The sequence below is a fragment of the Dendronalium phyllosphericum CENA369 genome (assembly GCF_016056275.1).
GTDB lineage: Bacteria > Cyanobacteriota > Cyanobacteriia > Cyanobacteriales > Nostocaceae > Dendronalium > Dendronalium phyllosphericum.
In genome coordinates this window covers 89,984-205,326 of the sequence record NZ_JAECZA010000289.1, presented here as the reverse complement: position 1 = coordinate 205,326, position 115,343 = coordinate 89,984, and the positions used below count along the sequence as shown (strand labels likewise).

Annotated in this window: 109 protein-coding genes, 2 pseudogenes and 5 riboswitches; of the genes and pseudogenes, 68 read left to right on the top strand and 43 right to left on the bottom strand. The window is 40.9% G+C overall.

The window, feature by feature from the left end:
• The first annotated feature begins 74 nt into the window (after positions 1–74).
• The 4 genes from I8752_RS32680 (at position 75) to I8752_RS32665 (ending at position 2,721) form a co-directional block, all read left to right on the top strand.
• Positions 75–887, top strand: a complete 813-nt coding sequence (locus tag I8752_RS32680) for an alpha/beta fold hydrolase (protein ID WP_214436320.1) — start codon at positions 75–77, stop codon at positions 885–887.
• 552 nt (positions 888–1,439) lie between these two features.
• The gene (locus I8752_RS32675) at positions 1,440–1,673 is read left to right on the top strand and encodes a hypothetical protein (RefSeq protein ID WP_214436319.1); all 234 of its coding nucleotides are present in this window, start codon (positions 1,440–1,442) and stop codon (positions 1,671–1,673) included.
• Between the two features lie 413 nt (positions 1,674–2,086).
• On the top strand, positions 2,087–2,359 hold the full coding sequence (locus I8752_RS32670) for a hypothetical protein (protein ID WP_214436318.1): 273 nt from the start codon (positions 2,087–2,089) through the stop codon (positions 2,357–2,359).
• Positions 2,356–2,721: a clan AA aspartic protease gene (locus I8752_RS32665; protein ID WP_214436317.1), complete on the top strand. Its 366-nt coding sequence runs from the start codon at positions 2,356–2,358 to the stop codon at positions 2,719–2,721. The genes I8752_RS32670 and I8752_RS32665 overlap by 4 nt, the downstream gene beginning before the upstream one ends.
• A 174-nt stretch (positions 2,722–2,895) precedes the next feature.
• On the opposite strand, the gene I8752_RS32660 is transcribed toward I8752_RS32665, so the two are convergent.
• Positions 2,896–4,323 (bottom strand): NADP-dependent isocitrate dehydrogenase, encoded by a 1,428-nt coding sequence (locus I8752_RS32660; protein ID WP_214436316.1) that lies wholly within the window; start codon positions 4,321–4,323, stop codon positions 2,896–2,898.
• Positions 4,324–4,647: 324 nt separating this feature from the next.
• Here I8752_RS32660 and I8752_RS32655 point away from each other — a divergent pair, with 324 nt between their 5' ends.
• The 4 genes from I8752_RS32655 to I8752_RS32640 are packed head-to-tail and all read left to right on the top strand — an operon-like array spanning position 4,648 to position 7,034.
• Positions 4,648–5,370 carry a GUN4 domain-containing protein gene (locus tag I8752_RS32655; RefSeq protein ID WP_214436315.1) on the top strand — a complete coding sequence of 241 codons (723 nt, stop codon included), beginning with the start codon at positions 4,648–4,650 and terminating at the stop codon, positions 5,368–5,370.
• 31 nt (positions 5,371–5,401) lie between these two features.
• Positions 5,402–5,620 carry a type II toxin-antitoxin system HicB family antitoxin gene (locus tag I8752_RS32650; protein WP_214436314.1) on the top strand — a complete coding sequence of 73 codons (219 nt, stop codon included), beginning with the start codon at positions 5,402–5,404 and terminating at the stop codon, positions 5,618–5,620.
• Between the two features lie 45 nt (positions 5,621–5,665).
• Positions 5,666–5,848, top strand: a complete 183-nt coding sequence (locus tag I8752_RS32645) for a type II toxin-antitoxin system HicA family toxin (protein WP_225896043.1) — start codon at positions 5,666–5,668, stop codon at positions 5,846–5,848.
• Positions 5,849–5,906: 58 nt separating this feature from the next.
• Complete coding sequence (locus I8752_RS32640; protein ID WP_214436313.1) at positions 5,907–7,034, top strand: ABC transporter ATP-binding protein; 1,128 nt, start codon at positions 5,907–5,909, stop codon at positions 7,032–7,034.
• Positions 7,035–7,125: 91 nt separating this feature from the next.
• Here I8752_RS32640 and I8752_RS32635 read toward each other — a convergent pair whose 3' ends face one another.
• The 5 genes from I8752_RS32635 to I8752_RS32615 all read right to left on the bottom strand — a co-directional run bounded on the left by I8752_RS32635 (position 7,126) and on the right by I8752_RS32615 (position 11,812).
• On the bottom strand, positions 7,126–7,467 hold the full coding sequence (locus tag I8752_RS32635) for a type II toxin-antitoxin system PemK/MazF family toxin (protein WP_214436312.1): 342 nt from the start codon (positions 7,465–7,467) through the stop codon (positions 7,126–7,128).
• Positions 7,467–7,712 carry a hypothetical protein gene (locus I8752_RS32630; RefSeq protein ID WP_214436311.1) on the bottom strand — a complete coding sequence of 82 codons (246 nt, stop codon included), beginning with the start codon at positions 7,710–7,712 and terminating at the stop codon, positions 7,467–7,469. Before I8752_RS32630 ends, I8752_RS32635 begins: the two co-directional genes overlap by 1 nt.
• A gap of 139 nt (positions 7,713–7,851) precedes the next feature.
• Positions 7,852–9,447 (bottom strand): nickel-dependent hydrogenase large subunit, encoded by a 1,596-nt coding sequence (locus I8752_RS32625; protein ID WP_214436310.1) that lies wholly within the window; start codon positions 9,445–9,447, stop codon positions 7,852–7,854.
• A gap of 68 nt (positions 9,448–9,515) precedes the next feature.
• Positions 9,516–10,478: a hydrogenase small subunit gene (locus tag I8752_RS32620; RefSeq protein WP_214436309.1), complete on the bottom strand. Its 963-nt coding sequence runs from the start codon at positions 10,476–10,478 to the stop codon at positions 9,516–9,518.
• A gap of 506 nt (positions 10,479–10,984) precedes the next feature.
• A complete protein-coding gene (locus I8752_RS32615) occupies positions 10,985–11,812 on the bottom strand; it encodes an Rpn family recombination-promoting nuclease/putative transposase (protein ID WP_214436308.1) in 828 nt (275 codons plus the stop codon).
• Positions 11,813–12,283: 471 nt separating this feature from the next.
• Here I8752_RS32615 and I8752_RS32610 point away from each other — a divergent pair, with 471 nt between their 5' ends.
• From I8752_RS32610 to I8752_RS32540, 15 genes are all read left to right on the top strand, one after another.
• Entirely contained in the window at positions 12,284–13,294 is a 1,011-nt protein-coding gene (locus I8752_RS32610; protein ID WP_214436307.1) for a hypothetical protein, read from the top strand.
• Complete coding sequence (locus tag I8752_RS32605; RefSeq protein WP_214436306.1) at positions 13,291–13,557, top strand: hypothetical protein; 267 nt, start codon at positions 13,291–13,293, stop codon at positions 13,555–13,557. The genes I8752_RS32610 and I8752_RS32605 overlap by 4 nt, the downstream gene beginning before the upstream one ends.
• A gap of 8 nt (positions 13,558–13,565) precedes the next feature.
• Positions 13,566–13,790 (top strand): hypothetical protein, encoded by a 225-nt coding sequence (locus I8752_RS32600; protein ID WP_214436305.1) that lies wholly within the window; start codon positions 13,566–13,568, stop codon positions 13,788–13,790.
• Positions 13,791–13,846: 56 nt separating this feature from the next.
• The gene (locus I8752_RS32595; RefSeq protein ID WP_214436304.1) at positions 13,847–14,683 is read left to right on the top strand and encodes a NifU family protein; all 837 of its coding nucleotides are present in this window, start codon (positions 13,847–13,849) and stop codon (positions 14,681–14,683) included.
• A 46-nt stretch (positions 14,684–14,729) separates the two neighbouring features.
• Entirely contained in the window at positions 14,730–15,923 is a 1,194-nt protein-coding gene (locus I8752_RS32590) for an NHL repeat-containing protein (RefSeq protein ID WP_404827136.1), read from the top strand.
• Positions 15,924–15,970: 47 nt separating this feature from the next.
• Entirely contained in the window at positions 15,971–18,343 is a 2,373-nt protein-coding gene (gene hypF, locus I8752_RS32585; RefSeq protein WP_214436303.1) for a carbamoyltransferase HypF, read from the top strand.
• Between the two features lie 140 nt (positions 18,344–18,483).
• Positions 18,484–18,732 (top strand): HypC/HybG/HupF family hydrogenase formation chaperone, encoded by a 249-nt coding sequence (locus I8752_RS32580; protein ID WP_214436302.1) that lies wholly within the window; start codon positions 18,484–18,486, stop codon positions 18,730–18,732.
• Between the two features lie 97 nt (positions 18,733–18,829).
• The gene (gene hypD, locus I8752_RS32575; RefSeq protein ID WP_214436301.1) at positions 18,830–19,981 is read left to right on the top strand and encodes a hydrogenase formation protein HypD; all 1,152 of its coding nucleotides are present in this window, start codon (positions 18,830–18,832) and stop codon (positions 19,979–19,981) included.
• A 43-nt stretch (positions 19,982–20,024) separates the two neighbouring features.
• Complete coding sequence (locus tag I8752_RS32570) at positions 20,025–20,240, top strand: tautomerase family protein (RefSeq protein ID WP_214436300.1); 216 nt, start codon at positions 20,025–20,027, stop codon at positions 20,238–20,240.
• 288 nt (positions 20,241–20,528) lie between these two features.
• Entirely contained in the window at positions 20,529–21,632 is a 1,104-nt protein-coding gene (hypE, locus tag I8752_RS32565; RefSeq protein WP_214436299.1) for a hydrogenase expression/formation protein HypE, read from the top strand.
• Positions 21,633–21,648: 16 nt separating this feature from the next.
• A complete protein-coding gene (locus I8752_RS32560; protein WP_214436298.1) occupies positions 21,649–21,990 on the top strand; it encodes a hydrogenase maturation nickel metallochaperone HypA/HybF in 342 nt (113 codons plus the stop codon).
• Positions 21,981–22,832, top strand: coding sequence for a hydrogenase nickel incorporation protein HypB (gene hypB, locus I8752_RS32555; RefSeq protein WP_214436297.1), 852 nt, complete (start codon positions 21,981–21,983; stop codon positions 22,830–22,832). Before I8752_RS32560 ends, hypB (I8752_RS32555) begins: the two co-directional genes overlap by 10 nt.
• Positions 22,833–22,925: 93 nt before the next feature.
• On the top strand, positions 22,926–23,150 hold the full coding sequence (locus I8752_RS32550) for a nuclear transport factor 2 family protein (RefSeq protein ID WP_225896042.1): 225 nt from the start codon (positions 22,926–22,928) through the stop codon (positions 23,148–23,150).
• A gap of 650 nt (positions 23,151–23,800) precedes the next feature.
• Complete coding sequence (gene rocD, locus I8752_RS32545) at positions 23,801–25,051, top strand: ornithine--oxo-acid transaminase (protein WP_318780923.1); 1,251 nt, start codon at positions 23,801–23,803, stop codon at positions 25,049–25,051.
• 386 nt (positions 25,052–25,437) lie between these two features.
• Positions 25,438–26,481, top strand: a complete 1,044-nt coding sequence (locus I8752_RS32540; RefSeq protein WP_214436296.1) for a 1,9-bis(guanidino)-5-aza-nonane synthase — start codon at positions 25,438–25,440, stop codon at positions 26,479–26,481.
• Between the two features lie 85 nt (positions 26,482–26,566).
• Here I8752_RS32540 and I8752_RS32535 read toward each other — a convergent pair whose 3' ends face one another.
• The gene (locus I8752_RS32535; RefSeq protein ID WP_214436295.1) at positions 26,567–27,298 is read right to left on the bottom strand and encodes an SDR family NAD(P)-dependent oxidoreductase; all 732 of its coding nucleotides are present in this window, start codon (positions 27,296–27,298) and stop codon (positions 26,567–26,569) included.
• Positions 27,299–27,489: 191 nt separating this feature from the next.
• Positions 27,490–28,401, bottom strand: a complete 912-nt coding sequence (gene hypB, locus I8752_RS32530; protein ID WP_214436294.1) for a hydrogenase nickel incorporation protein HypB — start codon at positions 28,399–28,401, stop codon at positions 27,490–27,492.
• A 735-nt stretch (positions 28,402–29,136) separates the two neighbouring features.
• On the opposite strand from hypB (I8752_RS32530), the gene I8752_RS32525 reads away from it, so the two are divergent.
• On the top strand, positions 29,137–29,937 hold the full coding sequence (locus I8752_RS32525) for an AMP-binding protein (RefSeq protein WP_214436293.1): 801 nt from the start codon (positions 29,137–29,139) through the stop codon (positions 29,935–29,937).
• Between the two features lie 211 nt (positions 29,938–30,148).
• Positions 30,149–31,730 (top strand): annotated as a pseudogene (locus I8752_RS32520) (IS1182 family transposase).
• A gap of 49 nt (positions 31,731–31,779) precedes the next feature.
• Here I8752_RS32520 and I8752_RS32515 read toward each other — a convergent pair.
• From I8752_RS32515 to I8752_RS32505, 3 genes are all read right to left on the bottom strand, one after another.
• Entirely contained in the window at positions 31,780–32,160 is a 381-nt protein-coding gene (locus I8752_RS32515) for a formylmethanofuran dehydrogenase subunit E family protein (protein WP_318780924.1), read from the bottom strand.
• Between the two features lie 6 nt (positions 32,161–32,166).
• On the bottom strand, positions 32,167–32,319 hold the full coding sequence (locus I8752_RS32510) for a hypothetical protein (protein WP_214436291.1): 153 nt from the start codon (positions 32,317–32,319) through the stop codon (positions 32,167–32,169).
• A gap of 124 nt (positions 32,320–32,443) precedes the next feature.
• The gene (locus I8752_RS32505) at positions 32,444–32,683 is read right to left on the bottom strand and encodes a metal-sensing transcriptional repressor (RefSeq protein ID WP_214436290.1); all 240 of its coding nucleotides are present in this window, start codon (positions 32,681–32,683) and stop codon (positions 32,444–32,446) included.
• 14 nt (positions 32,684–32,697) lie between these two features.
• On the opposite strand from I8752_RS32505, the gene I8752_RS32500 reads away from it, so the two are divergent.
• The gene (locus I8752_RS32500; protein WP_214436289.1) at positions 32,698–32,904 is read left to right on the top strand and encodes a Dyp-type peroxidase domain-containing protein; all 207 of its coding nucleotides are present in this window, start codon (positions 32,698–32,700) and stop codon (positions 32,902–32,904) included.
• A gap of 206 nt (positions 32,905–33,110) precedes the next feature.
• Here the strand turns inward: I8752_RS32500 and I8752_RS32495 are convergent, their stop codons facing one another.
• From I8752_RS32495 to I8752_RS32470, 6 genes are all read right to left on the bottom strand, one after another.
• A complete protein-coding gene (locus I8752_RS32495) occupies positions 33,111–34,376 on the bottom strand; it encodes a GMC oxidoreductase (protein WP_263986777.1) in 1,266 nt (421 codons plus the stop codon).
• Positions 34,377–34,414: 38 nt separating this feature from the next.
• Positions 34,415–35,068 carry a cytochrome c oxidase subunit 3 gene (locus tag I8752_RS32490; RefSeq protein WP_225896041.1) on the bottom strand — a complete coding sequence of 218 codons (654 nt, stop codon included), beginning with the start codon at positions 35,066–35,068 and terminating at the stop codon, positions 34,415–34,417.
• 121 nt (positions 35,069–35,189) lie between these two features.
• Positions 35,190–36,872: a cytochrome c oxidase subunit I gene (ctaD, locus tag I8752_RS32485; RefSeq protein ID WP_214436288.1), complete on the bottom strand. Its 1,683-nt coding sequence runs from the start codon at positions 36,870–36,872 to the stop codon at positions 35,190–35,192.
• A 43-nt stretch (positions 36,873–36,915) separates the two neighbouring features.
• Entirely contained in the window at positions 36,916–37,839 is a 924-nt protein-coding gene (locus I8752_RS32480) for a cytochrome c oxidase subunit II (RefSeq protein WP_214436287.1), read from the bottom strand.
• The gene (locus tag I8752_RS32475) at positions 37,840–38,445 is read right to left on the bottom strand and encodes a DUF2231 domain-containing protein (RefSeq protein WP_214436286.1); all 606 of its coding nucleotides are present in this window, start codon (positions 38,443–38,445) and stop codon (positions 37,840–37,842) included. It lies immediately after the preceding gene.
• Entirely contained in the window at positions 38,442–38,942 is a 501-nt protein-coding gene (locus I8752_RS32470; protein ID WP_185564441.1) for a DUF2231 domain-containing protein, read from the bottom strand. Before I8752_RS32470 ends, I8752_RS32475 begins: the two co-directional genes overlap by 4 nt.
• Before the next feature lie 785 nt (positions 38,943–39,727).
• Between I8752_RS32470 and I8752_RS32465 the strand changes: the two genes are divergently transcribed.
• The 4 genes from I8752_RS32465 to I8752_RS32450 all read left to right on the top strand — a co-directional run bounded on the left by I8752_RS32465 (position 39,728) and on the right by I8752_RS32450 (position 44,108).
• On the top strand, positions 39,728–40,147 hold the full coding sequence (locus I8752_RS32465; RefSeq protein ID WP_214436285.1) for a BlaI/MecI/CopY family transcriptional regulator: 420 nt from the start codon (positions 39,728–39,730) through the stop codon (positions 40,145–40,147).
• A complete protein-coding gene (locus tag I8752_RS32460; RefSeq protein WP_214436284.1) occupies positions 40,147–40,992 on the top strand; it encodes a M56 family metallopeptidase in 846 nt (281 codons plus the stop codon). The genes I8752_RS32465 and I8752_RS32460 overlap by 1 nt, the downstream gene beginning before the upstream one ends.
• Before the next feature lie 259 nt (positions 40,993–41,251).
• Complete coding sequence (locus I8752_RS32455; protein WP_214436283.1) at positions 41,252–41,491, top strand: hypothetical protein; 240 nt, start codon at positions 41,252–41,254, stop codon at positions 41,489–41,491.
• A gap of 146 nt (positions 41,492–41,637) precedes the next feature.
• Positions 41,638–41,790: riboswitch (cobalamin riboswitch) on the top strand.
• A 485-nt stretch (positions 41,791–42,275) separates the two neighbouring features.
• Positions 42,276–44,108 (top strand): N-acetylmuramoyl-L-alanine amidase, encoded by a 1,833-nt coding sequence (locus I8752_RS32450; protein ID WP_214436282.1) that lies wholly within the window; start codon positions 42,276–42,278, stop codon positions 44,106–44,108.
• Between the two features lie 699 nt (positions 44,109–44,807).
• On the opposite strand, the gene I8752_RS32445 is transcribed toward I8752_RS32450, so the two are convergent.
• From I8752_RS32445 to I8752_RS32435, 3 genes are read right to left on the bottom strand one after another with little or no spacing between them, the layout of a single operon-like run.
• Positions 44,808–45,152 carry a PepSY-associated TM helix domain-containing protein gene (locus I8752_RS32445; RefSeq protein WP_214436281.1) on the bottom strand — a complete coding sequence of 115 codons (345 nt, stop codon included), beginning with the start codon at positions 45,150–45,152 and terminating at the stop codon, positions 44,808–44,810.
• Positions 45,149–46,003: a transposase gene (locus tag I8752_RS32440; protein ID WP_214436280.1), complete on the bottom strand. Its 855-nt coding sequence runs from the start codon at positions 46,001–46,003 to the stop codon at positions 45,149–45,151. The genes I8752_RS32445 and I8752_RS32440 overlap by 4 nt, the downstream gene beginning before the upstream one ends.
• Complete coding sequence (locus tag I8752_RS32435) at positions 45,966–46,532, bottom strand: hypothetical protein (protein WP_214436279.1); 567 nt, start codon at positions 46,530–46,532, stop codon at positions 45,966–45,968. The genes I8752_RS32440 and I8752_RS32435 overlap by 38 nt, the downstream gene beginning before the upstream one ends.
• A 193-nt stretch (positions 46,533–46,725) precedes the next feature.
• A riboswitch (cobalamin riboswitch) is annotated at positions 46,726–46,868 on the top strand.
• Between the two features lie 454 nt (positions 46,869–47,322).
• On the opposite strand from I8752_RS32435, the gene I8752_RS32430 reads away from it, so the two are divergent.
• From I8752_RS32430 to I8752_RS32400, 7 genes are all read left to right on the top strand, one after another.
• A complete protein-coding gene (locus I8752_RS32430) occupies positions 47,323–47,736 on the top strand; it encodes a DUF1636 domain-containing protein (RefSeq protein ID WP_214436278.1) in 414 nt (137 codons plus the stop codon).
• 147 nt (positions 47,737–47,883) lie between these two features.
• The gene (metE, locus tag I8752_RS32425; protein ID WP_214436277.1) at positions 47,884–50,136 is read left to right on the top strand and encodes a 5-methyltetrahydropteroyltriglutamate--homocysteine S-methyltransferase; all 2,253 of its coding nucleotides are present in this window, start codon (positions 47,884–47,886) and stop codon (positions 50,134–50,136) included.
• 237 nt (positions 50,137–50,373) lie between these two features.
• On the top strand, positions 50,374–50,757 hold the full coding sequence (locus tag I8752_RS32420; RefSeq protein ID WP_214436276.1) for a DUF4346 domain-containing protein: 384 nt from the start codon (positions 50,374–50,376) through the stop codon (positions 50,755–50,757).
• A gap of 112 nt (positions 50,758–50,869) precedes the next feature.
• Positions 50,870–51,220, top strand: a complete 351-nt coding sequence (locus I8752_RS32415) for a hypothetical protein (RefSeq protein WP_214436275.1) — start codon at positions 50,870–50,872, stop codon at positions 51,218–51,220.
• Positions 51,217–51,675 carry a hypothetical protein gene (locus tag I8752_RS32410; protein WP_214436274.1) on the top strand — a complete coding sequence of 153 codons (459 nt, stop codon included), beginning with the start codon at positions 51,217–51,219 and terminating at the stop codon, positions 51,673–51,675. Before I8752_RS32415 ends, I8752_RS32410 begins: the two co-directional genes overlap by 4 nt.
• The gene (locus tag I8752_RS32405; RefSeq protein WP_214436273.1) at positions 51,668–52,483 is read left to right on the top strand and encodes an acyl-CoA desaturase; all 816 of its coding nucleotides are present in this window, start codon (positions 51,668–51,670) and stop codon (positions 52,481–52,483) included. Before I8752_RS32410 ends, I8752_RS32405 begins: the two co-directional genes overlap by 8 nt.
• Positions 52,484–52,612: 129 nt before the next feature.
• The gene (locus I8752_RS32400; protein ID WP_214436272.1) at positions 52,613–53,875 is read left to right on the top strand and encodes a class I SAM-dependent methyltransferase; all 1,263 of its coding nucleotides are present in this window, start codon (positions 52,613–52,615) and stop codon (positions 53,873–53,875) included.
• Positions 53,876–54,191: 316 nt separating this feature from the next.
• Here I8752_RS32400 and I8752_RS32395 read toward each other — a convergent pair whose 3' ends face one another.
• Positions 54,192–54,962 carry an Rpn family recombination-promoting nuclease/putative transposase gene (locus I8752_RS32395; protein ID WP_214436271.1) on the bottom strand — a complete coding sequence of 257 codons (771 nt, stop codon included), beginning with the start codon at positions 54,960–54,962 and terminating at the stop codon, positions 54,192–54,194.
• Positions 54,963–55,097: 135 nt separating this feature from the next.
• Between I8752_RS32395 and I8752_RS38915 the strand changes: the two genes are divergently transcribed.
• A complete protein-coding gene (locus I8752_RS38915; RefSeq protein WP_404827137.1) occupies positions 55,098–55,148 on the top strand; it encodes a hypothetical protein in 51 nt (16 codons plus the stop codon).
• Between the two features lie 96 nt (positions 55,149–55,244).
• On the opposite strand, the gene I8752_RS32385 is transcribed toward I8752_RS38915, so the two are convergent.
• Complete coding sequence (locus tag I8752_RS32385; protein WP_214436270.1) at positions 55,245–56,480, bottom strand: nuclease-related domain-containing protein; 1,236 nt, start codon at positions 56,478–56,480, stop codon at positions 55,245–55,247.
• Positions 56,481–56,853: 373 nt separating this feature from the next.
• Positions 56,854–57,888 carry a ribonucleotide-diphosphate reductase subunit beta gene (locus I8752_RS32380; protein ID WP_225896040.1) on the bottom strand — a complete coding sequence of 345 codons (1,035 nt, stop codon included), beginning with the start codon at positions 57,886–57,888 and terminating at the stop codon, positions 56,854–56,856.
• 100 nt (positions 57,889–57,988) lie between these two features.
• Between I8752_RS32380 and I8752_RS32375 the strand changes: the two genes are divergently transcribed.
• Positions 57,989–58,249, top strand: a complete 261-nt coding sequence (locus I8752_RS32375) for a four helix bundle protein (RefSeq protein WP_214436268.1) — start codon at positions 57,989–57,991, stop codon at positions 58,247–58,249.
• Positions 58,250–58,391: 142 nt separating this feature from the next.
• Here I8752_RS32375 and I8752_RS32370 read toward each other — a convergent pair whose 3' ends face one another.
• Positions 58,392–60,647 carry a ribonucleoside-diphosphate reductase subunit alpha gene (locus I8752_RS32370; protein ID WP_214436267.1) on the bottom strand — a complete coding sequence of 752 codons (2,256 nt, stop codon included), beginning with the start codon at positions 60,645–60,647 and terminating at the stop codon, positions 58,392–58,394.
• A gap of 265 nt (positions 60,648–60,912) precedes the next feature.
• Positions 60,913–61,056: riboswitch (cobalamin riboswitch) on the top strand.
• 596 nt (positions 61,057–61,652) lie between these two features.
• On the opposite strand from I8752_RS32370, the gene I8752_RS32365 reads away from it, so the two are divergent.
• From I8752_RS32365 to I8752_RS32295, 14 genes are all read left to right on the top strand, one after another.
• Entirely contained in the window at positions 61,653–61,853 is a 201-nt protein-coding gene (locus I8752_RS32365; protein ID WP_214436266.1) for a hypothetical protein, read from the top strand.
• Between the two features lie 49 nt (positions 61,854–61,902).
• Positions 61,903–62,907 carry a methyltransferase domain-containing protein gene (locus I8752_RS32360; RefSeq protein WP_214436265.1) on the top strand — a complete coding sequence of 335 codons (1,005 nt, stop codon included), beginning with the start codon at positions 61,903–61,905 and terminating at the stop codon, positions 62,905–62,907.
• Between the two features lie 15 nt (positions 62,908–62,922).
• On the top strand, positions 62,923–64,194 hold the full coding sequence (locus I8752_RS32355; RefSeq protein WP_214436264.1) for an FAD-dependent hydroxylase: 1,272 nt from the start codon (positions 62,923–62,925) through the stop codon (positions 64,192–64,194).
• Positions 64,195–64,282: 88 nt separating this feature from the next.
• Positions 64,283–65,341: a cobalamin biosynthesis protein CobW gene (gene cobW / locus I8752_RS32350; RefSeq protein ID WP_214436263.1), complete on the top strand. Its 1,059-nt coding sequence runs from the start codon at positions 64,283–64,285 to the stop codon at positions 65,339–65,341.
• Positions 65,325–65,789 (top strand): hypothetical protein, encoded by a 465-nt coding sequence (locus I8752_RS32345; RefSeq protein ID WP_214436262.1) that lies wholly within the window; start codon positions 65,325–65,327, stop codon positions 65,787–65,789. The genes cobW and I8752_RS32345 overlap by 17 nt, the downstream gene beginning before the upstream one ends.
• An 18-nt stretch (positions 65,790–65,807) precedes the next feature.
• On the top strand, positions 65,808–66,680 hold the full coding sequence (locus I8752_RS32340) for a class I SAM-dependent methyltransferase (protein ID WP_214436261.1): 873 nt from the start codon (positions 65,808–65,810) through the stop codon (positions 66,678–66,680).
• On the top strand, positions 66,677–66,829 hold the full coding sequence (locus I8752_RS32335; protein WP_214436260.1) for a hypothetical protein: 153 nt from the start codon (positions 66,677–66,679) through the stop codon (positions 66,827–66,829). Before I8752_RS32340 ends, I8752_RS32335 begins: the two co-directional genes overlap by 4 nt.
• A gap of 358 nt (positions 66,830–67,187) precedes the next feature.
• Entirely contained in the window at positions 67,188–67,649 is a 462-nt protein-coding gene (locus I8752_RS32330) for a hypothetical protein (RefSeq protein WP_214436259.1), read from the top strand.
• 254 nt (positions 67,650–67,903) lie between these two features.
• Complete coding sequence (locus tag I8752_RS32320) at positions 67,904–69,313, top strand: serine hydrolase (protein WP_225896039.1); 1,410 nt, start codon at positions 67,904–67,906, stop codon at positions 69,311–69,313.
• Between the two features lie 242 nt (positions 69,314–69,555).
• Positions 69,556–69,704: riboswitch (cobalamin riboswitch) on the top strand.
• A 307-nt stretch (positions 69,705–70,011) separates the two neighbouring features.
• Positions 70,012–72,132: a TonB-dependent receptor gene (locus I8752_RS32315; protein WP_225896038.1), complete on the top strand. Its 2,121-nt coding sequence runs from the start codon at positions 70,012–70,014 to the stop codon at positions 72,130–72,132.
• Between the two features lie 37 nt (positions 72,133–72,169).
• On the top strand, positions 72,170–73,042 hold the full coding sequence (locus I8752_RS32310; protein ID WP_214436258.1) for a (2Fe-2S) ferredoxin domain-containing protein: 873 nt from the start codon (positions 72,170–72,172) through the stop codon (positions 73,040–73,042).
• 92 nt (positions 73,043–73,134) lie between these two features.
• A complete protein-coding gene (locus I8752_RS32305) occupies positions 73,135–74,343 on the top strand; it encodes an ABC transporter substrate-binding protein (protein ID WP_214436257.1) in 1,209 nt (402 codons plus the stop codon).
• Complete coding sequence (locus I8752_RS32300; RefSeq protein ID WP_214436256.1) at positions 74,343–75,431, top strand: iron ABC transporter permease; 1,089 nt, start codon at positions 74,343–74,345, stop codon at positions 75,429–75,431. The genes I8752_RS32305 and I8752_RS32300 overlap by 1 nt, the downstream gene beginning before the upstream one ends.
• The gene (locus tag I8752_RS32295) at positions 75,428–76,474 is read left to right on the top strand and encodes an ABC transporter ATP-binding protein (protein ID WP_214436255.1); all 1,047 of its coding nucleotides are present in this window, start codon (positions 75,428–75,430) and stop codon (positions 76,472–76,474) included. Before I8752_RS32300 ends, I8752_RS32295 begins: the two co-directional genes overlap by 4 nt.
• A gap of 69 nt (positions 76,475–76,543) precedes the next feature.
• Here I8752_RS32295 and I8752_RS32290 read toward each other — a convergent pair whose 3' ends face one another.
• The 8 genes from I8752_RS32290 to I8752_RS32255 all read right to left on the bottom strand — a co-directional run bounded on the left by I8752_RS32290 (position 76,544) and on the right by I8752_RS32255 (position 84,625).
• Positions 76,544–77,365, bottom strand: coding sequence for an energy-coupling factor ABC transporter ATP-binding protein (locus tag I8752_RS32290; RefSeq protein ID WP_214436254.1), 822 nt, complete (start codon positions 77,363–77,365; stop codon positions 76,544–76,546).
• On the bottom strand, positions 77,340–78,152 hold the full coding sequence (gene cbiQ, locus I8752_RS32285) for a cobalt ECF transporter T component CbiQ (RefSeq protein ID WP_214436253.1): 813 nt from the start codon (positions 78,150–78,152) through the stop codon (positions 77,340–77,342). The genes I8752_RS32290 and cbiQ overlap by 26 nt, the downstream gene beginning before the upstream one ends.
• Positions 78,149–78,451, bottom strand: a complete 303-nt coding sequence (locus I8752_RS32280; RefSeq protein ID WP_214436252.1) for an energy-coupling factor ABC transporter substrate-binding protein — start codon at positions 78,449–78,451, stop codon at positions 78,149–78,151. Before I8752_RS32280 ends, cbiQ begins: the two co-directional genes overlap by 4 nt.
• Positions 78,438–79,214, bottom strand: a complete 777-nt coding sequence (locus tag I8752_RS32275; protein ID WP_214436251.1) for an energy-coupling factor ABC transporter permease — start codon at positions 79,212–79,214, stop codon at positions 78,438–78,440. Before I8752_RS32275 ends, I8752_RS32280 begins: the two co-directional genes overlap by 14 nt.
• Before the next feature lie 26 nt (positions 79,215–79,240).
• Positions 79,241–79,380, bottom strand: a riboswitch (cobalamin riboswitch).
• A gap of 366 nt (positions 79,381–79,746) precedes the next feature.
• Positions 79,747–81,927, bottom strand: a complete 2,181-nt coding sequence (locus tag I8752_RS32270; protein WP_214436250.1) for a GumC family protein — start codon at positions 81,925–81,927, stop codon at positions 79,747–79,749.
• 117 nt (positions 81,928–82,044) lie between these two features.
• A complete protein-coding gene (locus I8752_RS32265; RefSeq protein WP_214436249.1) occupies positions 82,045–83,442 on the bottom strand; it encodes a polysaccharide biosynthesis/export family protein in 1,398 nt (465 codons plus the stop codon).
• A 185-nt stretch (positions 83,443–83,627) separates the two neighbouring features.
• Entirely contained in the window at positions 83,628–84,368 is a 741-nt protein-coding gene (locus I8752_RS32260) for a cyanoexosortase B system-associated protein (RefSeq protein ID WP_214436248.1), read from the bottom strand.
• A gap of 56 nt (positions 84,369–84,424) precedes the next feature.
• Complete coding sequence (locus I8752_RS32255) at positions 84,425–84,625, bottom strand: hypothetical protein (protein WP_214436247.1); 201 nt, start codon at positions 84,623–84,625, stop codon at positions 84,425–84,427.
• Positions 84,626–85,147: 522 nt separating this feature from the next.
• Here I8752_RS32255 and I8752_RS32250 point away from each other — a divergent pair.
• The 7 genes from I8752_RS32250 (at position 85,148) to I8752_RS32220 (ending at position 91,205) form a co-directional block, all read left to right on the top strand.
• Positions 85,148–85,315, top strand: coding sequence for an NblA/ycf18 family protein (locus tag I8752_RS32250; protein WP_214436246.1), 168 nt, complete (start codon positions 85,148–85,150; stop codon positions 85,313–85,315).
• A 394-nt stretch (positions 85,316–85,709) separates the two neighbouring features.
• Positions 85,710–86,267, top strand: coding sequence for a globin family protein (locus I8752_RS32245; RefSeq protein WP_214436245.1), 558 nt, complete (start codon positions 85,710–85,712; stop codon positions 86,265–86,267).
• Between the two features lie 95 nt (positions 86,268–86,362).
• A complete protein-coding gene (locus I8752_RS32240; RefSeq protein WP_214436244.1) occupies positions 86,363–86,857 on the top strand; it encodes a globin family protein in 495 nt (164 codons plus the stop codon).
• Positions 86,858–87,092: 235 nt separating this feature from the next.
• The gene (locus I8752_RS32235; RefSeq protein ID WP_214436243.1) at positions 87,093–88,367 is read left to right on the top strand and encodes a HEAT repeat domain-containing protein; all 1,275 of its coding nucleotides are present in this window, start codon (positions 87,093–87,095) and stop codon (positions 88,365–88,367) included.
• Between the two features lie 20 nt (positions 88,368–88,387).
• A complete protein-coding gene (locus I8752_RS32230) occupies positions 88,388–89,002 on the top strand; it encodes a HEAT repeat domain-containing protein (RefSeq protein WP_214436242.1) in 615 nt (204 codons plus the stop codon).
• Positions 89,003–89,183: 181 nt separating this feature from the next.
• Positions 89,184–89,738: a methanogen output domain 1-containing protein gene (locus I8752_RS32225; protein ID WP_214436241.1), complete on the top strand. Its 555-nt coding sequence runs from the start codon at positions 89,184–89,186 to the stop codon at positions 89,736–89,738.
• A gap of 69 nt (positions 89,739–89,807) precedes the next feature.
• Entirely contained in the window at positions 89,808–91,205 is a 1,398-nt protein-coding gene (locus I8752_RS32220; protein WP_214436240.1) for a PAS domain-containing sensor histidine kinase, read from the top strand.
• Between the two features lie 92 nt (positions 91,206–91,297).
• Here the strand turns inward: I8752_RS32220 and I8752_RS32215 are convergent, their stop codons facing one another.
• The 3 genes from I8752_RS32215 to I8752_RS32205 all read right to left on the bottom strand — a co-directional run bounded on the left by I8752_RS32215 (position 91,298) and on the right by I8752_RS32205 (position 96,078).
• Complete coding sequence (locus I8752_RS32215; protein ID WP_214436239.1) at positions 91,298–92,539, bottom strand: glycoside hydrolase family 10 protein; 1,242 nt, start codon at positions 92,537–92,539, stop codon at positions 91,298–91,300.
• A gap of 158 nt (positions 92,540–92,697) precedes the next feature.
• Positions 92,698–94,170, bottom strand: coding sequence for a glycolate oxidase subunit GlcD (gene glcD / locus I8752_RS32210; protein ID WP_214436238.1), 1,473 nt, complete (start codon positions 94,168–94,170; stop codon positions 92,698–92,700).
• A 168-nt stretch (positions 94,171–94,338) separates the two neighbouring features.
• The gene (locus tag I8752_RS32205; RefSeq protein ID WP_214436237.1) at positions 94,339–96,078 is read right to left on the bottom strand and encodes a WG repeat-containing protein; all 1,740 of its coding nucleotides are present in this window, start codon (positions 96,076–96,078) and stop codon (positions 94,339–94,341) included.
• A 129-nt stretch (positions 96,079–96,207) separates the two neighbouring features.
• On the opposite strand from I8752_RS32205, the gene I8752_RS32200 reads away from it, so the two are divergent.
• Positions 96,208–96,936 (top strand): Uma2 family endonuclease, encoded by a 729-nt coding sequence (locus I8752_RS32200; RefSeq protein WP_214436236.1) that lies wholly within the window; start codon positions 96,208–96,210, stop codon positions 96,934–96,936.
• Here I8752_RS32200 and miaA read toward each other — a convergent pair.
• Positions 96,929–97,846 (bottom strand): tRNA (adenosine(37)-N6)-dimethylallyltransferase MiaA, encoded by a 918-nt coding sequence (gene miaA / locus I8752_RS32195; protein ID WP_214436235.1) that lies wholly within the window; start codon positions 97,844–97,846, stop codon positions 96,929–96,931. The genes I8752_RS32200 and miaA overlap by 8 nt on opposite strands.
• Positions 97,847–98,277: 431 nt before the next feature.
• Here miaA and gyrB point away from each other — a divergent pair, with 431 nt between their 5' ends.
• From gyrB to rpoD, 3 genes are all read left to right on the top strand, one after another.
• Complete coding sequence (gene gyrB, locus I8752_RS32190; RefSeq protein ID WP_214436234.1) at positions 98,278–100,218, top strand: DNA topoisomerase (ATP-hydrolyzing) subunit B; 1,941 nt, start codon at positions 98,278–98,280, stop codon at positions 100,216–100,218.
• 307 nt (positions 100,219–100,525) lie between these two features.
• A complete protein-coding gene (locus tag I8752_RS32185; protein WP_214436233.1) occupies positions 100,526–101,218 on the top strand; it encodes a fasciclin domain-containing protein in 693 nt (230 codons plus the stop codon).
• Positions 101,219–102,707: 1,489 nt separating this feature from the next.
• The gene (gene rpoD, locus I8752_RS32180) at positions 102,708–103,880 is read left to right on the top strand and encodes an RNA polymerase sigma factor RpoD (RefSeq protein WP_214436232.1); all 1,173 of its coding nucleotides are present in this window, start codon (positions 102,708–102,710) and stop codon (positions 103,878–103,880) included.
• 125 nt (positions 103,881–104,005) lie between these two features.
• Here rpoD and I8752_RS32175 read toward each other — a convergent pair whose 3' ends face one another.
• A complete protein-coding gene (locus I8752_RS32175; protein ID WP_214436231.1) occupies positions 104,006–104,197 on the bottom strand; it encodes a chlorophyll a/b-binding protein in 192 nt (63 codons plus the stop codon).
• 448 nt (positions 104,198–104,645) lie between these two features.
• The gene (gene gyrA / locus I8752_RS32170) at positions 104,646–107,150 is read right to left on the bottom strand and encodes a DNA gyrase subunit A (RefSeq protein WP_214436230.1); all 2,505 of its coding nucleotides are present in this window, start codon (positions 107,148–107,150) and stop codon (positions 104,646–104,648) included.
• 227 nt (positions 107,151–107,377) lie between these two features.
• Here gyrA and I8752_RS32165 point away from each other — a divergent pair, with 227 nt between their 5' ends.
• Together I8752_RS32165 and I8752_RS32160 are read left to right on the top strand one after the other, a co-directional pair.
• Positions 107,378–107,770 carry a response regulator gene (locus I8752_RS32165; RefSeq protein WP_214436229.1) on the top strand — a complete coding sequence of 131 codons (393 nt, stop codon included), beginning with the start codon at positions 107,378–107,380 and terminating at the stop codon, positions 107,768–107,770.
• 513 nt (positions 107,771–108,283) lie between these two features.
• A complete protein-coding gene (locus tag I8752_RS32160) occupies positions 108,284–108,688 on the top strand; it encodes a Fur family transcriptional regulator (RefSeq protein ID WP_214436228.1) in 405 nt (134 codons plus the stop codon).
• Between the two features lie 101 nt (positions 108,689–108,789).
• Here I8752_RS32160 and I8752_RS32155 read toward each other — a convergent pair whose 3' ends face one another.
• The 3 genes from I8752_RS32155 to I8752_RS32145 all read right to left on the bottom strand — a co-directional run bounded on the left by I8752_RS32155 (position 108,790) and on the right by I8752_RS32145 (position 111,247).
• The gene (locus tag I8752_RS32155) at positions 108,790–109,359 is read right to left on the bottom strand and encodes a Uma2 family endonuclease (RefSeq protein ID WP_214436227.1); all 570 of its coding nucleotides are present in this window, start codon (positions 109,357–109,359) and stop codon (positions 108,790–108,792) included.
• A gap of 352 nt (positions 109,360–109,711) precedes the next feature.
• Positions 109,712–110,716 (bottom strand): SPFH domain-containing protein, encoded by a 1,005-nt coding sequence (locus tag I8752_RS32150; protein ID WP_214436226.1) that lies wholly within the window; start codon positions 110,714–110,716, stop codon positions 109,712–109,714.
• A 99-nt stretch (positions 110,717–110,815) separates the two neighbouring features.
• A complete protein-coding gene (locus I8752_RS32145; RefSeq protein ID WP_214436225.1) occupies positions 110,816–111,247 on the bottom strand; it encodes an NfeD family protein in 432 nt (143 codons plus the stop codon).
• Positions 111,248–111,480: 233 nt separating this feature from the next.
• Between I8752_RS32145 and I8752_RS32140 the strand changes: the two genes are divergently transcribed.
• Together I8752_RS32140 and I8752_RS32135 are read left to right on the top strand one after the other, a co-directional pair.
• On the top strand, positions 111,481–113,514 hold the full coding sequence (locus tag I8752_RS32140; protein ID WP_214436224.1) for a protein phosphatase 2C domain-containing protein: 2,034 nt from the start codon (positions 111,481–111,483) through the stop codon (positions 113,512–113,514).
• Positions 113,515–114,218: 704 nt separating this feature from the next.
• Positions 114,219–114,491, top strand: coding sequence for a ferredoxin-thioredoxin reductase variable chain (locus I8752_RS32135; RefSeq protein WP_214436223.1), 273 nt, complete (start codon positions 114,219–114,221; stop codon positions 114,489–114,491).
• A 128-nt stretch (positions 114,492–114,619) separates the two neighbouring features.
• Here I8752_RS32135 and I8752_RS32130 read toward each other — a convergent pair whose 3' ends face one another.
• Together I8752_RS32130 and I8752_RS32125 are read right to left on the bottom strand one after the other, a co-directional pair.
• Positions 114,620–115,015: a hypothetical protein gene (locus I8752_RS32130; RefSeq protein WP_214436222.1), complete on the bottom strand. Its 396-nt coding sequence runs from the start codon at positions 115,013–115,015 to the stop codon at positions 114,620–114,622.
• A gap of 89 nt (positions 115,016–115,104) precedes the next feature.
• Positions 115,105–115,343, bottom strand: a pseudogene (locus I8752_RS32125) (hypothetical protein); the annotation flags it as partial.

Here is a 115,343-nt window from a genome sequence, read left to right as displayed (position 1 = left end):
AAACTGATAAAGTAAGTATGGGGTTTTGATGAGGAAAACTCTATAAAACTAGGAAATTCAATTTAGATTTTACGATGCTAGAAGTTGAGTTAAAGCCCTGTTTCCTTTCTCCTAAACGAGTACAACTAGAGTATCCGTTGTTTGTGTATTTGCCAGGACTTGATGGAACTGGGCAATTGTTGCGATCGCAAACTGCTGGATTAGAAGCTGGCTTCGATGTCCGCTGTTTAGCGATCCCCAGAAAAGACTTGACTAGTTGGGATGCTTTGGCAGATAGCGTTTTAGACTTAATCCACGCCGAATTAGAAAAAAGTTCCCAAAGGCCAGTTTACCTATGTGGTGAGTCTTTTGGGGGTTGTTTGGCGATGAAAGTGGCTGTCAAAGCGCCACAGTTATTTAAGCGAATTATCCTAATTAACCCAGCTTCTGCCTTTCATCTGCGACCTTGGCTAAATTGGGCATCTCAATTGATTTCCTGTCTACCAGAATTCCTTTATGATTTTGGGGCATTAGGATTGTTGCCATTTTTAGCATCTTTGGCACGTATGTCGAGAAGCGATCGCCAAGAATTACTCAAAACAATGCGTACTGTACCACCCCAAACAGTTATATGGCGGTTGTCTTTATTAAGGGAGTTTGATGTTAATTCAGAGCAATTACGCTGCTTGACTCAACCAGTTTTGTTAATTGCTGGTGCTGGCGATCGACTTTTACCTTCCGTCGCGGAAGTGAAGCGAATTGCAGATATTTTACCTAATGCGAAGACGATTATATTACCATATAGCGGACACGCCTGCTTGCTAGAAGAAGATACTAATCTTTATGAAATTCTCCAAGCTAATAACTTTTTAGAAAATAGCTTTCCAACTGTGAAATTATCAGTTTAAGGACTAGACTAACTTTAATTTTGTAGGGTGCATTACCTACAGCAAAACACACTCTTGTATCTTAGAAGAAGTGGTAGACCGTCACACGCTTGGTCAAATAAGACCGCGAAAAAGTGATGAAAGCGATAATTTTTTATATAACAATACCAGTAGTAATCTCAGCAATCATAGGAATGCTCTGGGCAATAATTTATCTACTGTTTAGCTAAAATCTTCAAGTAACTCTCAAGTTGTTTTTCTACTCACTTTTGGGAGGATTACTTGGTGTAATAGTTGGTGCTTTTATTGGCCATTTAGTCGGTTCAAGGGTATCTAAAGAAGCCCCAGGTGATATCTTTATTTGCTCTGATGGCTTCGCCTGGTTCTATTGGATTTTAATTTTCTGGATTATAGGCACTATTGAAGGAGCAGTTTTAGGAGGATTGATTTTCATCAGATTTTATTCATAATCCGTTCTGGATAAATATGTGTTTATAAATTCTATTCCTATGTATTTTTTTATTTTTTGTCGAATTATAGTTTTTTCTATTAGGTGTTTAACTAGAAACTTTTATGGCTCAAAATACTATACATATATCAATGAAAAATCAACTTTTCAGAACAATTGTAACGATTTCAACAGCGATCTCAGGAACAATTGGAACGATTTGGGCAATATTTTATTTCAGATATACCCATAATTTTCAAGCAAGTTTTGAATTGTTTTTCTACTTCTTTTGTGCCGATTTGATTGCTGGAATAATTGGTTTAATTATTGGTATTATATTTAATTTGAAAATAGATTAAACTATCAAGTTTTGGATAGACATTATTAGAAGATTTTTTGAAAGAGAGTACGTTAGTAGTACTTGTTTTTTTAAGCCCAAATAGCAATAATTAATGTTACGTTCGCTATAATACCGATTTGTAATCAAATAGAATTAAAGGCAAATTATCCCTCTTATGTCGCTTTCTAGGAGGGCGATCGCGCTTAAGCCTCATGAGGCAATCAATACAAGCTATACTATTAAAAAAATTGGTCTTGGATTTGTTATTAGAAAATAATCGCGCGACTGCATGATATACAAAAGCTCTAGAATTCATAAATGGCAAATGTTTTCGGAGACTGACAGAAGAGGAATAAATGGTTTTTTCAGGCTACTTCTTGTCTGAGTTCCAATAATATAATCAGTATACAAGAGCAACAAGTGAGCAATACCATGCAACCCATACTTTTAAGCAGTGAAGAAGTTGGACGACGTGCTAGAGAGATATACGAAAATAGTATTCGTCAACAAGTGGAACGAGAAGAAAACATCGGTAAGATGGTAATCATTGATATAGAAACAGGCGAGTATGCTGTTGACAAAATAGGTATAGAATCGGCAAAATATTTACGTAAAAAACACCCCTTTGCTCAACTTTTCGGTATTCGCATTGGTTACAAAGTGGCTGTTTCCTTCAGTGGTGAAATGGAGCGCGATTATCGGTGATTCCTGGCATTGTTAAGAATGGACGTGCAACTGTTAACATAATATTTAGACTGCCAAATCAACCAGATTTTACTATTGAATTTGTTATCGATACAGGTTTTACAGAATTTCTTTGCCTACCCCCAGCAGCAGTAACTCTGTTAGGTTTTCCTTTTTTGCATAAGATGTATGCAAATTTAGCTGACAACAGTAATGTCATCTTGCCAGTACATCAAGCTACTATTCTGTGGAATGAACAAGAACGGGAAGTTAGTGTACTTGCTACAGGACGGCTACCTCTATTAGGTACAGCGTTACTGGATGAGCATGAACTTGTTATACAATTTACCGAAGGCGGTTTAGTAACAATTGAAGAGTTGTAATTGCTTTCTTGATATATGGACTTCCTATCAATAGCAATAAAAAGGTAAAAAATCTACATTTTTACCTAACTTTTGTAATAAGTTGAACGAATTAGGAATTGAGGCAAAGAATCATGAATGACGAAAATTTAGCATTCATAATTCTTTGCCCCAATTTTTACTTTTTAAACTAAATTACCCGTTACCAAAATGCTGAATAATCGCCTCAGCAAATTCAGAACATTTTAAGGGTTCCACAGGTGGTTCTAGTAATCGTGCTAAATCGTAGGTGACTTGACTGCTAGCGATCGCATCCCCTAAACCTTTCTTAATCAGGTCTGCTGCTTCTTGCCAACCCAGATACTCCAGCATCATCACACCGGACAAAATCACCGAACCAGGATTAATCCGGTCTAAGCCAGCGTGTTTGGGCGCAGTGCCGTGGGTAGCTTCAAATATGGCACAGGCATCGCCAATATTCGCCCCTGGTCCCATTCCCAGACCACCCACGATTGCCGCAGCCGCATCAGACAAATAATCGCCGTTCAAGTTCATCGTCGCCAAAATCGAATATTCATCCGGTCTAGTTTGGATTTGTTGAAAAATGCTGTCAGCAATGCGATCGTTCACTAGTACTTTGTCTTTCCATTGACCATTGCCGTGAGTTGCCCAAATTGAGTTAAGAACGTTTTCAACTTCCTTGACAATTTGTGCTTGTTTCTCTTGAGTCAGGGCATCAAAACCCGGATCGATTTGTCGGGCGTTGTCTTCCAAAGAGAGATCGGGATTTTTCTCCTTGTTACTCAAAATCCAAGATTCTCGTTCGGTGACAGTTTCTTGACGAAACTCGCTAGTTGCTAATTCGTAACCCCAATCGCGGAAAGCGCCTTCGGTGTACTTCATGATGTTGCCTTTATGCACCAAAGTCACCTGTTGTTTGTGTTTAGGCAGGAGTAAGGCGTGTTTGATAGCACGGCGCACGAGGCGCTGGGAACCCTTTTTACTGATTGGTTTAATGCCAATCCCAGCATCAAGGGGGATTTGCTTCTTGCCATGTTCTGGGGTGGCGGGGATCAGTTCTTTATTGAGGATGGAAATGAGGCGATCGCCAATTTCGCTACCCTGCCGCCACTCAATACCTAAATAAATGTCTTCCGTATTTTCCCGATAAACAATTACATCCAGCTTTTCAGGATTTTTGTGCGGTGAAGGTGTACCTGCATAGTAGCGGCAAGGACGCACACAAGCATATAGGTCAAAAATTTGCCGCAGTGCCACATTTAAAGAACGAATACCGCCCCCAACTGGAGTAGTTAAAGGGCCTTTAATTGCTACACCATATTCTTGAATCGCCGTCAGAGTATCTTCGGGTAAATATTGATAAGTACCGTATAAATCACATGCTTCGTCACCAGCATAAACCTTGAACCAACTAATTTGACGCTGGCCCTTGTATGCCTTTGCTACCGCAGCATCCAATACTTTTTGGGCCGCAGGCCAGATATCTATACCCGTACCATCGCCGCGAATAAAGGGGATAATTGGATTGTCTGGCACAATCGGTTCGCCATTTTTAAAGGTGATTTTTGCTCCGGTTGTGGGGGGGATAATCTTGTCGTACATTCTTCACATACTCCTGAACGATATGCCGTTGAGATTAGGTATTGGGTATTAGGTACTGGGGATTGGGTATTAGGTACTGGGGATTGGGTATTAGGAAAACTCTTTCCTAGTCCCCAGTCCCCAGTCCCCAATCGCCAGTCCCCAGGGCAGATTTTCCCCCTATTCTCCTTGTACATTATTTGAGGCTAAATTATGGGATTCAGTGAAGGCATCGCAATTTTGTACGATCAAAAATAGTAAACTACTTTTCGCTATCAGTGTTTTGCTTTGAAGAACGCCCGATAGCCGATCGCTTTTTCACGCTTCCCTAACGCGAGTAATGGCATGACAGACCCAATGATTTTATCAGGCCCTGCTAATGACATCGACTCTCTCCGCCTCCAGTTAATCGCTGGGTCTTTTCAAGTCCAACAACAAATCATCCCACAGTTAGCTGACTTGGGTAATGAAGGATTAGACGTGTTGATGGAATTTTTATTGAAACGACGTGAGAACCCAGCAACTTGGGTCGATGGCAAAGTCTACCAAGTCCTTTACAATTCTGACGCACCTCAAGCCAAAGAATTTCTATTTTCCAGTTTTCCTGAGGGAATTGTACCTCTAAAATCAGAGTGCGGGATTAATTACAATCCTTTGCAACAGCTACTTGCTGTCCAAGACTTCCAAGCAGCCGATCGCATGACTATCCAAAAAATGTGCGAACTAGCAGGGCCAACGGCTGTACAAAGAAAATGGTTGTATTTTACTGAGGTCGAAAATTTCCCGGCTGTTGATTTGCAAACCATTAATAACTTGTGGGTGGTTCACTCCGAGGGTAAGTTTGGCTTTTCAGTACAGCGAGAAATCTGGTTAAGTTTAGGAAAAAACTGGGATAATTTCTGGCCGAAAATTAGCTGGAAAAAAGGCAATAACTGGACGAGGTATCCTAATGAGTTTATCTGGGATTTGAGTGCACCTAAAGGTCACTTACCCCTATCCAATCAACTGCGGGGAGTGCGAGTGATTTCCTCATTATTTTCTCACCCTGCTTGGTCGAAAAATCCTTAAACATGACTGTGAGACTACCAAGAGATAAATTATGACTAACGCTGGAGAGCGAGAATTCTACGTCATCATTGAACGAAATGAAGATGGTTATTATGTTGGAGAAGTTCCTCAACTTAAAGCCTGTTATAGCCAAGGAAAAACAATTGATGAATTAATGGTGAATATTAAAGAAGTCATTGAACTTTGTCTGGAGGCAGAAAACGATGAAATAATACCAGAATTTGTAGGTATTCAAAAGGTCGTTATTTAATGCCAAAGCTACCAAGTTTGACAGGTACAAAAGTTATTAGCACCCTTGAAAAAAATAGAATTTCAAGTGAGACGGCAAAAAGGTAGCCATGTGCAAATGGAAAGTGAGAATGGACGTTTAGTAACTATTCCTGTTCATCCTGGTAAAACTATTAGTAGAGGATTGCTACGCAAGATACTACGCGATGCTGAACTTACAAGGGAGGAGTTTATAGCATTGCTGGAATAAGAAAGTTAGGGAATCCCTATCAATCCCAAACCCACAATCTCAAATCTCAAATTGAATAATGGCAAAAGTTCGTCTTGAAGATATTAAACGTCGGTTTAACAATGTCACCGCGATCGAGGACATTACCTTTGAAATTCCTGATGGAGAGTTTTGGGTTTTAGTCGGGCCGTCAGGCTGTGGTAAATCCACGATTTTACGAACGATCGCCGGTTTAGAAACTGCCACATCTGGCAAACTCTTTATTGGCGATGAGTTGATGAATAATGTCCCAGCAAGGCAGAGGGATGTAGCAATGGTGTTCCAAAACTACGCCCTTTATCCGCATATGACAGTGGCGCAAAATATTGCCTTTGGGTTGCAGATGCGGAAAGTTGACCAAAGAATTGTTCAAGAACGAGTAGTAAATGTAGCGCGATCGCTATCTTTGGAACACCTGCTAGATCGCAAACCCAAACAACTTTCTGGAGGACAGCAACAAAGGGTCGCATTAGGAAGAGCGATCGCCCGCGAACCACAAGTGTTTTTACTAGATGAACCTTTGTCTAATTTGGATGCCCAACTCCGAGATGATACAAGGGCAGAATTAAAACAGCTACATCAAAAATTGGGAATTACAACTGTCTACGTCACCCACGATCAAGTTGAAGCGATGACTTTGGCTGATAAGATTGTGGTGCTAAATCGCGGCAGAATTCAACAAATCGGCGACCCGCAAAGCATTTATGCTAGTCCTGCTAATCAAATGGTGGCGACTTTTTTAGGCAGTCCACCGATGAATATTTTACCTGCAATTTATAAAAATGATGGTTTTGATGTTAGTGGGCAGTTATTAGCAATTCCAGCGTCTTTGCGAGAGAAGTTGCACCTGCGGCAAGGACAAAGTTTTGATTTGGGAATTAGACCAGAACATATCATAATTAACACTGACTCAGCACTCAGCACTCAACCCTCAGCACTCAGCACTCAGCACTCAGCACTCTTAGTAGTTGAGGTGAAAGTGGTAGAACCGTTGGGAAGGGAAACCTTGATTCGTGCTGGGTTGCCTGGTTCGACGGAGTTGTTAAATATACAAGTAGGTGGAGATGTGCGTCTGCATCCGGGCGATCGCATTTCTCTACAACTGGATTTGCATCAGTTGTTTGTGTTCGACCCTAAAACTGGCGATCGTATTTCGCCTGAGAAGTGACAAACTTTGTAAGCAAAAGTTTTTACTAGCGATGGTTTTTATTTACTGAACCATACAACAACTGGCAAGCTTATCTATTGGCTTATGCTTATTACAGCCCCATCAAAATTTTTATTCTGTCTTCCACCGCTACCATTATTTCTGGAGATACCGTTCCCCAAAGCTTTTCCAAACGCTCTACAGAAATCGATCTCACATCTTCGCACTTGACAAAGCTTCTTACCTTCAATCCTCCTTCTGGAGGGTTTAGTTCTACATGAAAAGGAATCCCTTTTTCTTTTGAAGTAATTGGCAAGACAACAACTAAGCCAGATGCACTTTGATTAAACAAGTCCACAGAGATGACCAGACATGGACGTTTTCCAGCTTGTTCATGCCCTCTTACAGGATTTAAGTCAACTAACCACACCTCTCCTCTGGCAATTTGTGCCACTAATCTTCAACTCCATCAGCTATTGTTCGCTCCCATGCTTGTCGCTCTGCAAGTTCCTCTTGCCAAAGTGGCTCATTTTGTCTCAAAGCTGCAAATGCTTCGTTAGCTTGTAATAAAAAAATATACCGACGATAATTTTCGATAGCCTTATCTAAAACCGTCTGAATTGTTTCACCAGAAGTTTCTGCAATTTTTAATAGAGTTTCGTGGGCAGTTTCACTAATATTGACCTTTAACTCAGTCATGGCTCAACTATCAACTTTTAACTTCTACAGGTATTGTAACCAAGCACATAACTGTAGTTGCCACTCCACGCTGGGCTGTAACAAATTAAATGGCTAATTGGATCGCAATTAGCCATTAGTTATTAGTAACTAGCATCCTTTAGGCAGTGCGAAAACGTGCCAATTCTTCACCAGTCTTCGCATCGTGGGCGTGAACTGTACACACCAAGCAGGAATCAAACGATCGCGCCACATGACCAACTTCTACAGGGTCGGTAGGATCGTCGATGGGTGTGCCTACTAAAGCTTCTTCAATCGGGCCGCGGATGCCTTCACCATCACGGGGGCCGATATTCCAAGTACCGGGAGCAATCACTTGGTAATTCTTAATCTTACCGCCCTCTATCTCTACCCAGTGACACAGAGAACCCCGCGCTGCTTCGGTTGCACCCCAACCCTTGCCATCTTTTTCTGTGGGTTTGATATACCAGGGATCGTTTAATTTGAACTCGCGCAAACAGTGTTCGGCTTGGCGATATAACTTGACAATTTCGTGAAGTCGTGCAAGTTGACGCACGTGAATGTTAGGGCCGCGCATCTGCTTGAAGACATCAAGAATAAACCCGTCGTAGTGTTGCCAAGATTCGCCATGTTTACCACCAGCAACTAATTGGCGTGCTAAGGGGCCTGCTTCTAAACGCCCAAAGTCTTTGTGCAGGACTGCACTCGCCCAAGAATAGGCATTGTCAAAGTCTTTGGTATTATTTGGGGTGGGTTTGGTGTTGCGATCGCTAGGATGAATATCTGCTGTGCCTTCCTCGTACCAAGAGTGAGTTGTATTCTCGCGGGTAAAACTCTGATCCATTAAGGTGTGAGTGTCAGTGAAGCTGTCATATACTCCACTTTTCATAATCGTGGCGGCGTTTCGTCCGTCGATGGTGGGCTTTTGGTATTTATCCTCATGGGCTAAATATCCCCAAGTGACATATTTACCAACACCAGCGCCATATCTATCTAGACCGATATCTAAACCCATGCGCCAGTAAAAACCCAAGTCTGACTCGCGATGATTTCGGTCTTCATCTAGCCAGTCCATGAAGTCATCGTATGTTTGGATTTCTTCGTAGCGTTCTAAAGAACAACCTAACCATACTGGTTCTAACCAATTGGTGCGGAAGTATTCTAGAATCGCCCAAGCACGGGTAATATCTGTTAAGGTAGGGGCGCACATGACACCGCCGGGAACCATGTAACTCGAATGCGGCCATTGACCGCCTAACAGCGCATAAATTTCTACAGGTTTAGCAGAAATTGTTATGCCCAATTCGTAAGACTTGCCAGTGAAGGCGGCAAAGCGTCTAACAGCTTCTTCGTAAAAGCGACTGCTACGGTAATTTTTATTGGTTAAATCAATAGCAAACAAACCATAAAAGTACCGGGGTATACTTTGGATTGTTTCCACAATTTGACCTAAATTTCTCGCCAAAATTGCATTGCGAGGAACTTCTGTACCCCAAGCGGTATCTAATGCCCACGATGCACAAGTTAGGTGAGAACCGCCGCAAATACCGCAAATCCGAGGTGTAACAATTAATCCGGCTTGGGGATCTTTGCCGCGCAGAATAACTTCAAATCCGCGAAACAGTTCGGCATGTGTCCAAGCGTTGACTACCCGTCTATCTTCAATTTCGACACGGACATCTAAATCGCCTTCGACTCTACCTACGGGCGATATATCTAATGTTTGAATTGTCATATTTGTTAGTTGTTAGTTGTTAGTTGTCAGTGGTCAGTGGTCAGTTGCTACTGACTAATGACTACTGACTAAACTGTAAAAAAGTCTTCTTCTGCCCATGCTGGTGCTGCGTCTTTGGCAACCATTGTGAGTAAGGCGTAGTCTTTCTTTTTCACTCCTGGCGGTAATTCTTTGGGAACGCCCATCACTGTTTGAGTTTTAAATACAGTTCCGGGTTTGAGGTCAAAGAAGGGAAATTCTGGTTCTGTGCAACCCAAACAAGGCATTCCGGCGCGGGTTTTGGAGGAAACGCGGTTCCACAAAATTCGGTTGCAAGAAGAATGAGTCATGGGGCCGCGACAACCCAAGTCGTAGAATAAGCAGCCTTTACGCTGACCAAATTCGGCGGTTGAGGCTTTGTAGGCAAAGTGGACGTTGCGGGTACAACCTGTTTGCGTGTAGGTGTTGAAGAAGGTTTGCGGACGGTGTAGTTCGTCGAGGGCGATGTCGGCGATGCGTCCGGTGGCGATCGCAACTAATATCTGCGTAATCCAATCGGGATGGGCAGGACATCCAGGTATATTAATCACAGGTAATCCCGCTTGGGAAACGAAATCTTTCCCTAAAAAGCCGCCTTCTTGTCGCCTGAGAAATTGCAATCCTTCCGATTCGCTGGGGTTGGGTGACATTGCCGGAATTCCTCCCCAGGTGGCACAGTCGCCTACAGCAACGATAAATTTAGCAGCTTTGGCAAGGTCAGTTAACCAATCTTTCATCGGGCGATCGGCAAACCGATTCCATTCGCCTGTGCCGTTAGGGGCGTTGACAACGCTACCTTCAAATACCAGGATGTCTAGGGGAATTGTGCCAGAAATACAATCTCGTAGCAGTGTTTGTAAGTTATCGCCTAATTCCAATCCCAAAGAGGGATGCCACAATACCTTGATGCCAAAGTCAGCAATCAAATCGCAGACTGTCGGTTCTTCAGCATTGAGAAATGACATAGTGTTGCCCGAACAAGCACCACCTTGCAGCCATAGTAAGTTTGTCATTAGCTATGCGTTTTTCTATTGGTTACAATGCATTAGCTAGGTGATAATACTTGTCGAATCTCACCTGTTTATCAATAGTTATTTATTAAGACTAAGATATTTTTTTAATTTATTTCTCTTTCATTAAAAAAGAATTAATGATTAACTACAACTAAAAAAATTAAAATTTTATTTTAGTAAAAATTGTAATATATTTAACAAATCAAAAATTATAAATATATCAAAAATCCTGTAAACGTGATTTTTGTTTGAATTATAAACACTGAAATTTTAAGCACAATTACTAATTTAAGTGCCAAAATGTGAGGTTGATCTTCATAGAGAGTTGGTATTAATTGAGTGCTATTAAAACTCTGTAATTCTTAATAAGAATTTTTGAGTTAGCTATTTATAAGTATAAAATTTTACTTTAAATAAAGATACGAGAAAGGCGATCGCCCTCGGTCAGGAGTTTGCGATCGCCTTATCTATTAAACCATTGTTAATCCTTCGCGCACCCTATTATTTTAGGATTTCGGTTGTGCAGCTTGCCTAACAATTTGTTCGTCCAAACCTAAAGCTTGAGCTATCTGCTCAATACTCAACCCCAACGCTAATAACTGGGGTATCGCTTCCAACTTGCCTTCTTGTTTACCTTCTAACTTGCCTTCTTGTTTACCTTCTAACTTGCCTTCTTGTTTACCTTCTTCAAAAACATCTTGGTAAAATCTAGTTTGCCTTAATTCATTTAATCCAAACATTTGTTGCATCTCCTCTCGGCTCAATCGCGGCAACTTGTAGATTAATATCGTCTCTATTAATTGTATAATTTCTCTCTGTTGAGCGACATTTGCAAATTGCTGTCGAGCATTGTTTACTATCTCTATAGCCTTAATTGTTGCAGTTGATTCGGGTTCGACGATGAGTTTAACTGTCTCTATGCCGATTGATGATGCCTCTATTGAGCTTAATTCCTCAAGATAAACGCGAGTTAGTCGTTGCGAATTGAGTAATTCTGTATATCTTTCGGTATCTCCAGTATCAACGTTGCGGTTCGGGAAGATGACAACACCACGCCAATTATTAGTTAATTCGGTTTTGTCGAGATAATTAAAGATTTCTGCAAACAAACGCGAGTATAATTTTTTATCTGGTTGAAATTGGACTTCGGCAAAATAGATAGGTAACTCTGTGGCATTTGGTAGGAAGACACCATCGATTCTAAACGCCAGTTGTTTGACTTCGACTGAAGAAAACTGGTAAGCACTAGCTAGTTGCGGTGGTTGGTTAATTAGTTCAAAGAAAGTGCCGGGGATACTTTGGAATATGCGATAAAAGATACTATCTGTTTTCAAGAGAGCTAATTTTACAGTTAACGAACATATTTTACACTTCGGCGATCGCGTGGCGACTCTTTGAAATATTGCACGAAAAATAATATTTTGATTATGTTAATTGATGATACAAAAAGAATTTAAAAAATATCAGGTGTTTAAAGCTGACATTAATATTAGCAATTTCCCCCTAGAATTTTCAAAATAGAGTGTTTTATATTTTAAGGAATGGGTATTAGGCGTGGAAAAAGGATGCGGAGATAGTGAGACGCTGTGACGCGGTGAGAAAATTTTCTCCGTGTCTTTGCATCCCGTGTCCTTTTTACCAAATCCTAATCCTTAGCCTTAGTCTCAGGCAAAAAAGGGGAATTTTGCCAAAGAGACTCAAAGCTTGCGTAAATCGGTATGGCCCCTGATTAGACGCGATCGCGTGTTTATATCTTTAGCGGGCGTTGACAGCTTCAATTCCCAATTGGCTAGAGTACGGCAGTTATGAACCCTAGCATTACAGATTCAGCGGTAAAAGCAGCGATCGCAGCTGTGGCATCTGAGTCAGCAACAGCAGAGGAAAAAATCCAGATGCTGATTGAGATGGCACAAGGCTTTCAAAAAAAGCCTAAAACTGCCCAAGACTTGCGGAATGCAGTTTCTCTGTATTACCGGGCGTATGAAATGTGTGGTGAGGAGTATCCCCTATTAAAAGCCCGCGCCCAGCTGGGGATGGCAGGAACGTTACGGACAATTCCGGATGTAGGGACTGAACTGCTACAGCAAGCGAAAGTAGGTTATGAAGAAGCGCTGCCAATTTTACAACAATTAGCCTTACCTGAAGAAGTGGCAGAAGCACAAATGAATTATGGATTGGTGTTGCAGTCGCTTGCGCCATTCAATTTGGCACGGATAGCTGATAGCATCCAAGCTTATCATCAGGCGTTGCAGGTGTTTACTTGGGAAGATTATCCGCAGGAGTATGCGATTTTGTATAACAATATTGCGATCGCTTACCTTTCTATGCCGATGGCATCGGAACGGGAATATTTACGTCAGGGGTTAGCAGTACAGTCATTTGAAGTCGCACTGAAGCATATTAATTTGATCGATCATCCTAGAGAATATGCGATGTTGCAAAACAATTTGGGTAACGCTTTGCAATATTTAGTAAGTTCCCATCCTGTGGAAAATAATTTGCGGGCGATCGCAGCTTATAACGAAGCGTTAAAAGTACGTAATTCCAAAGACACACCTCTAGAGTACGCCAACACAATTTCTAACAAAGCCAACGCCTTATTTAACTTACCCGATAATCCAGAAAAACCAGAAGCTGGTAATTTGCAAAATCTTTTACAAGCACGCAACTACTATCAACAAGCTTGGCAAATATTCACCCAACATCAACAATTAGAACAATCAGAAGTAGTAGCTCAAGCTTTGCAAGAGGTGGAAACAGAAATAAACCCTATAAATTTAATTTCTAACTCTAATAATGAGGATAACAATACATGAGAGATATTTTGAGTAATCCTAATATGACTGATTTTTTCACAAATATGGCGGCTGGAGACTTGAACATAGTAACAGGATTACTGTGGTTAATCCTAGCAACAGTTGTATCGATGATTGGTGGTGCTATTGGCGGCATGATATTAGCCGGGAAAGATATAGGTTATTCTTTCTCAGCAATGCTTGGTGCTTTCTTTGCTCCTGCTGGTGCAATTCCAGTCATACTATTAGGGCTAGCTATACTAACTTTATTGACAAACTTTTAGGAGGTAAAATGTTAGAAATCGGGTGGTTTTCTGCCAAGTTATTTTTTCAAGGCAAGCTACTACGCGACCCCATATATTTCATTAGACAAACCACGATTGGTATTAGTCTCGGCTTGCTATTACTCTTGCTACTAGCTCAAGCTAACATTCCCTTTTGCTTACCAATAACATTATCTAGTTTAATCACAGGCATAATTATGCCATTTCTCCTCAAAGATTTCAAAATGAAATGAATTGTTAGTTATTAGTTGCCACTGACCATTGACCACTAACCACTGACAACTTACTAATGACTAACCTCGCAGAATTAATTCAAGAAATTAATCGTTTTGAGGCAATTATATCCGAGTGGGATGAAAGCCAAAGGTGTGTAGCAGTAGGGCTAAAAGGAGCAATTGAAGCTTTACATAAAGAAGCTTTGACACGGTTGATTAAAAACCTCAAGCAAGAATCAATGTCAGCTTTGCGTCTTGCTGTTGCTGATGAAGTCGTGTACGCAGTCTTGCATTATCACGAACTAGTCAAACCCACGATTTTAGAACGCATTCAGACAGCCCTTGAGGAAGTTCGCCCAGGCTTAAAAAGCCATAGTGGCGATATAGAACTAGTAGCTTTTAAACCACCAGATACAGTAGAAGTTAAATTAATCGGAACTTGCAGCACTTGCCCAGCTTCAACTTTGACTTTATCTCAGGGTGTAGAACAGGCAATAAAAAATCATTGCCCGGAAATTACCAAAGTAATTGCTGTTAATGAAACTCCTGTTGCTAGCAATACAAATTCTAATTTAATCAGTCCATTTTCTCCCAAGGTAACTTCTACTTGGGTAAAGATAGCAAATATTGAGCAACTTCTAGAGTCTAATGTATTTGCAGTAAAAGTCGCTGGTCACTCACTGATTTTATATCGTCAAGGTGTAAATATCACTTGTTACCCTAATGCTTGTACTCACCTAGCATCTCCTCTAGATACGGGTAGAGTGGAAAATGGTATTATTACCTGTCCATCCCACGGATTTCAGTACAATTTAGAAACAGGTGAATGTCTAACTGCTGCTGAGGTTCCTTTGCAGTCATATCCAGTACAAATTAAAGGTGATAAAGTTTTTGTACAGATCCAAAGATGATTTTAAATAATTCTTAAGTTTATCTGCTACTTATGTATATCGTATTGTGACTAATCCCACACCACAATTGCCATCAGAAGCAATAACAAATCTTCAAAAATTACCTCTATCACCTCAAGGTGCAGAGGTAATTTTAGGCAATATTTTGGAACCAGAAACATTAGCTATACCTATAGCACCAAGTCCTACAACAATGTTTGGACCTCGTGGGGCTTGTTTGTTATCAAATAGACAATTGTGGATATCAGATACAGGACATCATCGATTATTAGGATGGCGAAATTTACCTACTAAAGATAGTCAAAGCGCTGATTGGATAATTGGACAACCAGACTTCGATCGCGAGGGACAAAATGCTAAAGGTAAAGTGGGAAGAACAACTCTCAGCGTACCAACTGGGATTTGTGCTTGTGGGGAAGGATTAGCAGTAGCTGATGCTTGGAATCATCGAGTTTTGATTTGGAAAACATTACCGCAAGATAGTAATGTGCCAGCAGATTTAGTATTAGGACAAGCTAACTTTACTGAGAATGAACCAAACCGAGGAAGTCAAGTAGCTGCCAATACAATGCACTGGCCCTATGGTGTTTTCTATCATCAAGGACGGCTATTTGTTGCTGATACAGGTAATCGACGGGTATTAATATGGCATCAGTTACCAATAGAAAATGGTCAGCCTGCCGATTTAGTTCTGGGGCAACCAGATATGATATCTCGTAATGAAAACGGTGGTAATTCTCCAACTGCGGCGAGTATGCGTTGGTGTCACGATATAGCCTTTTGGGGAGAAAATTTAGTTGTCACTGATGCAGGTAATCATCGCGTGATGATTTGGCAGGAGATGCCAATAGAAAATAATACCCCTTGTACGGTAGTGTTAGGACAAAAAAACTTTGATGCTGTGGAAATGAATCAAGGAGTTTATTTTCCTAGCGCTAGTAGTTTGAGTATGCCTTATGGTGTGGGGGTTGCTGATGATTGGTTGATAGTTGCGGATACTGCTAATTCTCGGTTGTTAGGATGGAGAAAGCCAGAATTAATAACATCATTACAGGGTGTCGTGGCAGATGCGATCGCGGGACAAAAAGATTTTCAAAGTAAAGGTGAAAATCGCAATTTCGGATTGCCAAAGCGAGATAGTTTAAATTGGTGTTATGGCATAAAAATCTGTGGTAATACTGCTGTAATAGCTGATTCTGGAAATAATCGAATTTTGCTGTGGCATTTTAAGCAAAATTAAGCACGAGGCATGAAGACAGAGAGAAAATAAGAGTAGTCTAGGTGCTTATGAGGATTGAAGAAATTAGAGTTCGCGGTACTGTTCAGGGGGTAGGATTTCGCCCTACTGTGTATCGTCTTGCTAAAGCTTTTAAGTTACGAGGAGATGTTTGTAATGATGGGCAAGGTGTTTTAATTCGAGTATCTGGTAGTGAGGAAAATTTAACAGAATTTGTTGCCAAACTACAGCAAGAATCTCCACCGCTGGCAAAAATCCAAGAACTATCACGAACTAGTTATGAAGGAGAATTTGACTTTGATGATTTTGTGATTTCTAGTAGTGTTAGTAATATCATCAAAACAGAAATTGTTCCCGATGCTGCTACTTGTCCGCAATGTTTACAAGAAATATTTGACCCCTTTAGTCGCTTTTACCGTTATCCCTTTACCAACTGTACTCATTGCGGCCCTCGTCTAAGTATTATTCATGCCATTCCCTACGACAGACATAATACCAGTATGTCTGTGTTTGCTATGTGTCCGGAATGTGCAAAGGAATACCGCGATGTTGAAAACCGCCGCTTTCATGCCCAACCTGTAGCTTGCCACATCTGTGGCCCCAAAGCTTGGTTAGAACGTGCTGATGGTAAACCTGTCACCGCGTCCATGTTCTCAATGATGGATGATGTTGATGCCGTTTGCACTCTATTACAAAAAGGTGAGATTGTCGCAATTAAAGGGTTAGGTGGAATTCATCTAGCTTGCGATGCTACACAAGAAATAGCTGTAGAAAAACTGCGTCAACGCAAAAAGCGCTATCATAAACCTTTTGCTTTGATGGCGCGAGATATATCAATAATTGAAGAATATTGCACCGTCAATGCTAAGGAAAAAGAGTTATTAACAAGTCCTGCCGCACCTATTGTACTGCTACAAAAGAAAGTAATAGAAATAAAGCAAGAACTGCTCATTCAGCACTCAATTGCATCATCAGTTGCACCTAGGCAAAATAGCCTTGGTTTCATGCTACCTTATACGCCCTTACATCATTTAATTCTCAAACGGATGAATTGTCCGATTGTTTTAACAAGTGGCAATCTTGCTGATGAACCGCAGTGTATTGACAATGATGAAGCGCGTGAAAAACTAAACAAAATAGCTGATTATTTTCTCTTTCATAATCGGGAGATTGTCAACAGAGTAGATGATTCTGTCGTGCGAGTCGTCAGCGAGAAAGTACAAACAATTCGTCGTGCTAGAGGATATGCACCTGCAACTATTAATTTACCACCAGGATTTGACAGAGTTCCACAAATTTTAGCGATGGGTAGCGAGTTAAAAAATACCTTTTGCTTATTGCGGGAAAAAGAAGCAATTGTATCTCAGCATTTAGGAGATTTACAAAATGCTGCGGCTTTTAATGCTTATCAAAAAATGCTGAATTTATACTTAAACTTATTTGAGCATAAACCAGAAGCGATCGCCATTGACAAACACCCAGAATATCTTTCAAGTAAACTCGGCAAAGAACTAGCCTGTGTCAATCAAACTAAACTCTATTTTATTCAGCATCACCATGCCCATATTGCTGCTTGTATGGCAGAAAATAGTATACCTTTAAATTCGCCACCGATTTTAGGTATCGCTTTAGATGGCTTAGGCTACGGAGAAGATGGCACACTATGGGGTGGAGAATTTTTGTTAGCAGATTACCGCCAATTCCAGCGACTAGCAACATTTAAACCGATAGCAATGATTGGTGGCGAACAAGCAATTTATCAGCCTTGGCGGAATACTTACGCTCACTTATTAGCTGCTCAACTTTGGGATACTTGTCAACGACAATATACTGAGTTAGGAATTGTCAAATTTTTAAAACAAAAACCGCTAAAACTTCTCAATCAAATTATTGAAAAACAAATTAACTCCCCATCAGCTTCATCTGTAGGACGGTTATTCGATGCAGTAGCGGCAGCTATTGGTATTTTTCCCGAAGAATGTAGCTATGAAGGACAAGCTGCTATAGAAATGGAATCTTTAATTGATATTAATAGCTTAAATAATTATGAAGAAACTAATAATTATCATTTTGATGTGGTCTTTTTAGATAACATTTACTGTATAGAGCCAGCCCCAATGTGGCAAGCCTTGTTAAATGACTTACAGCAGCAGATTCCACAGAAAACGATAGCTGCAAAATTTCACAAAAGTTTAGTAAATATCATTGTCGAAATGGTTAACCTCGTTCGCCAAGAACATCTAATCGATCGAGTTGTACTTACAGGGGGAGTATTCCAAAATCGTATTTTATTAGAAAAGGTTACTAAGGACTTACAATCATTGGAAATTAACGTACTTACACATAGCTTAGTTCCTACCAATGACGGCGGCTTATCTTTAGGTCAAGCACTTATTACAGCCGCTCAATTAATTAATAACTAATAATTAATTGAGCAGTCCTAAATGAGTTGTAAAAAACCTCTACTTTGTGGGTTCTTTTTCACAAATCAAATAGTATTGCTATATTCTCTCTGTGTTCTCTGCACCTCTGTGGTTCGTATCTCCTCAAAAAGGACAAAAAAATGTGCTTAGGAATTCCCGGTCAAATTATTGAAATAACTAATACTAATCATAAATTAGCCATCGTTAATATTGCTGGTGTCAAACGCCAAGTAAATATTGCCTGCATCGTTGACGAACAACATCCACCTGAAGCCTGTATTGGAGATTGGGTATTAGTTCATGTCGGCTTCGCCATGAATCGAATTAACGAACAAGAAGCCGCAGAAACATTAAAACTATTGCAGGAACTAGCGGCAATTATTAATTAAAACTCTTCTTTTTTTCTTCCTTTGCGTTCTTTGTGTTCTTTGCAGTTCGTTAAAAAACAAATTACTAATATACAAAACCTATTATTCCCCACATCCTATGAAATACGTAGACGAATTCCGAGAACCTGAAAAAGCTGAAGCCTTACGCCGCGAAATCACAAAATTAAGCCAGCAGCTAGAAAAACCCATCAAAATCATGGAAGTATGCGGCGGACACACTCACTCTATTTTTAAATACGGCATCGAAGAAATTCTACCCAAAGCCATCGAACTAATTCACGGGCCTGGTTGTCCGGTATGCGTCATGCCAAAAGGGAGATTAGATGATGCGATCGCCATCTCCCAAAATCATAACGTCATCCTGGCTACCTTTGGCGATACCATGCGCGTTCCCGGTTCCAAAACCAGCTTGCTGCAAGCCAAAGCCCAAGGCGCAGATATCCGTATGGTCTACTCTCCCCTAGATAGCTTGCAAATTGCTAGAGACAACCCCAATAAAGAAATAGTCTTCTTCGCCCTAGGCTTTGAAACCACAGCCCCTAGCACCGCCCTCACCATCCTGCAAGCAGCAGCCGAAAAAATTCCTAACTTTAGTATGTTTTGCAATCACGTCCTCGTGATTCCTGCCCTCCAAGCTTTACTAAATAATCCCGATTTGCAACTAGATGGATTTGTCGGGCCTGGTCATGTCAGCATGGTAATTGGTACTGACCCTTATGAATTTATTTCCCAACAGTATCATAAACCAATTGTCGTTTCCGGTTTTGAACCTTTAGATATTCTTCAATCAATTTGGATGCTATTACAGCAGCTAGTAGAAAATCGTTGTGAAGTCGAAAATCAATATAACCGACTAGTACAAAAAGCTGGTAATCAAGTGGCACTAGATGCCATAAATAAAGTTTTTATTGTGCGAGAAAATTTTGAGTGGCGCGGCTTAGGTGACATACCTTATTCCGGCTTAAAAATTCATCCTGAGTATGCACAATTTGACGCTGAACTAAAATTTACCATTCCCAATCTTAAAGTTGCCGACCATAAAGCTTGTCAATGTGGAGAAATACTCAAAGGAGTTTTAAAACCTTGGCAATGTAAAGTATTTGGTACAGCTTGCACGCCAGAAACACCTATTGGTACTTGTATGGTATCTTCCGAAGGTGCTTGTGCAGCTTATTACAAATACGGAAGATTCTCAAATTTCGCGAATAAAAAACTTGATGAACAAAAAATAGTAACTCTAACTCCATAACCTAAGATTAAAGTGAGTTATCTGATGATGGGAGTATAATTATATGCCATTCGTTACTGTTAAAATTTCCCGCGGACACTCCATCGAAAAAAAACGGCGGTTAGTCGAAGCCATCACAAATGCTTTAGTTTCAGCTTTAGACACTAAACCAGAATGGGTAACTATTCACATTGATGAATTTGAACGCGAAAATTGGGCAGTGGGTGGTCTATTACATTCTGATAGGCATCGTGGTAGGCATGACGAAACAGGCAGGTAAATTGTAATAATTCAGAAGTCAGGAGTCAGAATAGTTAAAGAATTGGGAGAAAATTTGAGTAATTAATCTCCCAATTATACTGAATTTCCGATTGATTCTGACTTCTAGCTGTTTGATCATAAATTATTACAGTAAATTTAGTTAGCAAATATTGGGACATGTTACTCTCTTCCCATTACAAGATTATTTACCTTCACTCAAACTCTGTATCTCTGTGGTTCGTTAAAAAATCTAATGTTAACATACTCTAAAATCTTACATTCCAAAAACTTACAAATTATTTGAAAAATGGACTTTTCTATAAATAACTCAGCCTCAAATACTCTATTTCAAAAAATAGAACAAGTCCGCCGCCGTCAAGGAAAAGTACAAGATACGCATATCACCCTCGCACATGGTAGTGGTGGTAAAGCTATGCGTGATTTAATTGATGATATCTTTGTCAGTAATTTTGATAATCCCATTCTTTCGCAATTAGAAGACCAAGCTAGTTTTAATTTATCTAATCTTCTCCAACAAGGAGATAGACTTGCATTTAGTACTGATTCCTATGTTGTAGATCCTTTATTTTTTCCTGGTGGTGATATTGGAGAATTAGCCGTGAATGGCACAGTTAATGATTTAGCTGTCAGTGGTGCTAAACCTTTGTATCTCACCTGTAGTGTGATTTTAGAAGAAGGACTAGCTGTAGAAACCTTGCGGCGTGTCGCCAAGAGTATGAAAGCGGCTGCCAACAAAGCTGGCGTACAAATCGTCACTGGTGATACAAAAGTTGTACATCGTGGCGCTGCTGATAAACTATTTATTAATACGGCTGGTATTGGCGTTATTCCCTCAGGAATTAGCATTTCCACCCAAAATATTCAACCTGGAGATGTAGTAATTCTTAATGGTGAATTAGGCAATCATGGGGCAGCAATTTTAGTTGCCCGTGGAGAGTTAGCCTTAGAAACTGATATCCAAAGTGATTGTCAGCCGTTGCATAATTTAATAGAAACTATCCTCAAAGCTTGTCCAAAAGTACATGCGATGCGGGATGCCACACGCGGCGGGTTAGCCACAGTTTTAAATGAATTTGCCCTTAGTTCTAACGTAGGAATTCGGCTTGAAGAAGAGTCTATACCAGTGCGTGAAGAAGTCAAAGGAATTTGCGAAATTTTAGGTTTAGATCCTTTATATCTAGCCAATGAAGGTAAGTTGGTAGTGGTGGTAGCAAAAGAAAATGCAGACACTGTTTTATCAGTAATGAAATCTCATCCCACAGGTAAAGATGCTTGTATTATTGGCGAAGTTATTTCCTCGCCTCCAGGAATTGTTTTATTAAAAACAGTTTTTGAGTCAGAACGTATTGTAGATATGCTTGTAGGCGAACAGTTGCCGCGTATTTGTTAAAATCTAATAGTTTTTTATGCATGAATTAGGAATCACGCAAAATATTGTGGCAATTGTGACCGAACATGCTGGAGGCAAAAAAGTAAGACGAATTGTATTAGAAATCGGTAAACTTTCAGCTATTATGCCTGATGCCGTACAATTTTGTTTTGATATTTGCACTCAAGACACAGTTTTAGCAGGGGCAATTTTAGAAATTAGAGAAATTTCCGGTTTAGCACAATGTCAGCAATGTGGTGCAGAAATTGTTCTAGACAAGCCATTTGGTATTTGTAAGTGTGGTAGCGTGCAATTAAATTTAATAACTGGTGAAGAACTGAAAATTAAAGAAATAGAGATAGAGGAAATATGTGTGTAACCTGCGGTTGTTCTGATGATAGCGAACCTACAATTACTAATCCAGAAATTAGTGAAGTTGAACGCCATCATCACACTCACACTTTACCGAATGGTACTATCATCACTCATTCTCATAGTAGCGATCGCCACCACGAAGCTGCACACAATCATGCCAAAATTCACAACACAACTATATCTTTAGAACAAGACATTTTAGCAAAAAATAATTTAATTGCTGCTCAAAATCGGGGTTGGTTCAAAGGTCGAAATATTCTAACTTTAAATTTAATGAGTTCTCCAGGTGCAGGGAAAACAACTCTGTTAACGCGAACTATCAATGATTTAAAACATCAGCTGACCCTGAGTGTTATTGAAGGCGACCAAGAAACAACCAATGACGCTCAAAAAATTAGAGAAACAGGCTGTAAAGTCGTTCAAATTAATACCGGAACTGGCTGTCATCTCGATGCATCAATGATAGATAGAGGTTTACAACAACTAAATCCACCCCTAAACTCAGTAGTAATGATTGAGAATGTGGGTAATTTAGTTTGTCCGGCTTTATTTGATTTGGGAGAACAGGCAAAAGTCGTGATTCTCTCCGTCACAGAGGGAGAAGATAAGCCAATCAAATATCCTCATATGTTTCGTGCTAGTGAAATTATGATTATCACTAAAATCGATTTGTTGCCTTATGTAGAATTTGATGTGCAAAAATGCATAGAATATGCACACCAAGTTAATCCTCGTATACAATTTTTTCAGGTATCTGCGAAGACAGGTGCTGGATTAGATAGTTGGTACAAATGGCTATCAGAAAAAGTGGCAAACTTCTCAGATCAAATCTTGCACCAACTGTAGTCCCCCTTAGAGCAGCAGGGCTGTTTCATTCGTTCATACGATCCGGTTGGTGGTAATGTTTTAGAAGGACATACGGCAATTCGCCAGTTTTTCTTGAGTATTGCTGGCATGTTTGAAACCGTGGGACTGACTGAAGAATTTGTGCATATTGTGGGCAATGAAGTTGCTGTCAAATGGATGGGACGCGGTATTGGGAAAAATGGTCATGAGATTACATTTGAAGGTATTGATTTATTTGAAATCAATGCTGCTGGTAAAATTCAAACACTACGAGCTTACTGGAACAAAGAGGTAGCGATCGCTGCATTACAAAGGTAACTTAGTGTCTACTCAACTTTATTATGTGTACAACCTCTGGATTTAACTTCAATTGGGCGATCTACAGGTGCTAATTTAGTGCTGCAATTTTCTTATCCCCCTCCCTAGCATTGATAGATTGGGAATTTAATGATAATCTAAATGGCACGACAGTCAAAAAAACAGCTTTTTTGACTAACTAAAGATATTTTATAAAAATATCAAAATTTTTGTCCGCATTTTGCAGACAAAAACACATTTACTACCGAAAACGTTACACTTTACACTATCGGTTTTTATGCCAGCAAAATTTTACATTCAGACAGAGTGGGCAACTGGTTTTCTTCACTAAAAGTAGGTACGAAATATCCTACACAAGTTGCGTGTCTGGAAGATGAGCAAATGGCTGGTCAATAATTACTGGCTAAATTAGATATTTAGAAAAAATCCATACATTTTGAATAGTATCGCTTGTGTTTGGCATGACTTACTAATCTTATGATTAAAGTCTTGGCTTTCATGTCAATAGCACCCTGAAATTGGGAACTATAAAACGAAGACAAAGCCAGATTTTTTCTTCTGCTCATACCTGTTGAGTATCTTATTCGACTGGTAATCTTTCAGATGTTTTCTAGTTTGATTTTAACCTCTCAAAACTATCAGGAGCAAATATGCAAGCAGCAGACGTAACTCTGGGAATTCCCTCTTTTAACACTATGAATACCCAGGATTATATTGAACTAGAACAGCAATATGGTGCTGATAATTACCATCCTTTAGATGTAGTCATTACCAAAGGAGAAGGAGTATGGGTATGGGATATAGAAGGTAAAAAATACCTCGATTTTCTTTCAGCTTATTCAGCATTAAATCAGGGTCATTGTCATCCCAAAATTCTCCAAGCAATGATAAAACAAGCTCAACAAGTTACATTAACTTCTAGAGCTTTTCGCAATGACCAATTGGGAAAATTTTATCAAAAGCTTTCTGAAATTTCTGGTTTACCTAAAGTGCTACCCATGAATTCGGGAGCCGAAGCTGTGGAAACGGCCATCAAAGCCATTCGTAAATGGGCTTATAAAGTAAAAGGTGTACCAGAAAATCAAGCAGAAATTATTGTTTGTGGTAATAATTTTTCTGGACGCACTATTAGTTTAATTAGCTTTTCTACAGAAGAACAATATCAAGATGGCTTTGGCCCTTTAACTACTGGGTTTAAAGTTATTCCTTTTGGTGATGCTGAGGCTTTAGAAAAAGCGATTACTCCTAACACTGCGGCATTTTTGGTAGAACCAATTCAGGGTGAGGGAGGCATTATTGTTCCGCCTCATGGGTTTTTAAAGCAAGCTGAACAAATCTGTCGCCATCATCATGTCTTACTGGTTTTTGATGAAATTCAAACTGGCTTGGGAAGAACAGGTAAAATGTTTGCTTATCAATACGAGGATGTCAAGCCTGATGGCATAACTGTAGGTAAAGCTTTATCTGGTGGATTTTATCCCATTTCCGCGTTTATTTCGACAGAGGAAGTCATGGGTGTATTTCAGCCTGGAGATCATGGTAGTACCTTTGGCGGAAATCCCTTAGCTGCTGCTATTGGAATTGCAGCACTGGATGTAATTGTTGAAGAAGAGTTACCAGAAAAAGCCTTAAAACTAGGGGAATATTTTATAGAAAACTTACAATCAATTAAGAGTTCATATATCAAGGAAGTACGCGGAAAAGGTTTATTAATTGGCATGGAATTGTACCCCGAAGCTGGTGGTGCAAGGCGTTTTTGTAAAGCTTTAGCTAAAGAGGGATTATTAGCTAAAGAGACTAGAGATAATGTCATTCGTTTTGCTCCACCTTTAGTTATTTCCAAAGATGAAATAGATTGGGCATTAGAAAAAATTGAGCGCGTTTTGACAACCACTGGTTAGTTTGGCATAAATTGAGTTCTGCGGGGTGATTTGTAGTGTTTAAAAATTCATTAGTAGCAAAATTGAACAATCGTCTCACCCAACTCGTGAGTATCTGGGATTTGCACGTCAAATTGAATAAAAGACGGCAATCAAATCCCGGTTTGTCGTGGTATGACCACTGCGAAGCACCTAGTACAAAAAGGTAAAAGTAAAAAGTGAGCCACTGCGCCCTTGCGGTTTCCCGACTTGAAGCAAGTGGCGTTAGCGCAGCGTTAGCGACGCAGGAGCGTCACTCTGAAGGAGTCAAAAGGCAAAAGAAAGGAGTTTTATACTATAGGTTTTTGCCTTCTAGTTGCGTGAGCAGACCGGATGATTTTAATTTTCAATAAAAAGGACAATCTACCATGAATCGTGAAGAACTTTTGCAAGAAACCGTACAAGCAATTGACATAAAAGCTTTTGATGTTGTTGGCTTGGTGGAAGCAATGGGTAAGACAGCTTTCCAAGGTCGTAATTTGGGGCGGGCAGCAAAAATTTACGACGCAATGCTGCAAGATAAAGAATGCACGATTATTCTGTGTTTAGCTGGGTCTTTATTTAGTGCTGGACTTAAGGGAATAGTCCACGATTTAATTACTCACAATATGGTAGATGCAATTGTTTCTACCGGAGCTAACATTGTTGACCAAGATTTCTTTGAAGCGTTGGGTTATCGCCATTATGTCGGCGACCCCTTTGCAGATGATGAGGTATTAAGACAGCAACGGATAGACCGCATATATGACACCTACATTGATGAAGATCAACTGCGGGTGTGCGACATGACGATCGCCGAAATCGCCGAGAATTTAGAGAAGCGTCCCTATTCTTCACGGGAATTTATTGAGCAGATGGCAATTTATTTAGAACGTCGGGGTAATTATGGCCAATCTGTAGTGCAAGCCGCTTATCAACACCAAGTACCAATTTTTGTCCCCGCTTTTAGTGACTGTTCTGCTGGGTTTGGCTTAGTCCATCACCAATGGAATTCCCCAGAATCTCATTTAACCATTGACTCAGTGCGAGACTTCCGGGAGTTGACGCAGTGCAAACTAGCTTCCAACTACACTGGATTGGTGATGATTGGTGGCGGTGTACCAAAAAACTTCGCCCAGGATACGGTAGTAGCTGCGGAAATGCTGGGATTTGATACGAGTATGCACAAGTATACAATTCAAGTTACCGTCGCTGATGAACGGGATGGCGCTTTATCCGGTTCTACCCTCAAAGAGGCTCATTCTTGGGGGAAGGTAGACAAAGCTACTGAACAGATGGTGTTTTCTGAGGCGACTGTGGCGTTCCCGTTAATCGCGGGGTATGCCTATGGTAAGGGTAACTGGCGCGATCGCCAACCACATCATTTAGCCGAGTTATTCACTAAACCTCAACCCAAGGTAGCAACTGTGTAGAGATTTTTAGGGGGGCATATTGCCCCCTTTGTTGTATCCACCCGCACAAAATAGAGAATCGCTAGGAGCATTGATATTCCTGGATCTAATCGGGAACCTGAGCTTGAAATCTTTGCCCACTCACTCGCTGTGATTCATCTGAAGCTAGATAAATAAAGACATCTGTTACTTTTGCTGGTTCTGCCCAACGGGTACGATCAGCTTCCGGTTCCGATGCCCTGTGCATTGCAGTGTTCATATCACCAGGATCTACCCAGTTTAGGCGCACCCAACTTCCTTCTAGTTCTGCTGCCCAAACCTGTGACATCCCTTCTAAAGAAAATTTTGAGATGCTATAAGCTCCCCAGCCCGGATAACCAGTTACACCCGTATCACTGGTTACGTTAATGATGGAGCCACCTGTTTTAACCATTGTAGGGAAGACCTTCTGAATCATCACAAACGGTGCAATCAAATTTGTGTTAAGTACGTAGCGGAAATCTTCCAAAGGGTAGTCAACGAGGAATGGTATTGGAGTAGGGCCAATTGCTGCTGCGTTATTAACTAGCACATCAAGGCGATGGTCAAATTCTCTTAGTGTCATTGCTACAACGCGCTCAACCTCTTCTGCTTGTGCTAAGTCGGCAGCGATCGCTAAGACTTTAGTCTGGGGTGCAATCTCCTGAATTCGTTGACATACCTCGTTCAGACCTTCAACCCGTCGCCCGATGATCGAGATTCTAGTTGCTCCTTCACGGGCAAAATCAATAGCTAATTGTCGTCCCAGTCCTTGAGATGCGCCAGTGATCAGGACTGACTTCCCTTTTAGTTTGCTCATGTGTCCTCATCGTGATCTCGCAGTGCGATGTTTAGACACAAGATTATAGCCTTTCAAATGCAGTGTGCATACCTAAAATTTTGGCTAACTTTGGAGTTATGCTCACGAATTATTCCTAACCGTTAAACCTACTCATATCTTCAGTATAAGTTCTTGTTTAATCAGATATGAGTAGATTTAGATAGATATTTTTAGTTACTAACCCTTTGTGATAACCACTTATACCAACTCTCTAACCCAGTTCCAGTTAATGCTGAAACTTGAAAAACCTGAATTTGAGGATTAACCTGCTGGGCGTATTCTATGCAACGCTGAACGTCAAACTGCACATGAGGTAGTAAATCAATTTTAGTGAGAATCATCACCTCACTAGCGCGGAACATATGCGGATATTTAATTGGTTTATCTTCGCCTTCAGTCACAGATAGAATGACAACTTTTGCCTGTTCGCCTAAATCAAATAATGCTGGACAAACTAAGTTACCAACATTCTCAATCATTACGACTGAATTCAAAGGTGGATTTAATTGTTGCAAACCCTGTTCTACCATTGCTGCATCTAAATGACAGCCTGTACCTGTGTTAATTTGTACTACTTTACAGCCTGTTTCTTGAATTTTATTAGCATCATTAATCGTTTCTTGATCTCCTTCAATAACGTTAATAGACAACTGATGCTTTAAATCATTAATAGTGCGAGTTAATAGTGTTGTTTTCCCAGAACCAGGAGAACTCATTAGATTTAAAGCAACAATGTTACGCCCTTTAAACCATCCGCGATTTTGGGCTGCTATTAAATTATTTTTTGCTAAGATATCTTGCTCTAAAGATATAGTTTTACTATGTACTTGAGCATGAATCTGAGATGCTTCTGAGATGGAATCATGACTGTGAGAATGCGTGACTACAGTGCCATCTGGTAAAGTGTGGGTGTGAATATGATTAGAGTCATGATTGTGAGGATGGGTGATCGCTGTATCTTCAGGTGAAGTATGAGTGTGGTGATGATGCTCATTTTGGGAGCTAATTATTGCTACTTCATTTGTTTCAGTGTTGATGATTTTGACTTCAGCATCGTCAGAGCAACCGCAGGTTACACACATAATTTTTCTATTCAATCTTAAGAATTTCAAAAACAGTATCAATTCTTTCAAGTTCAAAAAGTTTATTAAATACAGATTGGAGATATTAAATCTCATTAAATAATATTTATTTGCCTAATTTCAAAGGTACTTTTTCTACAAAAATAGACAGGTTTTATTCAAGTTTGCTTGACTAATATCAAAAAATAATTTTTCTAACTTTTCTAAAAGCTTAGGTGTTTTCTCACTTATTTAGTTGTTACTATAAACACGAAATAGAAAATAATTAGACGTATTCATCACTGCATCGTAGCCCCCCTGGAGATCGCCCAGATCCTGGTTATATCTATTAATTAGAGAACAAAATGCAGTCAATATTATATTAACGCAGTAACTCTCCTGTTTTTTTATTTTTAATTAGCACAATCCTTAAGTTACTAAAGTCCTTTTTATGGGGAGAAACAGCTTTTTATTTTGTCCAAGGTCTGACGATTGTAGCGTTCTTGCTATATGAGAATTGTAAATAAGTATAAATTTTTTGTCACCTGTAGAATGCGATCGCTAGAAGAGAAGGGCTTTGGATCTGCCATGTTATGTAGGCTATCTGAAGTTTGACATCTTGTCTTTTGACGCAGGTAACAGCTTGATTCAGTATATACAGTTAGTGTCCGTGCTAGAAAGCATTTTAGCCGCTAATTTGGTCAGTTATGACTTTTTCGTCAATTAACTGAGCATAAGTAGTAAGTGGTGTTACAAATGGGCAATCAACCTTTAGAGCTTCCAATTGATTTTTCCAGTTTCGTAGAAATTCTTCGTTTTCGAGCGAGCGAACAGCCCAAACAGAACGCCTATTCTTTTTTGCTTGATGGAGAAACAGAAGAAGCAAACATAACTTACCACGAACTCGATTGTCAAGCTCGAACTATTGCAGCAAGGCTACAAAATTGCCTAGTCAGTGGGGAGCGTGCTGTACTACTGTACCCGCCAGGTCTAGAATATATTGCCGCCTTTTTTGGATGTCTCTACGCTGGAGTCGTTGCCGTCCCTGCTTATCCGCCTCGACTGAATCGACCCATGCCTAGATTAGAAGCTATTGTAGCTGATGCACAAGCAACCGTGGCGCTGACAACCACCAAGATTCTTACCCAGATAGAACATCAGTTGCAGCAAACTCCAAACCTCAAGTCCATGCAGTGGGTAACTACCGACAATCTTCAGAGTGGACTAGAAAAAAATTGGTTCCAGACTCAACCCAGAAGTGATACTTTAGCTTTTCTACAATACACATCAGGTTCCACTGGCACACCTAAAGGGGTAATGGTTAGTCATGGCAATCTTCTGCATAACCAGCAGATAATTCAGCAGGCTATGGGGCATAGCTCAAAGACTATCTTCGTAGGTTGGTTGCCTCTGTTTCATGATATGGGACTGATTGGGAATATGCTTCAGCCCCTGTACTTAGGCATCCCCTGTATTCTCATGCCTCCTGTCGCTTTTCTACAGCGCCCCCTACGTTGGCTACAGACAATTAATTTCCCGGTACAAAGCAACTACTAGAACACCGATTCAGTAATCGCAGAATAAAAGAAGAATCTGCCCAGAGTAAGGTAAATCATAAAGGAGAAAATAGAGGAAACGCTTACCAAACAATGCTTATAACAATAAATAAGGCTTGAGCGATATTTAACAAAGTCTCAAGGAGTGGTGTTGCCCAGATTGGGGTAGATTTAGGTAATAAATTGTGCTAGTGCAAGCTGAAAATGTACGTATGCGACCAGGAATTTGGCATCCATCGGTAGAATTAACATCACAAGAGCAAAGTATCGTCAAGCGCATTAAACGAGCGAAGCTATTTACATTCTTGCGGCAATACCGTCATCAAATATTTGATGAACAATTTCAAGAGGAACTAAGCAAGCTATACGCAGATTCTCCTAAAGGACATCCGCCAGTACCACCAGCACAGTTAGCTTTGACGACAATCTTGCAAGCCTACACAGGAGCCTCGGATGCAGAAGCAATTGAAGCATTGCTCATGGATAGACGTTGGCAATTGGTAGTTGATTGTATTGATTGCGAAATTGCACCATTTTCTCAGGCGACACTGGCGAGATTTCGCACAGCGCTAATTATCCAAGGTCTTGACCGTAGGCTAATTGAGCGAACAGTAGAACTAGCAGAGCAGACAAAGGGTTTTGGCTCAAGGCAATTACGAGCTGCACTTGATTCAAGTCCATTGTGGGGAGCATCGAAGGTCGAAGATACATATAATTTGTTGGGTCACGCGCTCAAAAAAGCGATTGGCGTGATAGCTAGCCAGCACCTTGTGGGAGTTGGCGGAAGTTGCTAATGATATTGGCGTGGGTATAGTCGCCACTTCAAGCTTAAAAGCGGCTTTAGACTTAAACTGGGATGACCCAGACCAGAAAAATTTAGCTTTGGGGATTGTACTGGATGCTTTAGAGCGACTCGATACTTTTGTTCAAACACACCCCACAGAATCTGAACATCCGCTACTTCGTGCAACTCTTGAGACAGCACGACAAATCGAAACACAGGATGTAGAAATCTCCGAACATGGTGAGGTGAAACTGCGCTCTGGTGTTGCTAAAGAACGGCGCATCTCAATCGAAGACGAACAGATGAGACATGGGCGTAAAAGTCGTAGTCAGAAGATTGATGGATATAAACGTCATGTTTTACGAGATTTAGACAATGGAATGATTCGTGCTGTTGGGATTACCAAGGCTAATCTCCCAGAAGCATCTGTAACTGATGCGATTACTCAGGACTTACAAACACAAGATGTCGAACTCAGCGAATTACATATTGACCGGGCTTATTTGAGTAGCTCCTTAGTCAAAAATCGCAGTGAGCAATTGAGTATATATTGTAAGGCTTGGATCGTCCACAACGGTACAAAATTTGCGAAAACTGCGTTTGTATTGGATTGGGACAATGGTACTATTTGTTGTCCCAATCAAGTAACTTTACCTTTTACTTTGGGTGCTAAAGTCCAGTTTCCACAGGAGGTTTGTGCAACTTGTCCTGTTAGGGAATCTTGCACCACCTCTCCACGCGGACGCAGTATTTCAATTCATCCACAAGAGCTATTGTTTCGGGAATTACGAGAACGTCAACTAACTCCAATAGGTCGTGCCAAACTCCGAGAACGTGTTTGTGTTGAGCATTCTTTATCTCATATTGGTCATTGGCAATCACAGCAGGCTCGTTATGTCGGTTCTCGTAAAAACTTATTTGACCTTCGTCGCGTAGCCGTTGTTCATAATCTTCATGTCCTTGCCAAAATTTTTACCAACACTACTGAGCTTGCCTCTACTTCTATTTGATTACTGAATCGGTGTTCTAGATGAAGAGATTGAGAGCAGAGAATAAATGTCAAATCTTGGAGCTTGACTCGTCTGTTTTTTTGTATTTATCCACACGAAATAGAGAATCACTAGAAGCATTCATGACTGCATCATATCGCTGGCGATCGCCCAAATCTTGGTTCCACTTATCAAGTAGAGAACGAGCTGCTGCTGGTATTACATAACGCAGTGATTTTCCTGTTTTTTTATTCTTAATTACAACAATCCCAAAGTTACTTACGTCGCTTTTAGAGGGTATGACTCGTAGTGAGTTTTGCCCCGGCGTGGCAACTGTAGCAATCATAATGCCATCTGCAACACAAGGACATGGCGCATTAGCACCATCAAAGTAAGTAACATCCAATTCGCGCCCTTTAGCATCAAGACGCTTCATTGCATCTAATCCTATACGGATTCATAGAGCAATATAACTGCCAAAACCTCCATGTATGCGCTTTCCTAGAGCGATCCATTCTTCTGGAGTTTGGGCAATAGTCGGTACAGATGGAACTAAAAGACACAAACAAATGAGTAAGGATATAAGTCGCTCAAATTTATTAGCTATCATTATACTTTGCCAAAATAACTACTATAAAATCGTAAGTAACTGGAATAAACAATCTCTAATGCTCAAACCATTTTCCTAACAGCAACTAACGACAAATAACTTCACTGCGTAGCAAACCTAATATCTAGCTTAAAAAACGATCTAATACAATCTTTAGAGCTTCAATCTCAGTTTTAACATCTTCCTGTTGAGTAGTTCGAGCAACGGATTCCTTGAGATATTCATTTAAAATAATTCGACCAACTTGCTTAACTGCTCCTCGGACAGCAGCTATTTTAATCAATACATCTGGACAAGGACGACTATCCTCAACCATATTCTTGATACCCCGAATATGCCCTTCAATACGAGACAATCGTTTCATCAAATCATTTAAAGATGCTTCACCTAGATATGGGACTGCTGTTTGTTTGTTTCCAGTCAAATTTAGAAAAGGGTTTTATTACAGTTCAATCACGCTTAAATGGAGAACCTTTAGAAGAGTATATTAAACCGATTGGCGGCGGATATTTCTTTGCCTTACCAGGAGTTGAGGCAAAGGGTGGTTATCTCGGTCAATCTTTATTAGAAGCAGGTAAAGCTTAAGATTGGATGACACAAAATAGATATAAAAAGATAGATAAGAAAGCAATTGTTCATCAGCCAAACATATCATAACAAGAAGAAATTATTGAATTTTTTTGTGAATAGCCCATAATTAAGTTTTAAAAAATTCTGACAGCTTGTCTTTTGACATTTTCATACTTGTCAAGTAATAATAAAAATTATATTCGCTTCAAGCCAATATCATATTAATGCAATCGTTGAATCAGATGATTTCCAACTCGCAACGCATTGGCAATAATAGTTAAAGCTGGACTCACCCCAGAGTTAGACGGGAAGAAACTACCATCAACAACATAGAGATTATTCACATCATGGGTGCGACAATCAAGGTCAAGCACAGATGTAGTCGCATCTTCCCCAAACCGACAAGTACCGCACTGATTCGCCACCACTTGAATCGGGCTATCACTACGGGGATAAATCCCGCGACGAAACACCGGGTTTTCCGAAGAGCGATCTACAGCCTTAAGGATATTAGTCCAGCGATAAATCAGGCGATCGTGTGCTTCAATATTATTGGGCGTATAATCCAAATACAACTTATCACCCACAACCCGCACCCGATTTTTTGGGTCAGGTAAATCTTCCGTTTGTAACCACCAACCAATAGAATGATTCGCTAACTGTCGCATTCCAAACCCAGGAACTAACCTGGACATTAGCGATAACAAAGGCGATGCTTCTGCGGGAATCATTTCTTGTAAAATACTACCTGTATTTTGAATATGACCCATTGGGAAAGGAAACTCTGATTCTCCCCAATAAAAATCATTCACAGCAATTGTTTTCTGAAACACAGTCGGGTTTGGTATGGGGCTGAGTTGTACCATCGCCGTCATCAGATGTTTCATAAAATTACGTCCCACCAAATCAGAACTATTAGCAAGTCCCTTGGAGTGTTTATCATTTGCAGAACGTAATAACAACGCCGCCGAATTTACCGCACCACAAGCTAGGACGAATATATCTGCGAAAAATAGATAAGATTGTCCATCTATTTCCGCTTCCACAGCTTTCACCTCAATACCAGATGGGTTAGTGTGTAAACGCACAACCTTAGCTGAGGTTTTTAAGGTGACGTTAGAATGTGACAAAGCTGGGTTAATTCCCACAGTCTCAGCATCAGCTTTCGCATCTATTTTACAAGGGAAACCATCGCAAGTATGACATCGGATACAATCACTCTTGAGTGCTAAAGGTAGATGTGTTGGATGTAGCCCTTGTTGGGAGATAGCATGAGCAATTGTTTGCATCCGCGCTTCGTGACTTACTTCTGCATAAGGATAAGTTTCGCTGCGGGGTGGTTCTGTTGGGTCATCCCCTAGTTTACCGTGGACATGGTAGAGTTTTTCCGCTTCGGTGTAATAGGGTTCAAAGTCTTGGTATTTCAAAGGCCACTCACTTGAAACCCCATCTTGATGTTTGACTTCTTGAAAATCCCGTTCCCGCATCCGCAACAGTGCTGCACCATATACTTTTGTATTTCCGCCTACCCAATAGTTAATTTGGGGACGAAAAGGTTCGCCGGCGCTGTCGTACCATTGTTCTTGAGTGTGATAACGTTCTTTTTTAAAGACTTCAACAACACTCCAATTTTCTTCTTCTTTGGGGAGAAAATTGCTGCATTACCGGGGATGAGCGATCGCACTAACATAATTAACTGCAACAACACACCAGTAAAAACGTGCAACCCGTGGAATCCTGTTAATAGATAAAACATTCCCCCGAATACGCCAGATGTCACACTAAAATGCAGACTACTCCATTCAACTGCTTGACCATATAAGAAGTAGCTACCCATCGCCATTGTTGTTAACCAAAGTAGGCGGAATCCCCACATATTATGGCGTTTCAGGGCAAGTTCCGCGAAATAAATCACAAAACTACTAGAAACCAGAATCACAGTATTAATTGTCGGTTCCCTAATTTCCAGCCCCTCAACACCAGGCGGTAGCCAATCAGGAGTTGTGGTTTTATAAACAATATATCCCGCAAAAAAACTCAGAAAAATGATACTTTCCGAAAGTAAAAATACGATAAAGCCAAACATACTATTGGCTTCTTCATCATGAGTATGTTCAACAGTCCTCGTCTCCAAAGACTCCTGCAACTCTTCTCGACTAATAGAACTATTCACAGTCATAGTTGAATTTTCACTAATTTTTTTTGGTTTGTAGTGGGGACTTTAGTCCTCTCCTCTCCTGGAAACAAAATTAAGGACTGGAGTCCTTACTACGAACATCGCACTAGGTTTAAAGTATGAATTAATTCAAATCTCTTGCTAACTCTTGCTTTTCCAAATTCGCCGTCAACGGTTCAGACTTCCCATACCCATAAGGTTCAGAAATCACCACAGGAATCTCCTCAAAATTCTCCACCGGCGGCGGAGAAGCCACCAGCCACTCCAACCCAATAGCCCGCCAAGGATTATCCGGTGCTTTCTCACCCTGTACCCAAGAACCAATCATGTTCAAAATAAAGGGTAGTGTAGACATCCCCAACAAAAATCCACCAATACTAGCAATCACATTCCAAAAAGCATACTCTGGGTCGTAAGAAGAAACCCGCCGCAACATCCCTTGCAAACCTAATGGGTGCATCGGTAAAAAGTTGAGGTTAGTACCGATGAATGATAACCAAAAATGCAGCTTACCTAAGCCTTCGTAGTACATCCGCCCAGTCATCTTGGGAAACCAGTGATAAAATGCGGCAAACATCCCCATTGTCACAGTCCCATAGAGGACGTAATGAAAGTGACCCACAACAAAGTAGGTATTATTAACGTGAATATCAATTGGTACTGCGGAAAGCATAATGCCTGTGATACCCGCAAACACAAACATAATCAATCCACCCAAAGCAAACAGCATCGGGGTAGTCAGCCGCAGTTTACCTCCCCAAATTGTCGCCACCCAAGCAAAAACTTTAATCCCCGTGGGTACGGAAACGAACATTGTGGAAACCATGAAAACTATCCGCATCCAGGCTGGTGTACCACTAGCAAACATGTGATGTACCCAGACAAAACCACTTACGCCGGCAATCAATAGTGAGGAAACGGCAACTACCTTGTAGCCAAACAGAGGTTTACGGCTATAAACTGGGAATATTTCGGAAAAAATGCCAAAAATAGGTAGTATAATTACGTAGACGGCAGGGTGTGAATAAAACCAGAAAAAGTGTTGAAAGAGAACTGCATTACCGCCCTTTGCTGGGTCAAAGAAGGCTGTACCAATAGTCAAGTCGAGTAACAACATAACAGCCCCGGCTGTGAGTGCAGGTAAGCCAAACAGTTGGATAATCTGGGCGCTGAACACTGCCCAAACATAAGCCGGCATCCGAAAGAAGGTCATTCCTGGGGCGCGCATTTTAACAATGGTAGTAACAAAATTAACACCGCCCATAATCGAGGATACACCTGATATGGCGACAGCTATCAGCCAGAGAAATTGACCGTTAATGAGATTACCTGTAGGATTTTGCAGACTCACTGGGGGATAAGACCACCAACCTGCTTGGGCTGGGCCACCGGGTAGGAAGAAACTAGCCATCAGGATAATTCCGAATACTGGCACCATCCAGAAGGCTACGGCATTCAGGCGGGGAAATGCCATATCTCGCGCCCCAATCATAAGCGGGACAAGGTAGTTTGCTAGACCAACTAAGACGGGAAAAGTCCACAAGAACAGCATGATTGTGCCGTGCATGGTGAACATGGCATTGTAAACGGTGCGGTCAACTAAATCGGCTTCTGGGGTAATTAGTTCGCCGCGAATAATCATTGCCAATATGCCGCCAATGAGGAAAAAGAGAAAGGAGGTAACTATATATTGAATACCGATGACTTTGTGGTCAGTGCTGAAGGTGAAGTAGGTTTTCCAGGTGGTGGGGAGATGGTGGTGTGTTTCTAGTAGTATTTTGGGATTTTCGATTTGGGTATTTGTCATAGGATGTTTCACGCAGAGGCGCAGAGGCGCAGAGAAATTGAGTTTAAGAGGAGAAATTGACTAAAGGGGGTGGTGCGGGTATGACTGTGGGATAGCCTGTGGTGAATGCCCCTTTGATTTTTTGGGCGTATTCGTTGGCGGCTTGATTATTGGCGGGGACTGGTTTTTGGGTTGCAGCTAATTTCAGCCATTGGTCGTAATCTGCTGTTGATTCGACTACTACATCTGCTTGCATGGCTGCAAAGTAAGTACCGCTAAATTGAGAATCGCGCAGTCGATATTTGCCGGGGCGAATGGGAGTAAATTCAAAGTCGATGGTTTGTTTGGGTACTATGTCTTGTTTGAGTCGAAAGGCTGGGATGTAAAAGCCGTGGAGAACGTCTGCCGATCGCAGTGCTAAACTAACGCGCCGATTAGCTGGTAGATGTAATTCGGTGCTGGTAACATTCTGGTTGGGGTAGCGAAAGACCCAAGCCCATTGTTTGGCAAGCACTTCTATTTTTTCAACTGGTATGGAGTTAGAGGCGGTGATTGAAAATGTCCCCTTCTCCTCCATTGTTGCTGCATGGGCTGATGCCATTTTATGTATGTGCATGGCTTCCATTGGCCCTTGAATTGCCATTTCTGCATAGATGTTGTAACTGTAGGTTGCAATCCATAGCACCAACAGAATGGGAATTGTTGTCCAAACTACTTCTAAGGTGACATTTCCTTCAATTGGCGGGCCATCGCTGGTGTCATATTTACCTGCGCGATGGAAAATTATGGAATAGATGACGGTTCCAGTTACGCCTAAGAAAATGAAGGTTCCCAAGGTGACTAAAAAGCTAAATAGTTCATCTATGAGTTTGGATTCGGCGGCGGCTTGGGGGGGAAACCAGGAATAGGCTTGTTCTCCCATCCAGAGACTAGCAGCTGTGAGGGCGATCGCACAGCCAATTAAAATCAAAATATTCTGAATTTTCATTTACTTCAATACCGCGTTAATGTCTTTACCCAATCTCAGTAATTTATCAGCAGTATTATGTACGCCAAATTCTGCCGCTAGTTGCGCTCCTAATGTGCCGTGAACGAACATAATAAACATGATGAAAAACCCTGCTGCAAGATAACTCCACTGCACTTGTTGACCGACATCTTTTCGCCATAAATAACGCTGAAATCCTCTCCATACAGCCATTCCAATAATCAGCGCTAAGAGGAGGACACCACCGACACCATGCCACAGCATTGTCTCCATCCCTTGTAATCCCCAAGCACTTTTTAAATCTGTTGGTGGTTCTGCCAACATGATTTCGTAAAAGCCTGCGGCCACAGTGAAAAAGGTGATGATGGCTGAAGCCAGCATATTGTACCAACCCACATCAAAGAAGCCGGCACGATTAGCGGGTATTGCCAAAAATTTGAAGACTGGTTTTTCTAGGGGGAATAGTACACCAACAATATCAAAGGCAATGGCGACGATAAATAAACCCAAGGTGAGATGGACTAAGTTGGGATGAATGGGAATGGTGTAAGGTAGTCCGTTTGCGCCTAGTTGCGACCTGAGTTGTTCAATTAGTTGGGCATTCATCGCAAAATACCTGCCTTCACAGCTTCTACAACTGGTACTGTGTGCAGTCCATACACCCACACTAATTCATCTCCCAAATACACTTGGAAGAACACTAAACAAGTTAAAAGTAGTCCCACTCCGAGATAGGGAACTGGTACTTTTTCTGGGTCACGTAACCGAATGACGTAACGCCACCCTGTAATTGCGGCAATAATTCCTGAAAGCGACCAGCCAATCAGGGTATGTAAATTTAGGATTGGTTCAACTGCGTTGTAAGGTTCGGCTAAACCCGCTTCAATCTGACCAAAGATGATCGCAATAAAAATGGCGATCGTGGCGAAAAACATATTCCACCAACTCACTTCAAAAAGACGGGCGTTATGGCTAAAATAACCAACTACATCACAGAAGAAGGCAAACAATACCATTGCAATTACGAAGTGGACAACAATCGGATGGATTGTATCTGGGTAAGGTAAGTTGTGGTCGTTCAAAGGTGGAAGATATTCAAACATGGTCTTTTCCTGTGCAAATATCCTGCACTTAGTTAAACTTAACAAATATATTCTTCAAATAATGTCTTCAATAATGATTTGTCTGGATATTCTTTAACTTTTTTCTAGATTTTTTAGTTTGACAAAATGTCAGAGATTAAAACGACAAACTGTCTTTTGACTTATTGTTGTTTAACAGGATAAATTTACTTATTTATCCTTGGCTTTAATCCACAATCCCAAACCTAAAATTGTTTGACAGTCTATCTTGTGACATTGAGAAAAATATCACTATAAAATAGATAAACTACTTGATATTGGTTTTAAATAATCTGGTATAAAGATGATTATTTGCTCAAAAAATATTGAATATCTGGTAAGTTTTATTAATTGAGCCACAATCCACATATTCCTTAACTTATGGATACTTGGAGGTTTAATCAAGATTCTAATTACTCCCTTATCAGTGTAAGATTACTGATGTGATTTCGGCTCTCCTGCTGCCTAAACAGTGATTTTTAGGTGGTAAAAGAGTAGCTAACTGATGCTAAATAGGACTTACGCAAGAACTCTCTGAAACTCTTATAACTTCGTGTTTTTTGCGCCCTTTGCGGTTCGTTTTTTCATAATTTTGCGTAAGTCCTGCTAAAAATCCCCTCCGACCTTAAGTCAGTTGGTGAGAAATGTCAAAAGACAAGTTGTCAGACTTGAATCTGACAACTTGTCAAAGTTATTTATGAAGTTTGCAGGCGAATTTATTCATAATAAATTCTGGCTAATATAGTTAAAATACACTAAAAATCAAGATGAATCCTCTGCCAAATTACCGTCCCAAACAACTAAAATTAGGCCCTTTAGAGGCAGAGATTTTAAACATTATTTACTCTCTGAGTGCTGCCACAGTTAAAGAGGTGCATGAACGTATTACTGCTGACCCAGAACGGGAGTTAACTTATTCCTCAGTAGCAACAATACTGCATCGCCTCTCCAAGAAGGGGTGGCTAGAATGTGTGAAACAACACCGCCAGTATCTTTGGCTACCTTTGATTTCTTATTCAGAAGCCCAGTCTTTAGAAGCTTATGAACAGTTACAGAGATTTCTCGAATTGGGGAAGCCGGAGATTGTGGCTGCTTTTGCTGACAGTCTGGATGAAGCTAGTGTGGCACAGTTTGAGGCGATCGCAAAAAAAATCCAAGCAGTTCGTGAACTTAGGGAGAAAGAATAATGCACCTGCTGATGGTAGTCATGGCGTTAATCCTAGCTTGGTACTTGAGAAGTCAGTGGTCATCCCCTATAGGAAATTGGATGGAACGTTTTCCCCGCGCCTTGTTGCTATTTCTCCTCCCGCCATTACTTCTATTAACCACAACATTTGCAGTGTTTTGTATGGGGCCTCATGGACATATTATGGTTTGGGGGTGGGAAGGTTGGGTTAGCTACGGACTGGCCATCAGTTTCTTAGGTTTTGCAGGTGTCTTATGGCTAAAGTTGGTATGGGAGGGAAACCGGATGCTAAAACAAATTCGCACCTATCCCATAATTTATGTCTACGGTACACCAGCACGGTTACTAAATGTGCCTGTTGTTTATTGTGCTTTGGTTGGTTTTTGGAAACCTGAGTTAATTATCAGTCAGGGATTATTAGATACCTTAGATTCCGTCCATCTCAAAGCGGTATTAGCCCATGAAGATGGACATCGCCACTACCACGATACCTGTTGGTTTTTCTTTTTGGGGTGGCTACGTCAGTTAACCTCTTGGCTACCTCACACCGAATCATTATGGCAAGAGTTGTTACTTTTAAGAGAGATACGGGCTGATTATTGGGCTGCTAGACAAGTTGATAGTTTGTTATTAGCAGAAGCTTTACTATTGGTTGTCAATACTCCAGTTTTACTAGAGTCAAATTTTTGTGCAGCTTTTGCCCAGCATATCTCAACCAATCATGTTACACAGAGAATAGATGCACTTTTGCAAGAACCAAATTCTATGGGAACACCAAAACCTTGGTCTTGGGTGTGGTTAATTTTGGTGCTTGTGCCATTACTGGTGATTCCGTTTCATAGTTGAAATTAAGTCATTGCGATGTGGAACAAGTTGTACGCAGTTTGCTAAGATAGGATATCCCTGTCTCCTAAAAAGCGGATTAAGAAAACCTAATTAAATATCAATTAATATCAAATTATACTTTCAGCTTTTACTGGTAGTACTACCTCAACAGAATCGTCAATTAAATCGCTATGTTGTTGAGCATAGGCATTGATTCCAGAAGCAAAAGCATCAAGATAACTGCGAAAAGTAGGACATAGAACATTAAGTGAGGAGAGTTATGAGAACTGATTTTGACTTCCCTAAAAAGGATTTAATTGGCTCCGTTGTTTTTCGACCTGATTTCACTAACTTTGAGAAAATCAATCTCAACCAAGCTTGGTCATTGTTTTTCACCGCAGGTCAAGACGACAAAGCACTGGGAAAAGAAATTGAATTAGGCAAGTTTTTCACTAACCTTTTAATTGCTGTAGGAGTAACGGGAATCCTTTGGGGAACTTTCTTCAGTAATTTGGGATAAGCAATTGTGTAAGCGTGTTCAATCGAATAAATTCACTCTTCAGTCTTGGTTATGATAGCCAAGACTTCTTTATTGTCATGAAATCTTCAAATAATTGTGACTGTTAACTAAAATTTGCTCTTGTATTATTTTCCTCACCATGCTATATAATGGGTCGATTAGTCGGTTCTAGTGGGGAACAGTCATTAGAGGAAACGGGGAAAGTCCGGTGTGAATCCGGCGCTGTCCCGCAGCTGTAATGAGATTATGTCCAAACCAAGTCTCAAAGTCAGAAGACCTGCCGATGTTAATACACCTAAAAAATCTGCGAGGTACAGATGTTACAAAATTTTCTCCAATCAGAGTTAAGACTTATATCATCCATCGTTTTTTGTATCTACGTTAGGAAAAATCATAGGTAGTGGATTTTACCAAACAACAACGATCGCAATATCAAAAGCAAAAATATACAGCTATCAACTATGCCTTGCGAAAATTCAGCATGGCTAACATTTGAATTAAATTTATTTAATTCAGTTGATTCAACTGTCATTAAATCGATTAAATATTCAAGTATTTTTGCTAGTTTTTTTGATAGTTATACGCAAAATTCTCAGAATTTTTGTGGTTTTTTGAGCGAACAAAATTAGAGAGTGTGGGTAATATTTAATGCGGCTTTGTTGCATTTAAATACTCAGATGAACGAACACTCAGCAGCAAAGTATTTCTGCTGAGTTAGTACTGGTGTGAGTAGAAGTAAATACAAATTGTCTTATGTCATAAAATCGAAACAGGAGAGTACTCTGTGAAAATCCACTGGTTGCTACCCAGTACAATATTAAGTATTGCCATACTCACATCTCCCGCACTTGCTGCAAAACTAGAATCTTGGCGATTTGATGGTGTCTCCAAGCAGCTGGAATTTACGACTGATGATGCTGTACAACCCCAGGCACAGTTAATTTTTAACCCCACTCGTTTGGTAATTGATTTACCTGGAACTACTTTAGGAAAACCTAGTTTTACTCAGTCTGTAGGTGGTGCAATTCGTGCTATCCGCTTTGGACAATTTGACGAACAAAAAACTCGCATCGTTGTAGAACTGAATCCAGGTTACACTCTCGATCCGCAACTTGTAAAATTTACATCGAGAACTGGCAATCAATGGGTGGTACAGTTACCATCACCAGAACGAGTAGAGACGACATCACCTGTAAGTGGAATCTACAGTGTGGTGACTGATGGAATTGCACAGACTACATCACAGACAAATATTATTGAAAATCTACAAGTCACAGGAGATGGATTTTTTATCCGCACTCATGGCAATAATCATTCACAAATTGAGGTAAATCGCAGCGACAATCGTAGCGTTATAGATATTAATATTAAAGGTGCAACTTTATCGCCTAGTCTGCAACAACAGCAGTCGATCGACCGATACGGTGTTAACAGCATTCAATTTACTCAACTACAAAGTGCAATACCCACCGTCCGCATGACCTTACACATAGACAAAAATAGTCCTAATTGGCGGGCAACGGTTAGTGGGAGCGACGGTATAGTAGTGTTACCTGATAGTGGAGTAGTCAAGTCACAACAAAGCAATAATCAACCTGACTCAGTTACCCAATTACCTACTTCCCCTTCCACAATTGAGTCTGTAGAACTAGCAAGCAATGGTACACAACTGCTAATTAGAAGCGATCGCAGTTTATCAAATGTCACGAGTAATTGGGATAGACAAACAACCCTTTACCGAATCGCTATCCCGAATGCTAAACTTGCAAACAATATTACCGGGCCGACTTTGAATGCAAATAGTCCCGTGTTGAGAGTACGTCTACAACAGCAAGAAAGAGAAACCGTAGTAATTTATATTCAACCTGCGTCCAGAGTACAAATTAAGCAACTTAACCAAATTAATTCTCAAATCTTAGCATTAGAATTTCAGCGCCAACGACTAGTTTCACCACCCTCTACTTCTATAACAAAACTCCCAGTTCCTTTTCCTCCTTTACCCACACCATTTCCAGACCCCGACTCTCCACCTACGACTGCATCCGAAATCTCACAACCTATAACTCGTTCTCCAAAAGGACGAATACTCATAGTTATCGACCCCGGACATGGGGGAAAAGATGCAGGTGCTATTGGTCTTCAGGGACTGCAAGAAAAGGATGTCATTTTGAGAATCGGTAAAAAGGTAGCGTCACTTTTAGAGCAAAATGGTATTAAAGTCATTATGACAAGGGATGCTGACTATTTTGTAGACCTTGCTCCGAGAGTTGTCATGGCAGAACATGCTCATGCAGACTTATTTGTGAGCATTCATGCAAACTCAATTGATAACAACCCTAGTGCAAATGGTTTAGAAACTTATCATTACGATCGCGGTTATCGTTTAGCACAAGTGGTTCACAAAAGCATTCTTCAAGGTATTCCGACATTAAAAGACCGAGGAGTAAAACGAGCTAGATTTTATGTGCTGAGAAAAAATACTATGCCCGCAATTTTAATCGAAACTGGTTTTGTAACAGGTTCTGAAGACAACCCCAGACTAGCGAACCCAGAGTATGATAATCGGATGGCTGAGGCGATCGTTCGCGGTATCCTCCGGTATTTACAGCAAAGGTAAATAAAATAAAACCGCTACACTCTACAGAAGTATAGCGGTTACGGTTTACTGCGAGTAGATGCTCCTGTTTACTTGCACCTTTTCGGCTAGGTCAGGAGAGAAAAATCGCTTACTTTTTGGAACCGTTAGATGGTTGGGACAAGTCTATTGACCTCACTGAAAAATATTAATATTCTTTCTCATTTGCTAAAGTTAGCATATAAGGAAATTTAGTAACAAACAAGCTTTAGTTTCTAGAGAATTATTGTTAATTAATCTCGAAAGATTGATTTTGAATATAGCACGATATTTTGGTTTAAAAGTACGCTATATAAGCTTTACTAACTACTTACAAATCTCAGAAAGTGCTGAAAATACTAGCGATCAATAAAAAATAGATATAAAATATTCTCAATTACTTCCTCATATACTGCCAGAATAAGTGCAAATACTTGCAATAAGTGATTGCACTTCATGGCAGTGGGGATAGGGTATTCCCCTATTCCCTTTTTCTTAATGGAAGTTACTAGAGTTACCATTGTGCAAACCATGACTCTGATTTGCCGTGATAAATCTATAGTCAGACGAATCTAGGCTGAATTTCTGAAAATTTTTGACATCAGCAACATCAATGCATACAAATTACTTCAACAAAAGATGTAATGAAATTGCTTTCTTTATAATCTAATTTTTTGCTTTTAACTTAACCATTTGTATAATCTATGGGGAGGGATTTTTCCCTTTGTAGCGATATTGCCACATTACAAAGCCAGTAACAGATAAAATTAACGGGGCAAGTCCCACAAAGATGTAGAAAATCCGAGATGGTAGTCCCCAGAAAGTACCGAAGTGTAGGGGAGTAAAAGAGTTGAGGATGCGATCGCCTAACGACACCTGCAAAGAACTATCGACTCGCAAAACCTTACCACTATATTGGTCAAGATAAACACTGCTTTGACCATAATCTTCTGTTTCTTGGGGAAGTTTAAAGGCAACATTTAAAGCTTCTTCTGGTTTCTTTGGAAAATAAATTCTTGTGAGTGTTCCATCCGGTAGCCCTTTCAAGGTGTGTTGTTTTGCAGCTTTTTCTGGGTTAGAATTTTAGCAGTTGAGACATGGGGCTTGTTCTTGAGGTAAGTTCGTTTTGGTTGAGCTTTCTTTAGACCTCGCGGATGACGGCGAAAAGTTCTCAGTTTGACAAGACCTGCCAGATGTTTGAGAGTTAGTGATAATTCTGTAAAGGTCATGTTCTGAAAAACACACCACTCATCAGGGGGAATCGCAATCATCATTCCTCTGTAAGTACCCTTGATTTCATCGGCTAAATAGTAGCTGGAAACTTCGGTTTCTATCTTCTCGGTTCCATGAACACTTCTGAGGGCTGCCTGAACGGTAGACAGCACGTTATAGGCGACTAAAGCGATACAGAAGGTAAACAAAGCCGCTTTTGGATAGCCTAGTGTATTAATCTCGCAGCAGAGATTTTCTGTCAGAACTTGGAATAAGGTTTCGAGTTTCCAACGTTTGCGGTACATTTGGGCTATCAAAATTGCATTTGCCACCTCAAACGGCAGATTTGTCAGAATAAAAATTTCTCTGTCCCCATCACGATTAGGCTGCTTCAAGCAGACCTTAATTCGTCGTGCCTTTAACAGTTGACCATCATCGGCACTCAAGATGATATTTTGCTCAAATACAGTACCACTGTCGCTTTGACTTACTAACCGGAAATCATCAGTTGCTTGCCAAGGCAGACTTTGATGCTGTCGGATAATAAAGTAGCCTTGACCAGCAGCAATACCGAATAAGAACTTGAGTGTACAAAAATTCCGGTCTGCAATCCAAATATCATCTTCTTCAACGGTTGGTAGTACCTCATCAAACAAGCGATCGCTCTTGAGCATGACCGTCTTCACAAGGAAATACATCTACTGCCAGCATCAAACTTGGGTCAAGTACCACCAAGGATTGCCCTGGTAATGGGGCGCTACTAATTTCGCGTAATGCTTTAAGGCGATGTTCGGTCGCCGCGATGGCATTACCATCAATAATTTTGACTCGATAACCTGGTAGCAAATCCGGCATTGTGGCATTGAGGTGTCGAATCGTCGCTTCCATAGAAGCAGCAACCTCTTTGACTAGCTCCCCACTGGTACTCGGTTCGATGCCATTGATTTTGTTGTAGACCGAGGTAACTGAAACACCGATTTTCTCCACTGATGCTTGGTGTGCTGCGTGTAATGATGGATGAACTCCGCAGACTACAAGGCTCATCAAATTAACTACTGTGGAGAATAATAGCTCACGAGTGTACTGGTTTTTGGCACTACGTTCAAATAGTTCATCAAGGATTTGAGGACATAATGCTTTCTCTAAAAGCCCACGAACCATCACTGATACTGGACTCTCTGTGACAAACCGTTCAAACACCTGCCCTAGCAACATTTTTTTCTCCACTCAACAGATTTGTACCTGTTTTTACAAAACTACAAATCTGCCCATCACACAACACCTTGAAAGGGCTAGAGTTGACACTATTTTGATATGGTTTGCCGGGGTTGAGGGATTTCATCTACAGATGCGATCGCTTCATTAAATTGCCTGGAGTAACTTAACACAAGCAAATCACAGTTGTGTTAAGATGCAAAGGAATCTCGGTTCTAGTGGGGGTCAGCCACTAGAGGTAAGGGGGAAAGTCCGGTGCGAATCCGGCGCTGTCCCGCAGCTGTAATCAAGGTATACCTTGTGAGTCAGAATGCCCGCCGAAAAGTCAACTTCTGCTGAAATCTACGAGGTATAGATAAGCGCAACTATGAATATTTTCACAATCAATCAATTTTATTTCTTCATCGTACCAAAGATACACTTCAGGTTACGGCTTACGAGGAGACGATAGAGAGTTAATTGACGATACAAATTGCGCCTAGAAGCGTCTGCTGGGTTATTTGGCACGATTATCGCTGATGTGAAAAGTAGCAGTTTTTTAAAAAGACATCAATAGCTATTTGATAATAGCTATATTCGTGCTATCTGTCCTTATAATGGTCATCCAATTATAAGATTTTCGATTGATTCTACAGACAAATTCTGCGAATTGTACCATCAACGAATTGTTGGTCAATTATTACTAATAGTTTGCAACAGATAGATTGCACAGTCAGCAAGGTTAAATTTCGTGCTGACAAAACTCTGTAATATCTGCGTTTGGGACTTAATCCTACACACATTAAAATTAATGCTCAACAAACAACATACATTATTTGTTTGCACGACCTGCGCCAGTGTGTGGCAAGATGGTAAGCGGATTGGTGAAAGTGGTGGACAGCAGTTATTACAACAACTTCAACAACTTGCATTCGATTGGGAGTTGCAAAATAAATTCTTCATTCAGGGAGTTGAATGTATGAGTGCTTGTAACCGTTCTTGTGTAATTGCCTTTGTTGCGTCAGGGAAACCAACCTATTTGTTTGGCGATTTACCAAATGATAGTTGTGCATCTGCGGTTTTGCAATGCGCCAGTCAATACTATGCTAAAGGCGATGGTTCACTACTTTGGTCAGAACGACCTGAACCTTTAAGAAAAGGAATTCTAGCAAAGATTCCACCACAAAATAAGTGGACGCAATTAAACATAACTTGTTGTAATTGAAGACTGAGTGAAAAAGCTTTTGAGCAAAGGAACAGGGGAGCTATAGCTCACAATTCTACTCAGCTTTGAACCTGATATTTTTGGTAAAAGTTAGCAGTTTCTAATTCATAGTGTGTAATTATCTGATCTTCAATGGATTAACAAATCATGCAGATTCAAACCGCAACATTAGGCTATCCTCGTATTGGTAAAAATCGGGAAGTTAAAAAAGCATTAGAAGCATTTTGGAGTGGCAAACTAGAGGCAGAATCATTACGGCAAACTATCCATAAAGTTGAGGAATCTAACTGGAAAACCCAACTGGAAGTAGGAATTGAACGCATTGGTATTGGAGACACAACTCTCTACGACCACGTACTTGACTGGATATTTCGTTTTGGGTTAATTCCTCAAAGATTTCAGCAATTTAGTGGGTTAGAACGCTACTTTGCAATGGCACGGGGTCAAGAAGGAACTCCAGCTTTGGAAATGACTAAGTGGTTTGACACTAATTACCACTATCTTGTCCCAGAAATTGCAACAGATATATTACCAGCCGATTTCAGTGACTTTATAGAAACTGTGTCTCGCGCTCAAAATATATTAGGTAAAAAAGCAGTTCCCATAGTGTTGGGGCCATGCACTCTACTACGTTTGAGTAAAGTTGAATTAAATATAGACGAAGCAGTATCAAAGCTATTGCCACTCTATGTTAACCTGCTTACAGAACTGAATAATCTAGGAATAGCAGAAGTACAAATACATGAGCCAGCACTTGTTTTAGGTGATGCTAATTCCTGGAAAGAACATTTTCAAACTGTCTATAATTCACTCTGTACAGTAGGAATACCTTTGCATCTAGTTACTTATTTTGATGACTTAGGCGAAACCTACCCTTGGGTAATAGATTTACCAGTTGCTGCTATTAGCTTAGATTTGACACGCGGACGCAACTTAGAGTTAATCAAAACTCACGGTTTTCCGCAAAATAAGCGGCTAGGAGTAGGGGTTATAGACGCAAGAAATATCTGGCAAGTTCGTCCAGAGAAAGTTATTCCCGTGTTACAAGAGATTGTAGAGTCGTTATATGGAACATCTCTAGATATTCAACCATCCGCTTCCTTACAGTTCGTTCCCTACGATGCCAAACGAGAAAAACGATTACCATCACAGCTACGCAATGTCTTGAGTTTTGCCGAACAGAAACTTCAAGAAGTGGTTTTCTTGGCTCGAACAGTAAAAGGTGACAACACTAAAACAGAGCAAGAATTTATTGAGTCAACCTGGAGTACATTCGAGGAGTTCAGTCCAGCCAATCAGTCGATTCAAGAAAGACTGAAGACTCTAAAGATTGATGATTTTCAGCGTTCATTATCCTACGGATTGCGGCTGGATTCTCAAATTTCTCTGCCTCAGTTCCCAACAACTACAATTGGTTCCTTTCCCCAAACTTCTGAAGTTCGCCAACTCAGAGTGCAATATAAACGAGGTGAATTGAGTCAGTCAGAATATGAAGCTGCTATTGACGCTCAAATTGCCGACAGCATTAAATTACAAGAGGAATTAGGATTAGATGTTTTAGTACACGGTGAATTTGAACGCACCGATATGGTGGAATTTTTTGGACAACAATTACCAGGTTTTGCTTTTACTGAAAATGGCTGGGTGCAAAGCTACGGTAGCCGTTATGTTCGTCCGCCAATTATTTACGGTGATGTGGTTCGCACTACACCTATGACGGTACGTGAGTTTAAAGTAGCTCAATCATTGACCCAAAAACCTGTAAAAGGGATGTTAACTGGCCCTGTAACTATCTTAAATTGGTCTTACCCCCGAACGGATATTTCTCGTCAAGAACAAGCTTTCCAAATTGCTTTAGCGCTGCGAGATGAAGTAAGAGATTTGGAAGCGGCTGGTGCAAAAGTAATTCAAGTCGATGAACCAGCACTACGTGAGGGTTTACCTCTAAAGCCTCAACGGTGGAGTGAATATCTTTCTTGGGCTGTAGATGCATTTCGATTGGCGACAGCAGTAGCCCAACCCCAAACGCAAATTCATACTCACATGTGCTACTGCGAATTTGGTGACATTATCAAAGATATTGAACGGTTAGATGCTGATGTGATTTCGATTGAAAATAGTCGCAGCAACAATCAAACTCTGCGAGAAATCACAGAGGGTGGCTACTCACATCAAGTTGGTAATGGAGTTTATGATATCCATAGTCCTGTTGTGCCAACAACTGAACAGATTTTACAGCAATTGCGGACTGGAGTTGCTAATTTACCTGTAAAACAAATTTGGGTAAATCCAGATTGTGGTTTAAAAACCCGGAGATGGTCAGAGGTAATTCCGGCTTTAAAAAATATGGTGGAAGCAGCTCAAAAACTGCGCCAAGAAGCCAATCCAACTGTGAGATAGCAGTAAAAGAAGGCCTAGAGGTTATACCAATTCTCTATAATTTCGCAACAGATCAATCTCTGTGTCCCCACGTCCTTATCTGTAATCCTATTTTGGAGAATTGGTATTATTTTGAGAGTGCTTTAAGACTTTTGCTCTCCTGCTTATTGTTGAACTCAACAATAAAGCCTCATTATCTATATTCATCTATGCGTTCTATATATTTCAGAGCGGTGCTTTTTGTTTTGGAGTTTAAATATGATATCGACAGTAGAAACAATGGCAGCAATTGATAACAAACTATCCAAGCGATTTTTAGAACTCGATCCGGCAGGTTACTTTATTATCTATTTAGATCGGGAAGCAGGCTTAATCTGCGCGAAACATTTTACCAATGAAGTTAATGAGCAAGGATTAGCTGTCGATCCAGAAACCGGAAAGCCCATTCCTGTAACTGTCAAAGTAGAACGACAACCAACTGCCACCCTTACAGGAAGAACTGCAAAAGAAATTTGCATTCAACTGTTTGAGTCAACAAAACCTTCTCCAATCAGCCGATTCGACCATGCAGCTTACTTGGGACGTGAGTTTATGCGAGCAGAATTGGCATTGGTGACAGGACAAGACTACGTACAGGATTGATGAAATAGTGCGAATGCGAAATGAACTCTGGCAAGGATACTTCGGTTACTGGCAAAACCGATTTATTCAACATAATATTTTGACCATTGGATACACCGCCTAGAATGGTTATATGAATGTAGGAAAGGGCATGGTGGTTTGCAATGTCGTAGATACAATCCCTCTCTCCATTGATTGGAGTGTCGATACCGTGACTTTTAATCGGGCATTCGTTCCGCAAGCGCAGGTAACTTCGTATCTGCAAGCGCTTGAGGTGGAGAAAGATGCCGCGATCGCACTGCACAAAGCGATCGCCACCTACGATCCCACCCAAGCAATAGTGATTCTGATTGTTGGTAACGGCGCAGTAGATATCAACCTGCTGCAAGACCTAGCGATTTCCCCTGCTGAATGTTATAAACAGGCGCAGCAACGTTGGGTAGAATTTCAGTCTGATTTAACTACCCATAGGAGGGACTCATGAGTAAAGTCCCTGATACTCTAGACTGGCAGCAAGACTTTATTGCTACAAATTTATTGGCAATCGGTTACAATGCCTGGGTTGGGTACTTGGGTGGCGAACGCGGTGCGATCGTTTGCAGCACCAACTCTCCTGTTATCGGAATTGCAGGGGAAACCTTCAAAACCCATTTTGTACCGCGTTCTCGTTTAGCCCCGTTCTTGAATGCCTGGTTAGCGGCTCCCGACGCTGTAATTCTACGCCATCACTTTATAAATGTTCACATTTTAGAAGCAGTGGATATTTATAATCCTACAACTGAAGCGGTGTTATTACTGGAATCATTTCACCAAGTCACTTTCTTTTACTTGAAAAACTTACTCCTCACACCACCCCAATGTTACGAACAGGTTTGTAAAGAGTGGACAGAATTTCAACCGCAATCCACTCAATTATCGAAACAAAAACAATATGATTGATGTTCGGTTAAATCCGCCTCGTCCTCGTTGGCATGTAATTATATTCACATTCTTCCTGCATTTAGGAGTATTACTGGCATTTGTTCCGACTAATTTTAGTTGGTCAGCTGTTGGAGTTGCGCTATTTCTTCATTGGCTGACAGTAGGACTGGGGATTTCCCTTGGCTTCCATCGGCTCGCCACACATCGCAGCTTCAAAGTCCCCAAATGGCTGGAGTACTTCTTTATTTTGTGCGGTACTTTAGCCGGTCAGGGTGCTGTCAAAGGTTGGGTGGGCTATCATCGGATGCACCATTTATACGCCGATCGCCCCGACGATCCCCATGATTCTACTCTGGGGTTTTGGTGGAGTCATATTAGTTGGTTGATGCACGAGATTCCAACTCAAATAAAACTCAGCCGCTTCACTAAAGACATTGCCAACGATCCGTTTTATCAGTTTTGTCACAAGCACTATATTGCTTTGCAAGTTGCGCTGGCGGCTTTATTATACGGACTAGGCGGAATGCCGTTTCTAGTGTGGGGAATCTTTGTTCGCTTATTTGTAGGGTTTCACAGCACTTGCTTTGTCAATAGTGCCTGTCACAAATTTGGCTATCGTAACTATGAGGTAGGCGATCGCTCCACCAATTGCTGGTGGGTGGCATTGCTAACCTTCGGCGAAGGTTGGCACAATAATCATCATGCATTCCAATCATCAGCCCAGTTTGGGCAGCGTTGGTGGGAAGTAGATATTGTTTGGCTCACCATTCGAGTTCTAGAAAAATTGAAGTTAGCTACGAACAACAAGACTACAAAATCAACATGAAATTTTAGGAGTTGAACTTATGGTAATACCAATTCTGTATGAAGATGCACCCTAAACGGTATAAGACACAGTACATACGAGCAAACGTGTTTTGCTCGACCTGTAAACAGAAAATTGGGCAACGCTTAAATGGCACTATCAAAGCGCGATCGCTTCAGCAATTTACCTAATGGAGAACGCTATCTCTATGAGCTTTTTAGTCTAATTGAAACGGGAAATCTAACGGTTACAAACCCAGAGGGCAAAGTATTCCACTTTGGCAAGGCAGATTCTGAAGAGCCACTGCATCTGAACATTCACAATGACAACACCTACAATCGCATTCTGACGTTTGGAACGTTGGGGTTTTGTGAAGCGTATATGGACGGCTGGTGGGACGAAGAAAACAATAATCTCGTTGAATTAATTGGATTGTTGTATCGCAGCAACGTATCCAGCAAAGCTCGTAATCAAGTAACGATTGCTCTGGCGTTCAAAATCATCACTCAACGTCTACGAACACTCCCCATCCTAATCCAAAACAGTCGTAAGAATGTCCAGCATCACTACGATTTAGGCAACGATTTTTATCAAAATTTTCTCGATTCGACAATGACATATTCCTGTGGCTATCGTCTCCGAGAAGCAGACTCCTTAGAACAAATGCAGCTGCAAAAGTATGAATTAATTTGCCAGAAACTGGCGTTGCAGCCCGGAGAATCCCTGATTGACATCGGCTGTGGCTGGGGTGGAATGCTAATCTATGCGGCTGAACACTATGGCATTTCTGGAACAGGAATTACGCTGAGTGTGGAGCAAGCAAAGCTGGCGCAAGAACAAATTGAGTACAGAGGTTTGGGCGATCGTATTAAAATCATCATTGCTGATTATCGAGAAGTACAAGGACAGTTCAACAAGTTTGTCAGCATTGGTATGTTTGAACACGTAGGTAAAGGAAATTTTGCTACATTTATGCAAAAGGCATCCAGACTGTTAACTGCAAATGGAGTTGGACTGCTGCATACAATCGTTACCCAGAGCAATGAACGCAATGGAGCCTGGGTGGATAAATATATTTTTCCAGGCGGGTATGCGCCACAACTTCACGAATTGACCCAGGAACTATGGGCTGCCAAACTATCAGTTGCTCATTGTGAGAACTTAAAGCCTCACTATGCCGAAACCCTGAAGCGATGGGCAAACAATTTTGTGAGCAATCGAGCCAAAATTGCCTCACTTAATCAAACTTATGACGAGCGATTTCTCCGAATGTGGTATCTCTATCTGCAATCATTTGAAGCCTCATTTCGATATGGCGGTCTGCATGTCTATCAGATATTATTTTACAAGGATAAACAATGGCGACTAGATACTCCTTTAATGTTCAATGCTAATGCTATTCAAAACATTTAATTACTGTGCACTTGGTCAATCCTATAAACTGACCTAAATAACAAAATATAGAAAGTAGGAGAATGCGCGTGACTAATAAAAACAATTTGTAAGCAATTAGCACCAGGATTTCAGATACGCTGATACGTCTGCATTCTTGAAAGTAGATCTTTATTATTACTCATATTGTTTTCTTAGCGACGGATAAATAAAGCCCTCACATAACAGCCACCAGCCATCTTAACTGAAGCGATCGCTTTTGCGACAACACTGATAACCTTTTTTTGTTAGTGCGCTTCAATGGGGTTGTTATGACGCGATCGCCACACAGTTGGGGCTAATTTTGTGGAGACTCATTCAGTTGCTGCTGGAGTTGTTGGACTTCCTCAATTGATAAGCCTGTGGAAGGGGCAATAATGTCGATCGCTACTCCTCTACGCAAGAGATTGATTGCGATCGCCCGTGTCTTTTCTTCCTCAGCCTCTCTCCAGATCGAACGATAAACGCTTGATTCCTGCATTATGTCTCTCCGTAATATGCGATAAATGACCTCATTTTCTAATTTTAGCCCAGCTAAAATCCCGGACGCTGCCATCAGATTCGCTTGTGTTGCAGGATCTGAAATCTGATCCATCCTTTGAGCTGCTTGGCGTAACGTTTCTTCTGCATCCAGACTTTGACCGAGAACTGCAAAGGGAATCAGTCCAGGATATTGCAGGAAGAGTGAGGCAGGTTGCTCCCACAACCGAATGACATCAAATTCATGGCGTGTGCGTTCCATTGTGAAACTCGTTTGATAAACTAACTCTGAGCTAGTCTGCTTCAGGTAAATCACAACTTGCCGCATCGGTTTGGTTGGATCTTTGCGGTACATTCGTACGCGGTAATCCAAAACACGAAATGGAACATTTTTTTTGGGAAGTGTTTGGAACTCGATATGCAAAACAGATTCGTCCGATTCCAGCAAAATTAGGGCATCGGCGCGAATCGGATCGAGGGAGAGTTCAGAGGGTTTGAGTTCTGTCATCGTGACAGGCTTTCCTAACAGCCAACTAGCGAAGTCGGCTGAGAAGTGTTCGGCAAGGAATCGGCAGGTATCGTCATACATGGGAGAGATTGTACAACTGATTATACCGATTTGATTTTGAGTAAATCTAACGTTTGATGAACAATTGTGGTGGGGCGATCGCTACAACTATTAAATCACCTATTGGATCGTGCGGCCTACTTGGGACGTGAGTTGATGCGAGCGGAATTGGCATTGGTGACAGGACAAGACTACGTACATGATTAAATAAATTTATGATGATTTATACGTTCACAATCACCGGACGTAGACAACCTTGGTAACTCGTCAATTACTTAACTTCGTTCCGATGCATTAGGATTGTTAGGTGTCATCAGTGTTCTCTATTACAGGATACTCATCTTCGTGAACATGCGTTTTATTAGGATTCTTAAAAAAGCCAAATTCATCTCTACAGTATTGTGCTTGCCTTAAGTCCTCCTCTGACCATTGATTGTTTTGTGTTTGCAAGAAGACTAGATCGCTTGAATATCCGTCTCTTGGTTTCTGTCCTGGAATATTTACACCAATACCAATCACAGTAAAACACTCATCGAATTGACACAGCGAAGCAAAACATCTGGCAAGAAGTTCACTTTTCCGTTCTTGAAGTGTACTGTCACTGTCATAAGCAAAGAAAACGTATCCAACACTACTCATTGATTGCACACATCGCGAACGTACTTGCCCTATTCTGCTGAGTTCAAGAAAATCTTTGAATGCACTACCTAGCATCCTCCTTGAAAACCGATTTTCTTTAACAAGAACACGAATAGCTAATTCGGACTTAGACATATCTGGACCGAGCCAATCCTCCCCATCGAAGCCACCTTGACATAAGGCTTCAATCAGTCGATCCCAGATGTAACTTTCACTATCTTTCTGCAACTTTGCCTTAAACTCAGGTTTGTTGCTTATTCCCTCCCAAAGATCATCTTCAAGGATTATCATGTCTGCTTCTGAGGGAAACTGGCGATTATTATGCAAATAAATTGCAAGCAGATTTTCCTCTCCACCATTGATGATAATTGAGGTATTGGACAGGAATACCTGTTTATCAATCAAGTAATTAACAAAGTCACTTATGGTATCTAAATGACGAAGGAGCAGGAAAACTGATTGTTCATCTAGGATATGATAAAACTCATCATCCTCAATGGGAGAGCTGATCGGAACTTCTCTTTTGCCACCAAAAGCAACTGCTACGCGGTGATATATTCTTTCACTTGCTAATGGCAGCTTTAAACCCTTAGATCCATTTTTCTGAATAACGTATTTTGATTGATCAAGCCATCGGATAGCACCTTTAATCTGCTTTACTGAATCCTCAATAGCTTTTCTTTGCCAGCGTTTCCAGTCAACGCCTGGGTCATCTGTATTTTTAAGTTGAATATCTTTAACGCTTATTACAATTACGTGGGGATCGCATACTACTAGTACATCACATAACTCTTTGCCCGGAGTTTTTCCTTGAGGATTGATATAACTCCATAGTGATAAAAACGACTTTGAGCATATATCGTAAACAAATTGTTCAGAATCATTTACTGCCTCAGTCACAAACTTGTCTCCTCTTTCAAGAGATTAACTTTAGCATTTCAGGGTCTCAACTTGCACAGGGTTGTACACCTAACTATTTATTATACGGTAATTTTCCGTATAATCTTTTTCTCAATCCTAATATATGAAGCATTACAACGAACTATTGTATGAATATACGAAAACGTAAAAATTATTTTTTACGTTTTTTCTGGTTAGGATACTGATATTTTCCGTATAACCACCCTTCACGGGAGGATTATATGGAATTTTTCCGTATAACATCCTTAATTTATTTTTGTGTTTAATGGATTTACGAGCGATCGCAGCATAAACGCATTTTAAAAGACGTGATATATCGCGTCTGGACATCTAAACCAATAATAAATCCTTCTTAGAAATCATCCCAACCTTCAATACTAGAAGACATAACATAACTAGTCACACTCGCCTCAAAAAAGTTTGCTTTTGTATTCGCTTCTTTCTTAGTATCTGAAAAACGCTCCAAGTGAGTATAAGGACTTTTCTTGTAGATAGCTTCTCCAAACAATGGATCTAAACCGATCGCCTTCAAGCGAGCATTTGCTAGATATTTTGTGTACTGTTCTGTACTGTTTGCCGTAATCCCCAGAATATCATCTCCAACAATATGTCCTGTCCACTTGCATTCATGCTCGACAGCGAGAGCAAACATTTCATAAATTTGTTCGCGGCTGTGGGGGAAAACTTGCATCGCTTCTGGAATCAATTTTTGATATAGCCGCACATGAGAAAGTTCATCTCGGTTAATCATTCTAAAGATATCGGCACTCCCAGACATCAGCATTCGTGAGGAGAGATTGTAGAAAAATATAAACCCATTGTAGAAATACAATCCTTCTAACAAATAATCCGCTAAGAGCGATACGAAATAATTTTCTGGTGTCGGGTTATCGACATACTTTTGGTATAATCCAGCGATAAATTCGCATCGTTGTTTGAGAATGCGATCGCTCCGCCAAAAATCATAGACTTGTGTCCGGCGCTCGCTCGGAATCACTGTCTCAATGATGTATTGATACGATTGATTGTGCATTGCTTCTTGGGAAATTTGCTCTGCCATACACAATGCAATTTCTGGTGCAGTAATGCTGTTTTTGATATGAGGCACATTACAGGTTTGCACTGAATCGAGAAAGGTCAGGTAACTGATAATGCCATCAAATGCACGTCGTTCTCCAGGAGTGAGATTGAGGTAATCTGTTACATCACCAGTAATATCTATTTTTTCGGGAACCCAGAAATTCTCTCGCATTTGACGATAGAGAGATACAGCCCACGAATAGCGAACATCATTGAGTTGCATTAAGTTTGTAGTCTCTCCAAACCATATCAAACGGTTGGCTGTATCATCATTTCCATGTGGATTGAAAACGGGATTGATCGGCATTAATGATTGTCTTGGTTCGTACATTTTTTAGGGAGTAGGGAGTAGAGAATGAGGAGTGGGGAGTAAGATTAAAAAAGATATATACACTGATTCAGCATCTATGACAATTAATAGTTATCGGGATTTGAAAGTTTGGCAGTTGGGTATAAGTTTAACCAAGCAAGTTTATCTATTAACACGAGATTTTCCTAAGTCTGAAACATATGGTTTGAGTAGCCAAATGCAACGGGCGGCGGTATCGATTCCATCAAATTTGGCAGAAGGTCATGCAAGAGATTCAACACAAGAATTCCTTAGATTTATAGCGATCGCCCTCGGTTCTTTGGCGGAACTTGAAACCCAACTCATTGTAGCCGAATAACTGGAATACATAACCAATTCTAAACTCCAAGAAATCCTAACTAAAACTGACGAAATACAACGAATGCTTCGAGGTTTACAAAAATCCTTGAAAGCAAAGCTTTCTAATCCCTACTCCCTACTCCCCACTCCCTACTCCCTAGTTAGTTTGAACAAGCAACACATTGCTCGTTCGATTCTTTAAAACTGTCTTTTTGGACAGTGCGAATGTAGTAGATTGCTTTACAACCCAACTTCCAAGCCAGCATTATGGTTTCAAAAATATCAACAGCTGTCAGACATCGCTCTGGCTCGTCGGGGAAATAAACTCCAGCGTTCAAGTTAAATAACAATTCCATCGAAATTCCAGTATCAATCCATTGCTGAATTGTGGCGATCGCTTTGACGACTTTTTTCTGATCTAGTGTCTTATTTTCGACATAAAACCATAAACGATCCCGAATGTAAGGCGGTGCGATGGGTACTGAACCCTTTGCCCACTTTTCATAAAAGAATTTGCTGTAAACGGGCAAAACGCTGGCTGTACAACCTTGAACTAAAGATGAAGAAGTGTTGGGTGCGATCGCAGTAATATGTGAATTGCGAATCCCATATTGCTTGATATCTTGACTCAGTTGTAAAAAGCGTTCTGGAAGAAGAGCGTGTTGCTTAAACCAATCTACAGATTTTGCTCCAATTAAATGTCCCTTGCTCCATTCACTACCTACAAAAGCAGGATACGCGCCTCGTTCCTTCGCCAGTTCCATCGATGCTGCGGTGCAGTAGTAACCGATGTCTTCAAATAAATCACTAATTTCCTGAAGATGAGTATAGGTGAGATGACGTTTTGCTAACCAGTCGGCTAATCCCATACAGCCGACCCCAATTGTGCGATATTTGGCGTTGTGGGTGGCACTAGCAGCAAACGGCGGTGAAGTAAGTTCAATGGTATTATCTAATATACGTACTGCAATCTGACAAATTTCTGCTCGCTGTTCATCCTCCAAATTCGCAAGATTAATGCTGAGGAGATTACATGAATGTGCTTCTTGGTCTGGTTTGACATTTGACCATGATTCTTGACACAAGTTTCCGCCAGGAATATAACCTTCATGCTGATTGGGGTTAGCTCGGTTTGCGGTATCTTTGAACCATAGATAAGGCATTCCGGTTTCTAATTGGGTTCGCATCACCTGTTTGAATAGTAGACGAGCATTCACCCGTTTGTAGAGCGTAATTGATTTATCTAAACTGGCTTCAATTTGATTGAAAGCATGTTCAAATTCTTCACCCCAAAGTTCTGCTAGTTCAATCCCTAAACGAGTTCGCACCTCATATGGATCTACCAACGTCCATTCTGTATCTGCTTGCACTCTTCGCATAAATTCATCACTGACAACCAATTGCGGAAACACATCATAAGCTTTACGTCGCGCGTCTCCATTCTCGGTTTGCATTTCCAAAAATTCGCTTATGTCTAAATGCCAAACATCTAGACTGACGGTGACAGCACCTGCTCTGCGTCCACCTTGATTGACGGCGATCGCTGTATCATTCAATAACTTAATCCAGGGAACGACACCACCAGAGGCGTTCTTCTTTCCCATCACCCAACTACCAGTAGCCCGAATCCGAGACAGATTCACGCCCACACCACCGCCATTTTTGGAAATCCGCGCTGCATCATGAATACTGCCAAAAATGCTTTCTAAATTGTCGTCCATTGCCGTAATGAAACAACTAGCAAGAGAACCATTGGGAATCCGTAAGTTCGCTAAAATTGGCGTTGCTAAAGATATTTGACGATTCGCTAACGCTTCATAAAACTCCCTTGCCCAGGTTAACCGATTCTCTTGTGTTTCTACGGAGGCTATCAACAGCGCACAAGTTAAAAATGCTTCTTGAGGTAATTCATTCGCCAGGAGATATCGTTTCGTCAGTAATACTGCTCCTGCGTAATCATAGTCGGCATCCCAGTCAGGATTAATCCAAGTATTGGCAATTTCTAATTCTTCTGGAGTGTAGATTAAGATGCGGCGATCGTATTCTCCTTTGAGAACTTTGTCATGTACAGTTTGAGCATAGTAACCGTACTGATAACCACGACTAACTTGAGTATCTTTCCACAAACTCCAAATATGTAATCGCCCTGCCACTTGTCGCCAATCAGGTTCTTCAGGGCTGCACAAATCCAAAGCACAGCGAATTAAATTATCTTGAATTTCTCTTGTAGTAATACCGGGGCGCAATCGAGTTGTCAGATGTGCTTCTAAGGCAATGAAATTGCAGCAAAGTCCGCAACAAGACCAATTAACTACTGTGCGAATTTTATTAATTTCTAACGGTGTCGTCGAACCATCACGACGAACAACATAGATATCTGTTATGGATTCCTCAAAGAGTTTGGATGGAGCTTGCATACTGGATAAGTTAATGAATTGGAGAAAAATAATTGTCAGAATGGAAAAGAATTGTTAACTAGGTTTAGCAATATAAAAAATTGTCAACGTTATGTCACCAAACGCTGGCAATCCTAACAATTTCTGAGGTTGAAAAACTGTTAAAAAAATTGTCCAATAAAAATCCAGAGCAAGCTTTAGTAAAGAATGAAACTTGCCCCGATTAACGACGAATGCCAGTATAGATCGACCATTGATTTTTACGCAAGCAAATCACTGTTGTGTTAAGATGCAAAGGAATCTCGGTTCTAGTGGGGGTCAGCCACTAGAGGTAAGGGGGAAAGTCCGGTGTGAATCTGGCGCTGTCCCGCAGCTGTAATCAAGGTTTACCTTGTGAGTCAGAATGCCCGCCGAAGTTGACTTGTAAATTTTGTACATCTGCGAGGCACGGATGGTTTATTACATGGCGATCGCTAGGTTTGATATTTTGAAAGCACCGCACATTAAAACGCTACAAATGGCGGCTTTTCACGAAATAAGTAATTACAAAAAAACAGGGAGTAGGGAGTAGGGAGTAGGGAGTAGGGAGTAGAGATGTGCTTTAACAAATGTCTTTTGGGGGTCTAACAGCCCCCTAAAAATCAAAAAATTATGTCGAGATACTTAGTACGAGACATAAAAATCTTTATTCCAATTCCATTTCTTTAAGCATGGGTTCCCTACCATTGGTGTCAACTTAAGCTAGAAATAGCTTTGGTGTTGGCTTCCTCACGCGCCAAGAAATAAACTTTACGGGCTTTGAGCTACTGTCTACTGAAGTTAACTCAAAATCTTGGGGAATATTCAGTAATCTAAATATTACTTTTGCTATCAGCAAGGAACTTCAGTTCCTTGCTTGACATCGGTTCTACGTTAATTTGACACCAATGGTTCCCTACTCCCCACTCCCTACTCCCTACTCCCTCTTAATATCTGGCGTGCATAACTTCTGTGTATTTTCGTTAAATTCTGACTCGGTTAATCATCATGCCGAAATATTATCTTCACCGGACTGGGAAGATTCCTACTGCTGTTCATCCTTTTGTCAAACAAACAGGTTTTAGAGAAGATAAGCAGCAACCCTTTCTAAATTTCAGGAAAATAATTCGAGGTTGGCAAAATATTGCAAGTTCAACCTATAGGAAGATTTCTCTTACGATCTCTCGTCTAATTCGGGATGAACCATAAACACATCAACATCTATCAACGGTTAGCTACATAAAAAGTTTTCACAACAATGTCAACTTTATTAGTTTATTTTGTAATTGGTTCTCTTCTGGTTTTACTAATTGGAATTGCGGTTTATTTTCTAACTGCCCGTAAGTATCAATCCTCAGCCACAGTCGCCAATTCCTACGACCAATGGACGCTTGACGGCATCCTAGAATTTTACTGGGGAGAACACATTCACCTCGGTCACTACGGTTCGCCACCAAGACGCAAGGATTTTTTGGTTGCTAAATCTGATTTTGTGCATGAAATGGTTAAGTGGGGCGGTTTAGATAAATTACCTCCTGATACTACCGTCTTAGATGTTGGCTGTGGGATTGGGGGTAGCAGCCGGATTTTAGCGCGAGATTATGGATTTGCTGTCACAGGAATTACCATCAGCCCACAGCAAGTAAAACGCGCCCAGGAGTTAACACCCCAAGAACTAAACGCCCAGTTTGCAGTCGATGATGCAATGGCATTGTCGTTTCCAGATGCCAGTTTTGATGTAGTTTGGTCAATCGAAGCAGGCCCCCATATGCCTGATAAAGCCATTTTTGCCAGAGAATTAATGCGGGTGCTAAAGCCAGGTGGAATTTTGGTTGTCGCTGACTGGAATCAAAGGGATGACCGCCAAAAGCCGCTAAATTTTTGGGAGAAACCAGTAATGCGACAACTGCTAGATCAGTGGTCTCATCCAGCTTTTTCTAGCATTGAGGGATTCTCCGAACTGTTGGCAGCTACAGGATTAGTGGAAGGAGAGGTAATTACGGCTGATTGGACGCAAGCAACCCTTCCTTCTTGGTTAGATTCGATTTGGCAAGGAGTGGTTCGCCCAAGCGGATTTCTGCGTTTTGGACTGTCTGGTTTCATTAAGTCTGTGCGCGAAGTGCCGACGTTTTTATTGATGCGTTTAGCCTTTGGTGCAGGACTGTGCCGATTTGGAATGTTCCGTGCTGTGCGGGCAAATTCACGTACAGAATTGATGGACAGAAACTTTGCTAAGGTAACTCCCTCCAGCTTGGTTAGGTAGCAAGCATTATGACCAATGCGTGAGTTTCAAGCTATGACCTCATTACTGCATCCATCTTTGGCAAACTGCGATGTAGTTATTGTCGGCGGCGGTATTTCAGGTTTGACACTAGCCTGTGGACTGCAATCGTCAGGTTTGCGAATTGTAGTAGTAGAAGCACAACAACAGCAGCAAGCAACAGAGCGATCGCGCGCTTATGCCCTGTCGTCGATGACGAGCAAAATTTTTCGTGATTTAGGGCTATGGTCGCAAATTGCACCAAAAATTAGCCATTTTTCACGGGTATTACTGTCGGACGCAGACTATCCCCACCGAGTTGAGTTTTGCCCTAAAGATTTGGGAGAAGCAGCAGTTTACTACTGTGGTGAGCATAAGGTGCTGATGGCGGCACTTCAGCAACGAGTGGCAACAGCAGCTAATATCATCTGTATGTATGAGACTCAAGTGGTTGAGGTGCGCTATGGAACTGAAACCGCAGAAGTAGTGCTGGAGAATTCCCAAGGTCAACAAGGGTTGCGATCGCAGTTGGTGGTGGCTGCTGATGGTATCAACTCGCAAATTCGCTCTTCTGCTGGCATCGAAACTAACGGCTGGGCTTACTGGCAATCCTGTATCACAGCTTTTGTTGCCCCAGAGCGATCGCACCAGAATATCGGCTACGAGCGTTTTTGGCCTAGCGGCCCTTTTGCAATTTTGCCCTTGCCTGATAATCGCTGTCAAATTGTCTGGATTGCCCCCCACGCAGAGGCTCAGGCAATAGTTGCTCTGCCAAGCGACCAGTTTATGACCGAACTGCGACGACGCTACGGCGAACAAATGGGGAAACTAACCTTGTTGAGCCAGCCTTTAGTGTTTCCAGCACGATTGATGCAGAGCCGTCACTATTGCCAACCGCGCTTGGTGTTGCTGGGAGATGCTGCCCACTGCTGTCATCCGGTGGGTGGTCAGGGGCTAAACATGGGTATTCGTGATGCGGCTGCCCTAGTCCAAGTGCTGCAAACTGCACAACAACACAAACAAGACCTGGGTTCTCTAGCAGTCCTAAAACGCTACGATCGCTGGCGACGCTATGAAAATTGGGTGGTGCTTGCCTTTACCGATATTCTCAACCGCAGCTTTTCTAACCACTGGCTGCCAATTGTTAGACTGCGGCGGCTAGTACTGCGGCTGATGATTTATTGGTCTTTCCTACGACGGCTACTGCTGCGACTGATGACCGGGCTGTGGGGTCGCCAGCCACAACTTGACCACTCATCCTTGGCGGTGTTGCAGAACATAAATATTTGAATTTTAACGCTGGCAATACTGCATGATATCTGCGCTTACAACTTCTTTCTGGCGATCGCTCCTTTAATCAACAAACAACTTATTTTATATGCACAAAATTCCCGTCACAGTCATTACAGGATTTCTCGGCGCAGGCAAAACGACGTTAATTCGCCATTTATTGCAAAACAATGAAGGGCGACGCATTGCTGTTTTGGTGAATGAATTTGGGGAAATGGGAATTGATGGCGAACTTTTGCGTGATTGCCGAGTTTGTGACGACGAAGAAGACCCCAACAGTAATATTGTTGAACTCACCAACGGTTGCTTGTGCTGCACAGTACAAGAGGAATTCTTACCAGCAATGCAGGAATTATTGAAGCGGCGCGATCGCCTAGACTGTATGTTGATTGAAACCTCTGGACTAGCACTCCCAAAACCATTGGTGCAAGCATTTCGCTGGCCCGAGATTCGCACCGGCGCTACAGTGGACGGCGTAATCACTGTGGTGGATTGTGAAGCCTTGGCAACTAATCAATATGTAGGTGATTTAGCAGCCCTCTTAGCCCAGCGACAAGCTGACTCTAGCCTAGAACACGAAACACCGATTGAGGAACTATTTGAAGATCAGCTGGCTTGTGCTGATTTAGTGTTGCTTACTAAGAGCGATCGCGTTGACGAACCAACGCAAGTTAAGGTGCAGGATTGGTTAAAGCAGAACTTATCCCCTGGTGTAAAAGTCATTGCTTGCCAAGACGGTAAAATTAGTAGCGATTTGTTACTCGGTTTCAACGCTGCGGTAGAAGACAACTTAGATAGTCGCCCCAGTCACCACGATACTGAAGAAGACCACGAACATGATGACGGGATTAATTCAGTGCAACTACTACTAGACCAAGCATTTGAGCCGTCTGTCTTGATTAAACGCTTGCAAACATTGGTGCAACAGCAAGAAATTTATCGAATTAAGGGATTTGTAGCAGTTCCGAACAAAGCCATGCGTTTGGTATTACAGGGTGTCGGTAATCGATTTGATTACTTTTACGACCGTCCTTGGCAACCCCACCAAGCCCGTCAAACGCGATTAGTATTGATTGGACGAAAGCTTGAGCAGGTTCGCATTGAGTCAATTGTGTTGGGGGAGGAAGTCAATGCGACCATCCAATAGTGTTTGGCAAGGAAATTTCGGCTACTGGCAAAACAGCTTTATCCATAACAATATATTGGTAATCGGTTACACAGGATGGAAAGGATTTCAATTATTTGGGCGGGGAGTTGTTATTTGTGATGTGGATACTAAAGTTACTCACCCGACAATTACAAGTGTTGATACAGTTTCCTTCACCCTGCAATTTCTTCCTTCCGATCTGATTAGGTTTTACTTGCGATCGTTTCAGGATTGTGGGGCTATATCGCAATCAATCTGCTCATCAATGATTTCATCAATTTCCCCAGCAGTCGCAACATACAATCCCCATCAAGATATTCTTCTGGTGCTAAAGGCTGAACCTCAAATTGAGGTGAATTTTTTACATCAACTAAAAATTACTCCACCCGATTGCTACGAACAAGTTTGCAAGCGATGGTCAGAATTTAACCCAAGCCTAATACCCTAAAACTTACTTTAGTCCCCAATGCTCAAGCCAAAATCAAGCAAAATTCCCAAAGCAACTCGCTACCAAAATGCAGCGATAGATTATTACATGGGACTTACAAATTCCGACTATCTCCATTACGGGTATTGGGAGCCACTACCTACTGCGGGTGAGGAATTGACTCTAACTCGCCTGCGTGTAGCGCAAGCTGCATATACAGCTAAACTTTTGAGTTTTATTCCAGAAGGTACAAAAACTGTGCTTGACGTAGGCTGTGGGATTGGAGGTAACGCAGCATATCTGTGCTCACGCGGTTTCAGTGTTGAGGGATTAGCACCCGACGCACTCCAGCAAGAGAGATTTATTCACAATACCAACGGTCAAGTACCTTTTTACTTAACGAGATTTGAAGATTTTCACAAATCATACTCATACGATTTAGTTCTGTTCAGCGAAAGCAGTCAATATATTGCTGTTGAGGATTTGGCTGAAGGTGCAGCTCGTTTACTGAGTAGTGGTGGCTACTTGCTGCTTGCCGATATGATGCGTTATGATGCCGAATACCGAGAAGGTATTTTTTCTAATTGTCATGTCGCCAGTGAGCTTCAAACAGCGTTGATGCAGACTGGATTTAAGTTAATTAAGAATGAGGACATCTCTACTCAAGTTGCACCAACGATTGACTTGTGTGTTAATAACTTTCGTACTTTTGGGCTGACAACGGTCAAATATATTGCTGATGTTGTGGCGATCGCACTCCCACCATTATACACACTCGGTCGTTGGATATTTAACCGTTGGCTAGAAAAGCCAATTACTGAGGGGTTAGCAGCACGCGCTATTTTTGAGAGCCATTTGCGTTATTCTATCCAACTTTGGCAGTTATCAATTCATGAGGTTAATTTAAAATGACTACAGAAATAAACACTCAAGATTGGCAACAATATTTTATCGCCACTAATTTATTAGCAATTGGTTACAACGCTTGGAATAGATTATTTAGGAGGAGAACGCGGTGTGGTAATTTGCAGCACCAACTCCCCGCATTTAGGTACAGCTAGAAGACTCATCTCAAATAAAAAGAAACCTTCTGGTTTTACCATTCTCTTACAATTGCGATTTACAGAGGGTTCATAGCAAAGTTAAGGACTCTAATATTAGAGTTTTAAACAGCTAAATATTATTTAAACAGTGGATAATTAGATTTCATCTATTTCCCTTATTTTCATGTATTTATAATTAATGAATGTTAGGATTTTCATGTAAATAATTATTAATTATTTCTCATGATTACTACTGGGCATATTAATATTTTCTGAAAAAATAATTAAAATTTGATTTTGATGGTAAAAATAGACTGACATTGAAAGTTGAGGATGTTATGGTTGTGCAGTCCAATTGCATATTTGGGAGAAAGTAGTGAAAAAACTACCCCTAATTTTATTTGCAAGCTCAACGTTTGTTAGTTCGTTGTTACTGAATTTATTCTTAGATAAGTCTGCCAAAGCAGATAATCCGAATCAGGAGAAATTACCTGAGAATGCTTCCACAAATAATCCTCATACAGCTACTTTGAATTGTCAGCGTCAAAACTGTACTGGAAATGTACATTTAGCAACTTTCAATCGCCTATTTATGGCAAAAGCCGATAATACTCAGGCTAATAATCAAAAGGTGATAGAACTAAACATGACAGATGAAGAAAGTGATGCTGCGATCGCTAAATTTGGTTGTGACTGTCCGAAAGCGATAAATGCGTTACGTCAGACAAGGGGAATCACTATCGGAGTTGAAGGTGAATATCTTTCACAAACAGAGAAAATCACACCTTGTACAGATAAAAACACACAGACTGATTCTCAATCAACTAATTCTCAATAATAAAATCTTAGTTTCATGGGTGTTTCTATAGTAATTTGATCAAGCTTTGTCCACCCGTTTTTAAAACGGGTGTGAATGAAATTATACTGGTTTTCATAAAATTCAATCTATTTTCACTACATAAGTTTTTCTTGACTATCTAAAATTCTTGACATTTGATATTTTCTTACTTATGATTCTCAATCAGTTCTAATGTAATTTACTATCTGAGAAAATCTCTCTAAGTAAATTCAATCATATCCTCACCATACTGTATGAAATTACGCTGGTTTTTACTGAGCTTAATTAGTATTTTACTGCTATCCTCACCTGCAAGAGCAACTCGATTAGAATCTTGGCACTTTGACCCCACTCAAAATCAGCTTGACCTAACCACTGACTCAGGTATTCAACCGAGAGTTTTTTTAATTGATAACCCTAAAAGACTTGTTATTGATTTATCAGGTACTATTTTGGGCTATTCTAAAACCAAACAAAGCTTTAGTTCAGCGATTCGAGAAATTCGGGTAGCACAGCTTGACCCCCAGACAACCCGACTCGTAATTGAATTAGCACCTGGTTATACTGTCTCTCCCCAAAGTGTAATAGTTAGAGGAGATTCTGACTCTCATTGGGTCGTAAAACTATCATCAATTGAAAAAATGTCTGCAACGGGAGTTGTAGAATGGGGAATAGAGACTGGAGAACAGTCCTCTCAAACAGCAATCCCCATTACCCCTAATCTCCAGAAAAAGGCCCAAGTTCTCTTATTCCAAACTAAAGCGCCTCTACAAGATATTGCAACTATTAATCAGCCCAGTCCACCAGATATACTGACTAAACCAATTAATGCTTCTATGTTTGCTGGGGTAGTTCCTTTCGGTGAGGAAATACCACAACTAAAATCTCAAATTAATGCATTGATGGCTCGTTATAGTTTCCTGAAGCCAGGGATGTTTTTTATGGATTTAGAGACAGGTAACTATTTGGATATTAGTGGCGATAAAGTATTTCCAGCTGCGAGTACAATTAAGTTCCCAATTCTGATTGCTTTATTTGAGAAAATAGACGCTGGCAAAGTTAAGCTAAATGACACCTTAGTAATGCGGCGAGACTTAGTTGCAAGTGGTTCTGGAGACTTGCAGTATCAACGTGTAGGAACCAAGTTGACTGTGCTACAAACCGTCAACAAAATGATTAGTATCAGCGACAATACCGCTACAAACATGATTATTGACCGTTTGGGTGGTAAAGCAATATTAAATCAACGGTTTCGTAGTTGGGGATTGAAAAATACTGTAATTCGTCATTTGCTGGGAGATTTTAAGGGAACCAATACGACTAGCCCTACAGATTTAGTAAAATTGTCAGCATTGATTCAGTATCATAAGTTAATTTCAGATGCAAGTCGCTCCCAGGCTCTAGACATTTTAAATCATTGCCATAACAAAAAGTTGCTGGCTGCTGGTTTGGGTTCAGGAGCGCTAATTGCTCATAAAACAGGGGATATTGGATTTGTGATTGGGGATGCAGGTATTGTTGAGATGCCTAATGGCAAGCGTTACTTAGCAGGAATTTTTGTCAGAAGACCTTACAATGACATCAGAGGTAGGGATTTTGTTCGTCAAGTTTCCCGACTGGTGTACACATATCTAAACCAACCAAAATTAACCCAGCTACCTTAAGGAATCTAGATTAAACGAAATGCAAAACTGTTGTTTTATAGCCTTAACAAAGGTTTTTTAGGAAGATAAAACACTTGACGAAATTAAATCTACAATCACCGTCAAGTCCCCTGTACTAACAGTTAGGGGGCTTATTTTATGCGTGTTAACGTGGGTATTAAGTATAATTCCATATCTAGCAAGTGATATGGAGAATCAAAATTATTACTGATTGAATTTACACGCAGACACTAATTATGGTAATGTGACACATGATTGTCGGTTCTGATGGGGAGCAGCCATCAGGCGTAAGGGGGAAAGTTCGGTGTAAATCCGGCACTGTCCCGCAGCTGTAATGAGACGAAGATAAGTGTCTCCAAGTCAGAATGCCCGCCGAATCACTCTAGACATAAAACACTTATCTGCGAGGTACAGATGATACATATAGTTAAAGTATTTCATGGGTACAGATATAGATTTAACAAAGTACCCTCTGCAATTACTACTTCGCTTTGCTGTTAGTAACGACACTCAATTTTAGATTGTCCTAATAGGAATTTGGGTATCCATAAGGAATATCACAGAGTCTTTTTTGTTATCCGAATAGTATCCAGGATGATTTAGATATAGCAATGCATTGCAACAAGCTAATTTCAGCCTAAATCTCAAAACTCAATAGCACAAATCAATATCTGCATTTACTGAAAACGAGGAGTTTCATGTCCACTTCCCGTGTAGTTACTTATTGTGAATTTTTCTCAAAAATCTTCGTTTTTACCGCAATCTATGGGATGGTATGTGGGGGATACATAGCCATTGCTAATCAAGTTCAACAGATATCTGAATTTCCCAAGTATGAAGGTTCTGCAAGAGACTTGAAACCAGTTGCACAAACAACGCCCGAAAATATCCCAGCGTCCACAGAAGAAAAAGAACCAGATATTGAATTAACAGTCATCGACAGACTACTTAATGAACCTGTTTACTCACCCTTTCGCCGCGAAGGGACAGTGAAAGATTCCACTCGTCCAGTTTACGTGATTACAGGTGAAGAGATAGAAGCGCAAGGTGCAAAAACTGTTAGAGAAGCACTAAAATTCCTTCCAGGTATCTTACCTGATGGTACAGTTGGCACGGAGGTAAACGCCTTAAGCGGTCAATTTATTCGAGGTTCTAACTCTGCACAAGTCTTGATTTTGCTTGATGGTAGACCAATTAACGAACTTGGTTCTGGTGGTTTTGACCTTTCAGAATTTACTACCAATATCGTTGAAAGAATTGAAGTATTACCAGGTGGTGGTTCTACCCTTTATGGTTCCGATGCTATCGGTGGGGTGATTAACATTATCACTCGTCGTCCTACAGAAAAAGTTACGACACAAGCAGGTGTTAATTTTGGCGCGTATGGGTTAAATCAGCAGACTATCAATAGTAGCGGAAAAATAGGAGATATTGGTTGGGTTGTTGGTTACAACCGTACCCAAGCAGAAAATAACTACCCTTTTTCCATCCCAGAAGCTAATTTCGAGGGAACCAGAAAAAACAATGATGTTCTCTACAACAACTTTAATGTCAAGTTGGAGGCGAATTTAGGAAAGCGCGATACTCTAACCCTCTCAACTTTGTACTTAGGTAAAGACCAAGGAGTACCAGGAGGAGTCTCTATTCCTGAACCATTGTACGGTCAAGGCTATTTTAACTCGTTGACTGATAGCGATCGCAAATACACAGACCAAGTTCTCACCGATTTAACCTGGAACTCAAAATTAGGAGGTGGGGATGACTCACTGCTAACAGCAAAAGTTGATGCAGATTTCCTCAACACTCGTTTTGATAGTCGCAATTCATCCCAAGCACGATATGATAACAGGCAAGCTTCTTATGGATTACAAGTACAACATAGTTGGAAATTTGCTGATAATCAAACCCTAGTTTATGGCTTTGATTACCGCAATGTATCGGCTACTAATAGTACATTCGACTTTTCTGTTGATACAAAAACAGTCACTTACGACGATAGCATTAGTCAAGGAGCGCTATTTGCTAGATATGAAATTAACTTTACTCCTAGTTTCACTGCTAACTTAGGTTTACGTCAGGATTTTAGCAGCTTGACAAATGGCTCTTTTACATCACCAAGTATCGGGGCAAAATTTGCTCTGACAGACTCTACCACCCTGAGAGCTAACTATATCAAGAATTTCCGTGCGCCGAATCTTTTCAACTTATATGCCAATGGTAGTACTTACGTTGGTAATCCTAATCTGCGTCCAGAGAAAGGCGATAGTTATGATATTGGAGTTGACCAAAAGCTAGGCGATTTTGGTCTGTTACGTTTGACATATTTCAATAACACAATATCAGATTTAATCGCCTATAACTTTGCTGTTCCCATCGCTACTTACGAAAATATTGGAAAAGTTCGTACTACAGGAATTGAAGCAGTTTTAAATTTGCAGTTAGCCAAAAATGTCTATGCTTTTGTTGGTTATACAGCGAACGACCCGCGAATTTTAAAAAGTACAAACTCTGCCGAAGTCGATAAAGAGTTACGATTTGCGGGTGCAGACAGTTTAAACGCAGGACTTTCTTATGAAACTTCTCAAGGCTTATATGCTGGAATACTGATGCATTCTTTAGGTGCATATCCAATAAACAATACTAATACAGAATCTTTACCTGGGTACACTACTTTTGATTTCAAAATGCGTGTACCTCTAAGTGAGAGCTTGATATTTACAGGTAGTGTAGATAATATCTTTGATCGACGTTACCAGTTGTTTCCTGGTTATCCTGATGGGGGGAGAGTTTTTCAAGTTGGGTTGAGTTCTACATTTTAATAGAAGTAATTGTTGATCGCGCAGAGGAGAGTTTTAAATGGCTGAATTTAATTGTTGGGTAACACCACTAAATAAAATCGTCACTGAACCTTTATCTACAGGTGGAAAAATTGAATATGAATATTTTGATTCGAGTACCGATGTTTTATCGTCACTACTCTACACTCTATTTCAGCAGAATTGGCAGCAGGTAGGGGTAGGGCATATCGTTCAAGGTGGTGTATTAGAATTAGAATTTAATGCTCCACCTAAAATTTGTATCCTCTATGATGGATATCTCACAGTAGTGACAGAAGGTTGGCATTTACACCTATGTATAGAGGCTAATTTAGGCGGGCCTCATTGTCAGACTCCTTTGGAATTAAGGCAACAACGTCAAGTAAGTCGTGCTGCATTTTACCGACGATTTAATGCAGAAAGTATCCCTAGAAGTTGGGGAATCGATTTTTGGAATGGTGCAGATGAAAACCTCATGACTATTTTCTTGCCAAATCCATACGTGGAAGGTGAAAATTTGTTACCAGAAGGCAAGCCTAATTTATCAAAGTTAGCTTTTTATGAGGAACTACGAGATATTTATGTATTGGGAAAAAAACCAATACCGTTTACCAAAAATCCCTTAAAGCATTCTTATATTTCCGTGTGTACCTCTACTCGCTGTCTTCCTTCCCGGAAGTGGCAACCCACATTTGATGCTTTAAAATCAGCAGTTGAAAAAGCAGGCGTAGAAGTGGAAGTAAGAACATCTGGCTGTTTAGAAGTTTGTCAATTAGGGCCAGTTGTATTTTATTCTGAAGACAGGACTTGGTACACTCGTGTTAATTCAAATGTAGCAGAAACTATTGTCAATGAACATTTGGTCAAAGGTAATAAAGTTGTTGAATATTGCTATCCACCAGATTCAGTATAATTTATAGTTTTTGAAATCTCATACCAAAATATAAAGCAGTTTTCTGAGTATCTCACGCAGAGAGAGATAAAAATCACATTTCTCTATAAGCCATGAAATTGGTTAAAACAACTCACTCAAAATCGATTAAATTTTTATGCCAATTCTTTTTATTAGCCACTTTAATCATTGCCTGTCATAGTACGACAATTCCCACATCTACTAATGGCTGCATTCAAAACTATAATCCCAATCAAGATTACTTTCCCAACAAAATCAAAATCACCTACGCCACAGGTTTGGCGGTAAAATATCATAACAACTACAAAATAATCACAATCAAAAACCCTTGGCAGAATGCCAAAACCCAGTTTCAATATGTTTTAGTTCAATGCGGAACTCCCACACCAAAAGGATTTAATCAAGCACAGGTAATTACAGTTCCTATTAATTCTATAGTTTCTTTATCTACAACTCATTTACCCCATTTAGCTAAATTAGGTGTAGTAGATAAACTGGTTGGTATTAGTAATAGCAAACAAGTCAGCACTCTTGATGTAGTTGAGAGAATTAAAGCCGGCAAGATTACACAAGTAGGTAATAATTCTAATGTAGATATAGAAAGGCTATTAGAATTAAATCCCGACTTGGTAACAACTTTTGGCACAGGAAATTCCCAAACTGATAGTTATGCCAAACTCACAGAAGCGGGTTTAAAAGTTGGGGTAAATGCTGAATATATGGAAGATACGCCATTAGGAAGAAGTGAATGGTTAAAATTTACGGCTTTATTTTTCAACCAAGAAGCCAAAGCAGAAAAGATATTTAATGAAATTGCTAATAAATATGAACAAATAGCTCAAAAAGCTCAATCTGTGAAAAACCGTCCGAGTGTATTTGTTGGCTTTAACTTTAAAGGTACTTGGTTTATGCCAGGTGGTAAAAGCTATGTAGCCAAATATCTCGCTGATGCAGGAGGTAACTATCTTTGGAGTAACGATCAATCTACTGGTAGTCTCCCGCTTTCTTTTGAAGTAGTTTTAGAACGTGCTGCTAATGCTGACTACTGGTTAAATTTTAGCCAATCTTGGCAGAGTTTAAAGGATTTAGTCGCAGAAGATAATCGCTATGCTGATTTTAAGGCGGCGAAAACAGGCAATCTTTATAATAACAATGCCCGTGTCAATGAAAGTGGAGGTAATGATTACTGGGAAGGCGGAATTAGTAACCCAGATATAGTTTTATCTGACTTGATTAAAATCATGCATCCAGAGATATTACCTAATCATCAACTGTTTTATTATCACAAAATTTTTAAATAATGTTAAGCGAAAAATATAAATTTAAAAATTCTCTATTTAACCAAAAATCTCCAGTTATAAAAAGCATTATTTTCTCAAGTTTACTAATAGGTTTACTATTTGCCTTTTTATTGGACTTAGCTTTAGGTTCAGTCTCTATTCCTATTCATGAGGTCATCAATATTCTACTCGGACAAGAGCCAGAAAAAGCAACATGGGCTAATATTATTCTCAAATTTCGCTTACCTAAAGCTTTAACTGCAACTTTAGCGGGTGCAGCTTTAGGTGTGAGTGGCTTACAAATGCAAACCTTATTTAAAAATCCCTTAGCGGGGCCTTTTGTGTTGGGAATTAGTTCTGGTGCAAGTTTAGGGGTAGCGTTAGTTGTGCTGACAGCAAGTGCGATGACACCAACATTATTAGCAGATTTGGGGATAATTAGTGATTTTGGTTTAGTGATAGCAGCAAGTCTTGGCGCAGCATTAGTTTTAGGGATGATGTTAGTTGTTTCTCGCCGAGTGCAAGAGACAATGACGCTACTGATTTTAGGGTTATTGTTTGGCTATGCTACGAGTGCAATTGTGAGTATCTTATTGCAATTTAGCTCAAAAGAACGCATTCAAAGTTATATTATGTGGACTTTTGGTAGTTTTTCTGGGGTGACTTGGAAACAGTTAATTGTGTTAATCCCAGTGATAGTGTTGAGTTTATTGACAGCAGTGTTGCAATCAAAATCTTTGAATGCACTTTTGCTGGGTGAATCTTATGCGCGGAGTTTGGGTTTAACGGTGCAGAAAACCAGATTTTCAATTATTACTAGTGCATCTATATTAGCAGGGGTAATTACGGCTTTTTGTGGCCCTATAGCGTTTCTAGGTGTGGCTATTCCCCATCTGTGTCGCAGTCTATTTATGACTTCCGACCATCGAATGTTAATCCCTAGTGTCATAATCATGGGTGCAATCTTAGCGTTAATTGCTGATTTGTTTTCTCAACTGTGGGTAAGTCAGATGGTTTTACCTTTGAATGCAATTACGGCTTTAATTGGTACTCCTGTTGTGACTTGGGTAATTTTGCGGCGTAATTCCCAAAAATCTTTTCCGTCATGAGTAGCCAAATTTTAACAACTCATAATCTGACTATTGGTTACAAAACATCCCGAAAAAATGTTCGGTGTGTTGCATCGGATATTTCTGTGTCTCTTTTAGCTGGGGAATTGGTGTGTTTACTGGGGCCGAATGGTGCGGGTAAGTCTACATTAGTGCGATCGCTCGCCGGAATGCAACCACCTCTAGGGGGTGAGGTGCGGTTGTTGGAGGATGATATCTATAAGTTAGCACCGCCAGAATTAGCCAAGCGTTTGAGTTTGGTACTTACCGAGAAAGTTGATGTGGGAATGCTATCAGCCTATACTCTGGTGAGTTTGGGACGACATCCTTACACTAACTGGTGGGGAAATTTGACATCAGAAGATGAGGCTATTGTACATTGGGCGATAAAGTCTGTAGGAGCAGTACACTTAGCACAACGTCAAGTGAAGGAACTCAGTGATGGCGAACGTCAAAAAATTATGATTGCGCGTGCTTTGGCGCAGTCGCCTACGGTGATGTTGCTGGATGAACCAACGGCATTTTTAGATTTACCGCGACGAGTAGAAATTATGCAATTGTTACGTCAGTTAACACGGGAAACTAATCAAGCAATTCTCCTTTCCACCCATGATTTAGATTTGGCTTTGCGTCTAGCGGATAAAGTTTGGCTATTAACAACTAATGGAATTTTACATATTGGCGCACCAGAAGATTTGGTCTTGAGTGGTGCATTTGCTGATACTTTCAACAGTGAAGGCGTAGAGTTTGACGTTAATTCTGGTGATTTTTATCTTCATACATCCCACAAAGGCGAAATTAATTTAATAGCTGATGAGGGAATTGTTGTTGAGTGGACTATTCGCGCTTTACAAAGAGTTGGCTTTAGGGTTAAACAATGTGAAAATTTCTCTGTTGTTCAAAACGTTAAGCCAACACAAATTTCAGTAGAAGTGATATCAAACTCAGAACAAGTTTTATGGCGGATCACAAATAACAAAACTGTATATGCTCATCATTCATTGTATGAGCTAGTTAAATTTTTGAATTGTTTATCTATATAGAATATATATGTCATTCGTTAGAATTCAGCATGAATTGTAGTTCTCTCTAACTGTAGAATTAGACAAATCCTAAAATAATTCTAATATTCGTTGTTGCACTCGTTCTCTAACTACTCCTGACTCACCAGATAATCCATCAACTAACATCTTATATATCATTGGTATGCCTAACTCTAATTCTTCTAAAAGTGTTCGCTGGCTAAATACATCTTGAGGTTTACCTTCTAGCATCAATCGTCCTTTATCCATAACAAAAACCCAATCTGCCCACTGATAGACTAAATCTAAATCATGAGTTGCCATTACTAAAGTAGTTCCATTTTGATGAATTTTTTTCAGAGTTGCTATTAAATTACGAGTATGTTTTACATCTAAATAGGCAGTAGGCTCATCCAGCACCAACAGTTCTGGTTGTAGTACCATCACATCTGCTATGGAAACTCGCTTTTTTTGCCCTAAACTCAGATGATGTACTGGTCTTTCTGCTAAAGTAGTTAGTTCAAATTCAACTAATGCTTGCTCTACTCGGTCTTTAATTTTGGGTATTGGTAAACCTAAATTACACAAACCGTAAGATATATCTTCTTCAACAGTAGAAGCTACTAATTGTTGTTCTGGATCTTGAAATACTAACCCGACCTTCTGCCGTAATTTACCAAGAGAATTTCGGTTATAATTTAACGGTTCACCACGCCACCGGACAATGCCATAATCAGGTTTATATAGACCATTAGCTAGTAAGAATAGTGTTGTTTTACCACAACCATTCTGACCAATTAACGCACACCTTTTACCTGATGGAATCTTCAATGTTAGACCATTCAAAGCTGATTGTTGTGCGCCTGAATAAGTGTAATATATCTGCTCAAATTCGAGTAAATATTCCTGCATTTCGCCAAAAGTCCAATACTATTAATACTACACAGCCGAAAATGGCTTCGATGATATATCGTAATTGAGGACGATAGCGACGGGGATGCCAAACTCGAAATTCACTCACAAAACCCCGTGCTTCTAGTCCGAGAGAGAACTGATTATATCGTTGTAAGGTTCGCTGTAATAGTTGTCCGATGAGTATTGCTAAACTTTTCATGCTAATAGCAAGAGTGCGGTAGCCACCACGGGAATTTTGTGCTGTCCACAATTCATTGGCTGTGTTCAGCAGAATGAAAATAAACCGATACATTAGTAACAATAAATCGGTTAACAGCACTGGAAATCGTAAGTAACGTAGAGTTTGTAATATCTCTGTGAAAGGGACAGTTAACATGAGAAAATATAAGCAAGAAACAGAAGCTAATGCTCTAGTTAAAATTCCCAATGCTTGGATACTGCCATTATGACTGATATAAATATAGAAGTGTCCGAGAGTTAGTCCATACCACGAATCTAATTTGACGCTTTGTAAATCAGTAATGGTAACTCCATTCACCATTAGGGCTGGTAAACTTGTCAAACAAAAAACTATGGTGAACATTAACAATCGAAAATAAACCCCAGCCGGAATTCTGGCATAAACAACTGTCCAAGTACTCATCCAAAGCGTTATCAAAATTTGCACTAGCGGATGGGTTGCAAGGGAAATAGCAAGAGTAGTAAATGCAAAAATCAGTTTATGTTCTGGTGGCAATCTTCGCAGTCGATTAGTGTAAGCTAACGTATCTATTTGCAGGCTCATTCTTCACGTTTTTGTTGTTGGGAACGTCCTTTATATAACCCAATTGCATAACCAACGACTCCAGCACCCAAAGCCGCTTGCGAAGCAAATAATAAACTTTCTATTTCTCCACTAGCAGGTTCAAAAAACGATTTAAACCAGGGTTTATATCCAGGTTGTATTTCAGTAATTGCTTTTTCGGCTTTGTCATCAGAACCAGCAAATTCTCCACCACGTACAAATATTAACGGTGCAACTGCTAAAGCTAATACAGCTACTACCAACAGCCAGTTACTTAACCCTTTTTTAGACTGATTCATTTCCTTGGGGTTCCCGTTTGATTAATTTCAGCAATTCTAATTCTTGCGGATTATAAGATTGCAGCCAGTTCCACACCAATACAGTTAGCAATCCTTCACTAATTGCTAGAGGGACTTGAGTTATGGCAAAAATTCCGGCGAACTTGGTAAATGAAGCGATAAACCCACCAACAGGTGCAGGAAAAGCTAGGGCCAGTTGGATAGAAGTGATAACGTAGGTGAGTAAATCAGCGATCGCTGCTGCTAGAAATATGGCGATTTTTTGTTTACCACCCAACTTGATTGTCAAATTATATATCCAGTAAGCTGCAAATGGCCCGGCGATCGCCATCGAAAAAGCATTTGCACCCAATGTCGTCAAGCCACCGTGCGCCAGTAACAAAGCTTGAAACAACAATACTAAACCACCCAAAACCGACATAGTAAGGGGGCCAAACAGCACCGCACCTAACCCCGTCCCCGTAGGATGAGAACAGCTACCTGTGACGGAAGGGATTTTCAACGCTGACAGCACGAAAGTGAAAGCACCAGCCAAGCCTAGTAGTAGTTTTAGTTGTGGGTTAGTTTGGGTAATGCGATTGAGACTACGCAATCCTAATAGAAAAAACGGTAATGCCACAACCCACCAAAAAATTGCCCATTGCACTGGTAAAAAACCTTCCATAATGTGCATGGCGTAGGCGGGTTTGGGTAAACCAACTACCAGATAAAAACTGATAACTCCCATTAGGGTTAGACTTACTAAAGCCTGTTTTCTTTTCATAATCTGTACCTCGCAGATTTATGTAAACCAATTGATTCTAACCGGCGGGCATCCTGACTCACCTATTTTAGGTTTACAGTTGCGGGACAGCGCCGGATTTGCACCGAACTTTCCCCCTTGCGTCCGATGGCTGCTCCCCATCAGAACCGATTAGAGTAACTATATCACCGTTACTAAATTTTGAGCCGCGATTTTTTACCCCCCTTCGGGGCGGGAGTGGGGAGTAGGGAGTAGGGAGTAGGGGAAGAAATTAGCCCCGAAAAAGGTTAAAGCCTCGCCCGCAAGTGGCGCGAAAAATCCTTGTATTGCACAAGATAGGTTGAAACCCCGCCCCGAAGGGGGCGGCTTAGTTTCCCTACTCCCTACTCCCTTTTATTTAACATTGAACGCCTTACTCACCTTGCACGTAGTTGTGGATTTGACATCTCTATTTCTAGATGCAAGATGTGAGTCAGCCTAATTACCTGTCTAACTGCTAGGGTAGACTGAGAAAAGCGATCGCTTTCATCGAACCAAACTACTCTGATGATTCTTAGTTATTGCTGGCACTAACTGAAACTTCTTCTGCGTCTTCAATTTCCGGTTTTGGTTGAGATGAATTTGCAGCGGGTTCCACAGACGGAGGCGCAGCAACAATAATATCAGCACCATTAATAATAACTCCTAACAGCCCTAATTCCGATTCAACTAATTGATCGATCGCTTCACCTAACATATTTTCTTGGGTATAATTCGGTCGCGCTACTAATACAATGCCGTCGCTGTAAGGTTGAATTAATAAAGGATCGTTAGATAAGCTCAAGGGACTAGTATCTAATAAAACCAAATCATAACGTTCTCGCACATCTTCCATCAGCCGTCGCATTTCGCTAGATTCTAAAATAGCAGCAGATTGACGCACGGGGCCGGGACTGGGAATAATGTATAAATTTTCGACATCCGGAACTAAGCGGATACATTCGCTCAACCTAGCGTAATAGCGCAGGGGTTCGATAGTAGCTTCGGGGTCAGGAGTAACCCTTAAAGAAGCAGAGCGAGAAGGCGATCGCAAATCTGTTTCAATAATTAAAGTTCTTTTGCCAGCACGCGCGCAAGCTACGCCCAAGTTGTAAGCACTCGTTGTCTTACCTTCTTGGCTGCTAGTGCTACTAATCAATAAAACCTTCAATTTATTACCACCAATCCGGCGCAAATTACTGCGGAATTTTTCATAAAACTCTAAATAGAGAGAATCCGGGGAAAATACCACTGGGATCGCATCTTTATCCAGATCGTCCACTGGCATTAAAGGTATTTCTCCCAACAGCACAACTTCCCGCTGCTTGAGACTGTCGCGAATATCTTCCTGAGTTTTGAAAGTACCTTCCAGCGACCCCAACAAAAAGACCACACCACCACCAACTATTAATCCTAAGAAACCACCAACCCCTAAAGTGACAGGTACGCTCTTAGGTTTTTTGGGGTCCATCATCACAGTAGGAATTCTAGCAACACTGAGACTACTGACGGTTTCTGCTTCTGCTGTTTGAGCATCGGTAAGCTTTGCCTGCATTTGGTCGTAGACTGTTTTTTTCAGCCCTACTTCTTGTTCTAAACGCGATCGCTCTAATTGCTTATTTGGTATCTGAGAATACTCGAACCGCAACCTGGCTTCATCACGAATTTGCTCGGTTAATTGTTGTTGCAACGTCTCTCGCTGAGTTTGCAAAGCTACCATCTGGTTTGCTAACTGCTGCCTTGCGGGATCTAAATTGCTTTGAGCGCGGATACCTGTAACACTTCCAGCTAGAGGCGCTGCCGTCCCGCCACCCCCGATTACCTCAGCTGCTCGTTGTTGGAGTAATTCCTCAGTCGCTTGTTTTTGACGCTGCAATTGAATCATCGTTGGGTGTTCTGGTCGCAAATCTTTACGCAGCAAAGCAATTTGTGATTCTGTTTGGTAAATTTGCCCGCGCAATTGAATCAAAATCGGATCGGCACTTAAAGCAGAAGAAACATAAGCTTGGCTGACATTTAAACCTAATTTATCTTGCAAACTGCGAATTTGGGCATCAATCCCAGAAATAGTGAATTGAATTTGCCGTTGCTGACCTTGGCTGAGAGTAACTGCATTTAGCAAACTACCATTCTCAGCTGCTAATATAGCTGGTCGCTGGATGCGATCGTACTGTTCTAGCTTCTTCTCCGCTGCTTGTAGTTCTGACTTCACCTGCGGCAAGCGTTCATTAATTTTTTGAATAATTGCTCTTAGTCGCCCTGTATTAATCTCACCACTCAGTTGAATCATGGTTTGCATTAATTCCTGCAATACCTGTTGGGCACGCTTGGGGTCGGTATCTTTATATTTCAGGTCAATAATTGTAGATGCTGTTTCTCCCGGTTTGGCTTTTTCTGGCAATTTCAGAGCAACATTCGTACCAATAGTTTTCGGCTTAACATTGACCTTTGCTGCCACAGTTTCGATAATCTGGTCTGATAGCAAAACTTGTTCGCCTAATTCTTGGCCTTGTTGCTGAATTTCAGTACCTGTTGCCGAAAAAGAAACTGGTGGACGATTGTAGGTAAGTGCGCCATCAGCTACATAGCTAGCCGGTGGTTCTGGCTGTATGGCCACCACCGTTGACCCTGCTACAACTAAAGCAAAACTGGCTAATCCAATCCATTTATACTTTTCAAAAGCAATAAGATAGCGCTTAACAATTGGTGGGGTCATGGCAGAAGCACATATAAATAATAGTTAGTTGTCAGTTGTTAGTTGTTAGTTGTCAGTTGTTATTATTCTTCTCCTGCCTCCTCTACTTCTTTATCTTTCCCTGCTCTGTTGTCTTTCCTACCTCTTTCCACCAAAGTAGTCAAAGAAGTTGATAAAGCTTTCGACATCGAAGAAAGGCCGAGTAATAGTACCTAAGAGATTAGTAATTCTAGTAATCAGGTTTCGACCAACAACAATAACATCATTATCTTGGAGTGCTATGTTTTGAGTCGCATCACCTGAAAGAGCTTTTTTGGCATCTAGTTTCTGAGTAACGGCTCGACCTCGTTCGGGATCGAAGCGAACTAGAGAAATATTCCGGAGGTTGGCAGCATCTAAATTAATTCCTCCTAAAGCATCTACGAAAGTACTACCATTTGGCAACGCTTGCACAATAATTCCGCCCGCAGCATAATTTAAAACTCGGACTTTAATCTGTGGTATTGCCAAGGACGAACGCGCTACTAGATTTCGGTCATAATTGTCGTCAGTACCGACTTCCCGACGCGGTACAACTATTGCATCGCCGTCTTGCAGGCGTAAATTAGGCTGCGAATTGCCATTTTGCAATGCTGTATATAGGTCAAGATTTTGTGAAATTACAGAACCGTCCAGCAACTTCCGCCGCACTTGTACTTGCCGCAAATCTGCGGACATTGTAGAACCACCAGCTGAAAATAAAGCATCAGCAACGCGGGGTGTTGTCGAGGCAACAGGATAAATTCCTGGTCGAGATACTTCTCCAGTAATCGTCACTTGAACTGGTCGTGGCGACACCAGCGATACCGATAACATCGGCTCGACCATGACGCTACTTAAACTCAAGCGAATTTTTTCTTGTGCTTCTTCCAAACTCAAGCCTTTTATAGATACTGTTCCCACTTGCGGCACAACAATATTGCCTTCTGGATTAATTTGGGCTTGAAAACTCAAATCTGGGCGCTGCCCTGTGAGAGATAAAACTATTACAGGATCGATAACATAACGATTGAGCAACAAGCGAATTTTTTCTTGTGCTGCCTGCAAAGTTAAACCTTGTAGCGAAACTGTACCGAGTAGTGGTGCAGTAATGTTACCTTCTGGATTAATTTGAGATTGAAAACTCAAATCTGGAAAGCGTTGAACTGTGACGGAGATAATATCTGCTGCACCTAAACGGTAAGCACCAGTAGGGCGTTGAAATACAACACTAATAACATCTCCCGACCCTAAAAGGTAGCGATTGAATTGAGGAGATTCTTCATTGGTATTTGAAGGTACAACCTCGTTACTTGCTGGCGGTGAAGGTATTCGCCCTGGAGATTGCTCTGGGAAAGCACTTGGCGGAAATGAAGCAGGTTGTTGTGGCGATCCTGGAGATGGTAAAGCTTGAGCAACAACAGTTTGGCTAGTAGCTGTTAAGAAAACACCTACCTGAAAACTGAGAAAACACAGGGCGCTGAATACACGCAGATGAAAACTGGAAACTATCAACATTAGTACAGTAAAGCTGAATTCAGAATTGGGCCCGCAGAATCGTTATTCTACTTTGGAAGTATCTTGAATGTCTATTTTTATTGTGCCGCTTTTAACTTTGCACTTAAGATGAAGTAAACTTTCAACTGATAGAGCAAATTTGCGATCGCGAGAATATAGGATATTTTTTGATATTTCCGACATTTTTAAGGCACTTGTGAAGTGTTTGCTAAAGGACCTGCCATTAATGTAGCTTGTACAGTTTCACCAAGAGACTGGGCTAAAGGCCAAGCTGTTTCCACTTGCCCTAAAGGTTCAATCGGAATGAGAATACTCACAGCCACCCAAGGAGTGCGACGCTTATGCCATTGTGCTATTTGATCTGCTAAGAACCAATGTATTGGTGATGTATCTCCTCCATCTGGCAATGCATACCATTGCAAAGCAGCAAAGGTTTCCTGTTGTGTGGAAACGCGAAAAAACCTAGCTTTAACTCTAGCTTCAATATTTGACCCCGCAGCCGGATATTTAATAGTCAATTTAGCAGAACGATATTGAGCTATATCCCATTGTCCCCAGCGAGACTTTCCCCAACCGTTAACCTCAGTCCACTCTACCTCTGGTTGATCCATCGGCCCGTTTTGTGGCAACAAAAGCAGTATTGCTTGGGTTTGCGAATCTGCTTTCTTAAGTATTTGTAACGACCATTTATGTTCGCCGATTGATTGTTCTGTTTGTTCAACAGTTTGCCAACCAGAAAGCGTTAATCCTGCTTTTCGTATCTGTTTCAATTCCTTAAGGTTTACTACAGGCGGCGGTTGCTTCCATTGCCAGCGTCCTGTTAAGTATCCGGGAACTCCTCCGATTACCAACAGTAGTAGCAATAACAAAAGCACTGCTACATAAGTCCATTGCTTTTCCTTGAGAAACTTAGATAAGGAAATCATTAGTAAAAATTGCAATATTTACGCAAAATTTTACTTGAAAGAATAACACCCTGAGTTCAGTAATATTGACAATTTACCCTGATAGTACATGTTTTGGCACAGGGAACTGGAGGGAGAGAGGATAGATTTTCAGCCTCGCCGCCAAGCATGACCATCCAAAGTGTGGAAAGAGCGATCGCTAACCACAAACGCTCGGCACGTTGTGAGTCAAGCAAACGGGTATTATGCCACTGCCAGCCATCAGATTTAACACGCATTCAGTAGAAGGACGTAAGCCGTACCAAAGTGACGTACCGATGAGGCTTTTTCTTGATTCACTCTGGCGATGAATTGCGATACTTTACTCAAGCTACTTGATTTAGGCATTACCATGCCAAAACTTCATGTCGCCAGCCCCACCACTTGGGGGATCGACAGATGTGGCTTCTTCTTTGATACTATGCGTGTCCACTGTTTGAGATACTCATTTTTTAGCATTTGAGTCTTATCCACACCCCGGTTTTCTACTTTTATTTTCTGACTCACAGACTGAATACTCACATCTTTGTAAAAAACCTACACCTGTCAGGCTTCCCCCGCTCCCTACTCCTTGAGACACTCTCATAATCCATCATCTTCTAGATGCGATCTCTGAATACTACTTGTATAAATTTAATTAGTTAGGTGCTTTTATTCGGAAACGTCTAAAAGAGTCTACTTGTCAAGTAGGTGTTACTTTTGTTAACCTAAATCTAGGAAGATGAAAGAAGCATTATTGCAAAAAGCCGGAGGTAAAAACTATGGATATGCCAACAGGACTTAGCTTAGAGCAAAAATTTAACCTCAAAGTGTACGAAGAGCAGGTTAAGGGGTTAAGCCAAGAGCAATCTCAGACGTTTCTTCTAGAGGTTTTGCGACAACTGATGATCAAAGAAAACGTCATTAAGCATTTGCTCAAACAAGTTTAGCCATGTTTTTTTTGATAGGCGCAATCTACCCTTGTTGTGCTAATCCCTGGTCTTGAATTATTTATAGAGGTTTTTGATTGTCTGTAATCTGTTCCCACTTAGGGAGTTAATCGATTTGAGATTAGGGATTTTGAGATGAGAGAAAAAATCTGAAACTTCAAATCGAAAGTAGTTAAAGTTGCTGGCTTGCTTAAGTTAGCCGTATTTCATTTATGTAGAAATCGTTATTTTTATTGCCCCCAATCAGGAAAGTCTGATTGGGGGTTGTTTGATGAATGTTAAGGATTGTTGCTTTGTTTCTCATAACTGAGACTGAGATACCCGTCATCTTTTATGTTCTATATGTCTTGTCCAACGACAGGCGATATCCTGATTTACTAACAAGGAGAGCTCAATGGTTCTTGATGCTTTTTCTAGAGCTGTAGTCGCAGCAGACGCAAGCACTACCACCGTCGGCACCAGCGGAATTGGAGAACTGAAGAAGTTTATTGCTGAAGGTAACAAGCGCTTGGATGCTGTTAACGCGATCGCTAGCAACGCTAGCTGTATCGTTTCTGACGCAGTAGCTGGTATCGTTTGCGAAAACCAAGGTTTGATCCAAGCTGGTGGTAACTGCTATCCTAACCGTCGCATGGCTGCTTGCTTGCGTGATGGTGAAATCCTCCTTCGCTACATTACTTATGCGTTGCTTTCTGGTGATGCTTCCGTTCTCGACGATCGTGCTTTGAACGGCTTGAAAGAAACCTATGCTGCTTTGGGCGTACCCACCACCTCCAGCGTGCGTGCCGTTCAAATCATGAAAGCTAGTTCTCTTGCTCACATCAATGACACCAACACCGAAGCTAACGGTGGTAAGAGATTCCGTAAAATGGGTTCTCCCCAAGGTGACTGCTCTGCATTGACCTCTGAAGCAGCTAGCTACTTCGATCGCGTTATTTCAGCTTTGAGCTAGTCTTCAATAGACTTAAGAGTTAGAAACTTCAACTCCAACTCAAGCTTCAAAACAATTACCAAGACTTCTGATAACATCCATTGGGAGATATAAGCATGAAATCAGTTCTTACCACCGTGATTGGAGCTGCTGATGCAGCTGGTCGTTTTCCTACTAGCTCCGACCTAGAGTCAGTTCAAGGTAGCATTCAGCGTGCAGCTGCTCGTCTAGAAGCTGCTGAAAAGCTAGCTAACAATCTTGATGCAGTTGCTAAAGAAGCTTACGATGCTTCTATCAAGAAGTATCCTTACCTGAACAATTCTGGTGAAGCTAATTCCAGTCAGGTTTTCAAAGATAAGTGCCTGCGTGATGTCAAGCACTACTTGCGCCTGATCCAATACAGCTTAGTAGTTGGTGGTACAGGTCCATTGGATGAGTGGGGTATTGCTGGTCAGCGCGAAGTATATCGTGCTTTAGGCTTGCCAACTGCTCCTTACGTTGAAGCATTGACATTTGCTCGTAATCGCGGTTGCGCTCCTCGTGACTTGTCTGCTCAAGCACTGGTTGAGTACAATGCTCTTCTCGACTACGCAATCAACTCTTTGTCATAGTCAAATTGCCATACTTGTAAGTTTGTGACAGGGTAAAATTACCCTACAAGCCTGAGGACTCTTGGCGTGTTGCTTTACCTAGTAAGGTTGAGTACTGGCAAAGAATCCCCAGGCTTGTTTTTGTGTAGAAATAGGAGTGTAAGGATGTAAGGTGTAGAAAAAAATAATCTTCACTTACATTGTTAATATCCCCTTACTTTCACCTATACCCCTGCACCCCTACACCATTAATTTTATGGATAAACGCTTTTTTAATATTTTTAATCTCACAGAAGACCAAGCTATTGCTATTTTAGATACGCCTCAAGACCAAGTAAATGAGGATGATTCCCGCTACATCGCCGCTTCTCATTTAGTAAACTTTCCAACAGAGCGCTCAATTAATGCCCTGATGCGAGCAGTACAAAAAACCGAACCTTCATTAGATAACCGCATCGTGCGACGAAAGTCGGTAGAGAGTTTAGGGCGACTACAAGCGACGCAAGCTTTACCCGTAATTCGCACCTGTCTGGCAGATGAAGACTGCTACACCGTGGAAAATGCAGTTTGGGCGATCGCAGAAATCGGTACTCAAGACTCAGATATTCTTGAAGAAGTTGCTCAACTGCTGGACAAGCCAGGGCAAACCTATCGTGTGATTATTCACACCTTAACAAAGTTAGACTACAAACCAGCTTTAGAAAGAATTCGCAAATTTGTAGATGCCGATGACGCACCTACAGCAAGTGCAGCGATCGCAGCAGTCTGTCGTTTTACGAGAGACTATACCCATATGGCGAAAGTAGTGGCAATGTTGCAACACCCAAACGTGCTTGCTCGTCGGCTGTCCATCCAAGATTTGATCGATGCCAAATACTACGACGCTATTCCCAACATTGCCCGATGTCCGGTATCCCTTGTCTTTCGGTTGCGGGGGATAAGGATGTTAGCAGATATTGGAGTTCCTGAAGGAGCGATTGCCTTTGCAGATATTCAACCTTATTTAGAGCAAACATTGCGCGACCATCCCAGCGATTTGGATTTAGTGCATGTCTACGACCAACCCCCCGCCTTACCATTTCTCGTGCGGCAATTATATGAAACAGACTTTGGTCGCTGTTATCTAGCAACCAAGACTATTCTCGAACAGCATTCAGATGCCGCACCAGCCGCACTCTTTGCTACCTATGCAGAAGAAGCTAACAACGATTATGGGGCACATTTCCACGTTATGAAGCTGTTCGGCTGGCTCAAACATGCCCCCGCCTACGATTTGCTCGTTGAAGCATTACATAACCCTCAACCACAGTATCAGAAATCTCGAACAGCAGCAGCGATCGCTTTGGCTGAAATTTGCGACCAAAGGGCCATTCCCGAACTGAAAAAAAACCTAGAAACAAAAATTTGGGATTTAAAATATGCCACATTAATGGCATTAGAGAAACTCGGCGATACCAGCGCTCGCGAAATCGCTGTCAACGACCAAGACTGGTTAATTCGTGCAAAAGCCCATTCAATTTTTAGTTTTTAATTTTTCATTTTTAATTACTCATGACTCAAGACCATCTTTTTCAACAACTAAAACATCCCAATCCTCACTTACGGGAACGAGCTTCGCTAGAACTCGCAGAAACCCTCGATGAAACTACCATTCCTCGACTGATAGATATTTTAGGAGAGGAAGACGTTACCTATCGGCGGGCAGCTGTTAAAGCATTGGGTATTATCGGCCCAGATGCTACCCTGCCATTGGTTGAGCTATTGTTGAGCAGTAATAATGTCACCATTCAAAGCAGTTGTGCCAAAGGTCTAACTCAAATCGCTGTCAACTATCCAGACGTTACCTTTCCTGACGAAGCTTTGCAAGGATTAAAGACTGCACTCAATGACCCCAATCCCGTTGTTGGTCTGACATCCGTCATGGCTCTGGGTGAGATTGGTATTTCCGGTCAAGACATTTTAATAGAAACTCTAGAGACAACAGATAACGTAGCGCTGGCAGTAGCGATCGTCAATGCCCTCGCTACCATTGGCGATAGTCGGGGAGCAGAGATACTCACGGCACTTGTTAATGATGAGTCTGCCGACTCCTATGTACGCGAATCAGCCACAAGTGCATTATCCCGGTTAGATTTAGTCAAAAATAATACTAGGCTAGCACCGTAAAATTACGTTTTTAAAACAGAATTCAGGAGTCATAAGCTAGAATTCAGGATGAAATTGATTCTGAATTCTTCTTCATAATTGCTTTTCGCTGGGCTGTAATAGTTAAACGGTAAAGTAGTTATTTTAGCAATATCTTGGGGAATTCTAAGACTGTAGTTTCAAAACTGCATTAGCATAATTTATGAATAATTCCCTGAAGAACTCAATAGACGCTCTAGATATACCTTTGGAGCGAGATATTTTCTTACGCACATTAATCCGCGAATTATCTGGGACTTTACAGCAAGTAATTGGACTAGAAGAAGCTTCTGGATTTATTAGTGTAGTTGGGGAAAGAATGGGTAGGCAGATCGACCAAGATTATAAGTCTGCTTTAGAAGTTTCCCATCTTTCCTCCGAGCAAGTTGCCGCTGTTTTGGTCGATTTGAAAAGACGAATTCAAGGCAACTTTTACGTTATTGAGCAAAACGAAGAAAAAATTGTCTTTGGAAATCGTACTTGCCCCTTTGGCGAAAAAGTAAACGATCGCCCTGCTATGTGTATGATGACCTCAAACGTTTTTGGCACGATCGCAGCTAATAATCTTGGATATGCCAAAGTAGAATTGCAAGAAACCATAGCAGAAGGTGCTGCTGGATGCAGAGTAGTTGTTTATCTCAAACTTACAGAAGAATCAGAAGATGCAGAAGGTCGAGAATACTTTCAAGGACTAGAAGCACAGCAAAAGATTAAGTAATAAATATACTTAATCTTTTGACTTCGTGGCGTTTTGCAAATTATAAATAAACTCTCAAATTAGAAACCTATGACTCCCGAACAGTTTCTTGAATTTGCCAGAGTTTTACCAGAACCTTTACTGATGGTGAACAGTGATGGTCAGCTATTAGCTGGCAATCAACCAGCAGCTACTTTATTGGGATTAGGCCGTCAGGAATTGAAACAAAGAATGCTTTTTGATTTGGTTACTGAACCTACTAACGATCTAGTCAAGTATTTGCAAGCTTGTTCGATCAGTAGAGCAATGGTTATTGGCACTCTGACTATACGTAAAAATGATGGGCAAACGTTAGTATGTCGTAGCCAGGGCGCAGTCATTCAACCATTGTCTCCTGAGTCATCAGCTTTGATTCTCCTACGTTTGGAAAATCGCGCGATCGCTAGTAGTAATTTTGTACTTTTGAATAAAAAACTAGATGAATTATCCAAAGAAATTCAAAAACGCAAACAAGCAGAAACAGCCCTCTCAAAAGCGAACGAAGAATTAGAAATTCGTGTCCAGGAACGTACAAAAGCTTTAACAGAAACATTAAATGAATTACAACTTACCCAAGCTCAACTGATCCAAGCTGAGAAAATGTCTAGTTTGGGTCAGATGGTTGCTGGTATTGCTCATGAAGTTAATAATGCCATTAACTTTGTTTATGGTAATCTTTACTATGCTCAAAAGTATCTTGAAGAATTATTAGAACTAATAAAACTTTATCAAAATCATTTACCTAACAATCCTCCAGAAATTAAAAATAAAATTGAAGTCATGGATTTTGATTTTATTATCCAAGACTGCGATCGCATCTTTGAATCCATGATGACAGGAACAAAGCGCATCCAAGAAATTGTCCTATCACTACGTAATTTTTCTAGATTAGATGAAGCAGATATTAAAGAAGTTGATATTCATCAAGGAATAGATAGTACCTTAATGATATTACAACATCGTTTCCAATCAACAAATGAGCGCCCAGAAATTCAAGTTATTAAAGAGTATAGTTTAATTCCTCAAATAACTTGTTATTCAGGTAAACTTAATCAAGTATTCATGAATATTCTTAATAATGCCATAGATGCACTGGAAGATTCATACAAATACAGATATTCCTCAGCAAACAAGTTCCCAGAATCTAAAAATCAAGAATTAACTATTGAAAGCCTAAAAATTAAAATTAAAACAGAATTATTTGACGAAAAATCGATTAAGATTAGTATTCAAGATAATGGCTTAGGGATTGATGAAAAAGTTAGTTCTAAGTTATTCGATCCCTTTTTTACTACTAAACCTGTTGGTAAAGGTACTGGACTAGGATTATCTATAAGCTATGACATTATCGTGAAAAAACATGGCGGAGAAATTAGCTTTTTATCTACTCTAGAAAAAGGTACAGAATTTGTCATTAAGATTCCGATTAATTGTTTAAACCAATACTGAGTATACAGTAACTATTGCGTTGTACTGCTAAAATTAGCTATAATCCACAGAAATTTAAATCTTAATTTTGTTTTAGCAAAGTATTAATAGCATCAAACCTTTTTTGGTAATAAAGGTCTGATAGCTTTATTGGCAAACATCTCAAAGAAAACCCGCCGTCGCTGTCGGGGTGATTCGGGTGCAATGTAACCCCACAAACTCTCCCAGTAAAAAAAGGATATGCCAACAAAAGAGCGATCGCGCACTATTTCTACTTGTTCTTGAATTTGAGCAATTTTAACAGGATTACGTAATGTTCCTGTTGAAATACCAATGGCTACGGGAATTTGAGTACGAGCCAATTTTAACGCTGGTCTATCCAATTCAGCGATAAAACCACTTTTATCGTTTCGATATACCTGCAAAATTAACTCGTCTACCAAACCTTTTTTTACCCAACTTTCCCAATCTTGCAAGTAGTATTTATAAGCAAAAGCCTGTGAGTTTGGGGATAGTGATATTTTGGCATTAGATTTTACTGCTTTCACTGATTTGTAGATTTTTGCCATAAAATCAGTAATTTTATTGGCTCGCCAACGCATCCATTCTGAGTCAAACGCATTATTTGGTGGGCTTTTGCCTTGATGTTCTCGGCGGTAGAGGTCGATAGTGAAAGAGTCATAGCCAAACTGTGCTGGCATTCCGAAATGGTCATCAAACTGAACCCCATCTACATCATAATTACTGACAACTTCCACAACTAATTTGAGGATAAAGTTCTGCACCTCTGGATGTAAAGGATTCAGCCAAGCCTGCTTATGTGTCAAGCCATTGTCTACTTCCTCCAAAGGAGTTTCTTTGATAGAATTTATACCTTTTTGCCCCTTAGTTAACCAGTCAGGATAACGCCTTACTAATTCTGAATTAAACGGTGTCATAAAACCGTATTCAAACCAGGGAATGACACTTAAATTTTGAGGTTTAGCAAGATTTACTAGCTTTGTTAAAACATCCTGTCCGCCGTGCATTAAATTCAAAAAAGGTTGAGCATCTGAACCTGTAACAACTTGAGCAACAGCACTCTTGTAAAAAGTATGTCCTCGGTTCCAAACTACAGGATAAACCGTGTTGAAATTAAGTGCCGATAATTGATTGATAGCACGGTCAATTCCCCAAGGTACAAATAGTACACCACTAGCAACATTAGTTAGCCAAACACCACGAATTTCTGTTGTAGTTGGTAGGCTTTTTTGTTGGTAATAATCTGAGTGTAAAGGAACAGAAAATGCTGTTAAGCATAATATCAAATCCAAGCACAGCAAGTAGATAAAACCACTTCTAGTCAACCAATTCATTTGTGGGTTTGACTTTATTTTAGAGGAATACTGATTACTACAAAGTGAATTAGCATTCTTCCGGGTTATGTGAAGATATCATCAATTTTTCCGGAGAAAACTGACGCATCACTTCAACAAAAATGTTAACTATTAACAATTAGCGATCGCATCCAAAATTAAAATCTTTCTACTCCTTCAAACTGCTTGGCACTTACAGCACTTGCTGCTTCACCACAAGTACGGGGTGTAGGAAATATTTTCTCAGGATTCGCTAAACCTTGAGGATTAAATACTTGCCTTACCCATTGCATAGTTTCTAGATCGGCAGTACTAAACATTTCTGGCATATAGCATTTTTTATCTGCACCAATACCATGTTCTCCAGAAATGCTACCGCCAACTTTGACACAAAGTTTGAGAATTTGTGCTCCAACTTCTTCTACTTGCTCTAATGCTCCAGGTATGGAGCGATCGTAAAGAATGAGTGGATGAAGATTGCCATCACCAGCATGAAATACATTGGCAATACGATAACCATATTGTTCGCTTAAATTTGAAATTTCGTGAAGAACATATGGTAACTGAGTCCGGGGAATTACACCATCTTGGACGTAATAATCGGGGCTTAAATGTCCAGCCGCAGCAAAAGCAGCTTTACGTCCTTTCCATAATTTCAATCTAGTTTCTGGGTCGCTTGCAGAAGTAACACAACGCGCACCATTCTTTTGACAAATTTCCGTAATTTGCTGCTTATTTACTGCAACTTCGACATTCAAACCATCAATTTCTATTAGTAGAATCGCAGTAGCATCGCGGGGATAACAATTTGTTGCTACAACATCTTCAACAGCGTTAATGCTGAAGTTATCCATCATTTCCATACCGCCGGGAATGATTCCCGCGCTAATAATATCAGAAACAGTTGCCCCAGCAGCTTCAATGCTTGTAAAATCCGCTACTAATACACAAATAGATTCTGCACTTTTAAGAATTCGCAAAGTAATTTCTGTAGCAATACCCAAAGTTCCTTCAGAACCCACAAATATACCTGTTAAGTCATAACCTGGCATTTCCGGGATTTTTCCGCCCAAATCGAGAATTTCTCCTTCTGGCGTAACAATTTTTAATCCCAAAACATGGTTAGTAGTAGCACCATACTTTAGACAATGTACTCCGCCAGAGTTTTCGGCAACATTACCGCCAATAGAGCAGATAATTTGGCTAGAAGGGTCTGGTGCGTAATAAAATCCTGCACCACTGACAGTTTGAGTCACCCAACTATTAATTACCCCAGGTTGCACGACAATGCGCTGATTATCCAAATCAACGTTGAGGATTTGCCGCATCAATGAAGTGACAATTAAAACAGAATCTTCAGTTGGCAAAGCACCACCCGATAGACCAGTGCCAGAGCCGCGTGCTATGAAAGGGACAGAGTATTGGTTGCATATCTTCACCGCCTCAGCCACTTGTTCTGTGGTTCTTGGTAGTAATACCACAGCCGGACGTTGGCGATAGCTAGTTAAACCATCGCACTCGTAAGTGATAAGTTCCTCACGGCGTTGCACCACACCGTTTTTACCAAGCACAGCCTCGAATGCTTTGATAATCGGTTTCCAATGACGTTGTTTTTTATCTTCAGTAAGCATAGTTTTTATAGTTAAAGGTAGATGTTGCAGGCTGGTTGCTATAGCTGTAATTACTATTGTTGCAAGAATAGCAGTTTAGTGTAAATGAAGGGCGATCGCTCCTATCTTCTGCATTCAGTTTAAGGGGTGGATGAGGGGCGAGGGAGCTTTACAAGTTATAATTGGCGCTCACAACACTTGACAAATAAACCTTCCTGTCTTGTCTATATAACGCTCCTGGTTACCAATATTGACCATTGCAAGTCCATCAGAAAAGTCATCAGCATCATCAAACTGGGCTGAGATAACTAGCTGACCTGTTTTGTCAATATAACCCCACTTACGATTAATCTTGACTTTTGCAAGTCCATCAGAAAAGTCATCAGCATTATCAAACTGGGCTGAGATGACTAGCTGCCCTGTTTTGTCAATATAATTCCACTTCCGATTAATCTTGACTCTTGCAAGTTCTTCAAAAAAATCTCCAGCATCATCAAACTGGAGCTGAATAACTAGCTGTCCAATCTTATCGATATAGCCAAATTTCTTGCTTATCATGACTCGTGCCAGCCCTTCAGAAAATATGCCAACACCATCAAACTGGGGTTGAATAACTAGCTGTCCACTCTTGCCAATATAGCCAAATTTCCTGTTTATCTTGACTCGTGCCAGCCCTTCGGTAAATCCCCAAATTTCTTCAAATTCGGACTCGATCACCGTTTGTCCACTCTTGCCAATATGGCACAACTTATCGCCGATTTTGACTCGTGCTAGCCCTTCAGAAAAGTCCTCAGCATCATCAAACTGGGGTGGGATAACTATTCTTCCACTCTTGACAATATAAGCAAATTTTTCGCCAATTTTGACTCGTGCTAATCCCTCATAAAAGTACCAAGCATCGTCGAATTGCGGTGGAATAACTAGCTGCCCTATTCTGTCAATATAGCCAAATTTGCTGCCAATCTTGACTATTGCCAGATTATTAAAAAAGCTCCAAGCATCATCAAACTGGGCTGGGATGATTACCCGTCCCGTTTGGTCGATATAACCATATTTATTAACTATTTTGATTGGCTTAGGTGAAATGACAAGAGATGATGAAACTAAGCTAGCCTGTTTTAAAGCTTGCAACGCCTCACATGCATCTGAATAGCGTTGGTGAGAACTATATCGCACCATTTTAGTCAAAATCTCTATCAGTGGGTTGCTTGCTTGAGCTTTTTCTTGCCAAACAACTTCTAATGTATCCGGATCTATTCGTAATTCCTGCGGTGATACTCCAGTTAAAGCTTGAATTGCCGTCATCCCCAGCGCATAAATATCACTACATAACTTGGGATGACCATGAAACTGTTCACTTGGCATATAGCCGCGAGTACCAATTGGAATTGTGCTGCTTATTTTCCCTTGGGCATTCACGCCCAAAGCACTAATTTCTTTAACTATCCCAAAGTCTATTAAAACAAGCTTATTATCAGAATACCGCCGCATTAAATTTAATGGTTTAATATCTCGGTGAATCACATTTTTTTCATGGACAAAAGTTAGCACCTCTAAAATTTCTTGTAAAAGTTGAATTACATGAGCTTCACTCCACGGTTTACCTGAAATGATTTCGTTACTCAGATCGTGCCCTTCTATAAATTCCTGGACAAGATAAAATTCTTTGTTTTCCTCGAAAAAGTCATACAATTCTGGAATTTGGGGATTGTCTTTACCTAATTTGAACAGAATGGCTGCTTCTTTCTTAAACCTTTCTTCTGTATCTAAGTCTGGCGTTGGGGGTCTGATCAGCCGCTTGACAACACATTTATACTTGGGGCTGACGGGTAAATTCTCTGGGTATTCAGCCAAATAGGTTTCCCCAAATCCACCAGATCCCAATTTATTGATAATTTTGTAACGCCGTTGCAGTATGTATCCAATCATGATACTGATGCTACAAACCCCTTTCTGTAGATTTTGACACAACCTAGCATGTAGCAGCGTCCTTGCTCCTACTTTCATATCCTGAATCAACTAACCTAGAAATAGCGCTCTTAGATAGTGGGTAAAGTCATGGTTGAGCAACTTTTAATCAATGATGATGATTTCTATGTGCCAGATGCCAACCAATTAGTCACCGAAGATGATACGCCTGTGGACAATTTTGCATCTGCCAAACAACAACGTCTCTTAGTTGGCTCTCTTTATAGTTCTATACAGCAACAAACTTTTTTAGCTGAAGCTAACGTAGGTATTTACTATACTGACCTTCAGCCCCCCATTGTACCCGATGTTTTTCTCAGCTTAGATGTCCAACTACCTCAAAATTGGTGGGAAAAGCAAAATCGTTGTTATATGGTTTGGCGTTTTGGTAAACCTCCAGAAGTTGTCATCGAAATCGTCTCTAACAAAGAAGGTAATGAACTGGAAAAAAAACTAAAAATTTATGAACACATGCGGGCTAGTTACTACATCTTATATGACCCTACTCAGCAACTAGGACAAGTGCTGCGCGTTTATGAACTGAGAGGAAGGCGTTACTTTGAAACTTCAGAAAATTGGTTAGAACAAGTTGGTTTAGGTGTAACTTTATGGCAAGGAGAATTTGAAGGTAGACAGGATGTTTGGTTACGCTGGTGCTACCAGGATGGAACTGTTCTCACAACTGGAGATGAACGCGCCGAACAGGAAAGTCAACGTGCTGAACAGGAAAGACAACGTGCTGAACAAGCTGAACAACGGGCCCAATTACTAGCAGAAAGACTACGAGGATTGGGGGTCGATCCCGATACTCTCAGTTAGAATTGTCGAGGAAGTTTTGTACGCGTTGCCAAACTTTCTCTAACAAATTGGGATCGTTGGCATCAAACCATTCAATTTGTGGATATGCACGGAACCAAGTACATTGTCGCTTGGCAAATTGTCGTGTATGCAAAACGATTAATTCTTTCGCTTCATCTAAAGAAATATTTCCAGCCAGATATTGCTTGATTTCTTGATATCCCAATGTATTCAATAACGGTAAATCAGCACCGTATTTTTGACAAAGATATTCTACTTCAGCCACTAAGCCATCTGCTATCATTTGCTCAGTACGCTTGTGAATGCGTAGGCGCAACTGTTCAACATCACAATCCAATCCTATTTGGAAAATCGGATAATCGGGTGGATTCTCTCCTTGCTGTTCTGAAATAGGTTTTCCAGTAATATAAAATACTTCTAATGCTCGTAGAGTCCGCACAGAATCGTTGGTATGAATTTTATTTGCGGCAACAGCATCGACTTGTTGTAACATGCTATAGAGTTGAATTTGACCGAGAGATTCGAGCTGCGATCGCAATTCTTGATGCGGTGCAACTCTAGGAATCTTCATCCCTTGGACAATAGAACGGATGTATAAACCAGTACCTCCGACCATTAGCAATGGAGGATGAGAGAATGAGGGGGTAGGGGGAGAATTAATTACAGCTTGTGCTTGTTCTTGGTAATCGGCTACCGTCATTGTCTCTGTTGGAGCGCAGATATCTATTAAATAATGTGGAACTAATTTCTGTTCTGCCAATGTTGGTTTAGCAGTACCAATATTAAACTCACGGTAAACTTGACGGGAATCCGCACTGAGAATTATAGAACCTAGCCGCATAGCCAAATCTAAAGCCAAGCCTGATTTACCCGTCGCCGTCGCACCACAAATCACAATTAATTTAGTCATTAGTAGAGACGCGATTAACCCTTGTCTGTACAGTTGTCACAAGAGCAGAAAGCGGCAGTAGGAAATTATCTTCCTTGTTTCCCTTGTTCGCCCTTCCCAGAACTGCAACCCCTATATAAACTTCTCATAAAATTGCCCTCCAATCTCCCGCAGAGCTTCTGTGTTAAAATTTTGGTGCTTTTTTACTTTTTTTCACTTTAAGCAATTTCAACCCCACTGATTAGCACAGCTTTTATAACGGATAGTTATACATAATGAAATCTGGAATTTTCAGGCAATTAATTCCAAAAACTTTAGGGAGTACATCCCCTACCTAAACTTCGCACAAAAATGCCCTACAGTCGCCATTAAGGCTTTTGTGTTATAATTTTGGTGTGTTTTAACTTTTTTGCCATTGGGCGACTTCAAACCCACGCAGTAGGAGAATTTACATGACGAGCAGTTACAGTGCCGATCAGATTCAAGTTCTGGAAGGTCTGGAAGCCGTCCGCAAACGACCGGGGATGTACATCGGTTCTACCGGGCCGCGAGGACTCCACCATTTAGTTTACGAGGTGGTAGATAACTCTATTGATGAAGCTTTAGCAGGTTATTGCACTCATATAGAGGTGGATCTCAACGCTGATGGTTCTGCGACTGTAACAGATGATGGACGGGGTATTCCTACTGATACTCACTCACAAACTGGGAAATCAGCTTTAGAACTTGTGTTAACCGAGCTACACGCTGGAGGTAAGTTTGGCGGTGGTGGCTACAAAGTTTCTGGGGGATTGCACGGGGTTGGTATTACTGTAGTTAATGCCCTGTCTGAGATGTTAGAGGTGACAGTTTGGCGGGATAAAAAGGTTCATACGTTGCGTTACGAACGAGGTGTCGCAGTCACTAATCTGCAAGTCAAGCCTTACAAAGAAGCGAGAACCGGAACTTCCGTCACCTTTAAGCCAGATATCCAAATCTTCACTACTGGCATTGAGTTTGATTACATCACCTTGGCAGGTCGTCTGCGGGAATTAGCTTATCTCAATGCAGGTGTCAAAATTACCTTTACCGACAACCGTTTAGAACTACTAAAAAGCGATACACCCAAGGTAGAAACCTATGAGTACAAGGGTGGCATCAAAGAATATATCGCCTACATGAACCGCGAGAAGCAGCCACTGCATGAAGAAATTATCTACGTGCAGGGAGAACGCAACAACGTACAAGTGGAAGTTTCTTTGCAGTGGTGTACTGATGCTTATACAGATAACGTTCTAGGTTTTGCTAATAATATTCGTACTGTTGACGGCGGTACGCACTTAGAAGGTTTAAAAGCAGTTCTCACTCGGACATTAAATGCGATCGCCCGCAAGCGCAATAAAATTAAAGAAAATGAACCGAACCTGAGTGGCGAACATGTCCGCGAAGGTTTGACAGCAGTTATTTCTGTGAAAGTCCCCGATCCGGAATTTGAAGGACAAACCAAAACTAAACTCGGTAACACCGAAGTTCGCGGAATTGTCGATTCTTTGGTGGGAGAAGTCCTCAGCGAGTATCTAGAATTTCACCCTGGTATAGCGGACTCAATTCTAGATAAAGCTATTCAAGCCTTCAAAGCTGCCGAAGCCGCCCGTCACGCGCGGGAATTAGTCCGGCGCAAATCTGTGTTGGAATCTTCGCCATTGCCAGGTAAATTAGCTGATTGCAGTTCTCGCGACCCCAGCGAGTCGGAAATCTACATTGTAGAAGGCGACTCAGCGGGTGGTAGTGCTAAACAAGGACGCGATCGCCGCACCCAAGCAATCCTACCCCTACGCGGTAAAATCCTCAATATCGAGAAAACTGACGACGCGAAAATCTATAAAAATAATGAAGTACAGGCGCTAATTACAGCCCTTGGTTTAGGCGTTAAAGGTGAAGAGTTTGATGCTTCCCAACTGCGCTACCATCGCATAGTCATCATGACCGATGCTGACGTAGATGGGGCGCACATTCGGACACTACTGTTAACTTTCTTCTATAGATACCAGCGATCGCTCATCGAAGAAGGTTTCATATATATTGCTTGTCCCCCATTATATAAATTAGAACGGGGACGCAGCGTACCACAGTATCTTTATAGCGATCGCCAATTGCAAGAGCATATTGCTACACTACCTGCTAACGCTAACTACAACATCCAACGCTTTAAAGGTTTGGGTGAAATGATGCCTGCCCAACTCTGGGAAACTACAATGAACCCAGAAACCCGCACCCTTAAGCAAGTGGAAATTGAGGATGCCGCCGAAGCCGATCGCATCTTTACAATTTTAATGGGCGATCGAGTTGCGCCTAGACGTGAATTCATTGAAACCTACGGTTCTAAACTTAACTTTACAGATTTAGATATTTAAACATCAAGCTAATAACAGCATAGTTGATATTTAAATCGTGAAGTTGGTAATTAATTGGTAATGAGTAATTGGTTTTTGCCAATTACTCATTATTTTTTATATTTCCCTATAAACTTGTATCTTAATAAGCTAGTAATCATTCAAATTGCGTCCCCGCGTCTTTTTAAGGCAAAGGATTGTGCAACTTAAGGGCAGATTAGCTTAATTGTCAATTACGAATTATGTCGCTAGGCTGAGGGATTGTATTTATAAATTTATTAACTATTGTCAGTAAATCTCTATTTAATTGGAATTTTACGCAAAACGTATGAAAATGAGCAAAGACGTAGTAAAAACAACATTGTTTGCTATTTTTAGTGTAGGAAGTCTAATTACTCTGTATTCTTGCGCTCAACCTGTCACGCAAACGCCAACAGCAACTGTGCCCTCCGTTGCTGAAACCCCCGTAGCAACTGTTCCTCCTGTCGCACCAACTCCCGTCACAACTAGTCCTGTTAGCACTACAGCCAACCGCAATTTAGCAGAACTGGCACAAGCGGTAGCCAGTCAGGGACAATTTAAAACCCTCATACAAGCAGTACAGGCCGCAGGCTTAAACGAACAGTTAACGACAGCAGGGCCATACACGGTTTTTGCGCCTACTGATGCCGCTTTCGCTGCATTACCGAAAGGTACTTTAGACAATCTTCTCAAACCAGAAAATAAACAACAATTAGTGAGACTTCTTGCTTACCATGTCGTCCCCGGACAAATTACTTCCAGCCAATTAACGTCTGGCCCAATCAAAACGCTTGAGGGTACACCCGCCACAGTCAAAGTTGATAGTACTAGCAAAGCGATCGCAATCAACGGTGCTAAAGTAACTCAGGCAGATATCCCAGCCAGCAACGGCATTGTTCACATAGTTGATAAGGTAATTCTGCCACCAAATTTTCCAGCTAGTTTTAACGCAAAACCAACACCAGCATCAAGTCCAATATCAACACCAACACCACGCTAAAACAGTAAATATAAATATTTCCCGGTATTAAGTAATACCGGGAATGTTTATTTGCGCGTTTTTAAGTAATGAAAATTGTTTGATAGAATACATAAATCACAAATTATCAAAATTCTTAATTTTTTATAATGTTTGATTGCACACAAAATGTTGATTGTCAAGTGATGTTTGAGAATAATCGAGTGTTGTTTAAATGTGCCACTTAAGCGACACAACAATCAAATGCAAAAGTCTTACTTTGTAAATTATGGATTCGCTTTTTCCATAATCTCAGAGAGCCTTTGTTATGCTTGAAGGGCAAAGCTTAGTCTTCTGTGGCGATCGAAACGTGGCAAATGTCTTTAAAATTGAGTGTTACAATATTGCGTATTATATTTAACACTTCATTTACGGGAAGTGACTTTTAAATAAGTTCCAACTTCTTATTGCTAGCAGCAGACAAAAATTTGTGACTAACTTGCTAATACCTTCACAGTATTGCCGGAGAGCAACTATTGTTTGCCTGTATCTGATAAATTTTTGCCTTTAATAGGCAAATATCTACAATCCCAACTGTTAAATCCTTTCTAGATTGATTAAAATATCGTTGTATACAATAGGAACAGCTTGTCAAGTTTCATAGGGTTGAAATCTCAGCCATGCGCTAATGTGTTGATAAGACCGAATCGGTTATCTCTCTATCGATCGCGATTTGCTTGATTTTGCCACCACCTCAGCTCCTTAGTTAAGGTAATTGGCATAGGTCAGGTTAGAGATATTAAGATAAGCATCATCACCCTTGCTTTATCTACCTGCGGCTCACTCAATCATTCGGAATCTGTCATTTGTGAAGGAAATGTAAAAATGGGTGTATTAATGCTTCTCGGCTAAGTTAATATAAAGTACACTATTTCTCAGTATTAAAGTTATGAATAATACTAGGAATTGTGTAAAAGCTTGTGTATTTACCTTTCAATTTAGTGTAAGAGTGCATGTATTTTCCTTCCAATGTAAAGATAATGCCACTGCAATTTCAAAAAGTTTTAGGCAAAATTTAAGGGTATGACTACCAATTTCAATATCTTTTTGATAATAGTGGCCTTACCTAACTAAACGACTAGATGATTACACACAAAAAGAGTGCAATTTCTGTGAAACAGGCTACAATCGGAACAGTCTTTATAGGAAAATATGCCAAAAGTCATATTTTGTCTGAAGCGGTAAATTTTTTTATCAAGACAATTCTTTTAGTAGACCTATCAATTAAAAGTTGTTTGCAACAGCAATACATATAACTTTTGCTAAGGTTATTAAGTAGCACTTAAGTAGCATTAACTGCGACTTTCGACTTTTAGTAAAAAGTTCCTCTACTAAAGAGGATAAAAAGTTCCGAAAACATCTTAGGGAAATTAGCCCAAAACCCTATTTTCGGTTGTCAATTAGCTCTATTAAAAAGAGCAGTAAACACATCTTGAGTAATTGATTCTGCAAGGAGCATGAGGAACGCGGCATGAACCAGGCTAACAACGTACTCGAAAGCATATATCAGCCTGATCTAGAAATGATGAATCAGCCTGAAATCGAGTTAGAAGAACTCTTAATTGATGAAGAAGAGGACTTCCCGATCGCAGATGATGGCGAAATTGATGAGTTTTTAGAGCCTCAGTCTGATGAGGACGACGCAAAGTCTGGAAAAGCCGCTAAGTCGCGTCGTCGGACACAAAGCAAGAAAAAGCACTACACCGAAGATTCTATTCGCCTTTACTTGCAAGAAATTGGTCGAATTCGTCTGTTGCGGGCAGACGAAGAAATTGAATTGGCGCGGAAAATAGCCGATTTACTGGAATTAGAGAGGGTGCGGGAAAGACTTTGCGAACAGTTAGAGCGCGATCCTCGTGACATAGAATGGGCAGAAGCAGTACAACTGCCATTGCCAGCATTTCGCTATCGCCTGCATATTGGTCGCAGGGCAAAAGATAAGATGGTGCAATCTAACTTGCGCCTTGTGGTTTCAATTGCCAAGAAATACATGAATCGTGGCTTGTCCTTCCAAGACTTGATTCAAGAAGGTAGTCTCGGTTTGATTCGCGCGGCTGAGAAGTTCGACCACGAAAAAGGTTATAAGTTTTCTACATACGCTACATGGTGGATTCGTCAAGCAATTACCAGAGCGATCGCTGACCAATCTCGTACTATCAGGCTTCCAGTCCATCTCTACGAAACCATCTCGCGGATCAAGAAAACTACCAAGTTGCTTTCTCAAGAAATGGGTCGCAAACCCACAGAAGAAGAAATTGCAACTCGTATGGAAATGACCATCGAGAAGTTGCGATTTATTGCTAAATCCGCGCAGTTGCCAATTTCACTAGAAACGCCCATCGGTAAAGAAGAAGATTCTCGGTTGGGCGATTTTATTGAGTCCGATGGCGAGACTCCAGAAGACCAAGTTTCCAAAAATCTTTTACGTGAAGATTTAGAAAAAGTCCTTGATAGTCTCAGTCCTCGCGAACGTGATGTTCTCCGACTCCGCTATGGCTTGGATGATGGTCGCATGAAAACTCTTGAGGAAATCGGCCAGATTTTCAACGTCACCCGCGAACGCATTCGTCAAATTGAAGCCAAAGCACTGCGTAAGTTACGCCACCCAAATCGTAACAGCGTTCTTAAGGAGTATATTCGGTAGTCAGTTGTCAGTTGTCACTTGCTACTAACACCTGATTATTAGCAAACAACAAACAGTAAAAAACCTGGTAGTGCTCATTGACTACCAGGTTTTTGAATTTATAGAGCATGTCACATTAGCAATACTTATAGAATGCCCCAGAAGTGCAAGAAACCTTGACCAGAGAAAAGCTCGATCAGTACAGCTGCTAAAAAGCCAATCATCGCCAAACGACCGTTCCAAATTTCTGCTTGGGGGGTAAAGCCCCAACGCCAAGCATTACGATCTTCGATTACAGGGGCAGTAACTTTTGTTGTAGTTGCAGTTGTGTTTGTCATGGTTGAAACTCCAGATGAAATTTACGAATAATTATTGCGTTTATGTGAACTAATATAACAATTTTTTTCTTATTTGTAACACTTTTGTATATATTTATTACTATAGCTTGACATAAGCAAAATTTTTTTAGATAAAATATCTACTTCAAGATAGATGTATTAGATTAATCTCAAATTTTGCTTAGTTAGACTTATTGAGAGTATTTATCAATTATCTTAACGTCTATGTAGCGTGTTTTAGCATAGAGCCTGTAAAAATCATAGTGGTTATTAACAGCTGAGTGTTAACTGTCAACAGTCAACTTTGGTCAATGTGCAATTTAAAAGCGTCACAGCTTATCAATATCATCTTTAATATCGCTAACCTCAAGCAGGAGTTCAAGGCGCAGTAGAACTAGCGCCTCTAAATCTGCTATGTTAGCTCGCCGCAAGTTGAACATCATTTTCACTATGAACGCACTTCGGCAACTGTGATAATTTTTTCATCACGGTTGAGTTGAATGATACTTTCGCCTTTAACATCTCTGCCTAAGATCGGTACTGTTTCTACAGGTATCCGCACTACCCGCTCTTTGTTTGTCACCAGTGCTACTTCAGTGGCAGCGATCGCCATAACCATCCCAGCTAAGTTATCGGTTTTACTAGCAAATTTCAGCGCTTGCGTGCCTAAATCGCCGCGATTAGCTGCTCTTAACTGACTGGCAACGAGCCGTTTGGCATATCCTTCTTGAGTAACTAGCAATAGCTGGTCGTCTTTACCTACAGTTACACAGCCGACCATCTGCTGATTTCTCAATAACCGAAATGCTTGTAAACCCATTGCTGTACGACCCATAACTGGTAGTTGTTCATCATTCAGAGCAAAGCGTAACAGTCGCCCTCCGGAACTAGCTAAAATCAAATGCTTGCCTGTGTTGGCGAACTGAGTAAATGACAATTCATCATCGTCTTTCAGCTTCAAAATTGTAATCCCGCGACGAGTCAGGTTAGCAAATTCCTCAAGAGACAGGCGCTTAATTCGTCCTTGCTTTGTCAACAGAATCATCTGCGTGGAGTCTAAATTTTCCGGTAGTAAAAAGCGCTTGACAACAGCTTCTTGAGCACCTTGAGCAGTGGTAGTAAGTGTGGTGATTAATGGTGTTCCCCGTGGAGAACGTCCAGTAGTGGCGGGAATATCTCCCACCCTCACGGGGTAGACTTTGCCACCACTGGTTAATATCAACAACTCTTTGTCTGTGTCAGTCAACTCAGTTTGAATAATGAAATCATTATCGTGCAGACCGTTTTCGATTTTCGACTTTTTCCCCGATGTCTGAATCCGGCGCACATAGCCTCGTTGGGTAAATTCTAAAACTACTTCTTCTGCTGGTTCAGAGGATTTTGGCTTTTCTTCTTCCTCTGCTCCTCTGCTCCTCTGCCCCTCTGCTCCTCGGCTCCTCTGCTCCTCCTTCTGCTCCTCTGCAATTTTCGTGCGCCGGGGATCGCTATACTTCCGCTTGAGCGATCGCAAGTCTTTTTTTAGTGCCTTGAGTAATTCTCGGCGATCGTTCAGTAACCTTTGTAATAAAGTAATTTGCTGGCTGAGTTCTTCAAACTCTCTTTGCAAGTTTTGCTGTTCTAAACTAGTAAGACGGCGTAATGGCATTGCCAGAATTGCATCTGCTTGTACCTCAGTCAAATCTAGTCGGCTACAAAGAGTCATTTTTGCTGTACTGCCATCGGCAGCTCGTCGCAAAATTTCAATCACCTCATCTATATTTGATAAAGCTTTAAGTAAACCTTCTACCACATGCAGCCGACTTTGGGCTTTACCTAACTCGTAACTGTAGCGACGATTGAGCGTTTCTTCGCGAAAATTTAAAAACTCTTGTAACAGTTGCCGCAAACTTAATTGGCGGGGTTGTCCGTCAGCTATTGCTAAAAGAATTGCTCCAAAGTTACTTTGCAAAGCGGTTTGGTGATATAAATTCTGGAGAACTTCTTGAGGATTTGTATCGCGTTTGAGTTCGATTACGACTCGCATACCTTCGCGATCGCTTTCGTCACGAATGTCAGAAATTCCTTGCAAACGACTTTGATTTACCAAATCCGCTACTTTTTCAATCCAGCCTGCTTTATTTACTTGATAAGGTAATTCTGTTATTACAATTGCTGTTCGCCGCTTGCTTCCTCTGGTAGGTGCAATTTCTTCTAGATTCGCAACTCCCCGCAAGACAATCCCACCTTTACCAGTGGTGTATGCTTCTCTAATTCCAGAGTTACCAACTATCTCCCCCCCAGTGGGAAAGTCTGGTCCTGGAATTAATTCAAATAATTTTTCATCTGCCAAATCTGGTTGGTCGATTAAAGCAATTAAGCCATCAACTACTTCCCCCAAATTATGTGGAGGAATATTCGTTGCCATACCCACAGCAATACCAGTACAACCATTAAGTAACAAAAATGGCAACTGAGCAGGCAAGACAACAGGCTCTTGCTGGGAATTATCAAAGTTACCGACAAATTCCACAGTTTCTTCGCCGATTTCTGTCAGCATACCCTCATGACTGATGGATGCCAGACGCGTTTCTGTATAGCGCATCGCCGCTGGTGGGTCATTATCGACGCTGCCAAAGTTGCCGTGTCCTGCGAGTAAAGGATAGCGGCTGGAAAATTCCTGCACCAGCCTGACTAAGGCATCGTAAACTGCTTGGTCGCCGTGGGGATGGTATTTACCTAGCACGTCTCCCACAACACGAGCGCATTTGCGAAAAGGTCTATCTGGTGTTAAGCCAAGTTCGTGCATGGCATATAAAATCCGCCGATGCACTGGTTTTAAGCCATCACGCACGTCTGGTAACGCTCGACCAACAATCACACTCATGGCATATTCCAAGTAAGACCGTTGCATCTCTGTATGCAGGGCTGTTGTGATTACCTGTCCCGTTGAGAGAAGGTTTAACTGTTTTGCCATGAGTTTTTTCCCTGAATTTTAACTACACAAAAGTCGATGGAATTGAATAATGCAGCAAACACAGCATAACGGATGAAATGGGATTACTAACACAATCTCGATCGTCAAAGGATAAAAAGCAGTAGTATTATCCTTGATGGCGGGGATGCACTTTAATTACTAAAAAAGAGCTGAACAATTGTTTTGTTTAAGTTCTAATCTCCCTCACCTCTATAAATAAAATTCTCATGAAAACCGTTTTGATTGTTGAAGACGATCTCATTAATGCTCGCGTTTTTTCCAAAATTTTGGCCAAGCGAGGAGGCTTGGATGTAAAACACACTGAAAATGTAGAAGAAGTCATAAAAATTGCCCAATCAGGAGAAGCAGACCTGATTTTAATGGATGTTTCTCTTTCCAGAAGCGTGTATCAAGGTAAATCTGTTGATGGCATTAAGATTACACAAATGTTAAAATCTGACCCCAAAACAGCAAACTTACCTGTTATTTTGGTGACGGCACACGCTATGGAAGGCGATCGCGAGAACTTTCTCAAGCAAAGCGGTGCTGATGGCTACATTTCTAAACCTGTTGTAGACCATCAACAGTTTGTTGACCAAATCATGGCACACCTCCCCTAAAAAACCACTAACAATTGACGACTTTGACGAAATCTTTGCCCGCTCGTGTTTTGGGCAAATTTCGTTTTAGTTTAGTATATATGTACTATGAAATGGTCGTATTCAGCAAGTGGTAAGTAAAGTTAGTAGGGGCGTTGGGCTTTGCCCTTCTCGCAGGGTACAGCCGTTCGCCCTTACAGGAGTTAGAGAAAGTTGTTGATTAAAACTCCTAACTCCCACCTTCTAACTTTTTATTAGACTTCTTGCAGAAGTCGGGAAAAGGGGAAGGTGGAGTTCCCTCTGGGGATAAGGGGCGGGGGAAAGGGGGAAAGGTTTGTTATTTATCCCTTTCTCCTTTAACATGAGTCCCTTTTCCCTCCTCTTACAGGCAGGCTTTTGCTAAATGTTGCGATCGCCATACTATAACTTTCTGCTGCAACTGAGTGAAAATAAGATTAAGGAGCCGTTAGAGTTAATTTATTAGTTAGCCAGTATAACGGCTTCCCTTACAATGGCAAATTTAAGCAATTGTCTATGAGAGCCTTACGCACCCGCAGTCAAGAGCGTATTTTAAACCTGTTGAAAACTATCAAACAGGGCATTTCCGCCCAAGATATTTATGTAGAACTACGTAGTCGCAACCAGAGTATGGGACTAGCAACAGTTTACCGCTCCTTGGAGGCTTTAAAAATGGAAGGTATGGTGCAAGTGCGGACTTTGGCTAACGGTGAAGCTCTTTATAGCCTAGCGCAGCAAGACAAACACCACCTAACTTGCCTGCAATGCGGCATTTCTATTCCAATTCATCAATGCCCAGTCCATGACCTAGAAGAGCAGTTAGAATCCAGCCACAAGTTTAAAGTTTTTTATCACACTCTTGAGTTTTTTGGTTTGTGCGATCGCTGCCAAACAAACCAAGCTGCTGAGATTGGTCAATAGTCATACCAAATTCTATAACAATTTGATTTGATTCTTAAAAATACTTGTGTATGCAGGAAGGATTGGAAGACAGGGTTAGCACCAGCTGACCATTGTTTGATTTACGCAAAACTCAACCAACTAAATACATCTGCAACAGTTAATTGCCAGTTTTGCAAAACACTCAAAATGGGTAAAACATCTTGCTTTTCTTTTAATTCTGGTAATTTGTTGGGTTCAAAAATCATAATTGACTCATCATCAGAATCAAGCAACCAGCCTAGCTTTGCTCCATTTTGGATAGAAAATGTGATTTTGCGGATAACTCGGTTTGGTGATTGTTCTGGTGAGAGAATTTCAATTATCCAATCTGGAGGAATTTCAAATTTATTCGCAATACTACCTTTTGCATCAAGGGGAATATTTTGCCACTCAAACACAGCAATATCTGGTACTATTGAAAATCCGCTAAACGTGCAGCGTAGTTCAGTAAAGGCATAAGCTAATTTTGAGGGTTTCGCAATTTGATTTATAGCAGAAGCTAATTCAATTTGTAATGTGCTATGTTTTCCTTGTGGCATAGGTTTTTGGTAGATTTGCCCGTTAAAATACTCGCTTGCTGGCTTGTTTTCTGGTAGTTTTAAGAAATCTTCTACACTAAGTACTGTGGTTGACTGAATAGATAACGTCATAATTGATAACTTATCAAAACTTGATTATTTCATCACTAGAAAAATGCAACAAAATTAGTGCGATCGCGTTCATTTCACTAGCTATTGTAATTTTATCAAACGGTCAAATGAAATATGAGGCGCTACGACGATCTACGCCTACGCAAAATGAAAACCTGATGCTATAAAAGTGCGTTAGCAACAGTTTACTGTCAGGTATTACAGCAAGCAAATTAAAGGTTAGGACATCTTGAAAGCGTGGAATTCACTTTATAAATGATACAAATACGGGCGTAAGGGCGAACGTAACAGCGCCCCTACAAGTCCTTGCATGTGTATCAAGATTTTCGTGAATCCCTCTACCTCTCAAGCATCAACTAGTACGATTGTTGGCTCCTGGTATTTGCCCAGAAAACAACTCGTTAGAATCAACCTGACCATCTGAGATAATAGAGCGCATACCCTCGAAAGCAGCAGGGATAGTGCGCGGATCTATAAATAAAACCTTGCTGCTATCGCTTTTACCAATTGTTGCGCCCATATCTAAATAGCCCAAGGCAAATAGAACTTCCACTGCTTTGTGGACACCGGGACTACTACTCATTTTTTGGGCAATCAGTTCTGCTGACTCAGCAATGGCTTGGGCTTTGAGAACTTGCTGCTGGCGTTCGGCTTGAGCTTTGAGAACGATCGCTTTTTGTTCTGCTTCTGCTTGCAAAATTACGGACTTTTGACGAGCTTCAGCATCCAAAATTTGGGCATCAGCTTTACCTCTGGCGCTATTGACAGCAGCCTCGCGATCGCCCTCGGATGTTAAAATTGCTGCTCGTCTGCGTCGTTCTGCCGACATTTGTAATTCCATCGATTCCCGCACTGCTTGAGAAGGGATAATATCTCGCAGTTCTACCCGTGTGACTTTCACGCCCCAAGGATCGGTAGCAACGTCTAAATCCCGCAATAAAAGTTCATTGATTTGGGAACGAGCGGTAAAAGTTTGATCTAACTCCAGTTGTCCCATTTCCGAGCGAATTTGAGTAAGTACCAAGTTCACCATTGCCGACTGGAGATTTTCTACTTTGTACCAAGCCTTTTCCATATCGACAATGCGCCAGTAAACCACTGCATCCACTTCAATGCCCACATTGTCACGAGTGATGCATTTTTGGGGAGGAATATCTAAGACTTTTTCGCGGATAGTTTCTCGATAGACGACTTTATCGACAAAAGGAACTACAAAATTTAGCCCTGGTTCCAGCTTTTTGTTAAAACTACCCAATCTTTCCACTAAAACTTCATTGCCTTGATTGACGACTTTCACAGAACCTGCAACAGCAGAACCGCCAAGGGCTAAAAAGATGAGTAAAAATATCTGTTCCATTGTAAATCTCCTAACTTTTGAGTATTAAAACTTGAAAAATAGATAAGGGAGGGGCAAAGGACAGTTTTAACAACTGAACAACTGACAACTGACAACTAACTAATGACTGAGAATGCTTTCAGGCATCACAATCAAGGTCGTGCCTTCTCTTCTGACCACATACACTCTTTGATGGGGTGGGATGCTGAGTTTTTCATCGTCACACTTTGCCCGCCAAGAATTTCCCTCATATAGTACTCGCCCTGTTTTCCCAGCCGGAATTTCTATTAAGGTTTCAGCTATAATTGCATCCTGAATTTTAAAGTTGCGTCGTCGTGGTTGCAAAAACCGCCGAGAAAGCACAACTAATACAGTGGAAAGCAATAGCCAAATAGCAACTTGTAGCCATATACTTAAACCCACAACAGACAGCAGCGCCACTACAAAGGCACTGATTCCCATCATGAAAGCAACAAAAGCCGATGGTAATAACAGTTCCATGAAACACAGAACCGCTCCTGCTAGGAGCCAAATTAAGGTAGAACTTGGCATAGCGCCATCCTAGACACTACATTTACATAAACGCATTCCTGAAATTTAGATACACCCAGTCACTAAGTGTTTACAGAAAGCAAAACTTGATTTTTTACCAACAAGTTTGATTAATTTCAGTAACAAGTTGTAGCCAGGGGTACACAAATCCAGTCTATTCTAGCCTTCAAGTTGTTGACCGCTAAATTTAATTGAAATTCACGAGTTGATTTATTTTTTAAATTTATACTTTCATGATTTCTACTCAGCGGATAATTTATTGCATAAATCCAGACTGTCATAATCCGATTAATTCAGTGGGTGACAGCATTTGTGCAAGTTGTCAAACTCCTCTAGTTCATCGTTATCTCTGGGCTACTGGCTCATTGGCAGCCAAAATTCCACCAATAACAAAAGTAGCAGATAGGTATGAGGTAATTACGCATCAGGTTTGGCTAGATACTCAACCAAGACTGTCACCTAACACACCTGAAGAGTTGCCACAAGTAGTTATTCCTTACCTCAAGCTATATCAAGAGCATTGGCATCTACCCCAAGCCTACGGGTTTGCTGCCTCTGAGATGGAAGATGCTACTGACAGTGATATCCTGTTGCTGGAAAATGTGCCCATAGATGAAACAGGAAATATTTATCCGACTATTGCTGACGCATGGCAACAAGCAACAGCAGTCAGACAAGTCTACTGGTTATGGCAAATTCTGCAACTTTGGCAACCCCTATTAGAAGTGGGAGTTGCCCAAAGTTTGCTCTTACCCGATAACCTGCGAGTACAAGGTTGGTGTGTGCGGCTGTTGGAACTTGTTGAAACATCACAAACTACGTCTTTACAGCAGTTGGGTCAATCTTGGCAGCCTTGGGTAGCATCTGCAAAAACATCAATAGCGCACGAGTTAGAGAACATATGTCAGCAGATGTGTAGCGCTGAGATAGAGTTAGATGCGATCGCCACTCAACTCAATGCCTTACTACTTTTATCAGCGGCAGAATTACCATTAAGTATAGAGGTCGCAGGGGCAACAGATGCAGGCCCCGCACTCACACAAAATGAAGACACTTGCTATCCCCTAACTAGTGACTTAGACGATGCATTAATGCCGCGTTTATCGATTGTTTGTGATGGCATTGGCGGACACCAAGGCGGTGAGGTTGCCAGTCAATTGGCGGTGCAGTCCCTAAAATTACAAATCCGGGCTTTATTAGCAGAGGTGGCAGAACAGACTGAAGTTGTATCGCCAAAATTGTTGCAGGAACAAATAGAAGCAAGTTTGCGGGTGGTAAATAATGTCATTTGCTCTCGCAATGACGAACAGAAACGCCAAGGCAGAGAACGCATGGCAACTACCCTCGTAATGGCGGTACAGATTCCACAACGAGTACAAACGTATTCTGGAAGTACCTTAGCAAATGCTCATGAACTTTACTTAGCTAATATTGGCGATAGTCGGGCCTACTGGATAACTCGCAACTACTGTCAACTACTAACAATAGATGATGATGTAGCGACACGAGAAGTCCGCTTGGCCCGTAGTCTGTATCGAAAAGCACTTCAAAGACCGGATGCAACTGCTCTCACCCAAGCATTGGGTACAAAAGATGCTGAATTTATGCGTCTTTTGGTTCAGCGATTCATCATAGAAGAAGATGGCATATTGCTGTTGTGTTCTGATGGTTTAAGCGACAATAACTGGGTGGAACAATCTTGGCAAGATTACGTAATGCCAGTGTTAACAGGGAAACTTTCAATTGAAGATGCCGTTCGTGATTTGCTAAATTTAGCAAATGAGAAAAATGGGTATGATAATGCATCCGTTGTTCTGAGCCTTTACCGTGTCTCGCCAATATACTTAGTGCCTGTAACTCCTGCACAACCGCTAGTAGAGATTTTAAAAGTAGAAGAACCAGAAGTAGAACAACTAGAAATAGAAGAACCAGAAGTAGAAGAACTAGAAGCTGAACAACTAGAAATAGAAGAACCAGAAGTAGAAGAACCAGAAGCAGAACTACCACAATTAGAACCAGCTTCTATGGCTGAAAGTTCTCAAGCACTGCTGGATTTAGACTTGGATTTAACAGAGGAACCAACACCACCAATTCTTGTGAAAAAACCAAATAGGCATAAATCTTTAGTGCTAGTTGGAGGATTATTAGCATTGCTACTGGGGGGAACAACTCTAGGATTATTAGCTTGGTCGCAACTTAATCCACTTAATCCACAAACATTTCAACAGATGTGCAGACAACTTCCCTTTTGTCCGCAACGCAAGTGATTTGTTATCGACTCAATTGATTAAGTTAAGGGGCAGAGGGGCAGAGGAGCAAGAGGAGTAGCAAAGAAATCCTAGTACAGTCCCCAATCCCCAACTACTACTGACTCCTAACTCAGCACTCAGAAACAGCTGCTTAATCATTGCTGCTGTTGGGCACAGCATATTAAGAATGGAATATCTTTTTATTGTAGAATTGGATTTGTCGTTAAAAAGCGCAAAAAGAGTCAAGCGGATCTTCCCTTGCTCGTTAGCTTAACCCATCCTTGAAAAAGCACCTCTGAAACACCTGTGAGAGTGAATCAGTGCATTGAGGAGGCAAAACTAATGTGGATTTTCTTACCACATACCTGCTGTTTGGCGACAGTTGCCGCTGCATAAGATCGCTTGATTGCCGTCAACGCGGAAACAGTAGGCGACTCTTATATAGTTGTAGCAACTTCTGTCTAGTTTGCCGACTTTTAGACATCCAAAGGGTAGCAACTGAGGTTAATAACTGACAGCAAAGAGACTTTCATCCTGCGTTGTCTCTTGCAAAAGTACAAAGTGACTTTGATGTTGCTAACTAACCGCTATCGCAGCCTGCACGGGCAGGCTTTGTTTGTGTAGCTGGTACAAAGACCTGAAACAGAACTTCTGTAAAGGTTAAAAATATAAAATGACTGTTGGCAACAGTCAATTCTCCAAAAAAGCAAGTTCAGTGAGGGATGGCTGTAGAGATGCTTGTGGAACAACAAAAGCTAGGTGTAAATGTTGTTATGAAAATTGGCGATCGCGTCCGCGTAAAAGAATCGGTAGTGGTTTACCATCATCCTGAGCATCGAAATCAGGCTTTTGACATCAAAGGTACAGAAGGTGAAGTTGTAAGTGTGGCTACCCAATGGCAAGGTAGACCTGTAAGCGCTAACTTTCCATTTCTGGTTAAGTTTAATAAAAAGTTTAAAGCTCACTTGCGTGAGAGCGAATTAGAAATAATTTAGTTACGGCAGGAGGTAGGAGTAGAGACGCGATTATACAAGAGGTAGAAGTACAGACGCGATCGATCGCGTCTGTACAAGAGGTAGGAGTTATTATTCCTCCCTTGTCCTCCTTACTTCCTTTATCTTTACTAAGCGATTTCAGCACTCTCCTGTGATGCTTTTGCTGTACTAGCTTTCAAGCGGGTCAACCTACTTTTGCGTATGCGTTCGCTGTCACGAATGCCGCCTGCTATTTCATATTCGTTGCTGTTTTTGCCATACTTAAAAGCAACTCCCCTCAGCAACTTGTCTGAAAGATTGCTCAAGCTTTTTTCCATCTCATCAATCTTTGTTTTGGAAGAGTCAATCACAGATAAAGCAGTGTTATAAGCATCGATAGTAGTGCGTAACTGCTCAATTGATTGAGTCAGATTCTGCAAATCGCAATTATCACCAAAATTCATATTTGAATCAATAGCTTTCAGTCCCGCAGATCTGAATTCAGCTTTTTCGAGAACACGGGATGCGCGTTTTTTACGGGGCATAAATTTTTCCTTAAAAGAGAATTTAGAGCTATTTTGACTTAATAAAGCTGCTTTCTGGTGCAGTAAAATTAGCAAATTATTGTAAATTTTTAAACAAAATTAGTAAATAAATCTGAGTAATTTCTCTTAATTGGCATTTTACCTTTGGTTTTATTGGCGATCGCTTGAATGTTAATGGCAAACATCACAATGTTAAGCATGAATATCGCGCTATCAATAAGTAAAATTGCAATATTGATGATGAATATTAGAATATTACTTATAAGTGTTGCGATGTTAAGCATGAATATCGCGCTATCAATAAGTAAAATTGCAATATTGATGATGA

Bases quoted from the DNA above. Each gene is read 5' to 3' on its own strand.
- I8752_RS32680 (WP_214436320.1), top strand. From the start codon at position 75: ATGCTAGAAGTTGAGTTAAAGCCCTGTTTCCTTTCTCCTAAACGAGTA.
- I8752_RS32675 (WP_214436319.1), top strand. From the start codon at position 1,440: ATGGCTCAAAATACTATACATATATCAATGAAAAATCAACTTTTCAGA.
- I8752_RS32670 (WP_214436318.1), top strand. From the start codon at position 2,087: ATGCAACCCATACTTTTAAGCAGTGAAGAAGTTGGACGACGTGCTAGA.
- I8752_RS32660 (WP_214436316.1), bottom strand. From the start codon at position 4,323: ATGTACGACAAGATTATCCCCCCCACAACCGGAGCAAAAATCACCTTT.
- I8752_RS32655 (WP_214436315.1), top strand. From the start codon at position 4,648: ATGACAGACCCAATGATTTTATCAGGCCCTGCTAATGACATCGACTCT.
- I8752_RS32650 (WP_214436314.1), top strand. From the start codon at position 5,402: ATGACTAACGCTGGAGAGCGAGAATTCTACGTCATCATTGAACGAAAT.
- I8752_RS32640 (WP_214436313.1), top strand. From the start codon at position 5,907: ATGGCAAAAGTTCGTCTTGAAGATATTAAACGTCGGTTTAACAATGTC.
- I8752_RS32630 (WP_214436311.1), bottom strand. From the start codon at position 7,712: ATGACTGAGTTAAAGGTCAATATTAGTGAAACTGCCCACGAAACTCTA.
- I8752_RS32625 (WP_214436310.1), bottom strand. From the start codon at position 9,447: ATGACAATTCAAACATTAGATATATCGCCCGTAGGTAGAGTCGAAGGC.
- I8752_RS32620 (WP_214436309.1), bottom strand. From the start codon at position 10,478: ATGACAAACTTACTATGGCTGCAAGGTGGTGCTTGTTCGGGCAACACT.
- I8752_RS32610 (WP_214436307.1), top strand. From the start codon at position 12,284: ATGAACCCTAGCATTACAGATTCAGCGGTAAAAGCAGCGATCGCAGCT.
- I8752_RS32605 (WP_214436306.1), top strand. From the start codon at position 13,291: ATGAGAGATATTTTGAGTAATCCTAATATGACTGATTTTTTCACAAAT.
- I8752_RS32600 (WP_214436305.1), top strand. From the start codon at position 13,566: ATGTTAGAAATCGGGTGGTTTTCTGCCAAGTTATTTTTTCAAGGCAAG.
- I8752_RS32595 (WP_214436304.1), top strand. From the start codon at position 13,847: ATGACTAACCTCGCAGAATTAATTCAAGAAATTAATCGTTTTGAGGCA.
- hypF (WP_214436303.1), top strand. From the start codon at position 15,971: ATGAGGATTGAAGAAATTAGAGTTCGCGGTACTGTTCAGGGGGTAGGA.
- I8752_RS32580 (WP_214436302.1), top strand. From the start codon at position 18,484: ATGTGCTTAGGAATTCCCGGTCAAATTATTGAAATAACTAATACTAAT.
- hypD (WP_214436301.1), top strand. From the start codon at position 18,830: ATGAAATACGTAGACGAATTCCGAGAACCTGAAAAAGCTGAAGCCTTA.
- I8752_RS32570 (WP_214436300.1), top strand. From the start codon at position 20,025: ATGCCATTCGTTACTGTTAAAATTTCCCGCGGACACTCCATCGAAAAA.
- hypE (WP_214436299.1), top strand. From the start codon at position 20,529: ATGGACTTTTCTATAAATAACTCAGCCTCAAATACTCTATTTCAAAAA.
- I8752_RS32560 (WP_214436298.1), top strand. From the start codon at position 21,649: ATGCATGAATTAGGAATCACGCAAAATATTGTGGCAATTGTGACCGAA.
- hypB (WP_214436297.1), top strand. From the start codon at position 21,981: ATGTGTGTAACCTGCGGTTGTTCTGATGATAGCGAACCTACAATTACT.
- rocD (WP_318780923.1), top strand. From the start codon at position 23,801: ATGCAAGCAGCAGACGTAACTCTGGGAATTCCCTCTTTTAACACTATG.
- I8752_RS32540 (WP_214436296.1), top strand. From the start codon at position 25,438: ATGAATCGTGAAGAACTTTTGCAAGAAACCGTACAAGCAATTGACATA.
- I8752_RS32535 (WP_214436295.1), bottom strand. From the start codon at position 27,298: ATGAGCAAACTAAAAGGGAAGTCAGTCCTGATCACTGGCGCATCTCAA.
- hypB (WP_214436294.1), bottom strand. From the start codon at position 28,401: ATGTGTGTAACCTGCGGTTGCTCTGACGATGCTGAAGTCAAAATCATC.
- I8752_RS32525 (WP_214436293.1), top strand. From the start codon at position 29,137: ATGGGCAATCAACCTTTAGAGCTTCCAATTGATTTTTCCAGTTTCGTA.
- I8752_RS32510 (WP_214436291.1), bottom strand. From the start codon at position 32,319: ATGATAGCTAATAAATTTGAGCGACTTATATCCTTACTCATTTGTTTG.
- I8752_RS32505 (WP_214436290.1), bottom strand. From the start codon at position 32,683: ATGAAACGATTGTCTCGTATTGAAGGGCATATTCGGGGTATCAAGAAT.
- I8752_RS32500 (WP_214436289.1), top strand. From the start codon at position 32,698: ATGCTTCACCTAGATATGGGACTGCTGTTTGTTTGTTTCCAGTCAAAT.
- I8752_RS32495 (WP_263986777.1), bottom strand. From the start codon at position 34,376: ATGCGGGAACGGGATTTTCAAGAAGTCAAACATCAAGATGGGGTTTCA.
- I8752_RS32490 (WP_225896041.1), bottom strand. From the start codon at position 35,068: ATGACTGTGAATAGTTCTATTAGTCGAGAAGAGTTGCAGGAGTCTTTG.
- ctaD (WP_214436288.1), bottom strand. From the start codon at position 36,872: ATGACAAATACCCAAATCGAAAATCCCAAAATACTACTAGAAACACAC.
- I8752_RS32480 (WP_214436287.1), bottom strand. From the start codon at position 37,839: ATGAAAATTCAGAATATTTTGATTTTAATTGGCTGTGCGATCGCCCTC.
- I8752_RS32475 (WP_214436286.1), bottom strand. From the start codon at position 38,445: ATGAATGCCCAACTAATTGAACAACTCAGGTCGCAACTAGGCGCAAAC.
- I8752_RS32470 (WP_185564441.1), bottom strand. From the start codon at position 38,942: ATGTTTGAATATCTTCCACCTTTGAACGACCACAACTTACCTTACCCA.
- I8752_RS32465 (WP_214436285.1), top strand. From the start codon at position 39,728: ATGAATCCTCTGCCAAATTACCGTCCCAAACAACTAAAATTAGGCCCT.
- I8752_RS32460 (WP_214436284.1), top strand. From the start codon at position 40,147: ATGCACCTGCTGATGGTAGTCATGGCGTTAATCCTAGCTTGGTACTTG.
- I8752_RS32455 (WP_214436283.1), top strand. From the start codon at position 41,252: ATGAGAACTGATTTTGACTTCCCTAAAAAGGATTTAATTGGCTCCGTT.
- I8752_RS32435 (WP_214436279.1), bottom strand. From the start codon at position 46,532: ATGTTGCTAGGGCAGGTGTTTGAACGGTTTGTCACAGAGAGTCCAGTA.
- I8752_RS32430 (WP_214436278.1), top strand. From the start codon at position 47,323: ATGCTCAACAAACAACATACATTATTTGTTTGCACGACCTGCGCCAGT.
- metE (WP_214436277.1), top strand. From the start codon at position 47,884: ATGCAGATTCAAACCGCAACATTAGGCTATCCTCGTATTGGTAAAAAT.
- I8752_RS32420 (WP_214436276.1), top strand. From the start codon at position 50,374: ATGATATCGACAGTAGAAACAATGGCAGCAATTGATAACAAACTATCC.
- I8752_RS32415 (WP_214436275.1), top strand. From the start codon at position 50,870: ATGAATGTAGGAAAGGGCATGGTGGTTTGCAATGTCGTAGATACAATC.
- I8752_RS32410 (WP_214436274.1), top strand. From the start codon at position 51,217: ATGAGTAAAGTCCCTGATACTCTAGACTGGCAGCAAGACTTTATTGCT.
- I8752_RS32405 (WP_214436273.1), top strand. From the start codon at position 51,668: ATGATTGATGTTCGGTTAAATCCGCCTCGTCCTCGTTGGCATGTAATT.
- I8752_RS32400 (WP_214436272.1), top strand. From the start codon at position 52,613: ATGGCACTATCAAAGCGCGATCGCTTCAGCAATTTACCTAATGGAGAA.
- I8752_RS32395 (WP_214436271.1), bottom strand. From the start codon at position 54,962: ATGTATGACGATACCTGCCGATTCCTTGCCGAACACTTCTCAGCCGAC.
- I8752_RS32380 (WP_225896040.1), bottom strand. From the start codon at position 57,888: ATGCCGATCAATCCCGTTTTCAATCCACATGGAAATGATGATACAGCC.
- I8752_RS32375 (WP_214436268.1), top strand. From the start codon at position 57,989: ATGACAATTAATAGTTATCGGGATTTGAAAGTTTGGCAGTTGGGTATA.
- I8752_RS32370 (WP_214436267.1), bottom strand. From the start codon at position 60,647: ATGCAAGCTCCATCCAAACTCTTTGAGGAATCCATAACAGATATCTAT.
- I8752_RS32365 (WP_214436266.1), top strand. From the start codon at position 61,653: ATGCCGAAATATTATCTTCACCGGACTGGGAAGATTCCTACTGCTGTT.
- I8752_RS32360 (WP_214436265.1), top strand. From the start codon at position 61,903: ATGTCAACTTTATTAGTTTATTTTGTAATTGGTTCTCTTCTGGTTTTA.
- I8752_RS32355 (WP_214436264.1), top strand. From the start codon at position 62,923: ATGCGTGAGTTTCAAGCTATGACCTCATTACTGCATCCATCTTTGGCA.
- cobW (WP_214436263.1), top strand. From the start codon at position 64,283: ATGCACAAAATTCCCGTCACAGTCATTACAGGATTTCTCGGCGCAGGC.
- I8752_RS32345 (WP_214436262.1), top strand. From the start codon at position 65,325: ATGCGACCATCCAATAGTGTTTGGCAAGGAAATTTCGGCTACTGGCAA.
- I8752_RS32340 (WP_214436261.1), top strand. From the start codon at position 65,808: ATGCTCAAGCCAAAATCAAGCAAAATTCCCAAAGCAACTCGCTACCAA.
- I8752_RS32335 (WP_214436260.1), top strand. From the start codon at position 66,677: ATGACTACAGAAATAAACACTCAAGATTGGCAACAATATTTTATCGCC.
- I8752_RS32320 (WP_225896039.1), top strand. From the start codon at position 67,904: ATGAAATTACGCTGGTTTTTACTGAGCTTAATTAGTATTTTACTGCTA.
- I8752_RS32315 (WP_225896038.1), top strand. From the start codon at position 70,012: ATGTCCACTTCCCGTGTAGTTACTTATTGTGAATTTTTCTCAAAAATC.
- I8752_RS32310 (WP_214436258.1), top strand. From the start codon at position 72,170: ATGGCTGAATTTAATTGTTGGGTAACACCACTAAATAAAATCGTCACT.
- I8752_RS32305 (WP_214436257.1), top strand. From the start codon at position 73,135: ATGAAATTGGTTAAAACAACTCACTCAAAATCGATTAAATTTTTATGC.
- I8752_RS32300 (WP_214436256.1), top strand. From the start codon at position 74,343: ATGTTAAGCGAAAAATATAAATTTAAAAATTCTCTATTTAACCAAAAA.
- I8752_RS32295 (WP_214436255.1), top strand. From the start codon at position 75,428: ATGAGTAGCCAAATTTTAACAACTCATAATCTGACTATTGGTTACAAA.
- I8752_RS32290 (WP_214436254.1), bottom strand. From the start codon at position 77,365: ATGCAGGAATATTTACTCGAATTTGAGCAGATATATTACACTTATTCA.
- cbiQ (WP_214436253.1), bottom strand. From the start codon at position 78,152: ATGAGCCTGCAAATAGATACGTTAGCTTACACTAATCGACTGCGAAGA.
- I8752_RS32280 (WP_214436252.1), bottom strand. From the start codon at position 78,451: ATGAATCAGTCTAAAAAAGGGTTAAGTAACTGGCTGTTGGTAGTAGCT.
- I8752_RS32275 (WP_214436251.1), bottom strand. From the start codon at position 79,214: ATGAAAAGAAAACAGGCTTTAGTAAGTCTAACCCTAATGGGAGTTATC.
- I8752_RS32270 (WP_214436250.1), bottom strand. From the start codon at position 81,927: ATGACCCCACCAATTGTTAAGCGCTATCTTATTGCTTTTGAAAAGTAT.
- I8752_RS32265 (WP_214436249.1), bottom strand. From the start codon at position 83,442: ATGTTGATAGTTTCCAGTTTTCATCTGCGTGTATTCAGCGCCCTGTGT.
- I8752_RS32260 (WP_214436248.1), bottom strand. From the start codon at position 84,368: ATGATTTCCTTATCTAAGTTTCTCAAGGAAAAGCAATGGACTTATGTA.
- I8752_RS32255 (WP_214436247.1), bottom strand. From the start codon at position 84,625: ATGCGTGTTAAATCTGATGGCTGGCAGTGGCATAATACCCGTTTGCTT.
- I8752_RS32250 (WP_214436246.1), top strand. From the start codon at position 85,148: ATGGATATGCCAACAGGACTTAGCTTAGAGCAAAAATTTAACCTCAAA.
- I8752_RS32245 (WP_214436245.1), top strand. From the start codon at position 85,710: ATGGTTCTTGATGCTTTTTCTAGAGCTGTAGTCGCAGCAGACGCAAGC.
- I8752_RS32240 (WP_214436244.1), top strand. From the start codon at position 86,363: ATGAAATCAGTTCTTACCACCGTGATTGGAGCTGCTGATGCAGCTGGT.
- I8752_RS32235 (WP_214436243.1), top strand. From the start codon at position 87,093: ATGGATAAACGCTTTTTTAATATTTTTAATCTCACAGAAGACCAAGCT.
- I8752_RS32230 (WP_214436242.1), top strand. From the start codon at position 88,388: ATGACTCAAGACCATCTTTTTCAACAACTAAAACATCCCAATCCTCAC.
- I8752_RS32225 (WP_214436241.1), top strand. From the start codon at position 89,184: ATGAATAATTCCCTGAAGAACTCAATAGACGCTCTAGATATACCTTTG.
- I8752_RS32220 (WP_214436240.1), top strand. From the start codon at position 89,808: ATGACTCCCGAACAGTTTCTTGAATTTGCCAGAGTTTTACCAGAACCT.
- I8752_RS32215 (WP_214436239.1), bottom strand. From the start codon at position 92,539: ATGAATTGGTTGACTAGAAGTGGTTTTATCTACTTGCTGTGCTTGGAT.
- glcD (WP_214436238.1), bottom strand. From the start codon at position 94,170: ATGCTTACTGAAGATAAAAAACAACGTCATTGGAAACCGATTATCAAA.
- I8752_RS32205 (WP_214436237.1), bottom strand. From the start codon at position 96,078: ATGATTGGATACATACTGCAACGGCGTTACAAAATTATCAATAAATTG.
- I8752_RS32200 (WP_214436236.1), top strand. From the start codon at position 96,208: ATGGTTGAGCAACTTTTAATCAATGATGATGATTTCTATGTGCCAGAT.
- miaA (WP_214436235.1), bottom strand. From the start codon at position 97,846: ATGACTAAATTAATTGTGATTTGTGGTGCGACGGCGACGGGTAAATCA.
- gyrB (WP_214436234.1), top strand. From the start codon at position 98,278: ATGACGAGCAGTTACAGTGCCGATCAGATTCAAGTTCTGGAAGGTCTG.
- I8752_RS32185 (WP_214436233.1), top strand. From the start codon at position 100,526: ATGAAAATGAGCAAAGACGTAGTAAAAACAACATTGTTTGCTATTTTT.
- rpoD (WP_214436232.1), top strand. From the start codon at position 102,708: ATGAACCAGGCTAACAACGTACTCGAAAGCATATATCAGCCTGATCTA.
- I8752_RS32175 (WP_214436231.1), bottom strand. From the start codon at position 104,197: ATGACAAACACAACTGCAACTACAACAAAAGTTACTGCCCCTGTAATC.
- gyrA (WP_214436230.1), bottom strand. From the start codon at position 107,150: ATGGCAAAACAGTTAAACCTTCTCTCAACGGGACAGGTAATCACAACA.
- I8752_RS32165 (WP_214436229.1), top strand. From the start codon at position 107,378: ATGAAAACCGTTTTGATTGTTGAAGACGATCTCATTAATGCTCGCGTT.
- I8752_RS32160 (WP_214436228.1), top strand. From the start codon at position 108,284: ATGAGAGCCTTACGCACCCGCAGTCAAGAGCGTATTTTAAACCTGTTG.
- I8752_RS32155 (WP_214436227.1), bottom strand. From the start codon at position 109,359: ATGACGTTATCTATTCAGTCAACCACAGTACTTAGTGTAGAAGATTTC.
- I8752_RS32150 (WP_214436226.1), bottom strand. From the start codon at position 110,716: ATGGAACAGATATTTTTACTCATCTTTTTAGCCCTTGGCGGTTCTGCT.
- I8752_RS32145 (WP_214436225.1), bottom strand. From the start codon at position 111,247: ATGCCAAGTTCTACCTTAATTTGGCTCCTAGCAGGAGCGGTTCTGTGT.
- I8752_RS32140 (WP_214436224.1), top strand. From the start codon at position 111,481: ATGATTTCTACTCAGCGGATAATTTATTGCATAAATCCAGACTGTCAT.
- I8752_RS32135 (WP_214436223.1), top strand. From the start codon at position 114,219: ATGGCTGTAGAGATGCTTGTGGAACAACAAAAGCTAGGTGTAAATGTT.
- I8752_RS32130 (WP_214436222.1), bottom strand. From the start codon at position 115,015: ATGCCCCGTAAAAAACGCGCATCCCGTGTTCTCGAAAAAGCTGAATTC.